A 115,343-nucleotide genomic window follows, 5' to 3' on the forward strand; every position below is an offset into this window, starting at 1 on the left:
CCTGCTGATCGGGTTGGGAGTGGCGTTCGTGGTGTGGGCTCCGCTGGCCGCGAAGCTGGACGGCGAGCGAAGGCTGGCTCGACGGCATCCGTTGGGCGATTCGCTCCCTCGGTAACGACGCCAGAATGCGGCAGATCGCCCCGATTCGACCCCGTAACCCACATTTTTGACGTATATTGCCGTCGGTTTAATGGTCTACTTTTTCCATGACGGCAGACACAACGGCAGAGCTGACGGCCGAGGCTTTTCGGCAGGCGGATGCCGCGGCGCACGCCGCCGGAGTTACCCTGCGCTCCGCAGACCCGAGCGATATCACGGGGATTCTCGGTCTCTTCAACCGCACCTGGGGTGCCGGGCGCGGGCCGGACCGGTCGATGCTGCTCGCCCTGGACTACGCCGGCAACACGATTCTCGTGGCTCTCGGCGACGGCAGGCCGGTGGGGGCCGCAGTAGGATTTCTGGGTTGGTCGGGCGGGCTGCACCTGCACTCGCACATGGCGACCGTTGTGCCGTGGCGCCGCAGCCATGGTGTGGGGTACGCGCTCAAGCTCTTTCAGCGCGCGCTCTGCCTCGAGCAGGGCGTCACCGAGATGCGCTGGACCTTCGACCCCCTCATTCGCCGCAACGCGCACTTCAACCTCGTCAAGCTCGGCGCCGAGGTGACCACGTTTCTACCGGATTTCTACGGCCGACTCGACGACGCCATCACCGGGAATGATCAGAGCGACCGTTTCGAGGTGCGCTGGCGCCTCGATTCCGGTCGGGTGCGGCGGGCACTGAACGGCGACACGCCGCCGGCATGGAGCGGCACGGAACGACTGGCGCTCAACGTGGACTTTGAACAGCTGCGAGCTACGGACCCCGAGGCGGCGATTCGCCTGCGCACCGACTCGCGGCTTCTCTTCACGAACGCCATGGCCAGTGGTCTGCGTCCGGAGGTCGACACCGACTCCAACTACGTGCTGACAGCGGATGCCGCAGAGCCCGCCTAGCGGGAAATTATTTCGCTGGAGTCGGTGACCTTGGTGGCAAACGCTCGTCCGCTGCGCCGCAGGTTCAGACGACGTTCGAACCAGTAGAGGAGTTCCGGCCGCAGCCGGTTGAGGTCAGCGAGGGTGACCGGCTCAGGCACATGCATGACGGGTATGTCCAGGTCGTCGGCCAGGGCTTCCATGTCATCGTGCGACCAGAACTGTCCGCGCATGCGAACGAGCAGCTTGCCGTCGGTGTCGGTCACGAAGAGCTGCGGGATTGTATCGAGGGAGCTACTCGTGTAGAGATCGAGAAGCACCACTCGGCCCAGGATCGCGCGCGGAAATGCGGTGAAGGGGCGCAAGAAGCCGCGCTCGGAGATTTCGGTCGCGTTGACACTGATCATCACCCGGTGGCCGGCGATCATGCTCAGCACGTAGATCAAGGTCACGAGCGCCTGCGGTATCAGCACCAGCAGCCACGTTCCTGTTGGAGCGTTCAACCAGTAGAGCACGGTGAAGATGGGCACACAGAACGCGAGAAACATGAGAATGGTTTCGCGCACGAGGTTTATGTTGGGACGCAGTACAAATTCTCTACTCAATTCGCCCCCCATGACATTTGCCCAGTGACTTGGACGTGTACAACGAGTATGCCCCATAAATCGCATCCGTTGCAGAGTCATTTTTCATGGCACCACAATCACCGCCACAACCGGCATCCGCTGTCGACGGGCGGCGACCCAGAAAAGGCTGGCAACCCCGGCAGATTCTATTCTTCTCCCCACCGGCGTGGGCACCCGGCGCCGCGTAGAGTGATCGAGTGCACTCACCGGCGACTCGTCAAGACCGCAAACAGGTTAGAAATCTCCCCCGCGGGTGGCCCCTGTTGCACCCGGCGCAGGTCGTCGCATCCGCCTTCGCGTTCACCATTTTTGTGGGCACCGCATTGCTCATGCTGCCGAATGCTCGGCTGGGCCCCAGCAGCGCCACGTTCCTTGAGGCGATCTTCACTGCGACCTCCGCCGTGTGTGTGACCGGGCTCGCCGTGGTGGACACCGCCACGTACTGGACGCCGTTCGGCCAGGTCGTGATTCTCGTGCTCATTCAGGTGGGCGGACTCGGCATTATGACCTTCGCCTCGGTGATCGGACTCGCCGTGGTGCGCAAACTCTCGCTGCGCTCGCGCATCAACGCGGCCGCCGAGGTGAGGAGCGTGGGCCTCGAAGACGTGAAAGGTCTCGTGCGCGGTGTCGTTGGCATCTCCCTGATCGTTGAGGCCGTCGTGGGGGTAATGCTCACGCTGCGCTTCTTCACGGGTTACGGTGAGCCGTTCGGGCGTGCCGTCTGGCTCGGGGTCTTTCACGCGGTGTCCAGTTTCAACAACGCCGGCTTCGCGCTGTTCAGTGACAACATCATGTCGTATGCCACCGACCCATGGATCGGCCTGCCCATTTGTGGGGCGGTCATTCTCGGCGGACTCGGATTCCCCGTGATCGTGCAGTTGCGCAAGCATCTGCGCAGCCCGCTCAAATGGACCATGAACACGCGCATCGTCGTGGTCGGCACGATCACGCTGCTCGTGCTCGGCTCGGTCTTCATTACGGCGGTGGAGTGGAACAATCCGAACACGCTCGGCCCGATGGACTGGCCGAGCAAGATTCTCGCCGGCTTCTTCCAATCGGTGCAGACGCGCACAGCCGGCTTCAACAGCGTCGACATCGGCCAGATGGATTCCGCGAGCCTGCTCGGTATGGACGTGCTCATGATCATCGGCGGCGGCCCGGCAGGCACCGCCGGCGGAATCAAGATCACCACCTTCGCTGTGCTGTTTTTCATCCTGTGGACAGAGGTGCGCGGCGAGGTGGCCGTGAACGTGTTCGGTAAGCGACTCTCCCGCGCGGTGCACCGGGAGGCCATCAGCATTGTGCTGCTGGCCGTGGCCGTGGTCATCGCCGCAACGGCCAGTCTCATGCTGATGACCGACATCTCCATGGACGAGCTCATGTTCGAGGCCGTCTCCGCCTTCGCCACCGTGGGGCTGTCCACCGGCATCACCGCAGGTCTGCCCCCGGCAGGGCAGGCGATTCTGATTTTCCTGATGTTCATCGGCCGCCTCGGCCCCATCACCTTCGCCTCGGCACTCGCTCTGCGTGATCGCCGTTCCACCTACGAATACCCGAAGGAAAGGCCGATCATTGGCTAGATACTCATTATTCGGACGGCGCGACCGGTCTCGGATCACCGAGGCGGAATCGGTGGTCGTGATCGGCCTGGGTCGCTTCGGCAGCGCGCTTGCGCTCGAACTCATGCGTGGTGGCACCGAAGTGCTCGGCATCGACGGTGACGAGGACATTGTGCAGGCGCACAACAGCATGCTCACGCACGTCGTGCGTGCCGACTCCACCCGGGAGGCGACTCTGCGCGAGCTGTCCGTTCCCGAGTTCAGCAGCGTGGTCGTGGCCATCGGCGGCGACATCCAGGCGAATATCCTCACCTCGTCGCTGCTGCTCAAACTCGGCATCACAAACATTTGGGCGAAGGCGGTGAGCGATGCGCACGGTGAGATCCTCACCCAACTTGGCGTGCACCACGTGATCTACCCGGAGAAGGACATGGGCAAGCGCGTTGCTCATCTTGTGCGCGGCGCCATGCAGGACTACATCGAGATCGGTGAGAACTTCGCCCTCGTGAAGACCGCGCCTCCCGCCTCACTCATCGGCATTCCGCTCGCCGAGGCCAAGGTGCGGGCCAAACACGGGGTCACCGTCACCGCGTTCCACCGTCCGGGCCTCGGCTGGAGCTACACGTCCCTCGACACGGTGATTGCCGACGGCGACGTGATCCTCATTGCCGGCCAGTCCGAGCGCGTCGAGGCCTACAGTCTGCTGCGCTGAGCGCGCCTCAGTTCTGGCTACGCTGAAGCTGTGACTTCTCAGAATGCGGATGCACGCCCGGGCCGGGCCGGGGCATCCGTTGACTGGACGGGCCATGTGCACGGCAGCGCGAAATACCGTCGGTTGCTGGCTGGCCTCTTTTTCGCCGGCATCGCCACGTTCGCCCAGCTGTATTCGCCCCAGGCGGTGCTCGCGCACATTGCGGACGACTTCACGGTGGGGGCCGCGGATGCCGCGCTCGTCGTGTCGACGTCCACGATCGGTCTCGCCATTGGGGTGATCCCGTGGTCGGTGGTGGCCGACCGGGTTGGCCGGGTGCGCGCCATGTCGATCGCCGTGATCGCGGCGACGGTCTTCGGGCTGCTCGTACCGTTCGCCCCGACGTTCCCGCTGCTGCTGACCGGTCGTTTCGTTGAGGGGCTGATGCTCGGCGGTGTTCCGGCGATCGCGATCGCCTACCTGAGTGAGGAGATCGAACCCCGGCATGCGGCACGTGCCGCGGGCACCTATGTCGCCGGCACCTCGATCGGCGGCCTGCTCGGACGTCTTGTGGCCGGCCCGGTGGCCGAATTGGCGAACTGGCGGGCGGGCGTATTCACGGTCGCGGTGCTGTGCGCGGTGTCTGCAGCGCTGTTCATCGCGCTGATTCCGCACCCGCAGGGCTTCGTTCCGCGCCGGGCTCGTCGGCCAGGCATCGATTCGAGCCTGATTGGGCTGCTCCGCGCCAACCTGCAATCGAGGCGGATGCTCGCCCTCTACGCCCAGGGGTTCCTGCTGATGGGCGGCTTCGTCGCCCTGTACAACTTCCTGGGTTTTCGGCTCGCCGCCGAACCGTTCAACCTGCCACAGTCCCTGGTCAGCCTCGTCTTCGTCGCGTACCTCGCCGGTACATGGTCGTCGGCGCAGGCCGGCATCCTCGCCGCCCGGTTCGGCCGATGGTCGGTGTTGCTCCTGTCGGTGGGCACCATGATCGGTGGCGTTCTGCTCACTCTGTCCGACTCGCTGCCGTTTGCCCTCATCGGGGTGCTGCTGGCCACGGCGGGGTTTTTCGCCGCACACGCCGTCGCCTCCGGCTGGACGGGAACCGAAGCCTCTGTCGGCCGGGCACAGGCATCCTCTCTGTACAATTTGTCGTATTACGCCGGTTCGAGCCTGTTCGGCTGGCTCGGCGGCGTGTTCTTCGTCACCTGGGGGTGGGCGGGAACGGCCGGCATGGTCGCCGGTCTCGCCGCCGTGGCCGCCCTGCTCACCGTGTTGCTGCTGCGCCCCGTTCGGACTGGCACGTGACGGATGCAGCTGCGCGGGTTAGCATCGTGGAATGAGCGCTCGTCAGCAGCCAGGGAAGAACCGTGTGACGCCCGGCCCCGGGCAGGAATCTGTGTGGGATTACCCGCGCCCGCCGCGCGTAGAACGCATGAGTGAGCGGGTCACGATCGAGCTGGATGGCCAGCAGATTCTCGACACGACCGATGTGGTGCGCGTTCTGGAGACGAGTCATCCGCCGGTCTATTACGTGCCCCGCAGCGCTTTCGTTGCGGGTGTGCTGCAGCCCGTCGCCGGGCAGACGATGTGTGAGTTCAAGGGCGCCGCGAGCTACCTCAGCGTGGGAAGCGCCGAGCGGGCCGCATGGTTCTACCCGCAGCCGAGAGCCGGGTTCGAAGGCCTTGAGGGCCGTGTTGCGGTGTACCCGGGTTCGATGGAACGCTGCACGGTTGACGGCGAGACGGTCACGGCCCAGGACGGCGATTTCTACGGCGGTTGGATCACGGCAAAGATCGTCGGCCCGTTCAAGGGTGCTGCCGGCACCTGGGGCTGGTAGCGCGTAAACGGATGCCGTGGGCTGGCTGCATGGGCGGCGCCGACTCAGGGTACCGACAAACCATTCGAGCGGCAGCTCTGCAATTGTTTTGAGAGTGGCGTTTGGCTCGGTGAGGCGTTCGGGTGGCGTTATGCGTTGCACTCATTGACACAGGTGGAGTGGTTATTTTTGTCATTCGCGAGCAGTGCGGGTGGCAGCAAACCCGGCTGAGATGAGAGTGCCCAGAATCCCGCCAAATCCCACGAAGGAGATGGTTGCGATCGCAGTGTTGCTCAGAGTGTCACCGAAGGCGAGCATGAGTGCCCCGTGTACCAGCGCTGCCGAAAACGCGATGGTGACCGTGAATAGTATCCACGGAGCGGCGGTCGGGTCACCACGCCTCCACTCTTCATTGGGCTCGAAGGTGGCACGAGTCTTGATTCCCATCGGCCTGTTTCTTTGCAGTCGTCCACTCTTCGACGCGAAGTACAGGGGCAGGCAGGTGACCCCGACCACCGTGAATACCGACAGGCCAATGAAAAGAAACATCACGCCCCCCGGACTGGCGGTGGACGTCTTTAGATCCGACGGATCCTGGGCAATCCCACCTTTTCCTGAACCCTACTGGCCCCGGCCAGAAAGAAGCAAGCCGACCGCATTGTTTTAGACTCAATCCAGTGTTAGGCCGCAAAACCTGACGATCGAGCACACTGTCGTCGGGGTCATTGGTCTGTGGTGACCCGCGGAACAGGCATCCGACCCAGCTGGGGTTGCCGACGGAACTGCCCGGTGAGTACGAGCACACCGATCACCAGGCCCATGATGATCCACGCCACCCAGACCAGCGGACCGAGCGCTACTGGGTCGGCGACCGAGCCTGCCGCAACGACAAGGCCGAGGAACCCCGCCGTCGCATTGAAGGCACCGTGCGCGAAGACCGCGGGCCAGCGGGAACCCGTGCGCGGGCGCAGCCAGCCGAGGAGCACGCCGTAAAAGGTGCAACCCCCGACCATGAGTCCCACGCCCAGGAGATTTGCACGAGGAGAACGACAACCAGGGTGGCCAGCAGCGGTGTGAACATCACCACCGGCAGAAACAAGCGCAGCGATCGGGTTTGCACGCCCGTCCCCTGCGAGCCAGAGCAGTAGAGCGACGAGCCATGCGGCCCCACAAGCCAGGATGGTGAAGACGATCACGGCTCTCCACGGCACCCGCTCGAGAGTGTGGAGCGCGCCGGAGTAAGGGGATCGCCATCGTTCGCATGGGGAAACTCGCGTTCAGGTGTCACGGCTATGTGCGGGCTTTGGGAGATTCTCGATGCAGCCAGAACGGGAACAGGTTAGCTCTGAACAGCCCCAGAAGGTATCCCGTGTGGGCTGGAACCGCATCCAAATCCCCCCCCCTTTGAAACCGGATTCATTGAACCCTCGTGGCTCTGCTCCATACCGGCGAGCTGTGAATCGCGACGATAAACGGCCACGTTTTTGCATCACTATTTGGCGCCGCCGGCCCGAGTCGCGTTTTCGAAACCCATTGTTTGTGAGGCACTTTGGTTGTGAGGCACCGCAGGGAGCGCGATATGGCCGAACGTTGACGGCGCGGCCTAATCCTGTACATCGAAGTGTCTACGATGTACATTTGAATCATGTCTAATGTCAGTGTCGCAGACGCACGTAACCACTTCTCGGACGTGATCGCCCGCGCCAAAGGGGAAGCTGTGTTCATAGAGCGCCGTGGACAACGTGCAGCAGTGGTCATCAGTCCCGAGCGATATGAGCGGATGCTGGAAGCACTCGAGGACGCCGAGGATGCCGCCGCTTTCGACGACGCGTTGGCGGAAGAAGGGCCAAACATTCCGTGGGCCCAGGTCAAGGCGGACCTGGGCTGGGTATGACGTATCGAATCGAACTGCGACCTGCCGCAGTTCGTGCACTGAAGCACATTGATCACAAAGATCGCGACCGAATCCGTGGTGCGATCGCCCTGCTGGGTGAGGATCCGCGGCCACCCGGTGCCAAGGCACTCCAGGGCCGACCTGGGCTCAGGGTTCGTGTCGCAAACTATCGGATTATCTATACGATTCACGATGACGTTCTACTCGTCGTTGTCGTGTCTCTCGGCCATAGAAGCGACGTCTACGACCGCTAATAGGCCGCCACGGGTCATCCTCTGCGACCGTCACCCAGCGTGTTCGGCCGCCCAGTCAAACATCTCGTCTCGCGATCGATGGATCATACCGCGCAGGTGTTATGCGCCGACCGATCAGCGGTTTTGTGCGTTGGCAGGCCTATCGGTCTGGGAACGTGCCGTGGTAGTCCTGCCAGGTGCCCGCGAGTACTTCCATCGCCGAGCGCTGATGCTGGGGTGACGTGCCATCCTTGCCGGCGAAGTCCATGACGATGTAGTTCACGACGAAGCCATCATCTAGCGAAGAGCCATACTCGGCGGCACGATCCCGGCTCTCAAATCGGATATACGTTGCTTCATCCGTGTCGTACGCCTCCACGCAGCCAAGCTCCTGTCCGCAGGCGGTTCTGGTCATCTCGACTGGGTTCGAGGTGGTGTCGGGAGCATCGTATTCCGCATCCATAACCGTCCGAAGCGTGAGCGAACGATGGTTGTCTAGGAGCGAACATCCTCCCAGGGCGAGAGGGATGACGCAGAGCAACGCTGCCGCGCCGATCTGTGCAAAGGTTCGGCTCATGGCGCGATTCTTCCACACCACGTGGGAAGTGCGGGCGGTTGAAGGTGCGGCGGGAATGTGGCGGCTCATTGGCGGTGACGTGACGTTGTACTGGCAGAGCCTGGCATGCCACCATTCAATCCATGAATACAACGAGGATCGTGCAGCTTCGGCTGGATCATGGTTGGACGCAAGAACGGCTCGCGACGGCAGCCGGTGTCGGGCTAAGAACCATCCAGAGGCTGGAAGCAGGGCAGGAAGCGAGTCTCGAGACATTGTCTTTAGTCGCGTCCGCCCTGCGTGTATCTGTGCACGATCTCTATTCCCAGATCGATGATGCAGTGCTTCGTGACAGGGTCGAGTTCTTCGAATCCCGCGCCGCGGAAGAGCAGTCAGCCCGTGAACGGATCGAGAAGGGGTGGCGTTGGCTTTATGTCGGGATCGGCGTCATCCTCACCTTCGTGAGCTTCACTTTGTCCACGTACGGTGCCACGGTGTTCTTCTCTTATTGGATAGGCGGGTACATGATTCTGGTCTCCGTCCGCAGGATCTACCTCGAACCGCGGCTACAGAAGGACTATCCGCACTCCATGAGTAGGCAGCAGATCCGAGCACGGCGAAACTCAGCGAGAGGCTCGTGGCGAGTCAGGGAAGAAAACGCAACTGCGCGAGAGCAAGCCAGTACAACACCGCCGTTGCACTAGTTTGCAGAAGCCTCATGACCGGACAAACAGCGGTTATCGCTCACGTGGTACCAAAGATTCAGGGTCGCGTCCCGATGAGCGGTTTGGATGCCGACCGCCGTTCAATCGGACTGGGACGGCTTCATGCGTTGTCTTGTATCCCTATTGATCTGGGGCGTCACAGCGGGGCCACATTGAGCACGCCGTCGGTTGCCCCGTGTCGGCTGTGGATTCCGGGTGTCTCGGGGTGGTAGTAACGATTCGTTACGAGGCACTTCGGTTGAGAGACAGCGGCGCGTGGATATAGGCGTAAGGGATCACTTGCGCCCGGTGAGTGAGCACGAAATCCCCAATTTGAGATTTCGTGCTCACGAACAACACGGGTTCGACCCGTCCGTCGGAGGCCTTGAAGGATTCTCTCCGGCCCACAACTGGATGGGTGGATGATCCCGTATCGGTTAGTCGATCCCGCAGTAGGTGCGGGCCACCTGCTCACCCGCGCCAATACGAGCCCGGTGGCGTGTGGTTAGCCTAGAAGCTCGCCGTGATGACATTCACGCGGAAATAATCATCGGGGATGCATGAAAAATACTGTTTGGTTCTTGTGTGGATTTCTTATCAGTCTGATCTATGTCCTACTCACAGGCTTCCTTTCGATTCAGATCGTCGGTCTGGCGGGTGGTGCTGTTTTCGATCTAGGCAATCAACTTGTCGCCGTCACTGAGCCGAACGCCGGCCTGCTTCAAGTACTGACGATTGCTGTAGCTAGTGGCGCAGTGCTGTGGGTGTTGACTGTGGCGATCAGGAGACAACGGTCAGCAGCACGATTCGTGTTCAGAGTGGGATTTGGCCTGGGAACAGTTGCTCAAGTGGTTGCAAGCGTGACTTTGCTCGTCCAAGGATTTACCGTCATGAACCTAAACCGGGGTCCAGCGCCCTGGCTCGAAGGATGGATTACGGAGGGAGGCTCGAACTCGGCCGTGCATGTGGTTCTGATTGTGACGTTCTATCTGCTCGTAAAATCTGTGCTGGCTGCGAGGCGTGGAGATGTCGAAGGCAACGACACCGCGAACCCTGCTGGCTCGGTCGATTGATTCAATGCCCGATCGGGCCGCTGGCGCGTGATGGCCAGGCCGGCTAGCGGCCGGGTTCGACAACACTCTGGCACAACCGTATAGAAACACGACGTCTTGCTGCCTGCCGTATTGGGGCAGATAGCTCCGAGATTTTGGCGAATTTCGGTGATTCTCGCATCTATGTTTCGCAACCAACTGGGTAGGTTGACGTACTCACCGTTGGTTACGAGACGTCAGGAGCATCATGGAAAAATTGATCGGATACGCGTGAGTATCGACTCGGCAGCAGTCAACGGATCGGCAGGAGGCGGACCTTCTAGCCGCAGGCGTCCGTCGCGACGACCTCTACGTCGACCACGGCGCTTCGGGTGCTGGTGCATCGCGGCCACGCTTTGATCTCGCTCTCGACGCGCTCGAAGAAGGCGACACGCTTCTCATAACGGCCCTCGATCGGCTCGGCCGATCGACGCAGAACATGCTCGATTTCGCTCACGGGCTGCGCGAGCGCGGCGCGGGCCTTCGCGTACTGAACCTCGGCGGGGGGAGACGTTGACACCTCGACTCCGATGGGTTCGATGCTGTTCACGATCATGGCTGCGCTGGCGCAGACGGAACACGACATCAAACGCGAGCGGGTCCTTGACTCGATCAGCCAGAGGCGTGCCGCGGGGAAGAGTCTGGGCGGGCGACCTCGCCGGGTCACAGAGAGTCAGATTCGCAGCGCAATCCGCTTGGTTGAGGGCGGCGAGCCCGCTGCCCAGGTTGCCCGCGATTCTGGGATGTCCCGCGCGACGTTTTACAGGAGATCGCGCGCTCTCGGCGAATGAGAGTTCGCGCCATTTAGCCCTGCCGTATTCCGGCCATCGCCTCTGCGATCCACTGCGGCAAGCCGTCCGTATGGTTTCAACGTCGATACAGTGGGTCATGGTCCTCGCGGCGTACGCTCAAGGCATGAGTGACTTTCTGGCCGGCGCAGAACTCGGCACCCGCGTGGTCGTTCGCACGCGAATCGACGGTGGGTACACGGATGCCCTGGGTTACCTGCGATTCGTCGGTGCGGCATCCTGCCGGGTCGAGACAAAACGCGGTCTCGTGACGCTGGCGCTCGCCGACGTCGTGGCCGCGAAAGAGGTTCCCCCGCCCCCGGCGCCGAGGGCGCGGCGACTCCCGGAGTAGGCACGAACGGCGGCGTGCAGTGAGGGCTGCGGGGTACTGTGAGATTGTGAAAACACAGCTCAAGCTCGGGGCCGAAGTACACACGGTCGTCATCACGGTGTCCGACCGGTGTGCCCGCGGCGAACGACCAGACCTCTCCGGCCCCGCCGCCGTGACCGCCCTCGCCGATGCGGGGATTCCCTGCGGCCCGGCCCGCGTCGTGCCCGACGGTGCCGAAAGCGTCACCGGCGCCATCGCGGCGGCGCTCGCTGACGGTGCCCGCCTCGTGATCACGAGCGGCGGCACGGGCGTGAGCGCCCGTGACCTCACCCCAGAGGGCACCTGGCCTGTGCTACGGATTGCGCTGCCCGGCATCGCCGAGCGGCTGCGCGCGCAGAGCGCCAGCACGATCCCCACCGCGGTCCTGTCCCGTGGATTGTCGGGCGTGGCCGACTCAGCCGGAAACGCCGGCGCCCTCGTCGTGAACCTCCCCGGATCCACTGGTGGCGTGCGCGACGGCGTCGCCCTCGTTGCCCCGCTTGTGCGTCACATTCTCGACCAGCTCGACGGCGGCGACCACTGATGCCCGGCCCAGGGCCAACGCCGAATGAGACGGCTGCTCCCGGTTTCGCCCGGGTGACGGATGCCCCCCTCGACATCGGGGAGCACGTCGCCGCGGTGTCCACGAGCGCCTGCGGCGCGGTGGTGACGTTCATCGGTCAGGTGCGCGACCACGACCCCGACGCCGTGAACCGCGTGGTCGGGCTGGAATACAGCGCGCACCCCGACGCGGGGCGCATCATTGGCGAGATTGCCGAACGGATGCGCGCGAAGCATCCGTTGGTGAACCTGGCGGTCAGCCACCGGATCGGCCCTCTTGAGGTGGGCGATCTGGCCCTCGTTGCCGCCGCGGCGAGTGCCCACCGGGCTGTGGCGTTCGCGGCCTGTGAGGATCTCGTGGAGACGGTGAAGGCCGACGTGCCCATTTGGAAGAAGCAGCATGAGATCGACGGCGCCACCTCCTGGGTGGGGCTGGTCTAGGGCTGGGAGCGGAGGCGGCGCAGGGGGTCCTAGCCGCCGGCGAAGGGGGGCAGCACGTCAACGGAATCGGTCTCGGCGAGGTGCGCCGCGTCATCCGTGGCCCGTGAGCCGTTGACGAGAAGTGAGCAGAGGCCGAGAACGCGGGCGAATTCGGGTCCGTAGCGCTGCACGAGCGCGGCCCGCAGCTCGCCGATCGTGCCGGCGTTGACGTTCGCACCGTCGGCGTCGGCGGCCTCGGCGGCTCCGGCGAAGAATCGTATGGTGGCCATCAGAGCTTTTCCGGCGTCCAGGAGAGGGCCAGCTCGGTAGCCGATGCGCAGGCCGCCGCGATGTCGTCGCGGCTGCCACCGTTTCGTGCGGCAGCGAGGCCAACCAGGAACGTGCTCAGCGGCGCGGCCGGGCGAGCCACGTTGTGGGCAACGTCACGGGCCACGTCGAGCAGGGTGGCGACGGGAACATCGGCCGGGTCGAGCCCGAGCTCCTCGGCGAGGGCCACGAGCCATTCGTCGAGCGCCTCGGGGGCAAGTGGGGCGGGTTTCGTCATTCTGCGGTTCTCCCTGCGCTGTCGGTCGCGCTGGTCAACCGCGCGGCGCTCTCCGAAACATCCTGCCATGTGTCCACGTCGGTTGCCGCCCCGGTGTGATCAAGGATGCCGTGAAGCGCGAGTGAACCCACCAGCTGGCGCATGCTGGCCCCCCGCGCCCGTGCACCCAGGCGGTGCATGGCCGGGCGCAGGGCGTCGTTCCGATACGCTGCCGTGAGCCACTGGGCGTGGCCCTCGGCATCGATGAGGTGCAGGCCCTCAACGGCGGGCGAGAGCGTAGGGTCGGCCAGGGTCGCCAGCAGCGTGCGGGCGGCATCCGCTGCCCAGGGCAGATCGCAGGCGAGCAGGAGGAACCAGTCGGGAGGATTCGAGGGGTCGAGTGCGTCAAGGCCCGCCGAGATACCCGCCACGGGGCCGCCAAAAGGCGGATCTTCGAGCGCCCAGAGCGCCTGGGCGTCGCCGGCCGCGGCGTGAGCGGCCGGGGGACCCACGATCACGGTATGTCGCACGAACTCGCGCGCGTCGAGCACCCGAGAGAGCAGCGTACGGCCCGCAACCTCGACCGCGGGCTTCACCGCTCCACCGAGTCTGCTGCCGCGTCCGCCCGCGAGCACGATCAGGTCGACGCTGGGTGCGTCGTTCATCGGCGTGGAACGTTCGTGAGCGGGGCCCGCCGCCGAGCGTGCGGGTGCGTCCCCGGCGACAAGGCGCCCGGCTGATGGCGGCAGCCGACCATGGTGGTACGGTGCGGCGGCGCGAGTGCGGGCATGCGCTACTCGCCTGCGCGGTGCCAGTCGCCTGACTTGCCGCCGGTTTTGGCGAGCAGGCGCACGTTTTCGATCGTGACGGACTTGTCGAGGCCCTTGACCATGTCAACCACGGCGAGGGCGGCGACGGACACGGCCGTCAGGGCCTCCATCTCCACGCCCGTGCGATCGGCGGTGCGCACCGTGGCTGTGATGTCGACGCCCGTATCGCCCACGACGAGGTCGACGACGGCGCCATGCACGCCGATCACGTGAGCGAGGGGCAGCAGGTCAGGGGTCTTCTTGGCGCCCTGAATACCGGCAATGCGGGCAACGGCGAGCACGTCGCCCTTGGGCGCCGTGCCGTCGCGGAGCGCTGCGATGACTTTCTCGCCACAGCGAACGAAGCCGGCGGCGGTGGCGCTGCGAACGGTGGGCTTCTTCTCGGTGACGTCGACCATACGGGCCTGGCCCGTGGCATCCAGGTGGGTGAAGGGCTGGGGGGCCGCGGAGGGCGTCCCGTCGGCGGCAGGGTTCATGATGTCAGCATGACAGTCACGAGGTCACCGTCGCTAATCTGAGTCGAACTTTCCGAAACGATTGCCAGCCCGGTCGCCTGGCCGAGTCCAGCCACGAGGTGTGATCCGGAGCCGCCGGCCGCGGCCGGGCGCACGAGGGTGCGTTCGCCGTCGCGGTCGATGATCACGGGCATGTACTGCGCGCGTCCGGGAGGCGAGCGCCAGCCCCGGTCGACGGTTGCGGTGATGGTCGGGCGGTGCAGGTCGGTGCGTCCAAGCATCCGGCGCAGGGCCGGGCGCACGAAGACCTCGAAGGACACGTAAGCGCTCACCGGGTTGCCGGGTAGCGCAAAGATGACCGGACCGGGGCGGGCCGGTCTGCCGGGCGTTGCCGAGGGATCATCATTCAGCTCGCCCGCTGGGTCGGGTGCGCTGCCGTTTGCGGAGTCGGCGGGCATCGGCCAGCGGCCGAAACCCTGCGGCTTGCCCGGTTGCATCTTCACCGGTCCGAATCGAACGGTGCCGAGCGGGGCGAGCACGGCCTTCACGACGTCGTAGGCGCCCACGCTCACACCCCCGGAAAGCACGATCGCGTCGACCGTTTCGGCCAGTGACGACAGGAGTTCCCGCAGCGTGCGCTCATCGTCGGGAACCGCGCCAACGCGAATGGGGATGCCGCCGGCCTCGGCAACGGCTGCGGCGAGGAGAAAGGAGTTCGAATCGGGAATCTGCCCGCGCCGGGTGGAATCACCGGGAGTCACGAGCTCGCTCCCCGTGGAGATCACGGCTACCCGGGGCGCCGGGTGGGCGAGGACGACGGACGTCCCGGCGCTCGCCGCCGCCGCTATCCGCGTGGGCCAGAGCACCGATCCAGCATGCAGCACCGTGTCGCCGGCGTGCGCGTCTTCGCCGGCGCGACGAATGTGCGCGTGCTCCTTGGGAGCAACGGTGATGGTGACCCACTCGGTCCCTTGGTCGGTGCCTTCGATCGGAACGATCGCGTCCGCCCCATCGGGCAGCGGCGCCCCGGTCATGATGCGTGCCGTTCGGCCGGGTTCGATGAAGGGGTTCTCGGCGGTACCGGCGGCGAGGTCGGCGATCACGGGCAGCGTGATCGGGTTCGTGGGGCTCGCGAGCAGCACGTCAGCGCGACGCACGGCGTAGCCGTCCATCGCCGAATTGTCGAAGGGGGGAGTTGCGGTGGCGCTGTGGATGTCTTCGGCGAGCACCAGCCCACGCACGTCGTCGAGCGACACCTGCGTGGGCGCCAACACATGGCACTCGGCGAGCACGGCCGCCAGCTGCTCGGCCACGGTGCGAGCGGATACCGGTGGCGCACAGGCATCAGCCGCCCGGTCATGCCCGTGCGTGTCTCCCGTGGGCCGAGGGGCGCCCGGCAGGAGTGGGAAGTCGGCCACGTGCTACGTCGCGTCCGCGGCGACAGCGGCGGCGTCGTTCCACGCCACGATCCCCCCGGTGAGTACGCACACATCCGTGAACCCGGCCTCACGCAGCGCGATCGCCGCCCGGTTTGCGCGCGTCCCCGTATGGCAGTGCACGACGAGGGGCAGGTCGCGGGGGAGCGACGCCTGGCCCTGGGCGGTCAGGATGCTGTCGAGCGGCAGGAGTCGGGCATCCGGAATCGCCGTTTCGGCATGCTCACTGGGCTCGCGCACATCGACCACGAGAAAGTCGTCGAGGCCCGCGGACCGGGCGGCGAGCCGTGCCACCAGCTCCGGCGTCGTGATTTCGGGCACGCCGCTCGCCTCGGGAACGGGCGATTCGCCGGGCAGTGGGGCCGCGGCGATTCCGGTGCCCACGAGCGGCACCTCGCTGAATCGTCCGGAGAGTGCGTCGATCACGAGCACCCGTCCGATCAGGGGGGAGCCGATGCCCGTGACGAGTTTGATGGTCTCGGTCGCCATGAGCGAGCCCACCTGGCCGCACAGGGCGCCGAGCACTCCCGCGTCGGCGCAGTTGGGCACCTCTCCCTCGGCGGGCGGGGTCGGGAACAGGTCACGCAGGTGCACGCCGGTGATACCGCTCCCGGCGGGCGGGTTGGCCCAGAACACGGTGAGTTGGGCGTCGAAACGCAGAACGGATGCCCATACGAGTGGAATCCCGAGCGCCGCGCAGGTGTCGTTCACGAGGAACCTGGTGGGGAAGTTGTCGGTGCCGTCGATGATCACGTCGTAATTGCCCAGGATGGCGGCGGCGTTCTGGGCCACCAGGCGTTCGCTGTGCTGGATCACGGTGGCTTCGGGGGCGATGCGGGCGATGGCCTCCGCGGCGCTGGCGACCTTGGGACGCCCGACGTCGGTGACGCCGTGCACGATTTGGCGCTGCAGATTGCTCGGCTCCACGTCGTCGTCGTCGACGATGCCGATGGTGCCCACGCCGGCCGCAGCCAGGTAGAGGAGCGCGGGCGATCCGAGCCCGCCCGCGCCGAGCACGAGGATGCGCGCGTTCGCCAGTCGGCGCTGACCGAGTTCGTTGAGCTGGGGCAGGCGCCGCTGGCGGGCGGTGCGAACGGATTCGGCGGCGCTGAGCCGGTCAACGGGCTCGACGAGAGGGGGGATAGCCATGGTGTTAAGGCTAGGCGGTGTTTGCGCCGCGTGCGACCGGGAGCCAAACCGTGGCGGTCGTCGCTCCTTCCCGCGCCGCGCAGGGGTATTTTCTACGCCGGCGGCGTGTGGTCGCCATGCGCGAAGGCGGGAAGAAATCCAGTAAAGCGACGCAGATGCGGTGATAATATGCACAGTATGGCTCAGTATCGAATCAGTGAGGCGGCCCAGCTCCTGGGCGTCAGTGATGACACCGTGCGTCGCTGGGTTGATGCCGGTCGAATGGATGCCGCGGTGGATTCCGCCGGTCGTCTCGCGATTGACGGCGCCCAACTCGCCGCCTTCGCAGTGGAACAGGCGAGCGCACTTGCCGACCCTTCCCTCGTGGGGCGCAGTGCTCGCAATCGTTTTGTGGGAATCGTGACCGCGATCACCATGGACACCGTCATGGCCCAGGTCGAGTTGCAGTGCGGTGCGCACCGCGTGGTCTCGCTCATGTCGAGCGAGGCCGTGCGTGAGCTCGGCCTCGAAATCGGCTCGCTCAGCGTGGCCGTGATCAAGGCCACGAACGTGATCGTCGAAACCCCGGCCCGCCCGGCATGAGAGCGCGCCTGGTCCTTGCTGCCACGCTGATCGTGGCCCTCGCCGGCTGCGCGAGTACGCCGGTTGCCCGGCCGTCCGGCACGAACGACCTTCACGGATCGGTCATCGTGTTCGCCGCGGCCTCGCTCACGGCCCCCTTCACCCTGATGAAGGCCGCCTTCGAAGCCGAGCACCCCGGAACGACGATCACCCTCAACTTCGCGGGTTCCTCCGACCTGGTCACCCAGATCATCGAGGGCGCACCGGCCGACGTTTTCGCCTCCGCTGACACCAGGAATATGGCCAGGCTGACGGAGGTGTCCCTCGCCGACGCCCCCGTTGACTTCGCCTCGAACACCCTCACCATCGTCGTGCCGCCGGGAAATCCGGGTGGCATTGAATCGTTCGACGATCTCGCTCGAACCGGAGTGTCGACCGTGGTCTGCGCCCCGCAGGTGCCGTGCGGAGCGGCCGCCGTCGCCGTCGAGGCGGCGACGGGCGTCGCGCTCACACCGGTCAGCGAGGAATTCTCCGTGACCGACGTGCTCGGCAAGGTGAGCTCACGTGCAGCGGATGCCGGCCTCGTCTACGTCACGGACGCCTTGGCCGCGGGGAGCGCCGTCGAGGGCATCGCGTTCCCGGAGTCCGCCGGAATCGTGAACACCTACCCGATTGCGGCCCTTACCGATTCGCGCAACCCGGCTCTCGCGGCGGCCTTTGCCGTCTGGGTCGCGAGCGCGCCCGCCCAGAAGATTCTGCGGGTGGCCGGCTTTGGCCGCCCCTGACGCCCGGCGCGCCACCACCGTCTCCGCGGCCGGGACGGCGCACTTCGCATCCGTTCCGGGCTGGGTCATGGCCGTTGCCGCCGTCGGTTCGGTGTTTGTGGTGCTTCCGCTCGTGGCGATGGTCACCCGGGTCAACTGGGGCAGTTTCCTCGAACTCGTCACGAGCGAGTCATCCATTGCCGCGCTGCTGCTGAGCCTGCGCACATCCAGCATCGCCACCGTGCTCTGCGTGCTCGTGGGCGTGCCGATGGCCCTCTCCCTGGCTCGAACGCGGTTCCCGGGGCAAGGCCTGCTGCGCCCGCTCGTTCTCCTGCCGCTCGTTCTGCCGCCGGTTGTCGGCGGAATCGCCCTGCTGTATACGTTCGGGCGCCGCGGACTGCTCGGCGAGACCTTCGAGGTGCTCGGGATCCAGATCGCGTTCTCCACGACGGCCGTCGTGCTCGCGCAGACCTTTGTGGCCCTCCCGTACCTTGTGCTGAGTCTGGAAGGCGGACTCCGCGCCGTCGGAACGCGATACGAAGCCGTCGCCGCCACCCTCGGAGCGGCGCCGACCACGGTGCTGCGCCGGGTCACTTTGCCGCTGGTCCTGCCCGCCATCGTCTCCGGCGCGGTCTTGTCGTTCGCCCGGGCGCTCGGAGAATTCGGCGCGACGCTCACCTTCGCCGGAAGCCTGCAGGGAGTCACCCGAACGCTGCCCCTGGAGATCTACTTGCAGCGGGAAATCGACCCCGATGCCGCCGTGGCCCTCTCGCTCGTGCTCGTCGTGGTGGCCGTGCTCGTGGTGGGCTTTGCACACCGCGGCGCGAACCCGGCCACCGGTTTTCTGCGCAGGGCCGCCTGATGCTGCACCTCAGTGCACGGATGCCCGAGCGCGGCCTCGACGTGCGACTGCACGTTGAGCGCGGCGAGACCGTCGCCATCCTCGGGCCGAACGGCGCCGGAAAATCCACGCTCCTCGGGGTGCTCGCCGGCCTGGTGCGCCCGGAAACCGGTCGGGCCGCACTCGCCGGGCGCGCCCTCTTCCGTTTGGGATCAGAGTCGGCCGACGATCAGCACGGTCACGCGTCCCGGGAATTCGCCGCGCCGGGCGGCTCCCGCACCGGCCGCCCCCAAGACACCTGGCTGCCGCCGCATGCCCGCGGTGTCGCGCTCCTCGCCCAGGATGCCCTGCTCTTTCCCCACCTGAGCAGCGCCGCCAATGTGGCCTTCGGCCCGCGAAGTGCCGGGGCAACCCGGCGAGAGGCCCAGGCCAGGGCGCTCCACTGGCTGGGTGAGGTCGATGCAACCGACCTCGCCGCACGCCGCCCGGCACGGCTCTCGGGCGGGCAGGCGCAGCGGGTGGCCGTCGCCCGTGCCCTCGCCGCGGAGCCGCAACTCTTGTTGCTCGACGAGCCACTCGCCGCGCTCGACGTGGCCGCGGCGCCCGTGCTACGGCGCATGCTCCGCCGGGTGCTCGCCGACCAGACCGTGCTCATCGTGACCCACGACGTGCTCGACGCCCTCACCCTCGCGGACCGGGTCGTGGTGATGCACGAGGGGCGCATCATCGAACAGGGTCCCACCCGCGATGTTCTCGAGCGCCCCCGCACGCGTTTCACCGCCGACCTCGCTGCCCTTAACCTCATCACCGGAACGAACACGCACGCCGGTGTGGTGATGGATGCCGACGCAACCGTCATCCTGCCCTGCCCCTCCGGCGCCCCGGCCGACATGCCGGCAGGTTCGCGCGTCGGTGTGGCCGTTCGTCCCGCGAACGTGCTCGTCTCGCTCACCGAACCCCGGGGCCCGAATCTCACGGTGCTGCCCGCGCTTGTGCGCGACCTTGAGCCTCGCGGCGACGTCGTGCGGGTACGCTCCGACGGACTCTTCGCCGATCTCACTCCCCGGGTGATCGCCGATCTCGATCTCGGGCCGGGCATCCGCGCCTACTTTTCGTTCGCCGCTGTCGACGCCGTCACTTACCCCCTCTGACCCGCCGGCCCCACGCAAAACCGGTGATGCTGAGACACGCCGGGCCGGTGTGCCACCCGGCACGGCGCGTCGCGAAATGTGCCGGTTTTAGCAGGCGTCAGGGTCGACGGATGCCTCCCCGGCCCGGAACGCCCGGCACCTGAGCGGACCTGACGAACAGAAAAGGACCATAGCTCCCGGTAAGCCGGGAGCTATGGTCCTGTGTGAGTAGGGTGGCGGAGAATGGGGGATTCGAACCCCCGAGGGCTTTCACCCAACACGCTTTCCAAGCGTGCGCCATAGGCCACTAGGCGAATTCTCCTGGCCGGCCGTTTCCCAAGGGAACGGCACCAGAGAATCCTACCTGTTTCTGGCGGCGTCTGCTGCCACCGCTGCTTCGGTCACTCAAACCGCCGGGAAATGGCGGGTGTGAATGATGCGGCCCGATCTCGCCTAAGCTAGTGTACGGCTCCTCGCGTGGCGCCATCCAGGCCAATTCCCCCAGGACGGAAACGTAGCAAGGGTAACCGGGCTCTGGCGGGTGCGCGGGGGGTCCTTCTCTTTTTAAGGATCCGCACCCGGAGTCCGCCCGAAGTCGGGACCGATGGCCCTTGAGCGGTCGTGACGGCATCCCTAAACTGGCCCGGTGCGGCCGCCGCGCCGTGGGATGCGAAGGACCGATGCCTGATTCGACGACCACCCCCGTGACCTCCTGGCCTGCGCAACCGCCGGCGCCTCTGGACGCCGCAGCGCTCGCGAGCATCGATGCGTGGTGGCGGGCCGCGAACTACCTCTCGATCGGGCAGATCTATCTGCTCGGCAACGCCCTGCTCCGGGAGCCGCTTCGCGCTGAGCACATCAAGCCGCGGCTGCTCGGGCACTGGGGCACAACGCCCGGACTGAATTTTCTCTATGCGCACCTCAATCGGGCCATCCTCGAGCGCAAGCTGAGCACGCTCTATGTGACCGGCCCCGGTCACGGCGGCCCCGGCATGGTCGCGAACGCCTACCTTGACGGCACGTACTCCGAGATCTACAGCGACATCGAGCAGACCGAGGCCGGGGTGCAGAAACTCTTCCGGCAATTCTCCTTCCCCGGCGGCATCCCCAGCCACGCCTCACCGGAGTTGCCGGGGTCGATTCACGAGGGCGGCGAGCTCGGCTACGCCCTGAGTCACGCCTACGGGGCGGCGTTCGACAACCCCGACCTGCTGGTGGCGGCCGTGGTCGGCGATGGCGAAGCGGAGACCGGTCCCCTCGCCACCAGCTGGCACTCGAACAAGTTCATCGACCCCCTGCACGACGGCGTCGTGCTGCCCATCCTGCATCTCAACGGCTACAAGATCGCCAACCCCACCGTGCTCGCCCGCATCCCCGAGGCCGAGCTGCTGAACCTCATGCGCGGCTACGGGCACACGCCGCACATCGTGTCCGGCGGCTTCCACGGCGAAGACCCGATGCTCGTTCACGCGCGCATGGCCGAGACCCTCGACGTGGTGCTGAACGAGATCTCGGAGATCAAGCGCGCCGCCGCGCAGGCGAACGCCGCCGGTGAAGACTTCGCGCGGCCGCTGTGGCCGATGATCATCCTCCGAACTCCCAAGGGCTGGACCTGCCCGGCCGAGATCGACGGTCTTCCGGTCGAGGGAACGTGGCGCGCCCACCAGGTGCCGCTCGGCAACGCCCGCGACACCGAGGCGCACACTCGACTGCTCGAAGAGTGGATGCACTCCTACCGTCCGGAGGAACTCTTCGACGAGAGCGGCGCCCCCGCGGCAGGCATCACCGCGCTCGCCCCGAGCGGACCCCTGCGCATGAGCGCCAACCCGGTGTCCAACGGGGGACTGCTGCGCCGCAATCTTGACCTGCCTGACTTTCGCGATTTCGCCGTTGACGTGCCCGCGCCGGGGGCGACGCTGGGCGAGGCCACGCGCGTGCTCGGCGGTTACCTGGCCGAGGTCATCCGCTTGAATCCGGACAATTTTCGCATCTTCGGCCCCGACGAGACCGCGTCGAATCGGTTGGCGCCGGCCGTGTATGAGGCGACCGATAAACAGTGGAACGCCGAGATTCGGCCCAATGACATGAACCTGGCGCGGGCCGGCCGGGTGATGGAGATGCTCAGTGAGCACCAGTGCCAGGGCTGGCTCGAGGGCTACCTGCTCACCGGCCGGCACGGCCTGTTCAACTGCTACGAGGCGTTCATTCACATCGTGGATTCCATGTTCAACCAGCACGCCAAGTGGCTCAAGGTCACCGCCGACATCCCGTGGCGCGCACCGATTTCGAGCCTCAACTACCTACTGAGTTCGCACGTGTGGCGGCAGGACCACAACGGGTTCTCGCACCAGGATCCCGGCTTCATCGATCACGTCGTGAACAAGAGCGCCGATGTCGTGCGGGTGTATCTGCCGTTCGACGCGAACACACTGCTCAGCACCTACGACCACTGCCTGCGCAGCGTGAACTACGTGAACGTCGTCGTGGCGGGCAAGCAGCCGGCACCCAACCTGCTCACCATGGAGGAGGCCGTGGCCCACTGCACCCGCGGCCTCGGCATCTTCGACTGGGCCGGCACCGAGACGCCCGGGATGTCGCCCGACGTGGTACTCGCGGCTGCCGGCGATGTTCCAACGCTGGAGGTACTCGCCGCTGCGGCGATCCTGCGCGAGCACCTGCCGTCCCTCGCGGTGCGCGTGGTGAATGTCGTCGACCTCATGCGGCTGCAATCGGCCGAGGATCACCCGCACGGTCTCTCCGACCGTGAGTTCGACGCGATCTTCACGCCGGACAAACCGATCGTGTTCGCCTACCACGGCTACCCCTGGCTGATCCATCGGCTCACTTACAAGCGCACCGGGCACGACAACCTGCACGTGCGCGGCTACAAGGAGATCGGAACCACCACGACGCCGTTCGACATGGTGATGCTCAACGACCTCGACAGGTACCACCTCGTGATGGACGTGATCGATCGAGTTCCCGGCCTCGGCGCCAGGGCCGGCTTGCTGCGGCAGCAGATGCAGGATGCCCGACTGCTCGCCCGCCAGTACACGCGCGACCATGGGGAAGACGCGCCTGAGGTCGCCGATTGGGCCTGGGGACAGGCCCCCGAGGCGGCTGCTGAGCCTCCTGTTTAGGGGAACCTGACTGGCGGTGACAAAGTGAAGGGGCATACTAGGCAGGTTGGCCCTGCGTTCCGTTCGGCGATCCACGCCAGCACTGGCCGCTGAGATTTCGCCGGAGAACCGCCGGTCAACACTTTCAAAACGGTGCGTCCTCTCGCAGGGGCCACACCAGTATTTAGTTGCGATTCGGTCGATGTTGCCCGTTCCACGGGCAGGGAACACCGCGTCCTGCACTCTCTCATCCGCAAGAAGATTGAATGGATACCGTGGCACGAAGCATCTACATCACCTCGGCCGAAGGCAACACCGGCAAGTCCACCATCGCGCTCGGCGTGCTCGACACCCTCACCCATTCGGTGCAGCGCGTCGGTGTGTTCCGCCCGGTTGCTCGCTCGACGGACGAACCCGACTACGTTGTCGAGCTGCTGCTTCGGCACCTGAACGCCGGCGAGCCGGCCGGCGCGGTCTCCGCTCAGGACTACGAGCAGAGCATCGGAGTCACCTACGACGCGGTGAACAGCGACCCGGACGCCGCGCTCGCCCGCATCGTGCAGCGCTACAAGGCCGTCGAGGCGGTGTGTGACACCGTCGTCATCGTTGGCAGCGACTACACCGACGTGGGCAGTCCCACCGAGCTCGCCTTCAACGCGCGCATCGCCGCCAACCTCGGCGCTCCCGTGCTGCTCGTGCTCGGCGGACGCGTGGGCCAGGGGCAGGGAGAATGGCTCGGCCAGAGTGACCCGCGCTCCACGAGTGACATCCGTCAGCAGACCGACGTGGCGCTCGCCGAGTTGCGCGACGAACACGCATCCGTTCTTGCCATCGTCGTGAACCGAGCGGATGCCGCACAGCTCAACGAGGTCGTCGCCGCCGTTCGGACAGTGGTCGATGCACCGAGCAACCGCGGGGAGTCCACCGTGGGCATCCCCGTGTGGGCCGTGCCCGAAGACCCCTACCTCGTGGCGCCGAGCATGAAGAGCATCATGCAGGCCGTGGACGGCGCGCTCATCAAGGGCGACCCCGAACTGCTCGCCCGCGAAGCGCTCGGCGTGGTCGTGGCGGCTATGTCAATGGTCAACGTGCTGCCACGGCTCATCGAAGGCTCCGTCGTGGTGGTGCCCGGCGACCGCGAGGACGTGCTGCTCGCCGTGCTGATGGCCAACTCGGCCGCCACCTTCCCCTCTATCGCCGGCATCGTGCTCAACGGCGGCTTCGAGCTGCCCGAGCAGATCCAGCGCCTGATGGAGGGGCTCACCCCCTCGCTGCCGATCATCAGCACCAAGCTCGGCTCGTACGAGACGGCGCTGCGGGTCACCCACACTCGCGGGCGCCTCGCCGCCGATTCACAGCGCAAGCATGACACCGCGCTGGCCCTGTTCGAGAAGCACGTCGACGCATCCGCTCTACTCGAACGCCTCGAGGTGAGCCGCGCCGACGTCGTGACCCCGCTCATGTTCGAGTATGCCCTGCTCGAGCGCGCCCGCAGCAAACGCCGCCACATCGTGTTGCCGGAGGGCGACGACGACCGCGTGCTGCGCGCCGCCGCCACGCTGCTCGCCCGAGACGTGGCCGACCTCACCATCCTCGGTGAGGAGATCGAGGTGCGCTCCCGCGCGATCGGTCTTGGCCTCGACATTTCGAAGGCGCACATCCTGAGCCCGTTCGACGACGTGCTGCGTCTGCGTTTCGCTGAGGAATACGCTCGGCTGCGCGCCCACAAGGGCGTCACCCTGGACCAGGCACGCGACACCGTGACCGACCTCTCCTTCTTCGGAACGATGATGGTGCAGCTCGGCATCGCCGACGGCATGGTTTCCGGCGCCACCCACACGACCGCGCACACCATCCGGCCGAGCTTCCAGATCATCAAGACCCGGCCAGGCGTCGGCGTGGTGTCGAGCGTATTCCTGATGGCGCTCGCGGACCGCGTGCTCGTCTATGGCGACTGCGCGATCATCCCGGACCCCACGGCCGAGGAGCTGGCGGACATCGCCATCTCCGCCTCCGAGACTGCCGTGCAGTTCGGCATCGAGCCCCGCATCGCGATGCTCTCCTACTCCACGGGCGAGTCGGGCGAGGGCGCCGACGTTGACAAGGTGCGCGCCGCGACCGCCCTCGTGCGCCAGCGCCGCCCCGACCTGCTGGTCGAGGGGCCGATTCAGTACGACGCCGCAGCGGATGCCGCGGTGGCGGCCACGAAGATGCCCGGTTCCCAGGTCGCCGGCCGGGCCACCGTGTTCATCTTCCCCGACCTGAACACCGGTAACAACACCTACAAGGCGGTGCAGCGCTCGGCCAACGCCGTCGCGATCGGACCGATCCTGCAGGGCCTGCGCAAGCCGATCAATGACCTGTCCCGCGGAGCGCTTGTGCAGGACATCGTCAACACCGTCGCCATCACGGCCATCCAGGCAGCCTCCCTCGATGAGGCGGCCGCCGCCGCGGTGTCGGCCGCGGCCGGGGTGCACGCATGACCGCGGTGCTCGTGGTCAACTCCGGATCCTCGTCGTTCAAATACCAGCTGATCGAGATGAGCACCGAGACGACTCTCGCGAGCGGCCTCGTCGAGCGCATCGGCGAGCTGATGGGCCAGTCCTCGCACACCGTCGCCTCCGGGTCGACGGATACCGCGGCATCCGTTCGCGAAACGGCGACCACTGAGCGGGAGCTGCCCATTCCCGACCACACGGCGGGCTTCGCCGTGATGCTGGAGGCGTTCCGTGACCACGGACCGTCGCTCGATGACCACGCGCCCGTGGCCGTCGGGCACCGCGTCGTGCATGGCGGAGCTCGTTTTCACGAGCCGACGGTCGTGACCGAGGCGGTCGAGCGCGACATCGACGAGCTCGCCGGGCTCGCGCCGCTGCACAACCCCGGCGCCCTGCAGGGCATCACGGCCGCGATCGAAGCGTTCGCGTCGGTGCCGCACGTGGCCGTCTTTGACACCGCCTTTCACCAGACGCTGCCGCCCGAGGCCTTCACCTACGCCATCAACGCGGACCTCGCCGAACGTTTTCGGGTGCGCCGGTACGGGTTCCACGGCACCTCACACAGTTTTGTTTCCCGCGCCGGCGCCGACTTCCTGGGCCGCCCCGTGGAGGACCTGAACCAGATCGTGCTGCACCTCGGCAACGGCGGCTCCGTCTGCGCCGTGCGCGCCGGCCGCTCGGTCGAGACGAGCATGGGCATGACCCCGCTCGAAGGACTCGTCATGGGCACCCGCTCCGGCGACATCGACCCGGGCGTCTTGTTCCACCTGCACCGCAAGGCCGGCCTCGACATCGACGACCTCGACGCCCTGCTCAACCGGGGGAGCGGCCTGCTCGGGCTCACCGGACGCGGCGACCTGCGCGACGTGGTCACGGCCGCCGACTCCGGCGACGGGCCGTCCCAGCTGGCCCTCGACGTGTACGTGCACCGGCTCAAGGGTTATGTCGGGTCGTACTACGCCCAGCTCGGCCACGTCGACGTCATCACCTTCACGGCCGGCGTCGGCGAGAACAGCGCTCTCATACGCGGCCGTGCCCTGGCCGGGCTCGAGGCGCTCGGCATCATCATCGACGCGGAGCGCAACGAGGCACGCACGCGCGGCCCGCGGCGCATCTCGACCGACGACTCCGCCGTCACCGTGCTCGTCATCCCCACCAACGAGGAGCTCGAGATCGCCCGCCAGACCCTCTCCAAGGTCGGCTAACCCCGCACCAACCCGGCCACCCTTCCCGCAAAACCGGTGTTTTCGAGACACGCCGAGCTGCCGCGCCGCGCGGGCCGGCGTGTCGCGAACTTTGCCGGTTTTAGGGTGACGTGCGGCTCGGCGACGGGTGACGGATGTCCCGGGGAGCCGGGAGCGTCGGCATCCGCGTGCGGTGTGCGGTGTGCGCAAAACCGGTGTTTTCGAGACACGCCGAGCTGCCGCGCCGCGCGGGCCGGCGTGTCGTAAATGTGCCGGTTTTAGTGGTGGTGCCGAGCCCGACGCGCGTCGACGACCGTGCGGTCTATCGCGGCGAGTGTGGTCGGCCACTCGAACAGGATCTGCGCGTACGTGAGGCGAAGGGTCGGGCGGCCCAGACCCGCCGCCTGCAGATCGCGGGTGTGGTCCGGGTGAAACCGGCTCTCACCGTGCCACTCCTGCCCATCGATTTCGACGGCCACGCAATCCTCCACAACGAGATCTTCCGGGGGCATCGTTTCGGTTCCCGGCTGTCCGACGCGCACCTGGGCATCCACTCGGTATCCCTCATGGCGCAGGCGCCGGCGTACGACCGTTTCGAGCCCGGAATCTGCGGTTAATTCCATCTCCCGGATGCCTCGGTGCAGGCGGGCCGGAGCATGCGCGCAGATGCGACGCACCTCGTTGATGGTGAGGAATTTCTCGTGCACGGCGGACTCAAGGCAGGCGATGGCGTGCTCCTCGTCCAGACAATGGATGCCTTGCCACACGGCTTCCATGGGGCTCACCAGCCAACACCTCGCGCCCTCGTCGAAGCGGGGCACCCCCCAGTGGTAATGGATCTCCCGCCCATCGAGAGCTTCCGTCGGGCGCGGGTGACTCGTGTATCCGGTGCCGCGCGCCCCGGGTGGAAGCGCCAGGTGCAGGGAGAGATCGAGGCCGGCCCATACTCTCCCACGGCGCAGTGCACTGAGGCACGCGATTCGAGCATGATTCGCCGCGGCGATGTTCTGCTCGGGATCGACGTGGGCGCACACGTACGTTCCTCGGGAAACCCGAGAGATCATTCCACCGGCCACGGCCGCTCGAATCTCCGTTGCGGCAACGCCGCGCGTGCGGAGCTCGTGGGTGGAGGCGACATGCCCGAGAGAACACAACAGAAGAAGGGGGCGCATGCATCGAGGGTGGACCCCGGCGCCGCGATGGGGTCGGTCCTCGACCGACCCGGGGGAGTGTTTCTCCGGAACCGTCCTGTGGAGGAGAACCGACCGCCCCGCAAAACCGGAGAATCTGAGACACGCCGGGCTGGCGCGTGTGGACTTCGGCGCTCTTTGGCGGCGTTCTGTGATCGCTCTGTGTCGCTAATTCCCGGTGACGAGGATGCTGGCGGCAGCTTCGATGACGTCGTCAGTGATGGTCTCAAGCTGGTTGATCTTGAGTACTCGGTTGATCTGGGGGAAGAGCCGTTCGAGGAGGCGGAAGTTGCCGCGCGTGATGCGTTCGATCGCGGCGATGGCTTGCGCGTCGGTGAAGTCGTCGGGGTCGAGGGTTCGGCCGAAGCGTTTCCAGTGGCGGTCGAGCACGAAGAGGAGTTCATCGCGGCCGAGGGCACGGTAGTGGTGGGAGAATCCGAGTCGGCTGTATAGCTGGGGGTAGTGGCGGAAGCGCTGGTCGATTCCGGGCATGCCGATGAGGATTATCGCGAGGTGGGATCGGTCGTGCCGGTCGCGGAGGAGTTCAAGCGCGACGGGGGTGAGTCGTTCGGCTTCGTCGATGATGAGCAGTTCCACCAAGTGCGTGACCATGCCCTCGCGTTTTCGCGGTGCGGGGTCGAGCGTGCGCAGGTGCTCATCGGCGCAGATACCGACCTTGATCTGCCAGTGGTCAATTTCGTTCATGAGGGTCTTGGGGCGACAGAGCACTTCGGGTGTGTAGAAGACGGTACGGGATCGGTTGGCGAGGGCGTAGTGCTTCGCGTCGTGGTCGCCGCGGGGTCCCCACTCGTTGATGTAAGGCTCGAGAGCGTCCCAGTTCGCGTAACGGCGAGCGGAGTTGGTCTTGCCGACGCCAGCATCGCCGTGGCAGATGCCGATAGTTCGCTCCTTTCGGACGGCGTTGGCGAACTCGGTGAAGCGGCGAGGCTCCTTGGTCACGATGAATGCCTCGTTCATCACTCGTCTTCTTCGTAGGTGCGCAACCGCGACCGCCGGGACGGTGGTGCTTGGTCCCTTGGTTCTTCGCGGACGGCGACGGCCGGGATGCGTTCGTTGATGATGTGACGGAGTTCGCGCCGGCGGGCGCGGCGGGCAGCCTCGATGTCGCGCAGGCTGAGTCGGAGGTTGGGGTGCTCTTCGTCGACGGCGACGCAGACGAAGGTGTCGCGGTCGTAGACGCGGATCTCGGAAATGTCGCGGGGGTCATAACGGATCGTGATGGTGTGCCCGACGAATGGGGCGAGCGTCGGCGCGAGGTATCGCTGGCCTTGGAAGTGGATGCCGTCACGCTGCACTACGCGGTTCTTGGGGACGGTGAGGAGGAGCCCGTCGAGTTCTTCGAGGCTGTCGGGCATCCGGGGAAGCCAACCGTCGGCAACCCATGCGTCCCGTGGCGAGATGCCCAGCTCGCTGTGCGGCCGGGCGTTGTAGGTAGCGATGAACTCTCCGATGGCGCGATCGAGTCCCGGAAGATCGAGGACTGGTTGCGGTGTTCGACGGCCGGGTCCCAGGTGCCCGGGGAGGGCTGCGAGCAGCTCGGTGTTGATGGTGCCGAAGAAGCGCTCGATCTTGCCCCGTCCCTGTGGTCGGCCGACGATGGAGTGGATGATGCGGATGTGCAGTTCGATGGCGGTGCGTTCGAGGTGGTGGCTGGTGAAGTCGGACCCGCGGTCGACGTGCAGGATGTCGGGGATACCGCACATCGCCCACGTCGGATCGGTCTTGCGCCAGATCGCCTGCCGCAGAGCCAGGGCAGTGTTGATGGCTGAGGGGGCACCGGTGAAGACCATGTACCCGCAGATGGCACGGGAGCAGTCGTCCATCACTGTGGTCAGCCAGGGGCGATCGCGTTTTCCGTCGGCGCCGACGATGAGGATGTCGAGTTCGGTGTGGTCAGATTGCCAGGTCTGGTTGGGGCGTTCCGCGCGACGGCGGAAGACGAGCTCGTACTTATCCCGATAGGAGGCCGGCCCTTCGAGCGCCAGGGTAACAAGGGCCGGATTGAGCGCTTGGATAATTTGTCGTACGGTCGCATAGCTCGGCGAGGGCAGCTCGTGCGCTTGCGCATCCGCGACGGCAAGACGATGCAGCGTGGCGACACTGGGCCGTGGCCGAGTCAGCGCCAACCGCTCGACGAACGCGACCGTCTCGGCCGAGGTTCGGCGGACACCCTTGTCTGTGCGCGCATGAGGGTCAAGGGCTGCGACGCCGCCTACTCGGTAGAGCTGGTTCCAGCGTTGCAAAGTCCGGCTAGAGATCCCGGTCTCCCGGGCGAGGACCGCGAGTGGTATCTGGTCTTCGATATGCAGCCGAAGAACACGCCATCGCTCCGCCGAATCCACGAGTCACCTACACGGTGGTGCTCTCGCGCGCCGCGAGGGCCTGCTGGTGGCGATACAAAGTGGCCCGGCTCCACCCGACAAGCTTTGCCGCATCCTCCGCAGTGCGGCCCTTCGCTCGGGCTTCCGTGACGAGCTTGAGTTTGTCGGCGACGACGACGGGATCTGACAGGGGCCGACCGAACTTGGTACCCCCGTTCCGGGCGGCTGTGATGCCGGCGTTCACACGCTCGGTGATCAGTTCGCGTTCGTACTCGGCCAGGGTGGCGAGCATGTTCAGCATCAGGCGGCCCGAGGTCGTCGATGGGTCGATTCCGTCCGAGATGCTCTTCACCTGTACGGCCCGCTCTCGGAGCAGCTTCACCGTGTTGAGAACATCGATGAGTGACCGCCCGAGCCGATCGACCCGCCAGACGACGACGGTGTCACCGGGCTTGGCGTACTCGAGCAGTTTCTTCATTCCGGGGCGTGAGATCGCGGTCCGGCTGCCCGAGGTGACGTCGGCGAAAATGTCACGCTCCTGGACACCCGATTTGACCAAGGCGTCGACCTGCAGTTTCGCGTCTTGGCTTCTGGTGCTGACCCGTGTGTACCCGAGATGTCTCACCAGACCATTCTGCCTCAATAAATGCTAAAAGCAGCGGAGGGAAGACACTTTGCGGTAAGACATGTTTCCAAGACAAGTCGCGTCCCGGAAATCCGCCACACGTTCCTGCAGCTCGGGGGGAGGTGTTGAGTGTCTCGGAAACCTTTAGCTTTTCGGGACACAGAACCTCATGATCGTTCTGATGGTGACCTATGTCGTTGAAGGCCGCTCGACAGCGGGCTGACGTTGACTGGCACGCTTCCAATAGGGTTATGCGCCAAGTTCCCGTCCATCCCCTCATTCTCCGGAACCAGATGCGCGGATAACGATCGCTCCCGCCAGTCTTCCTCGTGCGCACGAAGCGCAGCGGCTCTAACAAGCAGACATATTTGTCCCATTTAATGCCGACTTGCCCGGCCCCAGGTACGGCTGGGTAACTGGGTCAAGTAATGACACTCAAAAGGGGGAACTCATGAGAAGGAATTTTGCAATTGCTATCGGGATCGTGGGTTCGTTGCTGACATTGGGGGTAGCTGGCCCTGCGAATGCAGCGAAGGACTCGGGTGCTGAATTCGATGATTCCAACCCGGGTTGGTATGCCGTTGCGCCAGCCAATGGGGAAGTTTTTCTTCCTGGCGAGACGGATATTTGGGTGGACACAGAATCCGAGCCCGGCACGGTATCTCCAATGCTTTTAGACCCGGCCGATTGGTGGGAGTGCCACAGCAACAACAACTCGAGCTGGGTGATCGTCGACTACCCGTTCTGGTGGGACGGGATCGAGAAGACGATGAAGCTTCAGTGCGGGGTCTCGGAATCCTACGGGTGGTTCCACATTCGCGATGGGCACATGGAGCAGTGGAAGAATCGCATCACGCAGGCAACGCCCAACGCGAGCACTGATCCCTGGGACGACTTGATGTGGTGGGGAGCCACAGGCGCACTGGACTCCCCCTACAGCAGTTCGGGCCCCACGAGTGGGAAACTTTGTGTAACGACACAGATTGACATGTACAACACGAGCACTCAGCAGCACGTCTACACGTTTTATCCGACGTACTCTTAGTCGCTAACCAACGACAGACTTATCACTGGCTACCCGTCGTCCAATCCAGACTGTTGAGCGGAGATCCCATTTGAACCACTCGTCCGACCGCACGACCGTTCGCCTTCTCAACGATGGACCCATGAAATGGCCACTCTGGTTCGGGAACGCGGTTGCAGATGATCGAAGCGGGCAGCCGATCTCAGATGCTCTTGAGTTGGAACTTTTGGAATGGACGAGGTTCTACCATGAGCACTGTGACGACGAGTGGGACAGTATCGAGAACTCCATACGCTACAACGAAATGGGATGCGCTGTCGCACAGGGAGTTTCAGCGGAGCTCGGCTCGGACTACCGCGTTCTCTTGCAACTCCAGCGAACGGCATCAGAACCGCAGAGGTGGATCGAAGTGGGTCTCTAGGCTCTGGCTCAATGCACAACAGGGGCGTTGTTGCAACTGTGCCCCTGTTGTGTGCGCGGCACCCGTTCGAGCTGGGCGATACGTCGGCACAGGGTGGCTCGGGATTAGGTTGGCCCTGCCGTCTTATATCGCATCGGTTTTGAGCGAGACTCGCAGCTCTGGAGGATTTCAACAGTCCTATGCCAAGCTGCCGGGTACGGACGCTGACTCCTGTTTGACTTACCCTGACGTTCGCGACGTCTTCCTCTGCCACGCTTGGGATGACCGGCTCGGTGCTGCCAAGGAGCTGCACGACCTGCTCGAGTCCAAGCACGTGTCGGTCTGGTCAGCTAGAAGGACGTCATGCTCGGCAGCAACGCCGATCCGCGTAATCGACGAGGGCCTAGCGAAGTCGCGTGCCGGGCTCGTGGTCACCCTGCACTGCTGACCCGCCTCGCGTCGGAGGGGGATCGCTGACAAAGGACCTCGGAGCTCCTGGCGCGCGACCAGCTCCTCCCCATTGTGCACGGGACGACGTAAAGACTCTCCGGGCGGTCAGTCCCCTGCTCGGCAAGCGAAGCGGGTTGAGCACTGCAGAATATTCGATGGCAGACATCGCGGCCAAGATCCCCGAGCTGGTCGACGTGTAGGACCTGTTCGGACTGAGGTGTGAGGGTCACTGGGCGCTGTTGCCTGCGACCTCGACGCGCGCCGGCGTGCCGCGCGCTTCTGCAATTCCTCGGAGCGGCGTCCGATAGGCCATCGGCTTGCGAGCATCAAAGGTGACATTTAGCGTTGCGAAAAGGCCGCCATATATCGCTGGGATTCACACTGGCGCGCCACGAAACACGGCGTGTCTCGAAAAGGACCGGTTTTGCGCACAGGCCCCGGGATGCCGACCCTCCCGGGGTTCACCGGGCATCCGTCACCCCGTGCCCACCGCGCGTCCGGCCCGGAGTCACGAAAACCGGTCATTCTGAGACACGCCGTGCCAGGTGGCAGCGCAGACGGCGTGTCTCGAAAAACACCGGTTTTGCGGAGGGGGAGGTGGAGGGGGAGCAGGGCCCGAAACTAGCAGCCGACGGGTGGCTGGCGCAGCGTCACCGGGAAATCTGCTGCAGCGCCCAAGAGTTGCCGTCGGGATCTGTGAAGAAGGCGTAGCGAACTCCGCCGCCCATATCGTTGACATCCGAGACGTCAACCCCGTTGTCAACGAGCGTGCGGCGCGCGACCTCGACGTCGTCCACGACCAGGTGAAGACCGAGAACGGGCGCGGCGTCCGGACTGCTGATTCCACCGCCGATCACGATGGAGCAGGCCGATCCCGGCGGGGTGAGCTGCACGATGCGCATCCCGTTGCCGGGCTCGATGTCGTGATCGAGCACGAAGCCCACCCGGCCAATGTAAAAGGCCTTGCTGCGCTCCACGTCCGACGAGGGCAACGGCACGAGTTCAAGTCGCATGTCCACAGGTACTCCTTCCGGCCGCACGCATGGCACGACTGCCAGTATTCATGCGAGCGTACAACGGATGCCGCGGCCGGTTCGCACGCACGGCCACGCCCCGGGTGCATCCGGCGAGTCGTTCAGTTGTCGGAACGCGTCTGTCGGCACGCGCTCGTTCACACCGGATGCGGCGGCTCGGCCGGCGCCGCGGCATCCGTCTTTCGAGCAGCGCGCGGCATGGTGTCGGCGGGGCCAAGTACCATTGATCTGTGGTTACCGCACTGTATCGCCGCTACCGGCCAGAGACCTTCGCCGAGATGATCGGGCAGTCGCAAGTGACTGAACCGCTCATGACGGCCCTGCGCACCAACCGGGTGAATCACGCCTATCTGTTCAGCGGGCCGCGAGGCTGCGGCAAGACCACCTCGGCACGCATCCTGGCACGCTGCCTCAACTGCGCGGAAGGCCCCACCGACACCCCGTGCGGCGTCTGCCCGAGCTGCGTGGAACTCGCGCGCGACGGCGGCGGTTCGCTCGACGTCGTGGAGATCGACGCGGCCAGCCACAACGGCGTCGACGATGCCCGCGATATTCGGGAGCGCGCGATCTTCGCGCCCGCTCGCGATCGCTACAAAATTTTCATCCTCGATGAGGCGCACATGGTGACGCCGCAGGGTTTCAATGCCCTCCTCAAGATCGTGGAGGAGCCGCCCGAGCACGTGAAGTTCATCTTCGCCACGACCGAACCAGAGAAGGTCATCGGCACGATCCGCTCGCGCACTCACCACTATCCGTTCCGGCTTGTGCCACCTGCACCCATGCTCGACTACGTGGCGCAGATGTGCGAAAGCGAGAAGGTGCAGGTCGCTCCCGGCGTGCTGCCGCTCGTGGTGCGGGCCGGTGGCGGCTCTCCACGTGACACGCTCTCCCTGCTCGATCAGCTGATGGCCGGCTCCGACGGACACACCGTGGAGTACGAGCGCGCGGTCGCCCTGCTCGGCTACACGAGCGCGACCCTGCTCGACGACGCGATCGATGCCCTCGGCGCACGCGATGCCGGTGCAGCCTTCGACGCGGCAGACCGGGTGATCCAGACCGGTCAAGACCCGCGCCGCTTTGTGGAAGACCTGCTCGAGCGCATGCGGGACCTCATCGTCGTTGCCGCCACCTCCGCTGCGGGAGCCGCGGCAGTGCTGCGCGGAGTGCCGCAGGACGAGATCGATCGAATGGCGGCGCAGGCCACCCAGTTCGGGCCCGCAGAATTGTCCCGCACCGCAGACATCCTGAACGCCGCGCTCACCGAGATGTCCGGCGCCACGTCGCCCCGCCTGCACCTCGAACTCATGATTGCGCGGGCGCTCATCCCCGCAACGGACGACTCCGTTCGCGGGGCGCTGGCTCGTGTTGAGCGCCTCGAACGTCGAATTGGCGTGGATGGGGCGCCGCCTCGCCCCGCCGCTGAGCCCGCACCGGTCGCACCGCCTCGCCGCTCGGCGGAGCCGGTCGCGCCCGCGGCGCCTCGCCCCAAGGCCGAGCCGGCGCAAACGGTGCCGTCGGCGGCGTCGGCTGCGTCGACTGAGCCGGTCGAGACCGCGCCGTCGGTCGGCGTGGGTCGCGTCGAGTGGGCCACGCCAGCGGCCGAGCCAGCCACCACGCCTTCAACTACGCAGGCGACCACGCCTGCAACCGTCCCGGCGGCGCCTGCGGTATCGACCGAGCCCGAGCCCGAGGCCGACACGTCGGGTGTTGCGCCGGCATCCGATCGGGAAACCGTGCCAAACGACTCTGCGCCAAACGACTCTGCGCCAAACGACTCTGCGCCCAACGACACCGCGGCCAGGGACTCTGCGCCGCCGGTGCGCGTGATGCCCACGGGCCCCGTCACGTTCGCGCAGCTCAGTGACGCCTGGCCCGAAATTCTCGATGCCGTGCGCACGGCCAAGGTGAGCGCGTGGCTCGTGGTCTACACGGCGCACCTGATCGACCTGCGCGGCGACGTGCTCGTGCTGTCCTTTCCGAGTGAAGCCGATGTCGCGAGCTTCAAACATTCGCCCGCGCCCGGCATGGGCGTGAGCGACTTTCTCCGCACCGCGATCCTGGCGGTCCTGGGCCTCAAGGTGAAGTTCATCGCCCGTGAGGAGCCACGTCCGCCCTCCGGTCCCGCGCCCGACGCGCCCATTGTCCCGGTGGTATCGCCGTCGACAGCACCCGATGTCGATGCGCCCCACGACGAACCGCGGGCCACCGGCCCGAGCATGGGTGCCGGTGCCGTTTCGGCCACGGATGCCGGTCCCAGCGCTGAGATCGCCGCCGCAGGCACGGTCGACGACTCGGCGCGCCCCGGCGCACAACCGGTGCCGCACGCCCCGAGCGAGACCACCGCTGTGGACCGACCCGTGGCCACGACCGGTTGGAACACGGTCGTGATCCCCGGTTCTGCCGCCGCCCCCCTCGCGTCGGCGCCGGCCGCCCCGGCGCCGGCCGCCCCGGCGCCGGCCGCCCCGGCACCAGCCGCCCCGGCGCCGGCCGCCCCGGCACCAGCTGCCCAGACTCGCCCGGCGCCCGGCGCACCGGCCCCGGAGCGCACTCCAGCCCGCAGTGAGCCGGAGGAGCCGCCGTTCAACGATGTTCCCCCGCCCTTCGACGACGACGTGGAGCCGGAGCGCGGTGGCCCCCGCGAGGAGCGGGTTCCCTCCCACCAGGAAGCGTCCGCAGCGAACCCGATCAGAGTCGCATCCGGGGCAACGGCTACGACGTCCGTCGCTCCCGCCCCGCAACCTGGCGCGCCAGGGGCATCCGCTGGTAGACGCCCGACAGCCCAGGCACGCCCGACAGCCCAGGCACGCCCGACAGCCCAGGCACGCCCGACGCCGGGGCCCAGCTTTGCCGAAAAACAGCGCTACGGCGAGGCGGTCGTACGCGAGATTCTTGGCGCCACATTCATTGAAGAACAGCCGTACTCCGCGGCACCGCCGCGACCGAGAGGCGACTAGCCCATGTATGAAGGTATTGTTCAGGAACTGATCGACGAACTCGGGCAGCTGCCGGGAATCGGGCCCAAGTCGGCCCAACGCATTGCCTTTCACATTCTGCAGACCGAGAAGGTCGACGTGACCCGGCTCGCCAACGTACTGCTCGAGGTTCGCGACAAGGTGCGATTCTGCGACATTTGCGGCAACGTGTCCGAGCAGCCCACGTGCATGATCTGCCGCGATCCGCGTCGCAACGCGGCGCTCATCTGCGTGGTGGAAGAGGCCAAGGACGTTGTGGCGATCGAGCGCACTCGCGAGTTCAAGGGGCTGTACCACGTGCTCGGCGGGGCGATCAGCCCCATCGACGGCGTGGGTCCCGATGACCTTCGCATCCGCCAGCTGATGCAGCGCCTCGCCGACAACACGGTTCAGGAGATCATCATCGCGACCGATCCGAACCTCGAGGGAGAGGCCACCGCCACCTACCTGTCCCGGCTGCTCACGACGCTGGAGATTCGGGTGACCCGCCTGGCCTCGGGCCTCCCAGTTGGCGGCGACCTCGAGTACGCCGACGAGGTCACCCTCGGCCGTGCCTTCGAAGGGCGCCGCGAGGTCGCCCACTAGCTTCCGGCACCGGTGCTCGACGCGCAGGGTCAGAGTCGGAAAGGGCCATCCCGACGTGTCTCTGGGCCACACGGCGTCATATGGTGGGAGCCGCACGGCGCGACATTTATACTGGGGGCTTGGGGCCCTGCCCATCTTCCCCCAGCTCAGGAGTGCTACGTGGCTTTGATCGTGCAGAAGTTCGGCGGATCGTCCGTTGCCGACGCCGAAAGCATCAAGCGTGTCGCGAAACGAATCGTCGATACGCGCAAGGCCGGCAACGAAGTGGTCGTCGCCGTGTCGGCCATGGGTGATTCCACCGATGAGCTGCTCGACCTGGCCCACCAGGTCACCCCGTTGCCCGCGCCACGTGAGCTCGACATGCTGCTCACCGCGGGCGAACGCATCTCCATGGCGCTGCTCGCAATGGCCATCAAGAGCATGGGCTACGACGCCCGCTCGTTCACCGGCAGCCAGGCCGGCATGATCACCGACGCCCGCCACGGTTCGGCGCGCATTGTGGATGTAACCCCTGGCCGTATCCGCGACGCGCTCGACGAGGGCGCCGTCGCCATCGTGGCCGGCTTCCAGGGCTTCAACCGCGACACCAAAGACATCACGACCCTCGGTCGCGGCGGCTCCGACACAACTGCCGTCGCACTCGCGGCAGCATTGCACGCCGATGTCTGCGAGATCTACACGGATGTCGATGGTGTCTACACGGCCGACCCTCGCGTCGTGCCCAAGGCGCGCAAACTCGTCCGCGTTTCAAGCGAAGAGATGCTCGAGCTCGCGGCCGCCGGCGCGAAAGTCCTCTACATACGAGCCGTGGAATATGCTCGTCGCCATGGCGTCACGCTGCATGTACGGTCATCCTTTAATAACAACACCGGCACCATCGTCTACAACGCCGATACTGCCCGCGCGAATGGAGAGATAGTGGAAGAGCCAGTCATCGCCGGGGTCGCCGCCGACCTGAGTGAAGCAAAGGTGACCGTTGTCGGTGTTCCCGACATCCCCGGCAAGGCCGCCCTGATCTTCAAGATCGTCGCGAAGACCAACGCCAACGTCGACATGATCGTGCAGAACGTGTCCGCTGCCGCGACGGGTCTCACCGACATCTCCTTCACGCTGCCCAAGTCTGAGGGACAGCAGGTGCTCACCGCGCTCACCAACGAACAGCAGGACGTGGGCTTCGCGGGCCTGCAGTACGACGACCAGATCGGAAAGCTGGCCCTGGTCGGTGGAGGCATGCGCACCAACACGGGCGTGTCGGCCAGGCTTTTTGAGGCGCTGTTCGAGGCCGGAATCAACATCGAGATGATTTCCACGAGCGAGATTCGCATCTCGGTCGTCACCCGCGCCGACACCATCAACGAGGCCCTCCGAGTGGTGCACACCGCGTTCGGGCTCGACGCCGACTCCGACGCCCAGGTACACGGCGGAACCGGCCGCTAAGCCACACCAGCACCGAGTCCGCAAAACCCGGACGCATGACACCGTTCTACGTTAGGAAGCAAGTGAGCACCAACGCCGTAACCACCGCAGGAGTCAACATTGGCGTCGTCGGTGCCACCGGGCAGGTGGGTGCCGTTGTGCGCGCACTGCTGGCCGAGCGCAATTTTCCGGTGAAGAGCATCCGCTTCTTCGCGTCTGCCCGTTCCGCGGGCAACACCCTGCCCTTCAAGGGCGTCGATATCGTGATCGAAGACGCGGCGGTCGCCGACCCGACCGGCCTCGACGTGGCCATCTTCTCCGCCGGAGCGTCGCTGTCCAAGGTTCAGGCGCCACGCTTCGCCGCGGCCGGCGTCACCGTGATCGACAACTCCTCCGGTTGGCGCATGGACCCTGATGTGCCCCTCGTGGTGAGCGAGGTCAACCCCGAGGCCATCCACCTCGCCACCAAGGGCATCATCGCCAACCCCAACTGCACCACCATGGCCGCGATGCCCGTGCTCAAGGTGCTGCACGAAGCGGCCAGCCTGGAACGACTCATCGTGAGCACCTATCAGGCGGTGTCTGGCAGCGGCCTCGCCGGTGCCTTCGAGCTTGCCTCCCAGGTGCGCGTCGCTGTGCAGGACGAGAACCTGCTTGGCCTCGTGCATTCCGGCACGGCCGTCACGCTGCCGGAACCCACCATCTACGCGCGCCCCATCGCGTTCGACGTCATTCCGCTCGCCGGGTCCATCGTCCCCGACGGGAGCTTCGAAACCGACGAGGAACAGAAGCTGCGCAATGAGAGCCGCAAGATTCTGCAGCTGCCCGACCTGCGCGTCTCCGGCACGTGCGTGCGCGTTCCCGTCTTCACCGGGCACTCCCTCTCCATCAACGTGGAGTTCGCCCAGCCGCTGACGGTCGCGCATGCGAACGAATTGCTGGCGGATGCCCCCGGCGTCACGCTCACCGACGTGCCGACGCCCCTGCAGGCGGCCGGCCAGGACGCGAGCTTCGTCGGCCGTATTCGGCAGGACGAGGGCGTTCCCGACAACCGTGGCCTTGCCCTCTTCATCAGCAATGACAACCTCCGCAAGGGAGCAGCGCTCAACGCCGTGCAGATCGCTGAACTCGTTGCCGCGCAGCTCGGCACGGCTTAGCCGCGCCGGACATGGGCGTTCCCCGGCGCCCATATTCGGAAGGGTGCATGGGCCCGGAGACGACGATGCCGCGCCCGCCCGCAGAGTGATCGGAAACAAAGCCCCTCCGCGCGGCCGGAAAGCTGCGATGGCTGCGAGATGATCAGCAGGGCTGCCCGGGGCAGGGGCGCCCTGTCGGCCCCCGAACTGGTGGCGCTCTGCACTACACTCTGGCTTGTGAGGCGTAATCGGTTGTGGGACGGACTACGGCGGGCCGGGTTCGTGATTTTCATGGCCTACGGGATCGCCGCGATCGTCGGCGCCGTGACCCACCTGTTCCGGGGAACGATCACAGACTGGGTCATCGCCGCCATTGGCGTGGTATGCGTCGCCGCGCTCGAGAGCTACCGGTTCTGGGTGGGAGGGCCACCGTACCGCAGTCTTTCATTCACTCTGCCCGTCATTGCGTTGCCCATTCTCGCTCCTATGCTTGGGGACCCGGCTGCCGTGGGAGTGTTGGCCATTGGCACCGCCGTGCGCGCCATCGCTCGCACACATCGCTGGTCATTTTCCGCCTACGCTTCGGGCCTGGTTGGCGTGGGAGCTACCGTTAACCTCGTAGTCTTTCACGCGCTTCGCGGCGCTGACGTGGCGCAGGTCATGGCCGTGCTCATTGCGGCCGTCGCGTTCGTGGTGACGATCCTGACCGTGGAGACTGGGCGTCGCATGAGCATCGCGGCCCCGTGGGTGTTTGACGCCGCGGTCCCGACGTCGCCGTTGCGCGTCGCCATCGTTTTCGTCGGAGCAGCGGGCCTCACGGCCCTCGCCTCGTTGTGGAACAACCCTGCCCTGCCCTACTTTGATGAGTCGGTCCAGGCACGCAACGCGCTCGTCGTGCTTCTGCTCCTCACCCTGGTCACCGTGGCGGCACGGGGATCGGTGCGCCTGGCCAACATGCGACGGAGATTCAACGGCCTGATCCGCGGGACAGCCGCGCTCAACGCGAAGTCGTTCAGTCACGCTGCGGATTCCGAATCCTTCGCTGATCTCCTACGCCGTGCCGTCGGCGAGGCCATTGGAGCAGAAACGGTGAACCTGCGCAGCCATCCCGGTGACCCCCACGACATTGCCGCGGCCGTCACCCTCGTTGAGGGGCAGCTCCTCTTCATCGTTGCTCACCGAGATGGTATGGACGTCGCGTTCAGCCGCGATGACCAGCTCGCCCTCAATGCTCTCGCGCACACGACCGACGTTGTCGTGCAGACTCGGGACGACATCGGTGGCCTGACGCTGAGGGCCAATACCGATCCGCTCACCGGACTCCCCAACTATGGTGCCTTCCAGGAGGCGCTCGCCAACATCAACGATCACCGCGGCTACTCCGAGGCGCTTGCCGTGCTCTTTTTGGATCTCGACGATTTCAAGCGCCTCAATGATCGGCTCGGCCACCAGGCCGGCGACGACGTTCTTCGTGCGCTCGGTCATCGGTTGCATCTCGCCGTGCGTCCCTTCGACGTGGTCGCCCGCGTCGGCGGCGATGAATTCGTCATCATCCTCACGAGGTTGTCGTCGCTCGCCGAGGCCAAGCTCCTGGCCGAAAGCATCATGGCCGCGTCGGGGGAGCCGATGGTGATCGACAACACCACGGTGCATCCGCTTCTCAGCATCGGTTTGGCGTACTCCGCTCACCGTGAAACGGATGTCTCCCAGCTCGTTGTCGACGCCGACCGGAGCATGCTGTCGGTCAAGGAATCCCGCCGAAGTGGCGGTCCCGCCCATGAGAGCAGCATCAGCATTTCAGACCACCGGTCGCCGCAGGTGAACGATAGCGTGATCGACGCCATTCGAGAGAACCGTCTGGAAATGGCCTACCAGCCGATCGTGAGCCTCGTCACGAGCCAGATCTGGGCGTTCGAGGCGCTCGTGCGGTTCAGTGACCCCGAGATCGGTTCGCTGTCGCCGCCCGCGCTCGTGGCAAAGGCCAAGGGTCTGGGGCTGCTGGACGACCTCACGCGGCAGGTGGCCGAGAAGGCCATGGCCGCAGCGGCCGCGTTCCGGCTCGTTGAACCCCGCATTCTGTGCATGACCGTCAACGTGGAGGCGATGCAGGTTCTGCCCGAACGCCTGGGTATTTTCGTGGAAGAACTTGCCCATCGCTACCCTGAGATCTCCCTGTGCCTCGAACTGAACGAGCGCTCGGTGGCACGCGTATCACCGGCGCTGCGCGCCCAGGTCGACCACCTTCGAGACATCGGCATTCTCATCGCCCTCGATGACTACGGGTCGGAGGATTCCTCGGTGGACTCGCTCGTGCGGGTGCCGATGGACATTCTTAAGATCGACAAGAGCCTCGTGGACGATCTCGACGACGTGCGACAGCAGGAGGTGCTTATGGCGCTGCAGGGCTTTGGCGACAATCTCGAGTACTCCATGATCGTCGAGGGCGTCGAGGACGAGGTCATGGCGTCCCACCTGACCCGACTGGGTATTCGTGGTGCACAGGGCTTTCACTACGGCACCCCGCAGAGTACTGAAGACACGCTCGCCAGGCTCGAGAAGCACGGCGTTGAGGCCGTGGTGCCGCACCAACCGTTTGTGCCGGAGAACACCGCCCCGCCCCTCGTCTCGCTCGCTGAGGACAACGACGCCGTCGCGGTGTCCGGGCCGTGAGGGTCGAGCGCCGCCTCCCGGCACGGTTTCGCGCCACGCCGGCGGGGGAATGCGCCCCGGCCTCGCATGGTATCCGCTCAGTGACTAGCGTTAACACGTGAAACAACCACCTGTACCCGCGGAGGTTGAGGATTACTTCTTCGATCTTGCCCCGTCCGCCCGTGCCGTTCTGTACCCCGTGATCGACGCGGTGCGCGACGCCATGCCGCGCGGATACGAGCTCGGGATGCCGCACGGCATGCCCGGCTGGGTGATTCCGCTCAGCACCTACCCGAAGACCTACAACGGCCAGCCTTTGTCGTATGTGAGCCTCGCGGCGCAGAAGAATTACCACTCGCTGTATCTCATGGCGCTGTATGGCAACCCGGCAGCGGACGCCGCCTTCCGTGCCGAGTGGGCCGCCACCGGCCTCAAACTCAACATGGGGAAAAGCTGCCTCAGATTCAAGACCCTCGCCGACATAGACCTTGACATCGTCACCCGCTCGGTCGCAAGTCTGTCGGTCGAGGACTTCCTCGCCACCTACGAACGCATCAAGCGTTAGTCCCGACCAGCCCCGGGGGAGCGGGCGTCCCCGCCGTTCCCCCGTCGGCCCGTGACCCGGTTGGGCTCCCGGCCCGGCTTAAGGCGCTCCGGCGCCGCGATACACTCGGAAGCGTGAATTCAACGGAACCCGTAGACGTCGTTCTCATTGGCGGCGGTATCATGAGCGCTACTCTCGGCACCCTCCTTAAGGAGTTGCAGCCGTCCTGGCGGATCGAAGTGTACGAGCGACTGGGGGAAGCAGCGCAGGAAAGTTCAAATCCCTGGAACAACGCCGGCACCGGCCATGCGGCGCTGTGTGAGCTCAACTACATGCCGGAAGTGCCCGGGGGAAAACTCACCGCAGATAAGGCCGTGAGTATCAACGAGCAATTCCAGATCAGCCGTCAGTTGTGGGCGCACCTGGTCACGACCGGTGCGTTGCCCGAACCGGAGAAGTTCATCAACTCCACCCCGCACATGACCTTCGTGCGCGGCAAGGCGAACGTCGCCTACCTGCGCGAGCGTCATGAGGTGCTCAAGAATCAGCCGCTTTTCGCGGGCATGGAGTTCAGCGACGATCCGGAGGTCATTGGCCGCTGGACACCGCTGATCACCAAGAAGCGCCCGTCCGGGCAGAAGATCGCGGCCACGCGCAGCGATCTCGGAACCGACGTGGACTTCGGCGCCCTCACGACCTACATGTTCGATAACCTCGCCAAGCACGACGTCGAGGTGAAGATGAACCGACAGGTGACCAACCTGCAGCAGAACGTCGACGGCACCTGGCGCATCAACCTCCTGCGCCAGGTGGGGCAGACCCGCAGTACCGTCAACGCCAAATTCGTGTTCGTCGGCGCCGGCGGTGGCGGGCTCGCGCTGCTGCAGAAGAGCGGAATCCCCGAGATCAAGGGATTCGGAGGCTTCCCGATCAGCGGGCAGTTCCTGCGGACCACCAATCCCGATCTCGTGGCTCAGCACCAGGCGAAGGTCTATGGCAAGGCCGGGGTTGGTGCTCCGCCCATGTCGGTCCCGCACCTCGACACCCGCATTGTCGATGGCGAGATGTCGCTCCTGTTCGGCCCGTACGCCGGGTTCAGCCCGAAGTTCCTCAAGACCAGCACGTGGTTCGACCTGCCGTTCTCAATTCGCGCGCACAACCTCGGTCCCATGCTCGCCGTCGCCCGGCACAACTTTGACCTGATGAAGTACCTTGTCGGCGAGGTGTTCGCCTCCCGCAAAGCCAAGCTGAAGGCGCTGCAGGAGTTCGTTCCCACCGCCAAGATGGGCGACTGGGAGCTCATCACGGCCGGCCAGCGCGTGCAGGTGATGAAGAAGGATGCCGCCAAGGGTGGAATCCTGCAGATGGGTACCGAGGTGATCACCTCCGCCGATGGCAGCATCGCCGGACTGCTCGGGGCCTCGCCCGGAGCATCCACAGCCGCCCCGATCATGGTGGATCTGCTGGCCCGGTGCTTCCCCGACCGCATTGCGGGGTGGGAGCCGAAGATTCGCGCCATGATTCCGAGCCACGGCACCAAGCTGTCCGATGACCCGGCCGCTGCCGCCGCCTCGCTCGCCGCTACCGCCGCGGTTCTGCACCTCACCGCGTAGCCCGGCACCGCAGCCCGCGTCGAAAACACCCTCCCGGTTCCGGGAGGGTGTTTTCTGCGTCAACGGATGCCGACAATCTTGCACTCCGCTCGAAGTTGTGTTCGAATTGATGTATGCGATGGACGGGACAGGAACTCACGACGGAGCAGCCCGGGGCACTTCCGGGTCTCGCGCGTCTGAACAACTTCGTGCGCAGCGTGCAGACGCCGGATTTCGCCGGGATCACGTTTCACGAGATCCTGGCCAAGAGTGCGCTCAACCGGGTGCCCGGACAGAGTGAGTTGCCCTTGGGGTACACGATCAATCCCTACCGGGGTTGTTCGCACGCGTGTGCCTACTGCTTCGCTCGGCCGACGCACGAGTATCTCAACCTGGATGCGGGCAAAGACTTCGACAGCGAAATCATTGTCAAGGTGAACGTGGCCGAGGTGCTGCGCACAGAGCTCGCGAAGCCAACGTGGGGACGGCATCCGGTTGCGCTCGGTACCAACACTGATCCCTACCAGCGGGCGGAGGGGCGCTACCGGCTGATGCCCGGCATCATCGCAGCGCTCGCGGAGTCCGGCACGCCGCTGTCGATACTCACCAAGGGCACCCTGCTGCGCCGCGACCTGGACCTGCTCGCCGAAGCAAGTCGGCTCGTGCCGGTTGACCTTGCGCTCTCCATCGCCATCTACGACGATGATCTGCAGCAGTCCGTCGAGCCGGGAACGCCGTCCACCACGGCTCGGCTCGGCACGGTCACCGCGGTGCGCGAGCGCGGCCTGGAGTGCGGGGTGTTCATGATGCCGATTCTGCCGTTCCTCACCGACACTCGGGCGCACCTCGACGAGGCGCTCCGCCAGGCGAAAGCGGCCGGTGCATCGAATGTGCTGTACTGCGCGCTCAACCTCAAGCCCACCGTGAAGCAATGGTATTTCCAGTGGCTTGAGCGTGAGCACCCCGAGCTGCTGCCGCAGTACCGGGAACTGTTTGCCGGTGGCACCTATGCCGCGAAGGGCTACCGAACCTGGCTCGGGGAGCGCATGAAGCCCCTCGTTCGTGCGCATGGTCTCGAGCGGGGGCGCACTGATCCGGCCACAGGGGGACCGCGCTCGAGCGCCCTGGATGCCGCGCTCGCCACTGGCTCCGGGCCGCGGGCCGCCCCCGACGTTCGCCCTCCCGGTGACCTCATGGCCGGTTCGGCTCGGTCGCTCATCGCCGAGGAGCTTCCACCGCAGCTGTCGCCCCGACTCTTCTAGGCGGCACCGAAACCGACCAGAGCAATTCATGCCCTCACGCCCTCCCGGCACGCCGGTGTCCGGCGGAAGATTTCTGCTCGCGGGCGGCGCGCTCGTGCCGCCCATGATGCGGGCGGACTCCAAGCCTCAGATGGCATACTTAAACTGAAGGGGATTTGATGACTCTTGGATTACCGGGATACCTTGTTCAATCAGCGCTCAGTCGCGCCCTCGCACGGGCCGCCCACTGGTTTGGCCTGGTCTGCCTCACTGGCGCTCTCGCATCCGTTGCCATCCTGAGTTCCACCCGGGCCGGAGCCGAACTCTCCCTCACCATCGCCGTCATCCTCGCCATGGCCGGCCTCCTCGTTCTTCTCGCACGCCGCCGCAGCCTCCTCACCTCCTTCGCGTACCTGCTCACCGGCACGTTCTGCGTTTACGTCTTCAGCGACACCGTGCTGGGCGTTCCGGAGGAGATCTCGGCGTCGACCGTTTTTCTCATCGCCCTGCCCAAGATGGCCCTGATCATGGTGGGTGGCGCCGGGTCGGGACTTGTGGTCGGTGTCTTCTGGAGCACGGCCGGTTTCCTCCTCGCCGAGACGGCGGCTCTGCTCGCCGTCGTCCATTCCGGGGTCAATGCTGGCCGCGATTTCTTCACGGTGTCCGCCTATGTGTTCCTGACGGCGGTGTTGCTCGTCGCCGCACTCGGACGCCGCCGTGGAGCGCTCGCGCAGCCGGCGCTGCTCCGCGCTGCCCAGAACGATGCGGCGAGCCAGCTGCGGCATTCGCTTGACAACCGTTCGATCGCCGTGCTCAACGACACGATCGTCAGCCAACTCGTGACCCTCTCGCTGTCCGCGCCCGGTGAGCTCACCCCTCATGTTCGCGCGGGATTGCGCAACACGCTCGACTCCCTCCGAGGCACCGACTGGCTCGCTGACGATGGCGTCGACCCGCACGCCCCGGGCACCGGCTTACTCGCCGCCAGCGCGCTCTTTGCCGCCGTTGACCGATGCCGCACCGCAGGCCTCATGGTCGACGTGACGGGAGAGGCCGACGCACTGGATCGCCTCGACTCCTCGGTCGACCGCGAGCTCGCTCTCGCGGTCGAACACTGCCTCAATAACGTGCTGCTGCATGCCGGAATCGCAGCGGCCGAGGTCAGTGTTGAGCGCGACTCGGAGGGCGTTTCGGTGATGGTGGCGGATGCCGGTCGCGGCTTCACCCTGTCGGGTTCCGGTCGCGGGCGTCTCGGACTTCGCCAGTCCGTGCGTCGACGCATCGACCGAGTGGGAGGCTCCGTCACCATATGGACGCGGCCCGGCGCCGGCACCACCGTGCGCCTGACCGTACCGTTCGCAGCGCCGGTCCAGCCCGCGCCCGCCGCGTCACCCGGAGTGCGATGAACGCCCCCGATGCCACCCAGCAGCGGCTCGACCCGATCGGCGGGCTCGCCGTCTGGCCCCTGGCCCTCGTCACCGCCCTCATCGTGGTGGCGTACGCCGTTTTCTCCACGCTCACTCAGGCCGGCGAAGTGCGGTACCCGATGTTCGCGGCGCTCGCCGTGGTGTCCCTCGTTGGTGCGGCGGGCCTCCTCGTGTGGGCCTCGCTCCCCGAAAGCGCCCCGTTCCAAGCCGGCTCGAGTCTGGTCATGGTCGGGCTGGCCCTGCTTGCGTACATCCTTGAACAGGTTGGGATGTGGGGACACAACGCCTCTGTCCACAACGACTTCGGCCAGATTGCCCTCGGCCTCCTCATCATGGCCCTCGCACCTTTTCGGCCGTGGAGGGAGATTGCCCTTCTGGCCGCCGCCGCCGCGGTCGTCGTGGCGTGCGGGGCCTGGGTCCAGGCCGCCTACTTCGCCACCGGCACTCCGGCGCTCTTCGCCATCCTGGCTACCGTTCAGCTGCTCGCGCCGGCGCTGGCCGGCGCCGCCTACTGCCGTCAGGTGGTCAAGTCCATCCGCATCTGGCAAACGGATGCTCAACGGTCCATCCGTCTCCATACGGAAGCGAGCCGGGTGTCCCTGGCCGGACTGGTCGTTCACCAACGCCTCTGCGACCTCGACGCGAACGTGCTTCCCTTCCTGAGCGAGGTCCTCCAGCGCGGTTCCGTCACGGCCGTGGAGATCGACCGGGCGCGTCGCCTTGCCGATGAAGTGCGCGGCGCCCTGGTGGCCGAAACCGATCGAACCTGGCTGGATGACCTCGTGGCTCGCGAGAGTGCGGCGCTGACCGAGATACCGGCCGTGGTGCCCGCGAATGGTGCGGGCCCGAATGGTGCGGGCCCACTCGGCCTGGGCGTCGGCCGCGTGCACGATGACGAGCGCCGTGCCGCACGGTTCACTCCGCGGCAGCGCGCCGCTTTCGGCGCCCTTGTCGTGATGCTGTGCGCGCAGCCCGGGTTCGACCCGTCGAGCCTGGCCATTCTCATCTCTAGCGCGCGACAGGCCGAGTCCGCTGTCGACGCCGACGATGCCCGGCACTCCGAGGGCGCCGCGGTCGTGTTGCTTGAAGCCTCCGTCGCCTTGCCCGCCCGGCACCTTCGCGCCGTCGTGCACCCCTTCGTGGCCGTGTTGCGTGTCGAATTTTCCCGCGTTCACGTGGCGATACGTGGCCACCGACTGACCGTTCATCTCGACGCCGAGCACAGTGAAGCCGGGTACCGCAACGCCGACCGCGTGCAGGCCGGGGCCCTTCCGGTGGCCCCAACCAGAAACGAGCATTGATGGCTAAACTCTACTTCCGCTATGGCGCGATGAATAGCGGGAAGAGTACCTCCATGCTTCAAGCGGCATATAACTATGAGGAGCGTGGGCACCAGGTGTTGCTTGCGAAGCCATCGGTCGACACCAAGGGTGATCGCGGCATCCTCTCGCGGCTGGGCGTGACGCGAGCCGTCGACTACCTGTTGACGCCCGACACGGATGCCCTCGCGACGTTCCAGCAGCATCGCGCGACAGTGCTAGCCGTAACCGGCCTCGACGTGAGCGCGCTTCTCCTCGACGAGGCGCAATTCCTCACTGAAACGCAGGTCGACGATCTGCTGCGCATCGCGATCCTCGAAAACGTGCCGGTGTTGGCGTACGGGATTCGCACGGACTTTCAGACGGTGGCGTTTCCGGGTAGCCGGCGTTTGCTTGAGGTCTCGCACAGTCTCGAGGAGCTCAAGACGATCTGCCGCTGCGGCCGGAAAGCCGTGTTCAACGGGCGCAAGATCGACGGCGTGTACGTGTTCGATGGCGACCAGGTGGCCATCGATGGTGCGGAGGTTACCTACGAATCCTTGTGTGGGTCGTGCTATCTCGAGGAGAGTCACGGCGTTCTGAACGCCCGCAGCAGGGTGCAGCGAGGCTAGGTCTTCCGAGCAGCTCCGCGCCGGAGATTTCCCGTGCGCTTCTGCCCCTGGTGCAAAAAGGTGAGGCGCTCGCGCGCTTTCTGCTCAGGAAAGTCACGAACGCCCCAACACCCCCGGTCCCCCCGATAATGTTCCCCAGGGTCTACTGTAGGTATACCCTAAGCCCTGTGCCAGCCGTCATTTCTTATGGCCCCCAAAAAAAGGCGTATCTCGTTCATTGGACACGGTCGGGGTATCTGTTCGGACACGGTTGTCGTGTGGATACACAAACCGGTCTGTCCCCCCATTAGGGTAGTCAGTATGTACCGCTACAGAGTCGCGCTGATCGATGACCACGAAATCGTCGCACGCGGCTTTGCCGAGCTCTTTTCGACCATCCACAACATCTACGTAGTGGCAACGGTTGCAACGGTCTCTGAGCTTCTTGAAGCGACGTCCCAAGAGGAGAAGATCGACCTCGTCATCCTCGATCTGCGCCTATCCGACGGGTCCACTGTTTCCAGCAACGTGCGCAGGCTCAGGGAGGCCGGCGCCGACGTGCTCGCCTTCACCGGGGGCGACGACGCGGCTCTGATGCGCGCGGCCGCCCGATCCGGCGTGCTCGGCGTGGTGCGCAAGTCCGAAGCGGCCAACGTTTTGCTCGACGCGGTGGCCCGTGCCGCAGTGGGGGAGACCATCGCGTCAACGGACTGGGCCGCGGCCCTCGACGGCGACCCCGAACTCTCCGACGCCGCGCTCAGCCCGCGCGAGCGCCAGGTTCTGTCGCTCTATGCAGCGGGGGCCAAAGCACCCCTCGTGGCTTCGCGAACCGGACTGTCCGAGTCCACGGTGATTGACTACATCCGTCGTGTGCGGTCGAAGTACGAACGTGTCGGCCGGCCGGCGAACACCAAGATTGACCTGTACAAACGCGCACTTGAGGACGGCATCCTGCCCATACCCGGCCGCCCGTGACCAGGGCCATCCCGGTCGACGTCGGTCCTGTCGAGCCCGACGGCGAGCACGTATTTGCTGCCGATGGTCCCCGGGACCGCCTGGCTCGCCTGCTCTACGGTGCGGTCGGTGCGGGTGCCATCATCTTCGGTGGGCTGTCGATGCAGCCCTTTCTCGCCCAGGTAGACATTCCCTCCCTCGTCTGGTCCTGGACCGCCTGGTTGATGGTTTTCCTGCTTCCCGTCCTCCCTGCGTCGCTGTCCCGCCGAGCGCCGCTGTCCATCTTGCGTGGCCTCGCTCGCGTGCATGGCGCCGTGTTTGTCATCATCCTCGTGGGCTGGCTCGTCCTCGGCGCCCATGCCCTGCCGGTGGGACTCGGTATTCCCTGGGTGCTCTCGTTCACCGGGGTGCCGTGTGTGGCGGTCGCCGTGTCCGAACGTGCCACTATCGCGTGGGCATTCGTCGTCGTGGCCTGCACCCTGAGCGGCGTCGTGCGGGCCGTCACGACGCCGGGCGAACGGCCGGCCCTCGTCGGCCTGCAAGACGGACTGTACTCTCTGCTGCTGATCAGTGTTTTCGTTGGCTTCACCCTCGCGCTCCGCCGGAGCGCCTCGCGCGTGGAGGCCGCCACCCGTTTGTCCCGGGCAGCGGATGCTCGGGTCGCCGCGTGCACCGCACGCACGCTGGAACGCCAGATGATTGACGATCTGGTGCACGACAGCGTCATCTCGACGCTGCTCGTGGCGGGCCTCGGCCGGGCCGACAATGCGGTCATCTCCCGCCAGGCGGCCACGACCCTCGAGAAGCTCGACTTCCTCAGTATGCCCACGGAATTCGAAGTGGTTGCGCGTTCCCTCGTGTGGGCACGGCTCGAAGCCCTCACGTCAGACCTCGCGCCCGCGGCCATCCTGCGCGCCGAGCTTCACCTCGATCGAATGATCCCCGTGCGCGTTGGCGATGCCGTCGTGGGCGCCGTGGGGGAGGCGCTTCGCAATTCGGTGGCGTCGGCCGCTATCGGTCACCGCCACCCGGTTACCCGCCGGGTCACGGTGCGACCGTCGGGAGGTGGCATCCAGGTGCTCGTCAGCGATGACGGCGCCGGTTTCGAGCCATCGCTTGTGCCCGCGGAACGACTCGGAATCGCGCAGAGCATCGTTGGTCGCATGAAGCGCGTGCCCGGAGGGGCGGCGGTTGTCCGGTCGCGTCCCGGCCATGGTACCGAGGTGCTCATCACCTGGATCCCCCCGGCCGCGATCACGGGAGTTCCGTCGGTCGCTCCGAGGCGCGCCGTCGCCGATGGCGTCGCCTCGGCACAGGAGCGAGACATCCCGGCCGTCGCCAGCAGGGAGGGAAAGCCACAACGTCCCGACAACGCCCCTCGACTCATGTCGCTGACGGGAACCGTCGCTCCGTCAATCGGCCTGGCCAGGGGAATCCTCGGACTGTTCATCGGTGTGCACGTTCTGCTCGCCGTCGCGGAGTGGGAGCACGTCGGTCGGTTTCCGGTCGGTCCCGCGGTTGACGTGCTCGCCCTGCTCGCGGTCTCCGCGGCCGGGCTGTGGAGCATCCTGCCGGCCCGCGATCCGTTCCCGCGCTCTCGCACGCTCGGCATCCTCGGTCTGTGTGGCGTCGCAGGGGGGCTCATGTTCCTGCACGTCTCCCCGCTCGACGAGCGCCCCTTCGCACAGTGGCACCTGGGAGCCGTCACGCTTGTTCTTGTGGTTCTGGTCGCGCGCGGACGCCTCGGTTGGGTCTGGGTGGGCTACGCCGCCCTCGCGGTGTCCACGGTGGCCTGGGGGCTCGCCTACGGGTTGTCGATAGCGGATGGCGTGGGTCTCGTTATTCGCCACGCCGGAACGCTCCTGGTCGGGACACTCTTTGCTGTGGGGCTGCGTCGCTCCGGCCGCAGCCTCAATGTGCTCATTCTGGATGGCAGTCAACGCGCGGCAGGCAAGGCTGCGAGCGACGCGGTCGCCAAGGAGCGCGCGGTGCAGCTTGCGCGCTTCAACGCGCTGGCTCGCCCCGCCCTCGAAGGCCTGGTCGAGCCGCACGAGCTCAGCCGTGCCGAGCAGGCCGAGTGCCTGCTTGTGGAGGGCAGCCTGCGCGACGCCATCCGCGCCAGAAGCCTGTTCATTGAACCCATCGTCTCGGCGACGCGCGCCGCGCGGTCCCGCGGAGTCGAGGTGACTCTGCTGGATGACAGTGGCGACTTTCAGCCCGCCGATGTGAGCGTCCTCGCCCGGCTCGTGTGCGATGAGCTCGACGCGTTGAACTTCGGCCGGTTCACGGCCCGCATCCTTCCCTCGGGACGCGTCGACCTGGCCACCGTTGTGGTCGAGGCGGTCGAACACCGCATGCTCGTGGTGGCGCGCGACGGCACCGCCCGCGACGCCTAGCGCCGCTGAACCGCCGCCCCGGTGCGGCCCGCCGACCGCAACCTGTTCATTGCCGAGATCACGCCGCGGTTCCAGGCCTTCGCGACGCCGAAATTGCATACAATTGACCGATTGGTCAGGTCGCCCTACGTGAGGTTTGGTTCCGCCACGACCTGTAGCCCCGCCGACGAATTCGCCGAGAGCGAGAGGGCTTCGATCCACTCCCGGTTCAGCATGGGAATACGGCTGCCAAAGTACTTGTAGGCGAGGGGGATGCTCGGGTGCAGCCAGATCGTGCTGCGTCCACCGCCTGCCAATGGGTCGTCCCGCCAAGAGAAGTAGAAACTCTCGCCGCGGCGGAGCTTCGTGCCGATCACGAGCTGGAGGTGGGCGAGGATTCGATCGTCAAAGTCGGCCGTCAGACTTGAGTCGTAGGTCAGCTTGCCCATGTTCATGCTCCACTTATTTTCAGACGGACCCAGACGGAATTTGCTGATCGCGCTGCAAAAACAGCACAACTCACGTCCTCATTCCCAAGGTGGGGTTTGATTTCCCAAGGCCCTCTCAGTTTAGTGATTGCAGTCGCTGCAAGGCGGGCAGGGTTCCGCCCAAGTACGCCCCAAATCGGGGGGTGGCAACGGTTCCAAAATGGGCTAGGAGGGCAGCAGCGCGGGAACGACGATCAGGGCGTTGAACGTCACGTGCGCAACGACCGCCCCGCCCAGCCGCCCGGTCAATGCGGCGAGCACGGCCGCGGAGGTGCCGAACACGAAGGTTGACACGCCCCCCACCACAACCGCGGTGGGGGTGCCCGCGGTGAGCGTATGCACAAGCGCGAACACGAGTCCGCTGACCAGGACGGCGATGACCACGGACGACACGGCGCCGCCGCCCGCCCTGCGCGTCGAACCGAGCACCGAGCGCAGCAGCAACCCGCGAAAGAACAGCTCCTCCACTATCGGAGCGATCAGCACGGGAGCGGCAAGAGCGCCAAACATCCACCACCCGTCGTACACGGTCTCGCCCAATGTCACCGGTCCGGTCCCCAGCCTCCCGTAGCCGAGCATCTCCAAGGCACTCGCAACCGACCGTGCAAGCAGTCCAACAGACAGCCCCCACAAGAGGTCGAGCGGTCGAAACCGCAGCCTGAGGTTGTGCCCGTGCCAATACCAGGCCACCCCCACGGCTCCCAGCAGCGGAATCCACACGGCCAGGTAGCTCAGCAGTACACTCACGTTCGGGTCCGTGACCCAGAACTTCGAGGCGGCGAGCCCCGCGAACACAACGAAAAGCACGGCGAGGACTAGGCCCGCCGTCGCATCCGTCAGCCCGCGCTGCGGGTCGAATTCTCGGGAACTGCTGACCTTACTCACGTCACCAAACTACTTCCCTTCGGTGACGGATGCCCCGCTCTCCGCCCGCACGCCCTGAGAAAGGTCGTCGAGCGGAACTTCGCGATTACATTCGCATTTTGCGTAAAAGTTGGGTTCTTATCCTGTTGCTCGTTCTGGTCGCGTCGGGCCCAGCGTCGGTCCACTCGATCGTGCAGACGCCCCAGTACAACGAGACCCCTTGAGACGCGACTTCGCAACGAACGCGACGCGGAACAGGTCACCGCGGCACCCCTCCTCGGCGGCATCGTCTTCGACCTGAAGGCACAGGAACGTCTGCTTATCGTGCACGTCGACCCGCGCAGGCCGCGTGCCGAGTCGTTCCGCACCCTGAGCGCCAGCCTCCAGTTTCTCGACGTGGGTCGCGCCGACCGCGGCTCGTCGCGAACGAACCGCGCCGGGACCTCGCGAAATACAGCAGAATGGTCACATCGACCACTCGGTCCATCGCCCCGGCGAACCTCCGCGGCCTGGAGCCCTCATGAACCTTGACCACGACCACGACCTCGACCGCGACCTCGTTGCTGTGCAGCGGCGCACGGTGCGGGTGTTGATCAGTGGCCAAATCCTCGGTGGCCTCGCTATCGGAGCGACTCTCTCGATCGGCTCCGTACTGGCCGCCGACATCTCCGGTTCCGATGCCTGGGCGGGTGCCGCTGCCACGATGACCACCCTCGGTGCTGCCATCGCAGCGCTTCCCCTTGCCCGGCTCGCCCAGGAACGCGGACGCAGGTTCTCCCTCACCACCGGAGTGCTCACCGCAGCCTTCGGTGCAATGGTCACCATCGCTTCCGCTCAGGCCAGCTCGTTCCCTCTCCTTCTCCTGGGGTTCGTGTTGCTGGGCAGTGGCTCGGCCGTGGGCCTGCAGTCGCGGTTCGCCGCAACTGACGTTGCGAGTCCGAAGCATCGTGGTCGTGACCTGTCCGTTGTCGTCTGGTCGGCCACCATTGGAGCGGTCGTTGGACCAAACCTCTTTGGTCCCGGCGAGGTCATCGCGGGCTGGTTCAATATGCCGCCTCTCACCGGGTCTTTTGTTATCGCCATCGTGGCGCAGGTACTCGCTGCCATCGTCTTCCTCGTGGGTCTCCGTCCCGATCCGCTCCTGATCAGTCGCACCCTCCCGGTGCCCGCCACCTCCACCGCGCAGGGCGGTATCGAGGCCAAAGCGAGGCTGGTCTTCGCCATCACCGCGATTGGCCTCAGCCACGCGGTGATGGTGGGAATCATGTCCATGACCCCGGTGCACATGAAAAACCACGGTGACAGCCTCACCATCATCGGCCTCACCATCAGCATTCACATCGCGGGAATGTATGCCCTGTCGCCCGTCTTCGGATGGTTGAGCGACCGCGTCGGGCGCGTCGCCACCATCCTTTTCGGCCAGGCGCTCTTCGCCGTGGCGCTGGTGACGCTCGGGCTCGGGGCCGCGAACGCCACACTGGTCATGGTCGGCCTCACTTTTCTCGGGCTCGGCTGGAGCGCATCCACCGTGGCCGGATCGGCGCTCGTGGCCGATCTCGTCACCGGTGCCGCACGCACGCGAGTTCAGGGGCGCACCGACCTTGTGATGAATCTCTCGGGAGCGATCGGGGGAGCCGCGGCCGGCCCGGTGCTCGCTCTCCTCGGGTACTCCGGGCTGGCCTGGGCCGCGAGCGTCCTCGTGCTCGTCGTGGCAGTGGGTGCCCTTGCCAATCGCGCCCACGTGCCGGCCGAGGCCTGAGCCACAGCCTGTCCGGGCTTCCTGCCCGGCTCTGATTCCGAGGTGCTCGTGACAGCGCCCGAACGGTAGCGGTACCCTGAGGGAACCGTCTTCAGGCGGTGCCCCTGGACAGGAATGAGACCAGCATGAAAGCCGCTCGCTACTACGCCAAAAACGACATCCGCATCGAAGATGTTCCCGTACCCGAGGTGCGCCCAGGGACCGTGGCGATCGACGTCGCCTGGTGCGGCATCTGTGGCACCGACCTGCACGAATACCTTGACGGGCCAATTTTTGTGCCGGCGCCGGGGCATCCTCACCCGATTTCGGGCGAAGAAGCGCCGGTCATCATGGGCCACGAGTTCTCGGGCACCATTACCGCGCTTGGCGAGGGCGTCACCGACCTTGAGGTTGGGCAGAACGTCGTTGTGGAGCCCTACATCATTGGTTCAGACGTCAAGATTGGGCCGGGCGAGTCATACCAGCTGTCGGCGAACATGAATTTCATCGGCCTCGGCGGTCACGGTGGAGGACTCAGTGAGAAGATCGTCGTTGAGCGCCGCTGGGTGCACCCGATCGGCGACATTCCGCTTGATGTGGCTGCGCTGATTGAGCCGCTGTCGGTGGGACACCACGCCTTCGTGCGCAGTGGTGCGAAGGCCGGGGACGTGGCGCTTATCGGCGGCGCCGGTCCCATTGGCCTGATGCTGGCCGCAGTGCTCAAGGCCGAGGGGCTGACCGTGTTCATCTCGGAGCTCAGCCAGGCCCGCAAGGACAAGGCGTCGAGCACCGGCGTCGCTGACGTCGTGCTCGACCCGAGTGAGGTCAACGTGGCCGAGAAAGCACGCGAGCTCACGGGCGGTCGCGGCGTCGACGTGGCCTTCGAATGCACCAGCGTAAATTCGGTGCTCGACACCCTGCTGGATGCGGTGCGGCCCTCCGGCGTTATCGTGAACGTGTCGATCTGGGGCCACCCGGCCACCGTCGACATGCAGAAGCTCGTGCTCAAAGAGATCGATCTGCGCGGAACGATCGCGTACGCGAACGACCACCCGGCCACGATCAGGCTCGTGCAGGAGGGCAAGGTCAACCTCGAGCCGTTCATCACGGCTCGAATTGCCCTCGACGATCTCATTACGGAGGGCTTCGACGCGCTCATCAACCACAACGACACCCAGGTGAAGATTCTCGTTCACCCGTAGGCTTCCACGGGCCGAGGCGGCCGTTCGACGCCTCGGCCTTGGCGCCCATGCCGGGGAGATCGAGACCACCGTGCCGGGCATTCGGGGTCACCGGGCCTTCCCAGGTTGTGCCGCTGTGACGGCCGCCGCCGGCCGGATGCTCCGGGCCTCGAGATGACGGGTGCTTGGTTCGACGCCACGTGGCCTTCTCGAAGCGTTTGAGTCAACCAGACGGCCACCAAAGCGGACGATCCCGCTCGCGGAGCCGGAGCCGGAGCCGGATCGCGGGGAAGAGGGGCCTGAAAGTGTGCCGAATGACCAGTATGGGACCTGCCTCTAACCTGCCAAGCGGTGAAGGTGCCAGAGGACGGGGGCTTGAATATCACTCGGCGCCTGCTGACGACGTGAAGAGCTCTCACATAATCAGATAGGTTTCAAAATGGGGAAAAAGACTTTCGCGGCAATCGCACTGGCGGTTCTCGCAGTATTCGCAGTTCCGGCCGCAGCCAACGCTGCTGGCTATGTTCCGGCCAGTGACGTTTCGGTCTCGGGTTCCGCAACTGCCAGCAGTACCGTCACGGTGGACGTTGAAGAGGGACCCTTCCTTCTTGGCGAAGAGGTGAACTTATCCGTTGACGGCGCAGGCACGGCGGTGCGCTCGACCTTCAAGGCCGCTACCGTGTCCCTCGTCAAGACCGCTTCCGCCACCGGCGCAGCAACGGTCAACGTGACGCTTCCGACCGACGCAACCGGCACCTACGCGGTTACCGCAACCGGACTCACCTCCGGCAACGTCGCCACCGCGGCAATCACGGTCGTTGCAGCGGATGTCGGCGCAGCCGCTAACGCAGCCGGCGACCTCGCATCCACCGGTTACCCGACTCCGGTTGCCGCCATCTGGGCTGCAGCTGGCGCCCTGCTGCTCGGTGTTGCACTGGTTGCAGTCCTCACCCTGCTGCGTCGCCAGCGCGCGACTGCCTACTAACTCGCACCACTCGGATTCAGCCCGCACATACCCTGGTCAATGATCAGGGTATGTGCGGGCTGATTCTGTACCCACTGCTCTAGTGCGCGCGGCGGGTATCGTCCGGGGGTGCCTCGCCAGCCGGTGGGCCCTATGCGGTGTTGGACATGTCCAACTGAGGCGCGATTGCCGGGGCGTCATCATGATTACTATCACGAGGAGCAACGTGGAGCGGGAGAACCGCCGCGTTTACAGCCGATGACTGGTCAGGCGCTGCGCAGCGCGTCTGCGTCCCGAGCAGATGCGCGTCGATGACGGTGCGGGAACTGTCGCCCCAGGATATGCGGGAGCTCAGTTGGAGCCTGGAGTCCGGTCGGTAACATCGTGTTGTGGCTCTGAACCTCGCGGGTATCGAGGCTCCACGCATCCAAGCCCTTCCGGTGAAGGGGCTGTCGCTCATTCACGTGGAGACTCCGCGCTGCGAGGGGCACGCTGTTTGCCAAGCGCGTCTTCGACATCGTCGTGTCCTTCCTCATTATTGCTTTCCTCAGCGCCCCTGCAGCGATCACGCTCATTGTTCGCCTCAGTTCACCCGGACCGGTGGTGTTTCGTCAGAATCGCGGGGGTCTCAATGGGGAGAGCCTCACCGTGCTCTTCACAATGAAGCACGACCCGCGAATCACGCGGGTCGGGAGGGTGCTTCGGAGCTTCCGCCTCGATGAGCTACCGCAGCTGTTCATCGTGTTGCTGCGGAGCATGTCGCTCGTCGGACCGGGGCCGCTGCTCGAGCGCGAGGTCAGCAGGTACGAGGCTCATGTGCACCGTCGCTTTCTGGTGAAACCCGGCATCGCGGGGCCGTGGCAGGTGGGAGGCCATCCAACGTCTGGTGGGAATGCTCCGTCCGCCTTGACCTGTACTGCCTTGACCTGTACTGCGTGGAGGACTGGTCGATCAGGGGTGACATCGTTATTCTGTGGCGCACCGCGAGAGCGGTGCTTACCCGTGACGGAGTGGTCTCATGGTGGGGTTGCCGCCAACTTCCGGGGGCAGTTCTGGTTGAATACTGAAATGGCTTCCCACCCCTCCGCGCGACCCGTCCGACGCAATCGCCCACGCAAAATCGTTCTGTGGGGACTTGCCGGTGTGCTTGTTCTTGGTGTGGCGAGTGCGGCGTGGGTTGGCGTGCGCGGGGTTATGGCCAAGGGCGAACTGGAAAGCGCCATTCCCCTGGCCTCCACAATTCAGTCACAGGTGCTGGCCGGGGACTCGACTGCCGCAGCGTCATCCGTGGAGAAATTGGCTTCGCACTCGAAGCGGGCGGCGTCGCTGACCAGCGATCCGGTGTGGCGCGCCTTCGAACTGTTGCCGTGGGCGGGAAACAACCTGACGGGCGTTCGGCAGATTGCCGCCGTGGTCGACGATGTGTCCCAGAACGTGGTGGGGCCGTTGACAGCGATCGCCGGGGTCATCGACCCGGAGGATTTCAAGCCGGTGGACGGTGCCATCAACACGCAGCCCCTCGTGGACGCCCAGCCGCAGATTGTCGCAGCCAACGCAGCCCTGCTGGCCGCGGAGGCGGACGTGGCAGTCATCGACACGCGGGACACGATTTCCGTCGTGCAGGATGCCGCTGACAGGCTGCACGAGACCGTATCGACGGCCGCCGCGAGTGTCAGCTCACTCAATCGAGTCGTGCACATTGTGCCGGCCATGCTCGGGGCTGACGGCCCGCGCAATTACGTGCTGATGTTCCAGAACCCGGCAGAGCTGCGTTCTACCGGAGGTAACCCTGGTGCCCTCGCCCTGTTGCGCACGGAAAACGGCAGGCTGGAACTGACCCAGCAGGCGTCCAGTGCCGATTTTCCACGCTATGAGTCGCCGGTCATCGAGCTTCCCAACGACACCCGAAGTATCTACGGTGACATTACCGGCCAGTTCGTGCAGGATGCCACGCTCACGCCACAATTCCCGATGACCGGTGAGATCGTTCGGGAGATGTGGCTGCGTCAGTTCGGCGTCACTGTGGATGGCGTCATCTCCCTTGACCCCGTCACCCTCAGCTACGTCCTGAACGCGACCGGGCCGATCACCCTGGAAACCGGCGATGTCCTCACCGCTGCCAACGCCGTTCAGCTTCTCTTGAGTGAGGCCTACGCCCGCTATCCGCGTGCAGATGCCCAGGACGCTTTTTTCGCCGCCGCGGCCGGATCGGTGTTCCAGGCAGTCGCGGGTGGCAGCGCCGATCCGGTGAAGCTCATCGAACAGCTCGGGAGGGCCGGCGCCGAGCATCGAGTGCTGGTCTGGAGCGCCCACGAGGATGAGCAGGCCGTGCTGCTGGACACCACCATCGCCGGCGGACTGCCCGTGAACGACCGTGTGGAAAAAAACTTCGGCATCTACATGAACGACGGGACAGGATCCAAGATGGACGTGTATCTCGACGTGAAATACGCCGTCGGGCAGACCACGTGCCGCCTGGACCGCAGGCCCACCTATGGCGTCGACGTGACGCTGACCAACACGGCACCGTCGGACGCGGCCACATCCCTGCCGGGGTATGTGACCGGGGGCTTCGCATTCGGGGTTACCCCGGGAAACATCAAGACCATGGTCTCCGCCTATGGGGCGCCTAGCATGGAAAACCGTGGGATGACCAGGGACGGCGCCGAGATTTCGTATCACCCGGCCACGGATGAGGGATATCCGGTGAGCTCGATCGACGTGGAGCTCGCACCGGGGGAGAGCACGGTGTTGCATTTCGGGTGGCTCGGAGCGGAGCCGTTTGACGGCCTGCTCAACATTCAGAGCACGCCCCTGATCAACCTGCCGAAAACGACCGAGCTCACGGTTACCTGCTGATCCAGGAGCGGGCACCCGACCGGCGCACTGCCGGATGTATGAGAAAATAACTTCGGGGTTTATCTTGAGCCTTTTATTCCGTGTCAAGGGGAAGGCCGCAGAGTGGAACTTCGCGACTACATTCGCATCCTGCGCAAGAGTTGGGTCCTGATTGTGCTGCTGGCCCTCGTAGCCGTGGGCGCAGCATCCACCTATTCGATTCTGCAGACGCCGGAGTTCAGCGCTTCCTCGAAGGTTTTCGTGTCGACACAGTCGAGCGGAACAACCTCAGAGCTGGCCCAGGGCAACAGCTTCACGGTGCAGCGCGTGAAGACTTACTCCGACCTCGTGAGTACCCCCATCGTGCTGCTGCCGGTGATTGGCTCGCTCAATCTCGGAGTGACGTCAGATGAGCTCGCCAAAAAGGTGACGGCGTCGGCACCTCTCGACACCTCGATCATTGACATCACCGTGACCGACACCGACCCGGTGCGTGCCGCCGAGACGGCAAACGCCATCTCCGAGAGCCTCACCGCCGTGGTCGCAGAGATCGAGACGCCCGTCGGCGCTGACGCGGTGTCCCCGATCAAGCTCACCCGCGCACAGCAGGCCACGGTGCCGTCCATCCCGGTGAGTCCGAATGTTCCGCTCAACATTGCGCTCGGTTTCCTCGTGGGACTGGCGCTCGGCGTCGGCATCGCTGTCCTGCGCGAAACGCTGGATACCCGCATTCGCAACGAGCGCGATGTGGAACAGGTGACCGACGTTCCCATCATCGGCGGCATCGTGTTCGACCCCAAGGCGCAGGAGCGCCCGCTCATCGTGCACGTCGACCCGCGCAGCCCGCGTGCCGAGTCCTTCAGAACCCTGCGGACCAATCTGCAGTTCCTTGACGTGGAGCGGGCCGACCGCGCCTTCGTCGTCACCTCGTCGATTGAGACCGAGGGCAAGACCACGTCCGGTGCCAACCTCGCCATTGCCCTGGCCGACTCCGGCTCGCGTGTGCTGCTCGTCGACGCCGACCTGCGCCGACCCAAGCTCGCCGACTACATGGGTATCGAGGGAGTAGTGGGGCTCACCGATGTGCTCATCGGCAAGGCCGAGCTCAAGGACGTCATCCAGCCGTGGGGCCGCGCGCAGCTGTTCGTGCTCCCGGCCGGGCACATTCCGCCCAACCCCAGCGAGTTGCTGGGGTCTGCACGTATGACGCACATCATTGCCGAGTTCAACCGCGCGTTCGACGTGGTCATCTTTGACTCGCCGCCGCTGCTTCCTGTAACGGATGCCGCGGTGCTCGCCAAAAATGTGGGCGGCGCCATCGTCATCGTGGCTGCCGGCCGCACGCACAAGAACCAGCTGCAGGGTGCCCTTGCCGCACTCTCGAACGTGGGAGCGCCCGTTTCCGGAGTTGTGCTCACGATGCTCCCGACCAAGGGGCCGGATGCCTACGGCTACGGAAACTACGGCTACGGGTATGGCTACGGCTCTGACCTTGAGGCCAATTCCCCGGCCAATGGCAAGGGTGGCCCGCGTCAGTCGCGGGTGAAGGCGTGAGCTCAGGCGAGATTCTCGGGCGCAGGGCCGCGAGGGAGGCTCTGGCTCGCCAGGAGGCTGCCGCCGTCGCGCCGCTCAAGGTTCTGGTTGTCTGCACGGGCAACATCTGCCGGTCTCCCCTGGCGGAGCAGGTGCTGAGAGCCCGATTTGCGGCCGCTGGGGTGGAGGCCCACGTCGCCAGTGCGGGAACACGCGCGCTCGTGGCACATGACATGACTCCCGAAGCTGCCGCCCTGGCTGTGGAGTATGGCGGCGGTGGGGAACGTCACAGCGCGCAGTTGCTCACCGCCGAGTTGATCGCAGACGCTGACCTCGTGGTCACCGCCACCCGGGAGCACCGGAGCGCCGTGGTGTCGATGTACCCGAAGAGTACGCGGTATGCGTTTACTCTGAATCAGCTGGCTCGTTTGACGGCCGGCTCGACGGTCGAACCTTCTCCGACCCATCCAGAAACAATCATGTCCTACGTTGAGGCGATTGCGGCCTCCCGTGGGCTGGCGCCGCCTCCCGTGGATGCCGGCGATGACGACATCGAAGACCCCTATCGGCAGTCCGCAGCGGTTTACGCACGGGCTGCGGCGGCCATTGACGCAGCCGTGACCACCATCACCACGGGCATCACCGCCTTCATCGGAAAGCGGTAGACCATGTCCCGTCGTCCTGTTCGTCACGTTCCCAAAGACTCCTCGCGCCGTCGCGTCTGGGTGTATGCGGCCGTGAGCGCGTTCATTCTCTTCGACGTTGCACTGATCGCCTTTGCGCTCGGAACCACCAAGGCCGATGCCGACGTTGCGCCGGGCGTTGTTCCCACGCCCTCCTCATCGGTCACGTCCACGCCGAGCGCGTCGCCCGTGCCGGAGGCCGCAGCTGTTGCCGCAAGCACGATCGTGGCCGTGCCGGCCACCCGCCTGCTCTCGGCCGTTGACGGCACGACGGCCTGGCGGGCCACTACCGGTACCTGCCCGGCGGCCGTGGCGTCCCCCGAGGTCACCACGGACTCCGGTGCCACGTGGACCACGACGGATGCAACCGGTCCCACCGACGTGACGAGCGTGCAGGCCCTGTCGGCGCAGAGCGGCAGCGTCGTTGAAATCGTGGGCCTCGACATCGCCGATTGCGCCCCGGAGTTCGTGAAGACGTTCGTGGGTGGCGACAACTTTCGCGCGTACCCCGGGCAGCTCGATGACCAGTGGTATGTCGACCCGGCCAACCGTGCCGAGGTGCATGCGCCGTCCGGTGCCTCACCAGCGCCCTGCGACGCCGTGCTGGCACTCGCTCCGCGCGGCCCCGCTGCGGCTGCCGCGCTCTGCGACGGCGACCAACTGTTCGTGACGACCGATGGCGCCGCCACCTGGTCGCCGCCGGTGAGCCTGCCGGGCACGGTCAATCTGGCTTCGACCGAGACGGGCTACGTCGCGGCAGTGGCTGGCGCGGCAGGGTGTTCCGGCGTGCAGATTCAGGCGCTGTCGCCCGAACTTGCCGCCACCGTGAGTGGATGCCTGGCCGTGGCGGGCGACCTGGCTGGCAACGTCGCCCTGTCATCGGCCGGTGGCACCCTCTGGGTGTGGGCAGGAGACACTGTGGCCCGCAGCGCCGACGCCGGGGCCACCTGGCAGTAAGAACGCCCCCGTCCACTGGAGGTAGTTCCCGAGTCGGGCCAATCGTCTTCTCGCCATCGTTCGTCGGCAGCGCGCAACCGCGTAGCTCTCGTCGTTGGCTTCTTTCGACACGGTGGAGGGCGCTGAGAGTTCGTTAGCGTGAAGCAGTGCCCCGGGATCTGTTTCCGGGCCTTGCTTTTGTATGCCCGTCGCTCCCCGGCAGGGCACGGATGGCAGAAAGGGCGTACTTCGCGCCGATAGGGTCAATGTATGAGGATTCAAGCATGAAGATATCTGTCATCGGCTGCGGCTACCTTGGTGCGGTTCACGCTTCCGCCATGGCGGAGCTCGGTCACGAGGTGATCGGGATCGACGTTGACGCCGCCAAGATTGCGCACCTCTCCGAGGGCAGACCGCCATTCTTCGAACCGGGGCTGCCTGCGGTTCTCACCTCGGCCATGGCGTCCGGTCGGCTTCGTTTCAGCTCCGATATTGCCGACGCCGCTGGCGCTCGGGTGCATTTCATTGCCGTGGGCACGCCCCAGAAACCGGGCAGCTATGCCGCCGACCTCACCTACGTTGACTCTGCGATTGAGGCGCTCCTTCCGCACCTGAACGCCGGCGACCTCGTCGTGGGCAAGAGCACGGTGCCGGTGGGCACCGCGGCTCGCCTCGCGGGCGTCATGGAGGCCTCCGGTAGCGGGGCAAGTCTCGCCTGGAATCCCGAGTTCCTGCGGGAGGGGTTTGCGGTGCAGGACACCATCAGCCCCGACCGCCTCGTTTATGGCGTGCCGGACGGCGAGCCAGGCACGCACGCGACCGCCCTGTTGAGCGAGGTGTACGCCGCGGCACTCGTTGCGAACACGCCGCTCGTCGTCACTGACTATGCCACCGCCGAACTCGTGAAGGTGGCCGCGAACGCCTTCCTTGCCACCAAAATCAGCTTCATCAACGCCATGGCTGAAATCGCCGAGGTCACCGGTGCCGACGTCACCCAGCTGGCGGATGCCATCGGCTACGACGTGCGCATCGGCCGCCGCTTCCTGAACGCCGGCGTGGGCTTCGGTGGTGGTTGCCTGCCGAAGGATATTCGTGCATTCACCGCTCGCGCCGAAGAACTGGGCCGCGGCGAATCGGTGGCCTTCCTGAAAGAGGTCGACGGGATCAACCTCCGACGCCGCAAGCGCGTGATAGACCTCGCCGTCTCCGCCCTGGATGACTCGGCATACAACAAGAAGGTTGCGGTGCTCGGGCTGAGCTTCAAGCCGCACTCGGACGATGTGCGTGACTCGCCGGCACTTGATGTTGCGGTGCAGCTGCGCGGGTTGGGCGCCGACGTGACGGCGACGGATCCGCAGGCGATTGAAAATTCACGCGCGCGGCATCCGCAGCTGAACTACTCCACCGATATCGAGGAGACCCTGCGCGATGCCGATGCCGTCGTGCTCGTGACGGAATGGCCGGAATTCAAGGAGATTGATCCCGTGTGGGCGAAGTCCCTGGTGCGCACCGCCACGATCATCGACGGCCGCAACACCCTTAACGCGGAAGCCTGGCGTGCCGCCGGTTGGAACTACCAGGCACTCGGCCGCCCGTAGTCAGCAGCACCAGTGTCTTCGGGGCTGGCCCTGGCCCGCCCCGGGCGGCCTGGCCCGGATAGCTGGGGCTAGACGACCGATCTGGCACGCAACGCGGCCCCGAGCAGGGTGGAGTCGGGGCCGAGGATAGCGGGCAGCACCGTCGGTCGTCGATGAAAGCTCAAAAGGTCGTCGAGCCGGCGGCGGAGCGGAACGAAGAGTTCGTCCCCGGCTCGCGCGACTCCGCCGGCGATCACGATGGCCTCCGGTGCGATCACGGCCGCAACCTGGGAAATAGCGAGTGCGAGCGCTTCGAGCGCGTCATTCCACACGCCCTCGGCGGCCGTGTCGCCGTTGCGGGCCCGTTCGAGTACGTCTTCTGCCCCGGTCACCGCGTCGCCCGTGAGGTTGGCGTAGCGGCGAACGATCGCGCCGCCGGAGGCGACAGTGTCGAGGCAACCGTGAGAACCGCACAGGCACTTCTCGCCCTGGGCGTCAACAATGGAATGGCCGATTCCGCCCGCGAAACCGCCGCCATCGTGGGCCTTGCCGTCGATGAACAGGCTCGCGGTTATGCGGGTGCCGAAACGCACGACCACAACGTTCTTGTACGGGCGGGCCGCGCCGAGACGAAACTCTGCCTCACCGATCGCCCGCGCCGTGTTGGAGAACGTGCTTGGAAGGCGTAGCCGGTCTTCCGTGAGCCTCTTGTATGGAACGTTTGCCCAGCGCAGGCTCGCGGAGAGAATAGCGATGCCCGCGTGGTCATCGACGATGCCGGGGGCGATCAGGCCGGCGGCGGTCGGGGTGACCTTCGGAAAATCCCGTGCGAACTGCGTGGTGAGGTCTTCGATGTGCAGCATCAAGGACTCAGCGGGTGTGACGTCGCACACGGGAGTCGAGGTGTGACTGAAGCCGAGCATCTGTCCGCTGTTGTCGAAGAGCGCAGCCTTCGTGCTGCCATGGCGCGCGTCGAAAGCCAGCACGGCCGCCCCCTGACCAAGTGGAAGAGGATGTAACGATGTCGCGGTGTCAGCGGTGTGCAAAATGGATCCTTGGAGTCAGTGGGGCGCGCGCACGCGGTCGATAATGCACCGCTGGATCAGCCTACGACTCAAAATTTTGGATCGGTAGGTTGTGAACATCTGTGCGAACATTCTAGGGGTTGGTTCCCACCCATTTCGTCGTTCCGTCGAGCGTGCCGGTTATCGGGTCACAGGTTCGCGGGCATCGAGCCCGTGCAGCTCGCTGCGCCGAGGCATTCCCTCCCCATCGCCCGTAACCGGATGCCGGACGGCATAGACCTGAATGCCCGCTACCAGTCGTGCATCGTGCCGTCGCGCTGTAGCCGGTTCACCGGCAGATACGCCTGCGTGTACTCGAAGCCAGCGGCCAGCTCTTCGTTGTACCCCACGCCGAGTCCGGGGTTGTTGCCCGGGTGAAGCAGTCCGTTCTCAAAGATATAGCTCGTGTCGAACACCGAGAGTGTGTCCTCGGAGTGCTTCATGTATTCCTGAATACCGAAGTTGTGAATGGCCAGGTCGAGGTGCAGGGCTGCGGCCTGTCCGACCGGCGAGATGTCGGTCGGTCCGTGGAATCCGGACTTGATCTGGTAAATGGCGGCGAAGTCCATGATCTTCTTCAGGGCGCTAATTCCCCCCGTGTGCGTCACGGCACTGCGCACGTAGTCGATGAGCTGCTCGGTGATGAGTGTCTGGTAGTCGAAGACGGTGTTGAAGATCTCGCCGATGGCGAGCGGCGTTGTGGTCTGGGCGCGCACCCGCCGCAGGGCTTCCTGGTTTTCGGCGGGCGTGCAGTCCTCCAGCCAGAAGAGGTCGTAGGGCTCGAGTGACTTGCCCAGAATTGCGGCTTCGTTGGGTGTGAGTCGGTGGTGCCCGTCATGCAGCAGCGGCAGGTCGTGACCGAACTCCTCGCGGACGGCCGCAAAGATCGTGGGGATATGCCGCAGATAGGCGCGGCTGTCCCATGCCTCCTCCGTGGGAATCGAGGTGCGCCTGGCCGGTTCGTAGTCGTAGCGTTCGCCCGGTTTCTGATTGGAGGCCACTCCGTAGACCTGTCCGAGGCCCGGCACTCCGGTCTGAACGCGGATCGCCTTGAATCCCTGGTCCAGGTGATTTTGGATGGAGGCGAACAGCGAAGGCAGGTCCGAGCCGGAGGCATGGCCGTAGGCAAGGGCACCGGTTCGGGAGGCGCCTCCGAGCAGCTGGTACACCGGTTGGCCGGTCACCTTGCCCTTGATATCCCACAGGGCCACGTCAACGGCGGCGATCGCGGCCATGGTGACGGGACCGCGGCGCCAGTACGCCCCGCGGTAGAGGTACTGCCAGGTGTCTTCGATGTTCTGCGGGTCCCGGCCGATCAACAGGGGAACGATATGTTCCCGCAGGTAGGCCACAACCGAGAGTTCGCGCCCGTTCAGCGTGGCATCGCCGAGGCCGGTCACGCCGTCCGAGGTGGTGATGCGGAGGGTGACGAAGTTTCGTCCGGGACTCGTGACGAAGACCTCGGCGCGTTCAATGACGCTCATCGCGCGGCTCTTTCCTGTTGGGGGGTCTGTGCTGGTGTGCTCGCGGTCTCGCCCGCATCCCGGCGTTTGTAGGCCAGGAGGGGAAGCGTATAGGCGAGGTCGATGGCGGTTTCGGTTGCCTCATCGAAGCTGAGGCGATGTTCGGCGACCAGCTTGGCGAGGTATCCGGCGTCGATGCGCCGGGAGAGATCGTGACGCGCCGGAATAGAGGTGAATGCCCGGGTGTCGTCGACAAAGCCGCTCGTGTTGTAGAAGCCGGCCGTTTCGGTGACGAGCTCGCGGAAACGCGCCATGCCGCCGGGGGAATCGAGGAACCACCATGGTGCCCCGAGGCGCACGGAGGGATACGCGCCGGCAAGCGGAGCGAGTTCGCGCGAGTACACGGTCTCGTCGATCGTGAAGAGAATGATCCGAAAACGAGGGTCGAGCCCGAAAGCGTTCAGCAGGGGGTGGATTCCCCGTGTGTAGTCGATCGCACGCGGAATATCGAAGCCGTGATCGGGCCCGAACGTCTGCGCGATCTCGTCCGAGTGGTCGCGCTGCACCCCCGGGTGCAGTTGCATGACGAGTCCGTCCTCAACCGACATGCGCGCGCTCTCGAAGAGCATGTTCGCGGCGAACGCTGCGCCCTTCGCGGCATCGACGGGGCATTGGAGGGCTTCGGCGAAGATTCGCTCGGCATCCGAAGCCGACAGCGGGGTCGTGTCGGCGCTCAGGTGACCGTGATCCGTCGCGAGCGCACCCGCTGCCACGAACGCGAAGCGCCGCTCCTGCACCGCGGCGAGAAAGCTCCGGTAGTCGGTAATGTCGGTGCCGTTGCGGGTGGCGAGCGAGCGAATCGATGCTCTCCAGCCTGCACGGTCGGGGTAGAAGATTCCGTCGGGTCGGAAGGTGGGAATGACGCGCGCGCCCCAACCGTCGGCGGCCAGCGCTGCGTGCTCGCTCAGGTCGGAATCGGGCGCATCCGTTGTGCTCAGGACCTCGATATTGAACCGGTTAAACAGCTCTCGGATACGAAATTCCGGCCTGGCGAGGGTGGCCGAGAGCTGGTCGTAGATCGCGTCGGCGCTCGCCGCGGAGGGCTCTTCGGTGATCCCGAAGACCTCCACGAGCTCGTGCTCCATCCAGTAGCGCGTGGGGGTGCCCCGAAACAGCTTCCAGTTTTCGGCGAACCGACGCCACACAGCGCGATGGTCCGTCTCGTACCCGGCCGCAGGATCGAGGGGGCGCACACCGAGGTCCTCGGTGCGCAGGCCCTGAGATACGAGCATGCGCACGAGGTAGTGGTCCGGAATGATCAGCAGCTCGGCGGGGTCACCGAAGGCGTCGTTGCGATCAATAGCGCCGACGTCGATGTGGCCGTGCATCGAGATGATCGGCAGCTCGGCACTGCTCGCGTAGATCTCCCTGGCGATTTCTCGCTGCAGGGGGTCGGTGGGGAGCGCCCGGTCGGGATGAAGTCTCCATGTCGGCTTCGCCATTCTCTGCCTCCTCCTCGAAACAAAACAAAAGTTGTTGCAGTTCACGAGCGGCACGGGGTCCGATCGGTTTGAACCAACTATATGCACGCATTGCGGCCCGGCGCGAGGGAATGGTTGCCGCTAGGCCGTCAAATCTTGCCCTCATCATATTGGCACTTGACGAAACACTGCAAAGCTTTGCAGACTTGTCTTGTGCTCGAACATCGTCAGATGCGAAGAGGGTGGTGCCCAACATGTCTGTGACAATTCGTGATGTCGCCCGTGTCGCCGGAGTCTCCATCTCCACGGTCTCCCGCGCCCTGGCCAACCCGGAGCAGGTCGCCGAGGCCACGCGCCACCAGGTGCAGGAAACGGCTCGAACCATGGGCTACCGGCCAAACCGCAACGCTCGCGCGCTCATCACCGGGCGTACCGGGAGCATTGGCCTCGTCGTGCCCGATTTGGAAAACCCGTTCTTCGGCTCAATTTGCAAGGGGGTGCAGGCCCGCGCCCGCGCCGCCGGCTACGCCGTGTTCATCGCCGACACCGACGAGGACGCCACGCTGGAGGACGAGGTCGTGCGAAGCCTGGGGAAACAGGTCGACGGCGTCATTCTCTGCTCGCCGCGCGGTTCCGACGAGAACGTGGCGAAAGCGGCTGAGGACGGTGCCCTCATTGTGATCAACCGCACGCTGGCCGACATTTCGTCAATCACGTTTGACAACAGTGGCGGAGCGCGATCGGTCATGCGCCATCTCGTAGCCCTGGGGCATCGCCGAATCGCCTACGCGGCCGGGCCGCTCAACTCCTGGTCCAACCGGGAACGGGCGCTGGCCCTCCGCGAATATACGGCCGAGACCGCTGGCATTGAGCTCGTCGAAATCGGAAATTTTCCGCCAGTGTTCGCCGGTGGGGTCCAGGCGGCAGACCTCGCGATCGCGAGCGGCGCGACGGCCATCGTTGCCTTCAACGACCTCGTTGCCGCAGGACTCGTGGATCGCCTGCGTCATCGCGGCCTGAGCGTTCCGGGCGATATCAGCGTGGCCGGCTTCGACAACGTGCCAATGTCCGCCCTGGTCTGGCCCAACCTCACCACGGTGGATTCTCCGCGCATCCAGATGGGGCGAGCCAGCGTTGATGCCCTGCTTGACACCGTGCTGGGCCGTTCCACGGCGCCCCCATCAAATCTTGAGATCCCCGTGGAGCTCGTCGTGCGGCAGTCAACCGGCGTGGTTCGTAGGGCCTGGAGAATCCATGACGAGTGAAACCGCATCCGAACGCCTGTCCCTTGCGACCCTGATCCGACTCGCCGGCACCAGTGCCTCGGTCACTCTGCCGGCTATCGACCCGGCGGGCTTATCGATCGGTATCGTGCACTTGGGTATCGGAGCCTTCCACCGCGCGCACCAGGCGGTCTTCACAGAGGATGCTGCCGCGGCTGCGGGGGAGACGAACTGGGGAATTCTCGGGGTCACGGGCCGATCAGAATCGGTCGTCGACCAATTGCGCCCACAGGATTGCCTGTACGGCGTGCTGCAGAAGGGCGCAGAGCACACGTCGTTGCGGGTCGTGGGATCGGTGCGCGAGGTCGCATGGCCGGGCCGCGACTCCCAACTGGTTGTCGAGACACTTGCCAGGCCGACGACGCACATCGCGACGCTCACCATCACCGAAAAGGGCTACCTCCGAGCCGCCGACGGCCGCATCGACCTTGATCTGCCAGCGGTGCAGCACGATCGTGACCTCGTCAACAGCGAGTTGCGCGGCGAGCCCCGCCTTCACGGTGACGAGGCCTTCCCTGCCTCCCACACGCCCATCGGCTTGCTCGTTCGCGGGCTGGCGCGCCGCTTCCGTGAGAACGCGAGGCCCTTCACCCTGCTCTCCTGCGACAACCTCGTCGACAACGGCTCGGTCACCGGCGCCGTCGTCGGATCGCTCGTGGCGGCGCTCGAACCCTCGACAACGCGCGACGAGTTCGAGGCGTGGCTCAAGGCATCCGTCACATTCCCCTCGAGCATGGTCGACCGCATCTCGCCGGCCACAACGGACGCCGACCGTGCGGAGGCGGCGCAGCTGCTGGGCCTGGGGGACGCCGCCCTGGTCGTGGCCGAACCGTTCATTCAGTGGGTGATCGAAGACAACTTTGGGGGTCCGAGGCCCGCCTGGGAGAAGGCTGGGGCTATTCTGACAACGGATGTGTCCCCCTACGAGCGTACGAAGCTGCGCATCTTGAATTCCACCCATTCGCTGCTCGCCTACCTCGGCGCGCTGAAGGGCTACGCCACAATCGCACAGGCGATTGCTGATCCAGTCCTGCGGGCCGCGGCACGGTGTGTCATTGACGAAGATATTCTTCCGACTTTGGAGACGCCGCCGGGCCTCGACCTGGCGGAATACAGCGATAGCGTGCTTGAACGTTTCACCAACCCGAACCTGCCGCACACCACCGTGCAGGTGGCAATGGACGGCTCGCAGAAACTCCCCACCCGCATCCTGGGTACCGTCGTGGATTGCCTGGCCGCTGCACACACGCCCGAGGGGCTCGCCCTGACCGTGGCGGCATGGATCACCTTCGTTGTTTCGACGCTGACCGTGCACGGAACCCGCCTCGATGACCCGCTCGCCGAGCTACTGCAGAAAACGGCGGCGCGTGCCGACGCGATCGCCGAGGACCCCGTCGGGCTCGTAGAACGTTTTCTGGCCCTGGAGCAGATCTTCCCCGCCGACGTGCGCGAGTCGGCCGCCTTCCGCGACGCGATCGTGCGGCAGCTCGGGAGGGTGCAGGAACTCATCGCGGCGAGCTGATCGCACGTGATCGTTGCAGGCGGGCAGGCGGGCAGGCGTGACGTGAAGGGCTCTCGTGGACTGGCTACGCGTTCCTGCCGCACCGCACGAGCGGTCTGTTCCCCGGTTCTTAGAAGGGGGTGTCGGTGGCGTAGGTGAGGGGTTGGGCCCAGTGGTCGATTCGGGGTTTTTTGACCGGGGGTGGGGTGAGGTCTGGGGGTAGGAGTGGTGGCCGGATTCTGCTGGCGGGGTGGGTGGCGTAGTGTTTGCCGGCGGGGCTGGTCCAGGTGAGGGTTCCCTGGTCGTTTTGGCTCACGTCCCAGCCGGTTTCGTGCTTGAGTTTGTGCGATCGGCCGCAGAGCGCGGCGAGGTTGCTGAAGGTGGTTTCACCGCCGAACTGCCATGCCGTGGTGTGGTCCATGTCGCAGTGCCGGGCTCTTCTGTTGCAGCCGACGAAACGGCAGGTCTCGTCGCGCACCTCCAGGTAGCGACGGAGGGCTTTGGGCACCCGGTAGGTGTCGCGGCCGAAGGAGAGCATCGCGCCGGTCTCGGGGTGGATGAGGATGCGGTGAAACCCGGTGGCAGTGCCGGCGAGTCGGCGTGCGGTCTCGGGGTCGATCGGCCCGAATCCTTCGAGCATGGCGGGTTCGTCGCCTTTGCCCATCAGGGTGAGGATGGGGATGGTGACGTACACGTTGCCGACGACGCCGGCGCCGAGCCCGGTTTCGGTGACGCCCTTCAGCAGCAGGTCGACGGCCACGTCGCAGCGCAGCTGCGGCAGGGTGCGCTCCTCACCGGTGACGCGGAGGCTGCGCGCCATCGCTTCGACCCGGTCGTTGATGGCGCTGGCATCATCGTTGGTCAGGGTCATTTCGAGGTACGCCATGCCGTCACGGGCCGGATGCACCCCGAAACAGCGGTCTTTGACGGCGGTGGTGTGCCGGGCCCGGCTTGTCTCCGGGTGGGAGAGTTCCCGCAGGGTGATGGCCTTCTTCTTCAGTTGCGGCACCGTGAGGGTCTCGGCGTCGGTGAGCACCTCCGTCTCGTAAGTGTCCATCGCTGAGTCGGGCAACGCTAGGGCGTTGTCGATGATGACCTGCGCGTGCCGGTAACTGATGTCCCCGTCCAGCAGCGCCCGGTGTGTGCGCGGCAGGTTGTACTGGAGCAGCTCACTCTCGGTGAGCAGGTTCCGCGCGGATCCCTCGGGAAGCTTCAGCAGTGCGGCGAGCTCGGCGATGAATCCTTCGTGTGCGGCCGTCGCATCGGACCACTGAAACTCGGTGAGGTCGTGCGACCCGTTGGGCCGCCCGGACTGCGCGGTGCTCGTTGTCCACCGGTGCGCGTCCGCGATGACGACCGCGCGGGCGGCGTGAGCCATGTTGATCAGCCGGTCGAACGCGGTAATACTGTCGAGTAGTACGGCCTGGGCGTTGTCGATCACCCGGCGAATGCGCGCAACGTCAGACGGACGAACGTCACCGTTCGTAATGGCCAGCATTGGCTTCACCGGGGTCGTCAGGGGTGTCGGGTCGGGTGCAGTTGCGGGTGTGTCGGGCGGGACGGGGCCCGCGGCATCCTCTTCTGGAGGCACTTCTTCGTTGTTCTCCATAACCCAATTCAAGCAGACACCACCGACATTCCTGATTCCTGCTCAGGTTCCGATTCCACCAGCAGCGTGGGCGTGAGCGAGGTCGTCTGCGCGCGGGCGGCTAGGCTTGCATGTGCCCTACGGCGCCGGGGCGCTGGCGGCTGGGGCCGAACTGTGAGGAACAACACCTATGACTGCACTGCCCCGCCTGGTGGCCTTTGATCTCGACGACACCCTCGCTGCGTCGAAGTCCCCGCTCGACCCGCGCATGGCCGCCCTCTTGGTGCGCCTGCTCGACGTGGCCGTGGTGTGCGTCATCTCCGGCGGTAACTTCTCGCAGTTCAGAATGCAGCTCGTTGACAACCTCGAGAACGTCTCCGATGAGGCGCTCACCGGCCTGCATCTGCTGCCCACGTGCGGCACGCAGTACTACCGTCATTCCAAGGGCGACTGGACCCAGGTGTACGCGGAGAACCTCAGTGACGACGAGAAGTCCCGGGCACTCGCCGCCGTGGAGGCCGCAGCGCGCGAGCTCGGCTACTGGGAGTCCGACACCTGGGGTCCGATTCTCGAAGACCGCGGCTCACAGATCACCTTCTCGGCGCTCGGGCAGTCCGCCCCGGTAGCCAGGAAGGTGCAGTGGGATCCGACCGGGGAGAAGAAGAATTCCCTGCGTGAGAAGGTTCAGGCCCTGCTGCCCGACCTCGAAGTGCGGTCGGGAGGATCGACATCCGTGGATATCACCCGCCGCGGCATCGACAAGGCCTACGGTATGAAGCGCCTCGCGGTACTGACCGGCGTGCCGCTCTCGGACATGCTGTTCATTGGTGACCGCCTCGATGAGAACGGCAATGACTACCCCGTGAAGGTTCTCGGTGTCGAGTGCGTGGCTGTTGAAGGTTGGGAAGACACTGCGGCCTACCTCGAGACGCTCATTCCCACGCTCGCCGCGGGGGCCTAGACCTTAGCGGGCTGTTAGAGAACGGTGCTGGCGTGCCATTCGGCACGGTGATCACGGCAGCAGAATCGTAGCGCGCCATAACGCGCAACCGGTGCGTGGGTCTTGACGCCGCACAGGGCGCACTGGCGTCGGTTCCGCAGCTTTCGCAGTAAACGACGTAAGGAATCCAGCACAACCCCCACTCTAGGGGCCTTGTCGCGCAGCGCTGATCTAGGGGGTATATGACCTATGCGCAGTGGGGGGCCGTGGGCCCGCTACGGGTAATACATGCACGAGACCGAGCACAACGAGTGCCCCTACCGTGCCGATCACGGCCCCGGAGGTATTGGCGATCACGTCGTTCACGGTGGCAAATCGGCCGGGCAGAAAGATCAGCTGCCCGAATTCAATAAAGAAGCTAGCGACAAAGCCCGCGGAAATGGCGAGCCACCAACGCCGCGCCCCGAGCAGGATCACGCCGAGCAGGCCCACCGGTACGAAGAGAGCGATATTGGCCGCGAACTCCACGAAATTGTAAGTCAGCCAGTCGGGAGCTCCATGGCGCTGAAGCGAGGCGAGTATCGAGATTAGGGGGCCATGAGCGCCGCGATCCACGGGAGTGGGCCAGAAGGCGATGAGGGCGAGTGCCGCGAGATAGGCAACGCTCAGCACGATCGCGAGGCGGTGCAGGGAAGCATGACGCCGCAAACGTGCGTCGTTCATGCTCACACCTCCACTTCTGGGCAGTGGGTGCATGGCAAAAAGGCACAACCCGGCCGCTCACCATTGATCTCATAATGATAGACACTCCGGAAAGCTCCGGCGTCAGAGAGTCGAGCAGCCTGCGAGTTGGTCGGGAAAAAGGAGCGGCTGTCGCAATCTAGAAGGCCGCTGCGACGCGCTTCGGGAGAGCGAAGACCAGCACGAGGGCAATCACGCTGAAGGCTGCGCTGACGGCCATGGCGTTCGTGGCGCTTGCCGTGAAGGCCGTTGCGAGGGCATCGGGACCAGGCCCGCTCACGGTGAGGGTGCCGAACAAGACGCTCCCGATCACCGCGATGCCGATTGCGCTGCCCACGCGCTGCATCACGCCGACGACGGCACTGGCCGCGCCGGCCTCTGTGCGATGCACGGTCGCCACGATGAACTGCACGTTCGGTGCGATGAAGCATCCGCTGCCGAGCCCCGCGATGAGCAGCGGCGCGAGCAGGTGCCAGTTGGTGAGGTCGCCCACCGGGGTGACCAGCAGAACGAGCCAGATCCAGATGAGGCCCACGGTGACGAGCGCCACCCCGATCACGAGAATGGTACGGCCGAGAAGCTCAGCGAGTCGATGGCTCTGTGACGCCCCAATGATGCTGCCGATGGCGAACGGAATGGACACGATCCCCGACTCGAGCGCGGTGTGGCCGAGGCCGGCCTGCCACAGGATCGAAATGGTGAAGAAGATACTGGTGAACGCGGCGAAGTACACGAGCGCGAGGATGACACCTCCGGTGAAGGCCGGGTGGCTGAACAGGCGCGGCGGAACAATCGGGCTGAGTCCGCGCCGCGCGTACGCGACCTCCCACACGGCGAACAGCACAATGAGCACCACGGCGCTGGCGAGCGAGACGAAGGTCCACCACGGCCAGCTCTGGTCCTCACCCTCGATAAGCGGTACCAGCAGGGCGACGAGGCCCGCGGAGACGAGCAGCAGGCCCACCCAGTCGAGGGCGACGCGGGCGGGTGCTGCGGCGCCGGGTGTGCCGCCACCGGCAACGGATGCCTCGGCGCGCGAGGGCAGCAACCGGGCAGCGGCGATCAGCGCCACGACACCGATGGGGAGGTTCACCCAGAATACGAGTCGCCAGCCGTTTTCGTCGCCGAAGGCCTGGATGATGAGCCCGCCCACGATCGGTCCGAGGGCGGTGGACACACCGATGACCGAGCCCAGGATCGCGAACGCCTTGCCGCGAGCCCGCGGCGGGAACATCAACTGGATGACCGCGGTGACCGCGGGGACGAAGATTCCGCCGGCGAGGCCCTGGACCACGCGGGCAACGATGAGCTGCAGGTCATTCTGCGCGAGACCGCACGCCAGGCTCGCCGCCGTGAAGAGCGCGAGTCCGGTGAAGAACACCCACTTGTGCCCGATCCGGTCGCCGATGCGACCGGCCGGGATGAGCGCGAGTCCGAAAGCCAGGGCGTAGCCGGAGATGATCCAGGAGAGTGTTGCTTCGGAGGCGTCGAGGCTCGTTCGAATTGTGGGGAGCGCCACGTTGACGATGGTGGTGTCGAGCAGCGCCATGAACATTCCGGCGAGGAGCACGATGAGCGCTTGCCATGCCCGGCGAGAGATGACCGGGGCGGAGCGGAGCTGAGGGTCAGTTTTCGACATTCGCGTCGGTCCATTCGCCAGAGGATGAGTATCACTTGGGGAAACAATAAAACCCCCACTCCGAAGAGTGGGGGTGTTATCCCTACAGTCGGGGTAACAGGATTTGAACCTGCGACCTCGTCGTCCCGAACGACGCGCGCTACCAAGCTGCGCCATACCCCGATGGCCCGTGGGCCTCACTCAGTATAGGTCCTGTTGGGCCCGTCTGGCTAACCGAACGATGGCGGGCGTTTCCCCGAGTGGAGCAGCGGATCAGGCCGCAGTCAGTGTGAGCAGGGTCGCTTCCGGACGGCAGGCGAAACGCACCGGAGCGTAGATCGAGGTACCGAGGCCGGCAGACACGTTCAGGAAAGCCGTGCGGAGCCCCAGATTCCACAGGCTGAGTCCCTTCACCTGACGTCTGGGAATATCGCAATTGGTCACGAGCGCACCGAACCCGGGAACGCACACCTGGCCGCCGTGCGTGTGCCCGGCAAGGATGAGCTGGGCACCGTGGTTGACGAGAGAGTTCAAGACGCGCTGGTAGGGCGCATGCGCCACCCCGATCGTCACCGTCGGGCGAGGTTCGGCCGCCGTCTCCGGGTCGGGCCAGTGCTCATCGGCCAGGGGATCGTTCGCACGCATGTCATCGATCGCACGCGTGATCAGGTCGAGACGATCGCGCCCGATGTGCGGGTCGTCCACGCCGAAGAACTCCACGTGCGTGCCGTTGAGATCACGCGCTTCCGCGGCGTTGTTGATATCGGTCCAGCCGAGGTCAGCGAAGACACCGCGCAGCTTGTCCGTGTCGAGGCCGTCGCTCGGGCCGCCGTTGTCCCGCCGCTTCGATGGGCCACTGAAATAGCGAAATGGGTTCTTCGGCTGCGGCCCGATGTAGTCATTTGAGCCGTTCACGAACACGCCGGGCACGCCCTTGAACGGCGCGAGGGCAAACGCAACGCCGTCGATCCCGTCTGCGTGACCGAGGTTGTCGCCCGTGTTCACCACGAGATCGGGCTTCAGCACCGCGAGAGTGCGAATCCACTCCTGCTTGTCCCGCTGCCACGGGGCCATATGCAGGTCGGAGATGTGCAGCACCCGAATCGGCGCCGCCCCGGGCGCGAGCACGGGCACGGTTGCTTCACGCAGGGTGAAGCGCCGGCGCTCAACGAGCGCGCCCCAGGCGAAGGCCGCGAGTCCGGTCGCCGCGACGAGAACGGATGCCGCGGCCACGACGCGCCCGCCGCCGCCCGTGCGAGAGGGGGTCGCCCGTGCCACGTGCACGGCGTCCTGCAGCTTCAGGAGGTCAAGGATGTCCGCCGAGCTCACCCGGGTCATTCCTTCGCCGCCTGACCCGGGGGAGTCCCGGCAGCGGGCGGCGTCATCTTGCCCACCACGATGGTCACGGCCGCGCCCGGCTTCGCGCCGGTTCCACCCTCCGGCGACATCGAGATGACCTTGCCGTTCTGGTTCGGGTCGGTCACGTCCTGGTCGGTTTTGGTGACCTTGAACTCATAGGGCGCGGCGGTGAGTATGGCCTTGGCTTCGGCCTCGGTCTTGCCGACCGTGTCCGGAATCACCACCCCGCTTCCGTTGCTCGAGGACACCCTGACCGTCGAACCACGGTCGGCAGTGGTGCCACCGGCTGGGTTGGTGCTCGCGACTGTTCCTTCGGGCAGTGCCGAGTCGATGGCTCCACTGTCGGTGAACTCAAAGCCGGCGGCTGTCAGCTTGGACTTGGCCTCTGACATGGACTTGCCGCGGAGGTCGGGCACCTTCACCTGAACGGCCCGCAACACGGCGTTGGAGGCCTCCATAAATGCGTCTCCGCCGTACTTCGCGTTGGCGACCGACATGATGTCGGGCCACATGCGGTGTCGCGCGGTCGATGCGTAGCCGCTCGGGAAGCGAGTGGTGCGCTGGTTTTGGTAGGTTCCGCTCACGTTCACGACGCCGACAACCGTGGCCACGTTGCTGCTTGAGCCGCTCATCCAGGTGTCTTTCGCGGAGTCGGTGGTGCCGGTCTTGCCGATCACGGGAACGCGCGGTGATGTGGCCGCATAGGACTGCTGGGCGGTTCCACTGGTCATGACGCGCGACATGGCGTACGTCATTCCGGCAGCGACCTCGGGTTCAACCGACTGGGTGCAGACGGACTTCGGCACGGGCAGGTCGGTTCCGTCGGCGGCCACCATCGACTCGATGGCGATCGGCGTGCAGGTTGATCCGTTGTTGGCGATGCCGGCAAACGCGGTGGCCATGGTGAGCGGAGCGATCTCGTTGGTGCCGAGAACCGCACTCGCGCCCTTCTCCAATTCGCCGCCGTCGGCGCGGTGCACGTCGAAGGCCTCGGCCGTGCTGCGGATGGCGCACAGGTCAAGCTCCTTGGACATTCCGATGAAACCGGTGTTGATGGAACCGATCGTGGACTGCAGCGCGCTGTAGTTGCGGCCGGACTCGTTCGCGTCGTTGCGCGGGTTGAAGCCGGGGAAGGTCTGCGGGCCGTCGCAACTGTCCTCGAATGTTCCCCAGTTGGACTTTCGAGAGCTGTCCACCCGCTCGTTGAGCGTATGGCCCGCCTTCAGCCACTCGGCCAGGGTGAAGACCTTGTAGGTCGACCCGGGCTGGAAGCCGAGCGAACCGCCCGTGTTTTGGTCGGTGTTGTAGTTGATGGCCGTGAAGTTGTCGCCGGTCTGGTTCGGGTCCTGCGTGTAGTCCTTGTTCTGGGCCATCGCCAGCACCTTGCCGGTTCCCACTCCCACGCTGGACACGACACCGCCCACGTCCCAGTTGGGCATGGTCTTCGGCACGTTCTCGTCGAGGGTCGCGATGGCCGCATTCTGCAGGTCGAGATCAAGGGTCGTGAAGACGTCATAGCCACCGCGACGGAAGTTCGAGAGGCGAGTGTCTGCATCCTTGCCGAAGGTGGGGTCGTTCTTGAGAACATGCGTGACGTAGTTGCAGAAGTAGGCGTTGGCGCCGGCGGCCTGGCAGCCGGTGGCCGAGGTCGTGATGGTCGGCTCGATCGGGGATGCGACTGCTGCGTCGTGGTCTTCCTGGCTGATCTTCTTGTACTGCAGCATCTCGCCGAGAATGTAGTCGCGACGCACCTTGTTATCGGCGTAACCGTTGGCCGCGCCGTTGGTTTCACTGTCGGGTCGGTCAAGCTGGTACTTCACCGGGTTGTTCACGATCGCCACAAGGCTCGCCGACTGGGGGAGGGTGAGGTCCGCCGCAGTCGTATTAAAGTAGTAGTTCGCGGCGGCTTCGATGCCGTACACCGTTCCGCCGAAGCCGGTGATGTTCAGGTACTGCCGAAGGATGTCTTCCTTCGCGTAGTTCTTGTCCACGCCGATTGCGAGCCGCATCTCCTTGAGCTTGCGGTCGATGGAGACCTCGGTGGCGTCGTTGTAGCAGGACTTGCGCTTGTCGGCGTCGTTCATGGCCTCGCACTTTTGCACGAGCACGTTTTTCACGTACTGCTGGGTAATGGATGACCCGCCTCGGGTTGCACCGCCGGTGAGCGTTGACACGGCGCCGCTCACGGTTCCCTGCAGGTCGATTCCGCCGTGTTCGAAGAAACGGGGGTCTTCACCGGTGACGGCGGCGTCCTTCACGAATTGGCTGATGGCGTCGGAGGCCACCTCTACGCGGTTCTGCTGATAGAAGGAGGCGAGGAGCACGGGGGTTCCGTCGGCCTGCTTGGCGTAGATGTTGCTCTTCTGGGCGAGCTGGTCGATGGACAGATAGTCCGGCATGTTTTCGAACACGTTGATCGTGTTGGTGGCGGTCATACCCGAGAGGGCCAGGGCGGGCGTGACGGCGACGGTCACAAGGACCCCGGCGACAGCGCTCATACCGATGAAGGCCAGGAGCCCCGAGATGGCTCCGCTCACCGTACGTTTTTTGGCAGACATAGAATTGAGCGTAAGCGACAAATCTGGAAATCCGCCTCAATAGGAGTCACATGCCCACCTGGGAGTACCTCACAACGCCGTTGATGATTCACAACACCGCCGCGATCCTGAACAACTGGGGCTCTGACGGGTGGGAACTCGTTCAGGTTGTCACCGGACCGGAAGGTGGGCTCGTGGCGTATATGAAGCGTCCGATCGTGGCCGCAACCGTGGCAGGGGCCTAGTCATGTCACAGGTTGAGGCTCGTCTACTCGAACTCGGCATCGAACTGCCCCCAATCGTGCCCCCGGTTGCCGCCTATGTGCCTGCCATGGTCGCTGGTTCTTTGGTATACACCGCGGGCCAGCTGCCCATGGTCTCGGGGGCGCTCCTGGCCGCCGGCAAGGTGGGCGACGGACACGGACTCGTTCCGGCCGCCGACGCCAGGACCTACGCGCGCCTGTGCGCCTTGAATGGCCTCGCGGCGATCAAGGGCGCCATCGGTTCCCTCGACCGCATCACGCAGATCGTTAAGGTCACCGGCTTCGTCGCATCCGACCCGGCCTTCACCGGCCAGCCCGGAGTCGTCAACGGCGCCTCGGAGCTGCTCGCCGAGGTCTTCGGCGAGCGGGGCCAGCACGCTCGCTCCGCTGTGGGCGTGGCCGTGCTGCCGCTCGATGCCCCCGTCGAGGTCGAATTCATCGTGGCCTTCGCCTGACGACACCGACCAAATAGGAATGGCCGCTTCCCTAGGGAAGCGGCCATTCCTATTGGAGGGGTGCTACTTCATCTTCTGCGAGATGATCTGCATCACCGAGGTGTCGGCGAGCGTGGAGGTGTCGCCCACCTCGCGGCCCTCAGCGACGTCGCGGAGCAACCGACGCATGATCTTGCCGGAGCGCGTCTTCGGCAGCTCGTCCACGATGAAGATCTCCCGAGGGCGGGCGATCGCACCGATCTGCTGGGCCACGTGCGCCCGCAACACGGCGTTGATGTCCTCGTGCGACGCGGTTTCCGCCTGGCTGAACTTGATCACAACGAACGCCACAACGGCCTGGCCGGTGACCTCGTCAGAAGCGCCCACAACGGCCGCCTCGGCGGTGAGCGGATGCGCGACGAGCGATGATTCGATCTCCGCAGTGGAGAGACGGTGACCGGACACGTTCATCACGTCATCCACCCGCCCGAGCAGCCAGATGTCACCGTCGTCGTCGAGACGGGCGCCGTCGCCGGCGAAGTACAGCGGGCCGCCCTTCGCTCCGGTCGTGCCCTCGAACTTGTCCCAGTAGGTTTCCTTGAAGCGCTCCGGGTCTCCCCAGATTCCGCGCAGCATGGCGGGCCACGGTTCCGTCACCACGAGGAGGCCGCCATTGCCGTGGCCCACATGCGTGCCGTCGTCATCGAGGACGTCGATCGCGATACCGGGGATCGCGACCTGTGCCGCACCGGGTTTCGTCTCTGTGACACCCGGAAGCGCAGAGACCATGATGGCGCCGGTCTCGGTCTGCCACCAGGTATCGACCACCGGGGTGATGTTGCCGCCGATGACCTCGCGGTACCACATCCAGGCCTCGGGGTTGATGGGTTCACCCACCGAACCGAGCACGCGCAGGCTCGTGAGGTCGAACTTCTGCGGAATCTGACGGCCCAGCTTCATGAACGTACGAATCGCGGTGGGCGCCGTGTAGAGAATGCTCACCTTGTACTTCTCGATGATCTCCCACCAGCGGCCGGGGTGCGGCGAATCCGGCGTGCCTTCGAACAGAACCTGCGTGGCGCCGTTCGCGAGCGGACCGTATACAACGTAGCTGTGCCCGGTGATCCAGCCGACGTCGGCGGTGCACCAGTAGACATCCGTTTCGGGCTTGAGATCGAAAACGTTCTTGTGCGTGAAAGCATTCTGCGTCAGGTAGCCGCCACTGGTGTGCAGGATACCCTTGGGCGCGCCCGTAGTGCCGGACGTGTAGAGGATGAACAGCGGGTTCTCGGCCGGGAAAGCCTCGGCCTCGTGTTCGGCATCAACCGAGGCGAGCTCGTCATGCCACCACAGGTCGCGGTCGTTCCACTCGACGTCCTGGCCGGTGCGTTTGACCACGAGCACGTTCTCGACCGAGGAATCCCCCGACTGCAGTGCGGCGTCAACGGCCGGCTTGAGAGCGGAGACACGGCCCTTGCGGAAGCCTCCGTCTGCGGTGATCACGAGCACGGCGTTGGCGTCGTCGATGCGTGAACGCAGGCTCTCGGCGCTGAAGCCGCCAAAGATGACTGAGTGCACGGCGCCGAGGCGAGCCACGGCGAGCATCGAAATGACGGCCTCGGGAATCATGGGCAGGTAGATGGCGACGCGGTCGCCGGCCTTGACGCCGAGCTTGATGAGAACGTTGGTGGCTCGTTTCACCTCGGCGGTGAGTTCCGCGTAGGTGATGTCACGGGAGTCGCCGGGCTCGCCCTCGAAGTGCAGGGCGACGCGGTCACCGTTACCGGCAAGCACGTGGCGGTCGAGGCAGTTGTAGGCGACGTTCAGCTCTCCGTCTTCGAACCACTTCGCGAAGGGCGGGTTGGTCCAGTCGAGGGTCTTGGTGAACGGCTTGTGCCAGTGCAGCAGCTCGCGGGACTGTGCGGACCAGAAGCCGAGACGGTCAGCCTGAGCATCGGCATAGAGTTCCGGGCTCGCTGCGGACTGCGCAGAAAACTCCGGAGTGGGCGCGAATCGACGAGATTCGTTGAGGAGGTGATCGATCTGAACGCTCATTTTTCTGGTGTCGCTCCTTTGCGATGCTGAATTTGCAGGCGTGGGGTCGCCACACCTGAACCATACCGCTATGAATGGGGTGGCAATTTACCGCGCAACAGGGGGCGTAATATTCCGTGGCGCCCCACCCGCAATGCCCCCTGTGTGGAGGGTGCCACTTTAGGGGGGTTCTTCGGACTTGCGCTTCTGTCCACGCCAAGTACACTGATATCCGTCAGAACGAAAGTTCTGGCCAGCAATGCGTATGGTTCCCCCCAATCTGCGCGTTGCTAGGCGGCACCTGTTCCCCCCAATAGGTGCCGCCCCCCTCTTTTTAACGCGTCAGATCGCGTCACGGGCCCCGCGCAGAATGCAGTCCAGCTGTCTCTGGCAGCTGCGGCATCCCTCCACAGGTGGGCATGCTCTGGGGTGTGCACCCCACCGCCATTCGCTGAGCGCGGTTGTGGCGCCGCCCGTACTATCGGCCGCATGACCGAGCCATTCATCGCTGTTCCTTCCTATTACGTGCCGAGTGCGGCGGCTGCCGTTGCCCCGCAGCTCCTGCCGGCCGTGCCTGCCGATGTGGAGCGGTCGGATGCCGTGCGGGCCGAGGCCCTCGGCCCGCTCGCGCGGTACGCAGCCGATCCGCTCGTTACCGATCTGTTCGTCAATGGGGAATCCGGTCTGTGGGCTGATGTCGGCACGGGCCTCGAGCGCGAGTCGGACTGGCGATGCTCAGAGGCCGAGGCGAGGCAACTGGCCGTTCGGCTCATCGCCCTCGGCGGGCGTCATCTCGACGAGGCGAGTCCGTGCGTCGACGTGCGGCTTGCCGAGGGCATCCGCGTGCACGCCGTTCTTCCTCCTGCCTCCAGCTCTGGAACGTTGATCTCGGTGCGACTGCCCCGCCGCGAGCGTCTGAGCCTCGCCGACCTGAGTGCTGCCGGATTGCTCGGGAGGGAACCGGCGGCATCCGCTGTGCTCGAACGGTTGCGCCTGGCCGTGGCCGACCGCGAGAACCTGCTCGTGACCGGCGCGGCGGGGACCGGCAAGACCACCCTGCTCGCGGCGCTGCTCGGTGAAGCGCCCCCGGGGGAGCGCATTGTGGTGATCGAAGACGTGGCCGAGCTGCGCGTGGCGCATCCGCACGTGGTGGGGCTTGAAGCTCGGCAGGCCAACCTCGAGGGGGCCGGGCGCATCGGGCTTGAAGCCCTCGTGCGCGAGGCGCTGCGCATGCGGCCCGACCGGCTGGTGCTCGGGGAATGTCGGGGAGCCGAGGTGCGGGACCTGCTGACGGCACTCAACACGGGTCACGATGGCGGAGCGGGAACCCTGCACGCCAATTCACTCGAAGATGTGGCCGCGCGGCTCGAGGCTCTTGGTGCGCTCGCCGGAATGAGCGCGGAGGCGGTCGCGCGGCAAACCGTGAGTGCCATCGGACTCGTGCTGCACCTCGAGCGATACGGCGCACGTCGCCTGCTCACCCGAATGGGCCGCTTCGAGCTTGATGACCGCGATCGTCTCGTGGTGGTGCCGGCGTGATGGGGCGCCGCGCGGACCTCGCGCCCGGTGCTCAGCGCGGCTTGGGTCGGCGCTGGCCGGGTCGGCGCTGGACGAGGCGGAGGGGGGCCGATACGGTGCCCCTGGACGAGGTCGCGGCGGTGACCCAGCGCATCGCGGTGCTGCTCTCCGCGGGCGTGTCTCCCGCTTCGGCGTGGACATACCTGTTGCCGGAAGCGTCGCCCGAGCAGTCGGCGCCTGAACAGTCGTGGCCACCTTTGCAGAGCCTCGGGGAGCGGATGCCTCTTGCCGGTCCCGCACCCGAGTCCGGGCAGGTGACGGCGGACATCATTCGTGCCGCTGTCGAGGCGGCATCCCGGGGCCAAAGCGTGGCCGATGCGGTCGCGGGCGGTGCGCGGTCAATCGGCGGCCAGGTTGGTGACGCCTGGCTCGGACTCGCCGCCGCATGGGCGGTGGCCACCGCAGCGGGGGCGCCGCTCGCCACGTGCCTGCGTGACCTCGCGGCGAGCTTTCGCGAGCTCGGACAGCTGAACCGTGACCTTCAGGTGGCCCTGGCCGGCCCCCGCGCCACCGCACGGCTCGTGATGGGCTTGCCCGTCGGAGGCATCGCGGTGGGCGCCTTGATGGGCTTCAACGCGCTGCACGTGCTCTTTTTCACCGTGCCGGGATGGCTGTGCCTCCTCGGCGCGGGCGGGCTCATGCACGTGGCCGCTCGCTGGAATCGACGCCTCGTGCGCGCTGCCACGCGCGCCGAGGCGACGCCGGGCCTCGAACTTGATCTCATGGCCATCGCCATGGCCGGTGGTGCATCCGTCGACCGGGCGAGAAGCCTTGTGCAGGAGACAAGCGAGCGCTTCGGAATCCGCTCTCGCGCCGGTACGCACGAGCCACGAGGGGACGACCCGATGGGACGGGTGCTGCGATTGTCGCAACGGGCGGGGGTCCCGGCAGCCGAGTTGCTGCGCAGCGAGGCGAGCCAAGCCCGCCGGGATGCGCGCAGCGCGGGGCAGCGGCGGTCGGAGGCACTCGCCGTGACGCTGATGTTGCCCCTCGGGGTGTGCGTGTTACCCGCCTTCATGCTCGTGGGTGTGGTGCCGCTGGTCTTGTCGATTCTCTCCACCACCCTCGGCTCGTTCTGAACGGAAGCGGTCGAGCGCTGTATCGACTCCTCCACAGGCCCGGGTGGATGGCGCGCCTGAACGGATTCGTCTGCGCCTGCCCGGGCGCAGTGTGCCGCGCGGCACAGTGGTGGTACTCGAGCCGCCCATGATCGCGTCTCACGACGCAGAAGGAGATGACCATGCTTAACCCGCAAGCGAATGACCGCAAACGCTCCACTCCAGGTCAAGCCGGAGGGCTGTCCAGCAGTTTGTCCCCCCGCCTGTCCAGGCGGCTGAGTCGCCCGTGGCTCAGCGAGGAACATGGCGCCGCAACCGCCGAGTATGTTGTCGCGACGATGGCGGCCGTGGGCTTCGCGGGCCTGCTCATCGTGATCCTGCGCGGCGACGAGGTACGTTCCATCCTCACGGACCTCGTGCGCAATGCGCTCACGGTGGGCTGAACGCTCTGCTGGCGACGCGGGAACCGTCACCGCGGAGCTTGCGATCGTCTTGCCGGCGGTCGTGCTCGTGCTCGGCTGTTGCCTCGGTGCTGTGCAGGTGGTCGGGCAGCAGGTGCGCCTGACCGACGCCGCGGCTGACGCTGCCCGAGCGTTGTCTCGCGGCGACGCACCAGATCAGGTGGCGGCGCTTGTGGCGAACGAGGTGCGTGGTGCAGGCCTGGCGGTTCAGACCTACGAGAATTTCGTGTGCGCGCGGCTCAGCGTCGACAGCAGCTTCGCTGCGTTCGCGCTCACCGGGCTGCGTCTCGAGGCCCGGTCGTGCGCGTTGGCTGGCGGGTTGTGATGGCCGGGCGTGGCGAGCAAGACGGGGCAGGTTCCGTGCTCGCGGTCGGGATTCTGGGCGCCACGTTGACGTTCACCGCGGTGCTCCTGCCACTGCTCGCGGCGCTCGCCATGAACCAGTCCGTGCAGAACGCAGCGGATGCCTCCGCGCTTGCCGCCGCCGACACCGTCTCGGGATTCGCCGCCGGGTACCCCTGCCAGGCGGCGGCCGAGGCGGCAAGGCTGGGCGGGGCATCCGTTACGGATTGTGCCCTCGACGGCCTCATCGCCACGGTCAGCGTGCAACGGCGCTTCCTCGTGTTCGACCTGGCCGCCGAGGCCAGGGCCGGACCGCCGTGACACGTGCCGACTATCCGAAAACGGCCTCAACGTAGCGGTACTCCACGGCCGTGGGCCGAAGGGGCGTGGTGGACCCCTCGAACTCAAGACCGGCCCCGCGGGAGTAGAGATAGCGTTTTCCCGCCTCCGCCGGGATCTCGATCCGTGCCTGCGGATCCCCGGAATCGAGGAACTCGGTCGTGACGGTCTTGCCTTGGAGTGGGCCATCCGTTAACTTCGCGGTGTAGGTGCCCTGCGTTGTTCCCATGGCACTATTGTCCTCGCCGGGGGCGAAGTCGCAAGAGCTGATTTCACACCGGCCAACGCGGTCCCGAATGCCCGCAGAGCGGATGCTGCACGGAAGCGAATGCCGGACTCCCTCGTCCCCCCAATTAGGCGGGTACGCCATTCGGGTGTGTATGGTGTGCTTTGGTCAATCTATCGGCCACTACGTATAAAGAGGAGTCAGGTGCCAGGCACGAAGAAGCTGGTCATTGTCGAATCGCCGACAAAAATGAAGTCGATCGCGGCGTATCTGGGCGACGGGTACGAGGTTTTATCCTCGGTTGGGCACATTCGAGACCTCATCGAGCCGAAAAACCTGCCCGTTGAGCTGAAGAAGGGCGCGCTCGGCCGGTTCTCGGTGGATGTGGAAAACGGCTTCGAGCCGTACTACGTGGTGTCCGATGCCAAGAAGAAGACCGTCAGCGAACTCAAACGTGCGCTGAAGAACGCCGATGAACTCCTGCTCGCAACTGATGAGGACCGCGAAGGAGAGGCCATTGCCTGGCATCTCCTGCAGGTGCTGCAGCCCAAGGTCCCCGTGAAGCGCATGGTCTTCCATGAGATCACGAAAGACGCCATCCTCGCGGCCAAGGACAACACCCGCGACCTCGACACCGCCCTCGTCGATGCGCAGGAAACCCGACGCATCCTCGACCGCATCTACGGGTACGAGCTTTCTCCCGTGCTGTGGCGCAAGGTTGGCCCCGGCCTCTCCGCCGGGCGCGTGCAGTCCGCCGCGACCCGTCTTGTGGTGGACCGCGAACGCGAACGCCTCGCCTTCGTCTCCGCCGGCTACTGGGACCTGCTCGCTCGCCTCGCAGCGTCGACCGCCGATACCGAGCAGGGCTTCGACGCCAAGCTCGTGCGCCTGAACGGTGAGCGCATCGCCACCGGTGGCGACTTCGATGACTCCGGCCAGCTCAAGCCCACCGTGAAGGCCGCCACGCTCGACGAGGCCTCCGCCCACGCCCTCACCACGGCGCTCCAGGAACCGAACGTCAACATCGAGGTGACCAAGGTCACCTCCAAGCCCTACCGACGCAGCCCCGCCGCCCCATTCACGACGTCGACCCTGCAGCAGGAAGCAGCCCGCAAGCTGCGGTTCACCGCGCGCCAGACCATGAGCGTGGCCCAGTCGCTGTATGAAAACGGGTACATCACCTACATGCGTACGGACTCGCCGTCGCTCGGGCAGCAGGCGCTCTCGGCCGCCCGCACCCAGGCCGCTGCGCTCTATGGTCCCGAAACCGTTCCCGATGCGCCCCGCGCCTACAAGGGCAAGAGCAAGAACGCTCAGGAGGCCCACGAAGCCATCCGCCCGTCCGGCGACACGTTCCGCACGCCGGCCTCGCTCGAGTCCAGCCTGCGCGGCAACGACTTCAAGCTCTACGACCTCATCTGGAAGCGCACCGTCGCCTCGCAGATGATGGACGCGACCGGTTCGACGGCGTCCGTGACCATTGCGGCCGGCCCGACCGGTACGGCAGCGCACCCCGCAGCATCAGGTGCCCTCGCCGAATTCACGGCCAGCGGAACCGTCATCACGTTCCGCGGTTTCATGCTCGCCTACGAGGAGTCGAAGGACGAGGAGCGCAACGCCCCGACCGACGCGACCGAATCCAAGCTGCCCCCGCTCGAAGAGGGCCAAACCCTCGCGCTGCTCGATCTGGAGGCCAAGGGCCACGAGACCACGCCGGCCGCTCGGTACACCGAGGCGAGCCTGGTGAAGAAGCTCGAGGAACTTGGCATCGGCCGGCCCTCCACGTTCGCGTCGATCATCTCCACCATCACGGACCGCGGTTACGTCACTCCACGCGGCCAGTCGCTTGTACCCAACTGGATTGCCTTCTCGGTGGTGCGTCTGCTCGAAGAATTCTTCAGCGATCTCGTGGAGTACGACTTCACCGCGGAGATGGAAGATGACCTCGACCGCATCGCCGGCGGAGAGGCCAACCGCCTCGACTGGCTGACGAGCTTCTACTTCGGCTCCGACAAGCACCGCGGCCTGCGCAATGTGATTGACAACCTGGGTGAAATCGACGCGCGCACCATCAACTCGATCGCCATCGACGAGGAAATCACCCTCCGCATCGGCAAGTATGGGCCCTACCTCGAGGTCATTGACCCGGATGCCGCCCCGGAGGCACCGCCACGCCGCGTGAACATTCCACCGGCGCTCGCGCCCGATGAGCTGACCCCGGCGAAGGCACGCGAACTCATCGACGCCCCCGTCATCACCGACCGTGTGATCGGCATCAATCCCGACAACGGCAAAGAGGTCGTGGCGAAGGACGGCCGCTTCGGACCGTACGTCACCGAGCTCGACCCCGCGCCGATCGTCGACCCGGCCGTGGCAGCAGCAGCAGCAGCGGCCGCCGCCGCCCTCGCGGCGTCGATCGTCACCGAAACCGTCGACCCTGCCACCGGCGAAGTGAAGCCCGTCAAGCCCAAGCGCAAGCCGGCCGCCAAGAAGGTCGCTGCCGCCGACAAGCCGCGCACAGCCTCCATCTTCAAATCAATGGACCTCGCCACCGTGGACCTCGAGACCGCCCTGCGCCTCCTGGCCCTGCCGCGAGTGGTGGGAATCGACCCGGAGACCTCCTCGGAGATCACAGCGCAGAACGGCAAGTTCGGCCCGTACCTGAAGAAGGGCGTCGACACCCGGTCGCTCACGAGCGAGGACCAGATCTTCGAGATCGACCTCGCCGGTGCCGTGGAACTCTACGCGCAGCCCAAGTACGGCGCTCGTCGCGCCTCGAGCGCATTGAAGGAATTCGAAGCGCCCGACCCGGAGAGCGGCAAGGCGATCAAGATCAAGGATGGTCGTTTCGGTGCTTACGTCACCGACGGAGTCACAAACGCCACCATCCCGAAGTCCGAGAACGTGGAGGAGATCGATTTCGATCGCGCGGTCGAGTTGCTCTCGGATAAGCGCGCCAAGGGACCGGCCGCGCCGCGCGCGAAGAAGGCTCCGGCGAAAAAGCCCGCCGTGAAGAAGGCGCCCACTGCGGCGGCGAAGGCCGCGACGGCCAAGAAGGCCGCCGCCACCCGCGCCGCCAACGCGGCCAAGAAGGCCGCGGACGCCGGCACCACGCCGGTACCGGCCAAGAAGGCGACGGCCAAAAAGGTCCCCACCGCGGCGGCGAAGGCCGCGACGGCCAAGAAGGCCGCCGCTACCCGCGCCGCCAACGCGGCCAAGAAGGCAGCGGGGGAGTGACCGGACTTTTCATCACGCTCGAGGGCGGCGACGGCGCGGGGAAATCCACCCAGGCACAGCTGCTCACTGACTGGCTCGAGGGCGAGGGGCGCACGGTTGTGCGCTCCCGCGAGCCGGGAGGCACCGAGGTGGGTGTGGAGATTCGCGAGATCGTGCTGCACCATCGTGGTGAAATCGCGCCGCGGGCCGAGGCTCTGCTGTACGCGGCCGATCGTGCCCAGCACGTCGCCACCAAGCTGCGCCCGGCGCTGGCCCGCGGTGAGGTAATCGTGCAGGACCGCTACATCGACTCATCCGTGGCCTATCAGGGAGCCGGCCGGGTCCTCGGCGCCGACGAGGTGCGAAACCTGTCGCTGTGGGCGGCCGAGGGGTTGCTTCCCGACCTCACGATCCTGCTCGACCTCAACGAGACGGATGCCCGCGGTCGACTCGACGCCGCCAACAAGCGTTTCGACCGGCTCGAGGCGGAGAAGAACGATTTCCATGCGCGTGTGCGCGCCGCGTTCCTGGCCCTGGCCGCCAGCGAACCTGAGCGGTTTCTCGTGCTCGATGCCGCGGCATCCGTTGACACGATCGCCGCGCAGGTTCGTGCTCGTGTCGCCGCGCTGCTCTAACCGCGCGGCGCCCTCGGCGCGCCCGAAACGGGGGCCCGCGACGGTAACCGGCGTAGCGGCCACCGAAACCGCGCGCGGGCTGACGCCCGCTCGCCAGGGCGCCATTGTCGGCTTCGGAAGGTAGCCTAGCTTCATGGCAGTGTGGGAAAACCTGACGGGACAGGCTGAGGCCATCGCGATCTTTCGCGCGGCGGCGGAAGCGGACTCCTCGTCGTCAATGACGCATGCGTGGCTCATCACGGGGCCGCCGGGCTCCGGCCGCTCCAACCTGGCCTACGCGTTCGCGGCCGCGCTGATCTGCCCCGGCACCCCCGAGGGCGACCGCGACGCCATCCGTCAGGTGGAGGCGCGCACGCACCCCGATCTGAGCGTGCTCACGACCGACGGGGTCATCATCAAGATGGCCACCGTGAAAGAGGCCGTCGCCCGCTCGCAATACTCACCCTCGGTGGGGCGCTACCGCGTGATCGTCGTCGAAGACGCCGACCGCATGGTGGAGCGCACGAGCAACGTGCTGCTCAAGGCGCTCGAAGAGCCGCCCGAGCGCACGGTGTGGATCCTCTGCGCGCCGAGCGAGGCCGACCTGCTGCCCACGATCCGTTCGCGGGTGCGCACGGTGCGGCTGCGCGTTCCGAGCATCGGCGACGTCGCCGACCTGCTCGTGGAACGTGACGGTGTTGACCCGGTCATCGCCGAGCTTTCCGCACGGCAGGCGCAGAGCCACATTGGTATGGCCCGTCGGCTCGCGACGAACCCCGAGGCACGGCTGCGACGCGAGGAGACCCTGCGAACGGCCCTCGGCATCCGTTCGGTATCGACGGCCGTCAACGCGGCCGCGCGACTGCTGGCCATCGCCGGCGACGACGCGAAGGCGATCACGATCGAGCGAGATGCCGCCGAACGTGCGGGCGTGCTGCGCTCGCTCGGCGTGGAGCCTGGCCAGTCGGTTCCGACCGGGTTGCGCAGCCAGATTAAGGCGCTCGAAGACGATCAAAAGCGCCGCGCGACCCGAAGCCTGCGGGACGGCATTGACCGCATTCTCGTGGACCTCACGTCGTTGTACCGGGATGTGATGATGGTGCAGCTCGGCCGAGAGAAGTCCGTGATTAACCTTGAGCTTGCTGCCGAGCTGCACAGCGCCGGTGCGTCCAGCGCTCCCGCAGCTACCGTGGCCACACTGGATGCGATCGCCCTGGCTCGTACGCGAATTCAATCCAACGTTGCACCGGCACTGGCGCTCGAGGCCATGCTCGTATCAGCCATCAGGCGCTAGCCACCCGATTCGATAGAAGGAATCCGATGACACACCATCCCCGCCTGATTGCTGTTCTTGCCGGCGCTGTCGTACTCACGCTCGGGCTCAGTGGGTGCGTGTCAGCTTTCATTCCCAAGGCTGCTCCCACAACCTCTACTCCCACGGGCGAGGCCGTGGATTCTGCACTCGCCCCGTTCTACGGCCAGGTTCTCCAGTGGAGCGACTGCGACAACGAAATGCAGTGCGCCACGGCGATCGCGCCCCTCGACTACAGCGACCCCGGTGCCGGCGAGATAGATATCGCGCTCGTGCGTCACCCGACGACGAGCGGCGACCGGGTCGGTTCTCTGCTCGTCAACCCCGGCGGGCCGGGGGCGTCGGGTTACGACATCGTGAAGAACTCCCTGGACTTCGTAACGGATGACGTGCTGCAGTCCAGTTTCGACATCGTCGGGTTCGACCCGCGCGGGGTCGGTCGGTCCTCGGCCGTAACCTGCTACCAACCCGAGCAAATGGACGAATACCTCTACGGCCTCACGACCGCGGCGCGGGGAACGGATGCCTGGATCGCCGAGCTCGAGGCCTCGTCGGCCGACTTCGGTGCCGCCTGTGCGGAGAACACCGGCCCCTTGCTCGCGCATGTCGACACCGAAAGTGCTGCACGCGACCTCGACCTGCTGCGGGCCGTGCTCGGCGACGAGAAGCTGAACTACCTCGGTTACTCCTATGGCACCTACCTCGGAGCCACATTTGCCGAGCTGTTTCCGGACAAGGTCGGCCGCCTCGCTCTCGACGGCGCGCTCGACCCGTCCACCACCAACTTTCAGGTGACCGAGCTGCAGGCCAAGGGCTTTGAGAGTGCGCTGCGCGCCTACCTTGAGGCGTGCCTGGTGGGGGAGGACTGCCCGTTCAGCGGTACCGTGGACGACGCGATGAACACGGTGGGCGCGCTCCTCGCCTCCGTTGACGTCAGCCCGATCATCGCTGGCGACGGCCGTCAGCTCGGCTCGAACGCGCTGCTCACCGCCATCATTACCCCGCTCTACCAGCAGGCGGCCTGGCCGATGCTGAGCCAGATGTTCGCGGGTGTGATGACGAACGACGTCACCGCGGCCTTCGGACTGGCGGACCAGTACAACGGCCGCCAGGCGGACGGCAGCTACCTCGACAACTCCAGCGAGGCCTTCTCGGCCATCAATTGCGTGGACTACGCCTACAACGACGACCCCGCGTCCATGCGCGCGCAGGCCGCCGAGATCGAGACCGCGGCGCCGATCATTGGCAAGTACATGAGCTTTGGCGACATCGGTTGCGCCAACTGGCCGTACAAGTTCAGCGGGGAGCGGGGAGAGATCCACGCCACGGGAGCCGCACCCATCCTCGTCATCGGTACGACGAACGACCCGGCCACGCCTTATGCCTGGGCGCAGAGCCTGTCGGAGCAGCTCGACAGCGGCACCCTCGTGACGTACGAGGGTGAGGGGCACACGGCCTACAACAAGGGAAGCGACTGCGTGAACCGCGTCGTCGACGACTACCTCGTCAAGGGCACGGTGCCGAGCGAGGATCCGATGTGTTGATCTCCGACCGCGCGTCGTGGCGAGGCGTGTACAACATGACTCCTCGAACAGGCTAAGCTTAGTTCTTGTGTCACCGACCGCCCTACGGGGTGATCTGGTATCGCCGCCTTAGCTCAGTTGGTAGAGCATCTCACTCGTAATGAGAAGGTCGTCAGTTCGATTCTGACAGGCGGCTCCATTAAATGTCCTGGTTAGACGGGGTTTCTGGGGAAGCATCAGCGGTGCTGTGCAGCTGTTTCGACGTATTTGCCCACAATTTGCCCACATTTGTTTTTATTGCGCGGTTATTTAGGGCCTCTGCAACAGCGTCTAGATCGTCTTCGAAGAGGTCGCTGTAGACGTCCAAAGTCATCGCTGCCGAGGCCTGCCCGAGCATTCGCTGCACAGAGAGCACGCTCGTCCCGGAAGATATAGCCAAAGACGCAGCTGTGTGTCGCAGGGAGTGCGGGGTGATCGCGGGTAATTCCGTAGGGCGCTGTCTGAGCTGTACGACTGCGGCGAAAAATGTTCGGCGGCGAAAGTTTCCGCTTCGGAACACTTCACGACTCGGCGATGTGAAGAGGAGATCGTCGCGGTGCTTGCCCGCGCATTGGGACTCGAGCATCTCGGCTAAAATGCCCGTGAATGGTACCGAACGTCGCTCGTGGATATTACCGGACGCATCTCTGCACTTAATCCAGAGCAGACCGAGTCCTTCTTGCGATATCGTGCCGGTCTTTCGACCGTGACAATTCTTGGCAACGACGAGGTACTCGATCGACTAAAGGCCCTTCACGAAGCGCTCGCGTCACCGCCCCGTTTCGATGGTGAAGTAGCAGAGTCAGACCCTCCTGACCGCGACCATGACGGCTAGAAACGATTGTTATTGACCACCTGCAAGAGCAATTTTCACGGGCGCGACTTTCCGCGGGATAGAGGTGCTCGAAGCTCGTCACCGACATTGAGACGCCGAATCGCCGGCTATCAATTTTTCCGGGCGTAGAGCGGGACGAACCTGGCCGGTCGAGGTTTGCCCGGTTCTGTCGCTTTGGGGTATATGCCAGCCTGACGTCAGTGGCTCGACTCGAAACCGTCAGGTAGAAGCCGCATTCGTCTTTTCCTGACGCCGGTCACAGACGGTCTCTGCGCTTATCTGGACGGACTTTGGTCTTGGGGCGAGGGGATTGCCCACCAGCGGCCAGGGGTGTCCAAGCATGCTCGAGTGCAGCGGGGTGAACGCCATGCTCGTGTCCCACGACCGAGACGAAGCTCTTTCCTTCGGACAGCAGGTCGGCGCACCGGCGGGTGTTTTCGATGCACCGATCGTTGTCCGCGTCGCAGCGCTTCTCGTCGATGTGGTGCTGACGCGGTCGACTGCGCATTCGGACGCCTCACGGTGCAGCACGACCGCAGCGGCGGGACCGCACGGGTTCACGCCATGGTGCGGCCCGAGCAGCCCTCGCGCCGACCACCGACCACCGACCGAGGCAACGCGACCGTCGTCGGTGTCCGGTCGACGTGTGCCATTACACGCGGCGGCCGAGTTCGTGACGGGATGCTCGATTAGCGTCGTTGATGGCGGGGTGGTGCTCTATTTGCATTTCGGTTGGCTCCAGTGCTGGCGAGCCAGCAGTGCGGTTACGCCGCCACCCCAGCGCGCGACGGAGGGCAGTCCTTAGCAACTCGTTCCCGTCGTGCCGGCGATGAGCGCGTATCGAGCGGACGGCGTACGAGACGTGGTGGTTCGCCAGCGTGTATACACGCCAGGTGATGACGCCGACTGCGAGCGACAGTAGTGTGCCGATCCATGGCGCGTTCTGCTCAAACGGCGGGTATACCTGCCAGTGGGTGAGATAGATGAACATTGACGCGCCCGCGACCGTGGCGACGGCCGGCACCATCCACCGCGGCGCGCGAACCGCCGGTACCCAGATCAGCGTCAGCATGCCCCCGGCGAGTATTGCCTCTCGCAGCGGGTCACCGAAGAATCCCAACGAAGTCACCACGGCGATCACCGAGACGAGGACTCGTCGAGCCGTGGTGTCGGCACGGGCGAGGAGCCAACCGAGGGCGATTAGCCACACGACTACAGGCCCGGTGTAGAGCTCTACATACTCGGCGTGGGTGCCGGCGATCGCGAAGCGCGCGATGAGGGCGATGGCGAATCCGAGGAGGGCGAAGGCGAACGGGGAGCGCCGCTCGACGCGGTCGACGGCGCGTACAGCGAACATGACGGCGAGGCCGACGATGGTCCAGAGCATCGCCTCGAGGAACCAGAACTGCCACTGCTCGTTCCACCGCCCGTCGCCCGGCACGAGGTTGTTCAGGAGCAGGACGGTGGTGACGTGGTACTGGCCGGTCAGAAGCGCAACCCCACCGATCCAGAGAATCGCGGGCGCCGCGAGCTGTGCAGCGCTGCGCCCGAGCCAGCGAGACCGTGACCGTCCCGGCACCGATGCGAGCTGGAAGCGGGCAAGGTTGTACCCCGCGATGGCGAGCAGCAGGTGCGCGCCACCCTGCAGAAAGAAGAGGTCGGCGTGAGTGCCGACGATGAGCACGATCGCGATCGCTCGAAGCATGGCGGGTGTCTCGAGGCGCACCAGGCTCGGGAAACGAGGACGAGTGCGTGGGCCGACGGCCGGGGCGGGGGCTTCCGTGGGCCGTGCCGCGGCTCGCGCAATCGAGTCGTCGTCGGCTGCTTCGGTGGCGAACGCCGCCAACTCCCGAGCGGTGCGCGTCGGCCAGTCGCGCGGCAAGTCGCCGAGCATCGCCTCGAGCCGAAGCGACACCTCAATGTAACTCAGGGAGTCGCCGCCGAGCGCGGCGAATGAATCATCCACGCTTACCTCAGGACGGGAGAGCAGCGTCGAGAGGAGGTCGCGAATTGCCTGCGGCGAGACCGCGGCACCGCGGCTGACGGTAGTGCCGGGCACCGTGCTCGGTGCGGCGGCGGCACGATCCTGCAGCCCGGCAAATCGCACGAGCGCCGCAGTGTCGGGCTTGCCGTTCGAGGTGCGCGGGAACTGCTCCACCGCGTACGCGCCGATGGCGTGCATGGGCACGCCAACGAGTGCAGCGGCGCGCTCGCGTGCGCGCTGTGCCGTGCGATCAGAGGTGGCGAAGAGGAGCAGTCGTTCTTCGGCAGTGGCGACGCGCACCTCGATTCCCTCGTCGGCAAGAAGCCGCTCAATACGGTCAAGGTCGACCCGTAAACCGAAAATTTTGACGAAGCGGTTCATCCGCCCGACGATCTCATACAGTCCATCGTCGCGGCGGCGCGCGATGTCTCCTGTCCGTAATTCGTGCACGGTGCGGCCGAGTTCGAAATCTGCCGGTGTCTCGGCATAGCCGAGCATCACGTTCGGCCCGTCGTAGACGAGTTCCCCCTCGCTCCCGTCCGGGGCAGCTGTGCCGCCGGCATCGATGCGGAAATGGCCACCGGGAATCGGTCGCCCGATGGCCCCGGCGGCGGTGGCGATGAGCTCAGGAGGAAGATAGGCCATCCGTGCTGTGGCTTCCGTCTGGCCGTACATCACGAACAGCTCGAATCCGCGTTCTTCACCGAGCCGGGCGAAACGACGAATCATCTCAGGCGCGAGTCGGCCACCGGCCTGGGTCAGGTAGCGCAGGCTCGGCACTGAGCGTTCGGCGAAGCCGCTGGCCTCGAGCATCTCGAAGGTGTAGGGCACACCGGCAAACGAGGTGATCTGATAGGCAGATGCCTCCTGCCAGAACGCTTCGTCGGTAACGGACCGTTCCGTGAGCATGACGCTCGCGCCGGCGAGCAGGTGGCTGTTTACCACGGACAGGCCGTAGCAGTACTGCAGCGGTAAGGTCGTCGCCGCTCTATCGCTCGGTCCGAGGCGCAGATATTGCGCGATGGATGCGGCGTTGCTGCGCACGTTGTCGAAAGAGAGGCGTACGAGCTTCGGCGACCCGGTCGACCCCGATGTGCTTCCGAGCACGGCTAACTCAGGATGAAAGGCGTGTCGGCTGCCCGAGTTTCGTTCCTCAAGCATCCACCCCTGTGGGCCGTCGTGCGCGATGACATCGGGGCTGAAACGCTCAATGAAGGCTGCTCTGTGGGCCAGGCTCGCATCGTCGGCACCGCCGGAGACGAACAACACAGGGTGCCCGCCCTCGAGTGCGGCCAGATAGGTGACGATCGGCTCGAGCGAGCTGGTCGCGGCGATCATCACGAGGCGACGGGTATCGCCGAGCTGACCCCTGCGCTCGCGAACCAGCAGGGAAAGTTCAGCGTAATTAATGGTCGCGCCGTCGGCAACGAGGGCCGTAGCGTCAGGTCGGCCGCGGGGGAGGGACAGGCCGCGAGCAGAGGCGATCGAGACCATAATTGAGAGATACCTTCAGCGTGAGACGGAAAAATACTGCATCGAACTTAGGTAAGCATAACCTAAATAGCGCCAGCGATCGGCGCCCCCGAGTCGTCCCTCGCCGAGCACCGCCACAAAGAGCTGAACTCCACACTGGACAGGTTCCTTCGGAATGAGGCGTCCCACTTCCTTGGTAGTGGAACGCCTGGAATCGGTCATAAGGATCTTGGCCGGGCGGCCTTTTTTGCATTCCATAAGTCCAGTTCAAGAGGTGTTTCGTGGGCGGGGTACGGATGTGACTTCCGGTACGTTCGGTGATGGACATCGGTTACGCGCGCGTCTCGACGGCAAAACAAGATCTTGATCGCCAGATCGACGCCCTGGGCGCGGTTGGAATCCCGTCGGGCAGGATCTATGTCGACAAGAAATCCGGAGCAACGACCAAGCGCCCTGGTCTCACCGCCGCACTCGACTACGCGCGTGACGGGGACGTTATTGTCGTGCACACCCTGGACCGTCTCGGCCGTACCGTGCGCGACACGTTGAACCTGATCTACGAGCTGAAGGAGCGAGGCGTAGGTGTTCGAAACCTGGCCGATCCGATCCGAGTGGATTCGGCAAACCCGGAGGATCCCATGTCGCAACTGGCGGTGGTGATGCTTGCGTTGTTCGGCCAGATGGAACGAACCTACGCGATCGAACGTGCCGCCCATGCCCGCGCCGTCGCTGTCAGCAAAGGCCGGCAGATTGGCCGGCCTTCGGTAGTGGACCCGACCAAGCTCGCCTATGCGTCGCACCTACGGGACACCGGTCTGACGATGCCCGAGATCGTGGCCAAATCCGGCATTACCCGGTCAAGCCTGTACCGGTATTTGCCGCCGCGCCAGGTAGACCAGCTCACAGCTGGTCTCGACGAAGTCGATGCGAAGCGCGATGACTGAGGCGCCGGACACAAGCGAGAGCCACCGCTATGCAGGGAAGCGGTGGCTCTCGCTGTGTCCGATCTGAGACTGCCTGCAACGCAGCGCTACTAGGTGGTTACGATCACCGCTTGGCCGGGCGGGCAAGTTACTCGCAAGGAACCATCAGTGGCGAGCACGACAGTGAACTTGCCGAGCGTCGCCGTCGGCAACGGTTTGAGCATCGACAACAGTTCCTCCGTGTCCGCAAACTTGACGGGCCACTGTTCGCCTCGGCCCCAGCGGACTGGTGATTGAGCGCCGATCAGCCGGAGGGTCTCCTCAGACGGTTGGGTGTTGAACACGAACCGGGAAGGTTCGTCGGTGTCGTCTTGCACCGAGTCACTCTTGCGGATGGCCACGATCTTGCTTCGAGCCACGGCGACCAGAAGGTCCCCGCTCTGAGAATGCATCTTCGCGATTTCCGCCGCATTTCTCGTTGGCCATGCGCGTTCAACGGTCTCGATTTTTTCCGACGACGAGTTCGTGGCGAGCCACGTGCGTGTGACGTTGACTACGAGCACAGGGAAGCCACGCCCTCGGCACCAACGAATTTGACCGGCCAAAGCTGACCGCGGGTGAAGCGGACACCCTCGGGAGTCCTGTCCCCAATGAGTTCGAAGAGCTCGTCCGTCGCTGAGAATGCTCATCTCAATGTCACTAATCTGCTCATTTGGCTGTCACTGCCCAGGTCGCTGCATACGGCCAGGGTTGGGAAGCACCACGGGGACGGGCCTAGTGATCTTCATGTCTCACGAGCGTGCGCTCGGGGACGGTCTGGGCTGCGCGGTTCGGTGAGTCCCAGAGCGCATAGGACATTGGGGCGAGGCGCCAGGGCGGGTCACGAGGTGGCAGGCGAGTTGGCTGCAGCAGGGCCGGTCTCTGGGCCCGATGGCGCCCCAGGTGACCGGGTATCAGGTGGAAGGCACTAGCGACGGTGTCCTCAGGCAAGGGCCGTCGACCGTGCCAACGGTCGTGGGGCATGCTCGTTCACCTGGGACGAGCCTGCGGTCCACTGACATCGAGATGAGCAGATTAGTGACATCAGAATGAGCAGATTCCGCGGATTACTGACATTGAGATGAGCATTCTCACTTCGGGCGGTCGCCCTCGCCGACGACAGCCGGAGCGTTATCGTCATCAGTCGCGCGCATCGCGCGCATCAGTCTCTCGAACGGAAAAATCTCGACGCCTCTCACAGCACCTGCGGGTATGGCCACCCGTAGCCCCGCGGCGCGGCATGTGCTTGACTGGATCGCATGGCTCATACCGTCGCGGATCAGCTCATCGCACAACTCTCAGACGCCGGGGTGCGGCGCATCTACGGCATCGTCGGCGACAGCCTCAACCCGATCGTCGACGCGGTGCGGCGCACTGGCGGGTCGAGGAAGGGCGGCATCGACTGGATCCATGTGCGCAACGAAGAGGCGGGAGCGTTCGCCGCCGGCGCCGAAGCTCAGCTCACCGGCGAACTCGCCGTGTGTGCGGGCAGCTCGGGCCCCGGCAACCTGCACCTGATCAACGGACTGTACGACGCTCATCGCTCCGGCGCACCCGTGCTCGCGATCGCGAGCCACCTGCCGAGCAACCAGATCGGCACGTCGTTTTTCCAGGAGACGCACCCCGACCGGCTTTTCGTCGAATGTTCCCACTACTGCGAGCTCATCTCGACCGCCGGGCAGGCGCCTCGGGTGATCAACGCCGCGATGCGGCACGCGATCGGTCTCCGCGGCGTCGCGGTCGTCACGATTCCCGGCGACCTCGCCGAGCTCGACGCCGACCGCCCAGCGCCGACGTTCGTGCTGCCGTCGCGGGCGGCGCTGGTTCCGGATGAGGCGGACATCCGCGCGCTCGCGTCGGCGATCGACTCGGCGAAGACGGTCGCGATCTTCGCGGGCATCGGTGTCGCGGGCGCCCACGACGAGGTCGTCGCCTTCGCGGACCTCCTCGCCGCTCCCATCGGACACTCGATCCGCGGCAAGGAGTACATCCAGTACGACAACCCCTTCGACGTCGGTATGACGGGACTCCTCGGGTACGGTGCCGCTCACGCCGGCATCCACGATGCCGAGCTGCTCATCCTGCTCGGCACCGACTTTCCGTACGACCAGTTCCTGCCCGACGGGCGCAAGGTCATGATCGCCCAGGTCGACAGCGCACCTGACCACATCGGACGGCGGGCGAACGTCGAGTATCCGATCCACGGCGACGTACGCTCCACGATCGCGGCGCTCACCGCGCTCGTCGCTCCGAAGGCCAATCGCAGGTTCCTCAAGAAGACCCTCGATCGCCACCACAGGCTGCTCGACTCGGTCGTCGGCGAGTACACCGACGTCGAGACGACGATTCCGATCCATCCGGAGTTTGCGGCATCCGTTCTCGACGAGCTGATGTCGAATGACGCGATCGTCACGGCCGACACCGGAATGTGCAACGTCTGGCAGGCCCGCTACATCACCCCGAACGGACGCCGTCGGCTCATCGGCAGCTTCCTGCACGGGTCGATGGCGAACGCTCTGCCGCAGGCGATCGGTGCGCAGCTCGCCTACCCGGGGCGACAGACCGTCGCGATGGCGGGCGACGGCGGGCTGTCGATGCTCATGGGTGAGCTCATCACGGCGGTCGCCTACAAGCTGCCGGTGAAGGTCGTCGTCTTCAACAATTCGACCCTCGGCCTCGTGAAGCTCGAGATGCTCGTCGACGGGCTGCCTGACTTCGGTGTCGACGTTCCCGCCGTCGACTTTGCGACGATCGCGAAGGCGGTCGGCTTCCATGCGGTGCGTGTCGATGACCCGCGGATGCTCCGCAGCGCCCTCACGGAGGCACTCGCGCACGACGGTCCCACGCTCGTCGACATCATCACCGACCCGAACGCGCTGTCGCTGCCTCCGACGATCACCGCTGACCAGGTGAAGGGCTTCGGACTCGCGCTGTCGAAGGTCGTCCTGAACGGCGGCGTGGGGGAGGCCATGCGGATGGCGCGGTCGAACATCCGCCATTTGCCTGGCCTGTAGCGGCCGTCGCGATGTCTGCGAGCGAGTCGGTCAGGACACGAACACCTGCAGCCACTCGCGATTGTGCGCGTGCACGAGGAACACGACGAGGTCGAACAACAGGTGCACGCAGACGACGTAGGTGAGCGACTTGGTGCGGCTGAAGATGTGGCCCTGCAGCAGTGCGAACGGGATCGCGGGTGCGCTCGTGAGTGAGGTTCGACCGGGTGCCGGTCAGATCCCGCAGCTGGCGGATCGGCTCTGGTGGCACGAAACTGGCCCGGAGCAGGTTGTGGGCGGCGAGCTCTGCTAACCACGTCGCGCCTGAGACATCGGTTTTGCGTCCCGGGATATTGCGCGCAGCTTTCGGATTGACCAGTTCCACGTTCAGCGACTCGGCCAGCAGGAAATAGAACGGTTTCCAGTAGTCGCCGGTGGCCTCCATCACCACCACCGTCACCGCGGCCTCCTCGAGATCTCGGCGCAGGCGCACGATCTCGTTCGTCGTCGCCCCATACGTGGTCACGGTCTTGCTGAATGTTCCCGCGCGTGTCCCCGGTATCCGGATACAGACCTTCGCGTCGCGTTTGGAGATATCCATCCCCGCGGCACGCTCGTGCACGATGTCCAGCATCTGCTCCTTCGCATCTGCTCCTTCGCATCTGCTCCCAACGGCACCACCGGCCGGTGGTGCCAGGTGCCGCGGGAAGGGCGGGGAAAATGATTCAGGAATCTACTAAACGGGCTCATCAACCCGATGCTGCTGGGCTTGCGGCACCAATCCACGGTTCCCGTGGAAGCCCTCCACACCACGCTCGTAAACAGGCTCGATGCACTTAGCCCCAATACCGTTCAGTTAAGCGTTTTGATGGTGATATGTGCTTCATGTTGTGGTTGTGGCCATCGGCTGTGGTGTTCTCGTTTGGCGAGCCATTTGGAGATCTTGCGTTTGATGACGCGGGGGTTTGACCGTTTTCGGCGGGCGGGGTTGAGGCGTTTCAGGAGCCGGCGGATGGCGTGGCGCCAGGTGGCCTCCGGTTGTTCAGGCTGTTGAGGGGGAAAAGGCGCCCTGGGCCGCCCCGCGGCGGGCGATGCGTAGTGCGGCAATGAAGGAGACCCGGTCTGTCTCACGGCCAGCGTGGGCGGCGGTGTCAGCCATCAGGGTTCGGATGGCGTAGTGGCAGCACAGGTGCCCCCAGATTTCCTGCAGGATCAGGTCGGGGGATTTGGAGCGCAGCACGGCTTTGGGGTCGCGTTGGTGGGTTTTGAGCTCGTCGAATGTGCTCTCAATCTCCCACCGTTCCGAGTAGACGGCGGCGAGCTCCTCCGCGCTGGCGACGGACGGATCGAGGATCGTGCTCAGGAGCCGGTAACTCTCGGGGTTCTCGCGCCCATCATCGATCGTGTAATCAATGACCCGCACGATCAGGGGCTCTGTTGTGGTGCGGTTCGAACCCGACGTCGGAATAATGCGCGCAAGCCATGACCCGTCAGAGAGAGTCTCCACGTAGCGGGGCCGAAGATTCGTCTTCACACGCCAGAGCAGATCTGCGCCGGTCGCGGCGGCCTGCTGCCATAAGTGGAAACCGTAGAAGCCACGATCGGCCAGGAGCAATATGCCTGGCGTTAAGCGCTTCACGAGCTCCCTGGACAGTGCAATCTCCGACGTCGTGCACGGCCCAATCTCCGCGTCCACGATCGCATGGGTGCCACACTCCGCCAACGCGACGACGCGGGCCTGCGGGAACGCTGACTTCTCACCGCGGCTGGACGGCGGACGGCCGAAGAACTCCGCATTCGCCACGCTGTCCGCCAGGTCCAGGACCGTCCCATCGATCGCCACCAACCGTCGGCCCGCCAGCCATGATCCGGAGGTCTCCGGGCCAGCCAGAGGGACCGCGACACGTTTGAAGAGATCCCGCACGGGTTCAGACCCGAGCCGGGCCCGGGCCTGAAAAATCCCGGACTTCGACGGTGACGACCATTCCTCGGCCCACCCCGATGACCACGACAACCCGTCCGTCAACTGGGCGAATACGTCCTCGTAAGAGTCCTCCGAATACAACGCCATCCCAATCGAGAAATACGCCATCACCCGCGCCGGCAACGCACGCTGACGCACCTCAGTCCGCCCCGCCGCAGCAATCACCTCATCAACCACACCCGCAGGAAACACCCGCGTCAACAGACCCACCGACACAAAATCCGACAACCGGCGGTCAGAGACCGGCTTTACCCAACCAGAACGAGCCATACCCCCATCATACCGGCAAACCGCCTAACTGAACGGTATTGCACTTAGCCTGAATCCACCGGTCGGCCTGTGAACGAATCCTGATTTCGGTTTGGCGGGGTTTCGGGGTTTCGGCGTTTCGGGTGCGGGTGAGGTCCGGGTCTCGCTGCCCGGGGTGTTCCACTGGTGTTGCTGTTGATGCTGGTGTCGGCTGGTTGGTCAGGTGGGGGCGGGTTGTGTTGGCGGAAGTTCTGGTTGAACAGGGCCGTCCACGGTTTCTCCCAGGGCCAGTGTGCAGGCAGGTGCAGGGTGATGCGCCGCGCCGAGGATGAAATGCGCGCGGGGACGCTGACGAGTTTCCGGCGGATCGTTGCGGTGGTTGCTCGAGCGAGACCGTTTCCCGCGTTCGTCGCGGCGGCGCGGGTCCAGTTAAACGCCATGACCGCGAGGACCAGTCAGGCGGCGTTGGCCGTGAAAACGCCTGAGGGCAGGTGCGCTAAAGCGCTGCTCTTGAGATCGGAATTCACGAGCTCTATCGTGGCGTGGGCGCGGTGGGTTTTGTCGGCGGCAACGGTGTCGAGGGTGCTGGTGGTGCAGAAGGCGTGGAATCGGTGAGTGTCGAACAGGGTCGGCTGGTCGACGTTTTTCTTGTTCAGTTCCGGGATCCGCCGCACGACCAGGCGCCCGGTGATGTGCTCGGCTTTCTTGCGAGACGTGAACGCAGTGAACGGGACTTCGGCGACTTCGGCGTTACTGATCCACGTTTTCGTGCCTTCGTCATAGATGGCGTTGGTGTATTCAATCGCGGTCCAGGCACTGTCGGGGATCGTTGCGATCGCGCGTTTGATGGCGGGGTTCATGCGGGCGGTTACTGAAACGTCGGCACCGGCTGTGAGGGCCGCATTGATTGAAGCGTGACCGTAGAAGGCAGAGTCGGCGCGGAAGAGCACGCGTGCTTTTTCTGCTCCGTGGAGCCGCTTGGTGGTGGCGAGGGCGTCACGGATCAAACGGGCGGCGCCGCGCGGAGACCCGCAGGCACCGCGGCGGAGTCGTTGACCGATGATGATCGGCGCCGACACGTCAGTTTTCACTGTCGCGAGGAAAACGTTGAGGCCTCGCACCCCGGAGTACTCGTAGCCGGAGCCTTCCTTCTGGTATCCGTGGACTTCGATGATGGTGTCGTCGATGTCGAGGAAGATGTAGCCGTCGGTGTCGTGCGCGACGAGTGGGGCTTCGCCGGCGAGGCCCCGCAGGAAACGTGAGGCGACGGCGTCGAGTTGCCGGACGTGGCCGAACGTGAATTCGCGCAGGAACGAGCCCAACGTCGACGGCGCGTAACAGTTGGTGAAGATCTTCTGCATCCCGCCGTGACGAAGAATTGCGAGGTCGTCGATCGAGTCAGCGCCAGCAACCATTCCGCCGACCAATGAGGTGACTTTCAAGCCGGCGTTGGCGCCCTTGTCGGTGGGGACGGTCAGCCACTGATCGGCCAAGGTCGCAAGCCCCGCTCGGGCGGCCAATTTCATGATCGGGACCAGCCCTGCGGACAACACGAGATTCTGGTCGGTGAAGGATGCAGAAACGGCGCGGTTGGTGTGGGAACCTTGCATCTACGAGATGCTCCTCTGTTTGGTAAATGCGAACTCTAGACAAGTCCTATTTGACCTGATCAGATGAGCATTCTCGGTTTAACGCGCCGCCAGAACCTCACGTCGACCGGTGGATTCAGGCTTAGGTGGCTAGTTTCTGCTCGGCCCTCCTGGCTGGCTGAGTGATGCAGGCCGTCGTCGTCGCCGGGGAATATGAGGCGTGCCCACAATTTGCCCACATTTGCTCCAAAACCAAGCCAGTTTATGTGATCACGTACGACTCAAGAAGCACGCAAAATCAATGATTTTTATACTCAAGGCCTAGTTTCCAAGGCTCCATCGGTCACTCGTAATGAAAAGGTCGTCAGTTCGATTCTGACAGGCGGCTCAGTAAAAGTGCGTCAGTAGGAACCATTGCCTTACCGGCGCGTTGCGCTGGGTATGCTCGTGGGCATGACTGAGGGCATTCGCTGGGGAATCCTGGCCACGGGCGGTATCGCACACTCCTTCACCGAAGACCTCGTTCTCACCGGGCACACGGTGCAATCGGTGGGGTCCAGGTCGCAGGAATCTGCGGATGCCTTCGCCACCGAGTTCGGCATCCCGAACGCTCATGCCAGTTACGAAGCCCTCGTGAACGATCCGGAGGTTGACGTCATTTATGTGAGCACCCCGCATCCGTTTCACGCCGCCAACGCCACGCTCGCGCTGAACGCGGGCAAGCACGTGCTCGTGGAGAAGTCGTTCACACTCAACGCGAGGGAGGCCCGCGCGCTCGTGGACCTCGGCCGGGAGAAGAACCTGCTTGTGCAGGAGGCCATGTGGACGCGTTTTCTGCCGCACATGGTGCGAATCCGTGAGATTCTCGCGGCCGGAACCCTCGGCGACGTGCACACCCTCATGGTGGACCACACCCAGGACCTCCCCGATGACCCGGCTCACCGGCTCAACGCGCTCGCTCTCGGAGGCGGCGCGCTGCTCGATCTCGGCGTGTACCCGATCTCGTTCGCGTCGGCCCTGTTCGGGTCGCCGGAGACCATCCTGGCGTCCGCCACGTTCAAGCCCACGCGAGCGGATGCCCAGGTCGCGACCATCTTTCGCTATGCCGGCGGCCAGATCGCCACGACGCTCTCAGCGAGCGATACCACGGGGCCGAACACGGCGAGCATCCTCGGCACCGAGGGCCGCATCGACATCGACTCGGTCTGGTACGCGCCCACAACGTTCCGGGTGCGGGGCAGCGCGAACGAGGTGACCGAGACGTTCGTGAGTGACGTGGTCGGGCGCGGCATGCAGTACGAGGCGGACGAGGTTGAACAGCTGATCCTCGCCGGCAAAACAACGGGCGAGATCTTCCCCGCCGAGGAATCGGTGAGCATCATGGAGACGCTCGACGCCGTGCGCGCGCGGATCGGTCTGAGCTACCCGGGCGAGTAGCAGGCTCGTCGGCTAGCATGCGGGGGTGGATAACGCAGACCTGCCGGCCGACGCCGTCGCGCGCGAGCCGGGACGCGGCCTCGGAGCAGCCTTCGCCCGGCACCCCCGCATCTGGCTCATCGGTGCGGGCGCGCTTGTGCTCGCCCTGTTCGGAACGGGCGCGGTGTTTGCGGGAGTGGCCACTGTCGGCGATGAGCCGAGCGCGGCATCCGTCGTCACGACCGCGACGCCCACCCCCACGGCCACGGTGCCGCCCGCGCGCCCGGCGCCCGCAGCGGCCACCGCGGCGAGCCAGCTGCGCACGTGCTCGGTGGCGGGGCTTGCGGCCGATTCCCGGCTCGCCAACTTCCAGGCCCAGGTTGTGAACGCGTCGACCGGTGAGGTGCTCTTCGACCGCGGCGGTACGACGGCGTCAGCCACGGCGAGTGCACTCAAGGTGATCACGAGCGCGGCTGCGCTGAGCGTGCTCGGACCCGATTACCGGGCTTCGACCACCGTGGTGAAGGGCGCCGAATCCGGTCAGGTGGTGCTCGTGGGCGGGGGAGACCTCACCCTGTCGCGCCTGCCCACTGGTTCGGAACCGTTCTACACCGGCGCAGCCCACCTCGACGATCTCGCGGCGCAGGTGCGCACGGCGTGGGACGCCGACCCGGCCAACGCCGGCGTACCGCTCACGAGCCTCGTGCTCGACACCTCCTACTTCTCCGGCCCCGCGTGGGACGACGGCTGGGCCCGCGCGGAGCTGAGTCTCGGCTACATGCCCGCAATTACCGCGCTGCAGGTGGACGGCGACCGCGATAATCCCGCACGCAGTACCTCGCCGCGCAGTGAGGACCCGATCGGACGAGCCGGGTCGGCTTTCGCTGAGGCCCTCGGCGGGGCCGTCACGGTCACCCGGGGCGCGGCGCCGGCGGGAGCCGCTCAGCTCGCGGCCGTGCAGTCGCAGCCGGTGTCGACCCTCATTAAACAGGCGCTGATCGTCTCGGACAACACCATTGCTGAGATGCTGGCCCGACTCGTGTCCGTCACGAGCGGTGCCGGCAACAGCTTCAGCTCCCTGCAGCAGGGCATCGTGGGCGGCCTCGCCGGCTACGGCATCGACACGACCGGCATTGTCATTAAAGATGGCTCGGGCCTGAGCCCCGCGAACGCGGTTCCGCCGCGTTACTTCGCCGAACTCTTCATCAAGATCAACGCCAGGGAGGGCAACCTCGGTGTGATCTTCGACGGGCTGCCCGTGGCCGGTGGGCCCAGCGGATCGCTCTCGTACAGCGACCGCTTCTCCGGTGCGAACGCGGTGGCCGACGGGGCGGTATTCGCCAAAACGGGCTGGATCACGAACGGGTATACCCTCGCCGGCGTCATTCATTCCGCGGACGGAACCCCGCTGACCTTCGCGGTTTACGCGCTCGGAAACGTGCGTGACAACGCCAAGCAAGCCATCGACACCATTACCACCGCGTTCTTCAGATGCGGCGATAATCTTTCTAACAACTAGATGCCATCATCATCGAACCAGCCGTCGAAGGAGCCATCATGACCCGCGCACTATTCATCATTGACGTACAGAATGATTTCACCGAGGGTGGCGTTTTGGCGGTGCAGGGCGGGGCCGCCGTTGCTGAAAGAATCAGTGCCCTGCTCGCCGCGCAGCCGCGGGCGCACCACTGGATCTTCGCGTCTCGCGACTGGCATGACGCTGAGAGTGACAACGGCGGACACATTGCCGATGAGCCCGACTTGGTGAGCACGTGGCCCGTGCACTGCGTCGCGGCTACGGCGGGTTCCGAGTACCACTCCGCTCTTGCGCTGCCGCAACGCACGGTGCACATTCTCAAGGGCCGTGGCGAACCCGGCTACTCCATCTTTTCTGGCTCAACAGAAGCCGGTGACAGCATTGGGGCGCTCCTCACCCAACGCGGGGTGACCGACATCGATGTCGTGGGCCTGGCCACAGACCACTGCGTGCGCGCCTCGGTGCTCGACGCGCTCGAACGCGGGCAGCGTGTGCGCGTGCTCACCGATCTTGTGGCCGGAGTTGACGGTGCCGCGAGCGAAGCCGCACTCATGGAGATGGCGCATATGGGCGCCGTCCTCGCCGAGTCCACCGTGGTGGCGCACGACACCGTGATCGATTGAGTGCGCCGCAGTTTGCGCGTCGCCTCGACGGGGTGCGCATCGCCTACGAGACCGAGGCCGGCCGGCGACCGGTGCTGCTCGTGCACGGGTTCGCGTCCTCGGGTGCGGCGACCTGGGGCGCCACCGGCTGGGTGCGTTTCCTTTCTGAGGCCGGTCGCGGCGCGGTGCTGCCTGACCTTCGCGGTCACGGTCGCAGCGACGCCCCGCACGTGGCGTCAGGCTATGCCCCGCGCCAGCTGGCAGCCGACCTCGTGGTCGTCCTCGATACCCTCGGCCTGGACCAGGTCGATGTCATCGCCTATTCCATGGGCTCGAGGGTTGCTGCGGCCCTGGCGAGGCTGGCCCCGGAGCGGGTTCGCCGCATGGTGCTCGGTGGGGCGGGACCGGTCGAACTGTTCGAGACCTGGGACCCGGATGCCGTGGCCCGGTTCGTAGCCGACGACACCCTCCCCGCCGATCCGACGATCGCGGCGGTTCTCGGCCCGGCGTTCAGTGCCGGCGCCGACCGGGAGGCCCTCGCGGCGTGCGTGGGGGGTGTGGCGGGCGCCACGCTCGACGTGCCCGCGGAGATCCCCGTGCTCTACGTTGCCGGCGGCGCGGACGCCATCCCCGTGGGCGTAGCCGAACTCGCCCGCGCGCGCGGCTCCGAGTACCTCGAACTGCCGGGCCGGGAGCACTTGAACACGCTCACCTCCCGCGAGTTCAAGCGGGCCGCGCTGGAATTCCTGGCCTAGTTGTACTGCGCCGGGACGTTGGTGATCGGCAGGGTGATCACCAACAGCCGCTGATGCTGCCCGCGCCGTGCCACGGCCCGGGACGTTTCGTTTCACCGGAGCAAAAGATATTTCTATGCAGGTGCATCCGTTTTGGGGTCAGCGGGGGAAGTAAGGGCAAAAGAGGGAAATGGTTCCCTCACGGTAACCACCACTCGCAGACACCTAGCAGGAGGAAATGATGCACAAATCCCTGAAGATCGGCATGACAGCTGGAGCCCTCGGAGCTCTCGTCGCGCTCGGCGGTATTGCACCGGCCCAGGCGGCCGAGGACGTTGCCATGCTGTCCGTGCTGCACGGAGTTCCCGGCCTCACCGTCGACGTCTACGTGAACGACAAGCTCACCCTCGACGACTTCAAGCCGGGCGACCTTGCCGGCCCGCTCGAGCTCGCCCCCGGCACCTACACGGTAGCCATCACCGCGTCCGACGCGGCGGATGCCAGCGCTCCCGTGATCGGGCCGGTGGACCTTCCCCTCGAGGCCGGCAAGAACTACACCGCCGCGGCTCACCTCATGGCAGACGGCAAGCCCACTGCGACACTGTTCACCAACGACATCTCGCAGCTCGCCGCCGGCGAGGGCCGCCTGACGGTTCGCCACGTGGCTGCAGCTCCCGCAGTCGACGTTCTGGCCAACGACGCTGCGGCGATCACCAACCTGGAGAACCCGGCTGAGTCCGTACTCGTTCTGCCGGCCGGCACCATCTCCGCCGCCGTCGCCGCGACCGGAACGACCGACCCGGTGATCGGCCCGGCAGACGTCAACGTCGCCGAAGGCACGAACACCATCGTCTACGCCTGGGGCAGCCTGGCCGACAAGAACCTCGCGCTGGCCGTGCAGACGATCGACGGGCTGCACTCCAACCCAGACAGCATCCCGGCCGGCGAAGCGGGCCTCGTCGCCACGAACCAGCCGGGCGATTCGACCGGACTCTGGGTCGGTGGCTTCGCCGTCCTGTTGATGGGGCTCGCCGCCGCCGTTGTCCGCGTGCGCCGCGCCGCCGCTCGCGTCTGATCGGGGTCGGAAATCATGAGAGCTACAGCGGGCACCATCGCAGCGCTCGCTGTGGCTCTCGCCCTGCTCGTCGGCTGCACCCCGACCCCGACCGGAGCCTCGCTCGCTCCCGTGCCGAGCGCAGCACCGAGTGCCGTGCCGACGCCGCGCCCCACCGCCGAGGTCGACGTTCCTCGGGTGCAGTCCGCACTGGACCTGAACCAGGTTCCGCTGTCGGTCACGCCGCAGCGCATCCGCGTGGACACGCTCGGCATCGACATGTCGATCGACGCGGTCGGCCTGGCCGAGGACGGCTCCATGGCACTTCCGAGCAACCCGGCCGTGGCCGCCTGGTACAGCTTCGGACCCTCGCCGACCAGCCCGTCCGGCGCGACTGTCGTCGCTGCCCACGTCGACTCGCTCGTCTATAACATCGGCCCGTTCGCCAGGCTCGCACAGGCACCGGCGGGCACCGAGATCATCGTGGCCACGGACGACGGCCAGGAACGTCGGTATGCCGTCGAGTCGATTCAGACGGTGAATAAAACGGATGTCCCCTGGGACCAGGTCTTCGACCGCACCGGTCCATCCCGGCTCACCCTGGTCACCTGCGGCGGTGAATTCGATTACGAGGCCCGGCGGTACCTGTCCAATGTGATCGTCTCGGCGACGCCAATCCTGTGATTGAGGTTGCCTGATGCACGAGCGTCGGTATGCTGTGCCTGACGGTGGTCGAGGTTCGCTCTCTGGAGGGTCCTGATATGCACGACCTCCCAAGGATCTCACCAACCGGGGGACAGCGATACGACGTGACAGCACTCACCGACGGCGACGACCACGCCCGACTGGTCGCGGCGTTCAAGGCCGGGGATGAGCATGCGCTCGCCGAGGCCTACGCGCGCTGGTCATCCCTCGTCTACACGATTGCCGTGCGCTCGCTCGGCGATCCACCCGAGGCCGAGGACGTGACGCAGAAGGTCTTCATCGCCGCGTGGCGAGGCCGGGCAACCTTCGAACCGTCTCGGTCGCGACTGCCAGCCTGGCTCGTGGGTATCACCCGGCACACGGTGGCGGACGCCCACGAGGCCCGGTCTCGCCGCCGCCGGGTTCAGGAAGCCGTCGTATTCGAGCGGGAACTCAGCCAGGCCGATGAATCCGCGGACCTTGCTGACCGGGTGATGATGAGCGACGAACTCCAGCGGCTCGGGCCGGTGCCGCAACAGGTGATGCAGCTGGCGTTCTACGAAGACCTCACCCACACCCAGATCGCCGATAGCCTCGAAATACCACTTGGCACCGTGAAGAGTCATATTCGTCGAAGCCTGACCAGGCTGCGCGTCAGATTGGAGGCAAACGATGATACACACTGACCGGGATGATCTTGCCCTCCTTGCCCTGGCTGAGCGCGACCTCACCGAATTCGAGCGCCAGCACCTGGCCGAATGCACCGAGTGCGCCCTGGAACTCATCTCGTTGCAGCACACGGTCGCGGTTGGCCGGTCCGCCCGTACCGTTGAACTTGCGGAACCCAGCGACCGGGTCTGGGAACGGATCCAGGCCGTGCTTGGCCTGACCGACGCTGTCGCCGCGACACCGCGGCGCGCCGACTACGACCGGGCGGCCGAGCCGACCCCGGCCCCTGAGTCGGCCCTGACTCCTGAGCCGGCCCTGACTCCTGAGCCGGCCCTGGCTCCCGAGTCGGCCCCGGCAATCTCCACCGCCCCCGTCACCGACATTGGACCCGGGTCCCGATCCCGGGCCCGCCAGCGTCGTCGCCGGGTCTGGCTTCCCGTGGCGGTTGCGGCGGGCGTCGTCGGCCTCGTCGGAGGACTCGGTGGCGGCATCTGGTGGGGGTCGCTGCAGCAGGCTCAGGCCCCCGTCATCGCGGAGGCCAGGCTGGACCCGTTCCCCGGCTGGAACGCCAGCGGCGTCGCCCAGATCGAGAAGGCGGCCGACGGTCACCGAGAGGTGGTGGTCGACCTCACGGGGGTGACGGATGACGCCGGGCTCCGGGAAGTCTGGCTGATCAAATCGGACGCGTCCGGGCTGATCAGCATCGGCCTGCTCGACGGCGACACCGGACGCTTCGCGATCCCGGACGGGGTGGATTTGTCCCAGTTCCCGCTGGTCGATGTGTCCGCCGAACCCGACGACGGCGACCCGGCCCACTCCGGCGACTCGATCGTGCGCGGTGAACTGCGCACGGTCTGACCCCGCTGTGCCCGTTCCGGTCGTTCACGACCGGAACGGGCACGCTCGTGAGACCGGTTAGAGCGTGTGGCCGAGTTTGAAGCCGTGCTCCGTGTCGTCCTGGCGGGTGTAAGAGAAGCCGTCGGCGCCCACGGTCACGGCCATTTCGCTCGGCTCCTCGCGTGCCACGACCGGCTGCGGGTTGCCGTCGAGATCGAGCACGAGTGAGGCGTCGGTGTACCAGCTCGGCACCACCGGGTTGCCCCACCAGTCCCGGCGCTGGTTGTCGTGCACGTCCCAGGTGACGACGGGGTTGTCGGGGTCGCCGGTGTAGTAGTCCTGCGTGTAAATCTCCACGCGGTGCCCGTCCGGGTCGCGCAAATAGAGGTAGAACGCGTTCGAGACACCGTGACGGCCCGGTCCACGTTCGATCAGGTCGCTTTTGCGCAGCGCACCAAGCTTGTCGCAGATGTAAATGATGTTGTGCTTCTCGTGCGTCGAGAAGGCGATGTGGTGCATGCGCGGGCCGTTGCCACCGGTGAGGGCGGTGTCGTGCACGGTGTCCTTGCGGCGCATCCACGCGGCGTAGGTGACACCGTCGGAATCCTGGATGTCTTCGGTTACTCGAAACCCGAGGTCTTCGAGGTACGTGCGGCCGCGACCGACGTCGGGGGTGACCTGGTTGAAGTGGTCCAGCCGTACGAGCGCCCCCGGTCCCTGCAGGTCGTACCGCCAGGCGAGGCGCTCGACGTGCTCGGTGCTGAAGAAGAATTCGTACGGAAACCCGAGCGGGTCTTCGACGCGCACGCTGTCACCGATGCCCTTGACGAAACCATTGGGGCGACGCTCGGTGCGGCAGCCGAGCTCCTGGTAGTAGGCCTCGGCGCGGTCAACGTCTTCGGGACTGCGCACCCTGAAGGCCATGGCGGCGACCGCGGCGATCGGCCCGAGGCGCAGTACGAGGTTGTGGTGAATGAACTCCTCGAAGGGGCGCAGGTAGATCTCGGTGTCGCTCTCCTCGGTGACGACGAGGCCGAGAATATCGACGTAGAACTCGCGCGACCTGGCCAGATCGGTCACCACGATGTCCATGTAGGCACAGCGCAGAATGTCGGGCGGGGTCGCGGTCGGGGTGGGGACCGGGTTGGTGGTGGTCATGAAATTCTCCTCGATGAGATTCAACAATGGGAAGTCGTCGGTCGAGCGTGTCAAAACAGGTGGTCTCGGCACGCTCGACCAGCGTGGGGTTGCTTAGCTGCGGCCGAA

Annotated in this window: 100 protein-coding genes, 3 tRNA genes, 1 other RNA gene and 5 pseudogenes (2 of these 109 only partly in view); 71 read left to right on the forward strand and 38 right to left on the reverse strand. The window is 65.6% G+C overall.

Features of this window, described 5'->3' with window-relative positions; genetic code table 11:
• Positions 1–115 carry the 3' end of a phosphatase PAP2 family protein gene (locus tag EDD25_RS11005; protein ID WP_241986525.1) on the forward strand. It extends 584 nt beyond the left edge of the window, so only the last 115 of its 699 coding nucleotides appear in the window; the start codon falls outside the window, past its left edge; the stop codon is at positions 113–115.
• Positions 116–206: 91 nt separating this feature from the next.
• Positions 207–992: a GNAT family N-acetyltransferase gene (locus EDD25_RS11010; RefSeq protein ID WP_134173312.1), complete on the forward strand. Its 786-nt coding sequence runs from the start codon at positions 207–209 to the stop codon at positions 990–992.
• Here the strand turns inward: EDD25_RS11010 and EDD25_RS11015 are convergent.
• A complete protein-coding gene (locus tag EDD25_RS11015) occupies positions 989–1,537 on the reverse strand; it encodes a hypothetical protein (protein ID WP_134173313.1) in 549 nt (182 codons plus the stop codon). The two genes, EDD25_RS11010 and EDD25_RS11015, sit on opposite strands and share 4 nt — an antisense overlap.
• Positions 1,538–1,857: 320 nt before the next feature.
• Between EDD25_RS11015 and EDD25_RS11020 the strand changes: the two genes are divergently transcribed.
• The 4 genes from EDD25_RS11020 to EDD25_RS11035 are packed head-to-tail and all read left to right on the forward strand — an operon-like array spanning position 1,858 to position 5,687.
• Positions 1,858–3,177 (forward strand): TrkH family potassium uptake protein, encoded by a 1,320-nt coding sequence (locus EDD25_RS11020; protein WP_241986531.1) that lies wholly within the window; start codon positions 1,858–1,860, stop codon positions 3,175–3,177.
• 52 nt (positions 3,178–3,229) lie between these two features.
• A complete protein-coding gene (locus tag EDD25_RS11025) occupies positions 3,230–3,868 on the forward strand; it encodes a potassium channel family protein (protein WP_134175393.1) in 639 nt (212 codons plus the stop codon).
• Between the two features lie 30 nt (positions 3,869–3,898).
• Complete coding sequence (locus EDD25_RS11030) at positions 3,899–5,155, forward strand: MFS transporter (RefSeq protein ID WP_241986524.1); 1,257 nt, start codon at positions 3,899–3,901, stop codon at positions 5,153–5,155.
• Between the two features lie 31 nt (positions 5,156–5,186).
• Positions 5,187–5,687, forward strand: a complete 501-nt coding sequence (locus EDD25_RS11035) for a DUF427 domain-containing protein (protein ID WP_134173314.1) — start codon at positions 5,187–5,189, stop codon at positions 5,685–5,687.
• 171 nt (positions 5,688–5,858) lie between these two features.
• On the opposite strand, the gene EDD25_RS11040 is transcribed toward EDD25_RS11035, so the two are convergent.
• Together EDD25_RS11040 and EDD25_RS11045 are read right to left on the reverse strand one after the other, a co-directional pair.
• Positions 5,859–6,113 (reverse strand): hypothetical protein, encoded by a 255-nt coding sequence (locus EDD25_RS11040; RefSeq protein ID WP_134173315.1) that lies wholly within the window; start codon positions 6,111–6,113, stop codon positions 5,859–5,861.
• Positions 6,114–6,388: 275 nt separating this feature from the next.
• Entirely contained in the window at positions 6,389–6,877 is a 489-nt protein-coding gene (locus tag EDD25_RS11045) for a CPBP family glutamic-type intramembrane protease (protein WP_134173316.1), read from the reverse strand.
• Between the two features lie 434 nt (positions 6,878–7,311).
• On the opposite strand from EDD25_RS11045, the gene EDD25_RS11050 reads away from it, so the two are divergent.
• The gene (locus EDD25_RS11050; RefSeq protein WP_134173317.1) at positions 7,312–7,560 is read left to right on the forward strand and encodes a type II toxin-antitoxin system Phd/YefM family antitoxin; all 249 of its coding nucleotides are present in this window, start codon (positions 7,312–7,314) and stop codon (positions 7,558–7,560) included.
• Positions 7,557–7,814 carry a type II toxin-antitoxin system RelE family toxin gene (locus EDD25_RS11055; RefSeq protein ID WP_134173318.1) on the forward strand — a complete coding sequence of 86 codons (258 nt, stop codon included), beginning with the start codon at positions 7,557–7,559 and terminating at the stop codon, positions 7,812–7,814. The genes EDD25_RS11050 and EDD25_RS11055 overlap by 4 nt, the downstream gene beginning before the upstream one ends.
• 139 nt (positions 7,815–7,953) lie before the next feature.
• Here EDD25_RS11055 and EDD25_RS11060 read toward each other — a convergent pair whose 3' ends face one another.
• Positions 7,954–8,370, reverse strand: a complete 417-nt coding sequence (locus EDD25_RS11060; protein ID WP_134173319.1) for a hypothetical protein — start codon at positions 8,368–8,370, stop codon at positions 7,954–7,956.
• Between the two features lie 122 nt (positions 8,371–8,492).
• Between EDD25_RS11060 and EDD25_RS11065 the strand changes: the two genes are divergently transcribed.
• The 6 genes and pseudogenes from EDD25_RS11065 (at position 8,493) to EDD25_RS11090 (ending at position 12,304) form a co-directional block, all read left to right on the forward strand.
• Positions 8,493–9,053 carry a helix-turn-helix domain-containing protein gene (locus EDD25_RS11065; protein ID WP_134173320.1) on the forward strand — a complete coding sequence of 187 codons (561 nt, stop codon included), beginning with the start codon at positions 8,493–8,495 and terminating at the stop codon, positions 9,051–9,053.
• Positions 9,054–9,613: 560 nt separating this feature from the next.
• The gene (locus EDD25_RS11070; RefSeq protein WP_134173321.1) at positions 9,614–10,126 is read left to right on the forward strand and encodes a hypothetical protein; all 513 of its coding nucleotides are present in this window, start codon (positions 9,614–9,616) and stop codon (positions 10,124–10,126) included.
• 226 nt (positions 10,127–10,352) lie between these two features.
• Positions 10,353–10,935: pseudogene (locus tag EDD25_RS17990) on the forward strand (recombinase family protein).
• 124 nt (positions 10,936–11,059) lie between these two features.
• Positions 11,060–11,284, forward strand: coding sequence for a putative acetyltransferase (locus EDD25_RS11080; RefSeq protein ID WP_134173322.1), 225 nt, complete (start codon positions 11,060–11,062; stop codon positions 11,282–11,284).
• Between the two features lie 46 nt (positions 11,285–11,330).
• On the forward strand, positions 11,331–11,846 hold the full coding sequence (locus EDD25_RS11085; RefSeq protein WP_134173323.1) for a MogA/MoaB family molybdenum cofactor biosynthesis protein: 516 nt from the start codon (positions 11,331–11,333) through the stop codon (positions 11,844–11,846).
• On the forward strand, positions 11,846–12,304 hold the full coding sequence (locus EDD25_RS11090) for a molybdenum cofactor biosynthesis protein MoaE (protein WP_134173324.1): 459 nt from the start codon (positions 11,846–11,848) through the stop codon (positions 12,302–12,304). The genes EDD25_RS11085 and EDD25_RS11090 overlap by 1 nt, the downstream gene beginning before the upstream one ends.
• A 29-nt stretch (positions 12,305–12,333) precedes the next feature.
• Here EDD25_RS11090 and EDD25_RS11095 read toward each other — a convergent pair whose 3' ends face one another.
• The 6 genes from EDD25_RS11095 to EDD25_RS11120 all read right to left on the reverse strand — a co-directional run bounded on the left by EDD25_RS11095 (position 12,334) and on the right by EDD25_RS11120 (position 16,697).
• A complete protein-coding gene (locus EDD25_RS11095; RefSeq protein WP_134173325.1) occupies positions 12,334–12,573 on the reverse strand; it encodes a MoaD/ThiS family protein in 240 nt (79 codons plus the stop codon).
• The gene (locus tag EDD25_RS11100; RefSeq protein WP_134173326.1) at positions 12,573–12,848 is read right to left on the reverse strand and encodes a DUF6457 domain-containing protein; all 276 of its coding nucleotides are present in this window, start codon (positions 12,846–12,848) and stop codon (positions 12,573–12,575) included. Before EDD25_RS11100 ends, EDD25_RS11095 begins: the two co-directional genes overlap by 1 nt.
• Positions 12,845–13,492 carry a molybdenum cofactor guanylyltransferase gene (gene mobA, locus EDD25_RS11105; RefSeq protein WP_134173327.1) on the reverse strand — a complete coding sequence of 216 codons (648 nt, stop codon included), beginning with the start codon at positions 13,490–13,492 and terminating at the stop codon, positions 12,845–12,847. The genes EDD25_RS11100 and mobA overlap by 4 nt, the downstream gene beginning before the upstream one ends.
• Before the next feature lie 128 nt (positions 13,493–13,620).
• Positions 13,621–14,133, reverse strand: coding sequence for a cyclic pyranopterin monophosphate synthase MoaC (gene moaC, locus EDD25_RS11110; RefSeq protein WP_134173328.1), 513 nt, complete (start codon positions 14,131–14,133; stop codon positions 13,621–13,623).
• Complete coding sequence (locus EDD25_RS11115) at positions 14,130–15,425, reverse strand: molybdopterin molybdotransferase MoeA (protein ID WP_198418889.1); 1,296 nt, start codon at positions 15,423–15,425, stop codon at positions 14,130–14,132. The genes moaC and EDD25_RS11115 overlap by 4 nt, the downstream gene beginning before the upstream one ends.
• A gap of 108 nt (positions 15,426–15,533) precedes the next feature.
• Entirely contained in the window at positions 15,534–16,697 is a 1,164-nt protein-coding gene (locus tag EDD25_RS11120) for a ThiF family adenylyltransferase (protein ID WP_134173329.1), read from the reverse strand.
• A 177-nt stretch (positions 16,698–16,874) separates the two neighbouring features.
• Between EDD25_RS11120 and EDD25_RS11125 the strand changes: the two genes are divergently transcribed.
• The 4 genes from EDD25_RS11125 to EDD25_RS11140 all read left to right on the forward strand — a co-directional run bounded on the left by EDD25_RS11125 (position 16,875) and on the right by EDD25_RS11140 (position 20,014).
• Positions 16,875–17,279 (forward strand): TOBE domain-containing protein, encoded by a 405-nt coding sequence (locus EDD25_RS11125; RefSeq protein ID WP_134173330.1) that lies wholly within the window; start codon positions 16,875–16,877, stop codon positions 17,277–17,279.
• The gene (gene modA / locus EDD25_RS11130; protein WP_134173331.1) at positions 17,276–18,043 is read left to right on the forward strand and encodes a molybdate ABC transporter substrate-binding protein; all 768 of its coding nucleotides are present in this window, start codon (positions 17,276–17,278) and stop codon (positions 18,041–18,043) included. Before EDD25_RS11125 ends, modA begins: the two co-directional genes overlap by 4 nt.
• Before the next feature lie 67 nt (positions 18,044–18,110).
• The gene (locus tag EDD25_RS11135; protein WP_134175398.1) at positions 18,111–18,884 is read left to right on the forward strand and encodes an ABC transporter permease; all 774 of its coding nucleotides are present in this window, start codon (positions 18,111–18,113) and stop codon (positions 18,882–18,884) included.
• Positions 18,881–20,014, forward strand: coding sequence for a sulfate/molybdate ABC transporter ATP-binding protein (locus EDD25_RS11140; RefSeq protein WP_422386796.1), 1,134 nt, complete (start codon positions 18,881–18,883; stop codon positions 20,012–20,014). The genes EDD25_RS11135 and EDD25_RS11140 overlap by 4 nt, the downstream gene beginning before the upstream one ends.
• A gap of 213 nt (positions 20,015–20,227) precedes the next feature.
• Here EDD25_RS11140 and EDD25_RS11145 read toward each other — a convergent pair.
• Positions 20,228–20,315: transfer RNA gene (locus EDD25_RS11145), tRNA-Ser, on the reverse strand.
• 142 nt (positions 20,316–20,457) lie between these two features.
• Between EDD25_RS11145 and ffs the strand changes: the two genes are divergently transcribed.
• The 4 genes from ffs to EDD25_RS11165 all read left to right on the forward strand — a co-directional run bounded on the left by ffs (position 20,458) and on the right by EDD25_RS11165 (position 26,815).
• Positions 20,458–20,554, forward strand: an RNA gene (gene ffs, locus EDD25_RS11150) — signal recognition particle sRNA small type.
• Positions 20,555–20,673: 119 nt separating this feature from the next.
• Positions 20,674–23,133 carry a phosphoketolase family protein gene (locus EDD25_RS11155; protein WP_134173333.1) on the forward strand — a complete coding sequence of 820 codons (2,460 nt, stop codon included), beginning with the start codon at positions 20,674–20,676 and terminating at the stop codon, positions 23,131–23,133.
• Positions 23,134–23,387: 254 nt separating this feature from the next.
• Complete coding sequence (gene pta / locus EDD25_RS11160) at positions 23,388–25,595, forward strand: phosphate acetyltransferase (RefSeq protein WP_134175400.1); 2,208 nt, start codon at positions 23,388–23,390, stop codon at positions 25,593–25,595.
• Positions 25,592–26,815 carry an acetate/propionate family kinase gene (locus EDD25_RS11165; protein ID WP_134173334.1) on the forward strand — a complete coding sequence of 408 codons (1,224 nt, stop codon included), beginning with the start codon at positions 25,592–25,594 and terminating at the stop codon, positions 26,813–26,815. Before pta ends, EDD25_RS11165 begins: the two co-directional genes overlap by 4 nt.
• 257 nt (positions 26,816–27,072) lie before the next feature.
• On the opposite strand, the gene EDD25_RS11170 is transcribed toward EDD25_RS11165, so the two are convergent.
• The 4 genes from EDD25_RS11170 to EDD25_RS11185 all read right to left on the reverse strand — a co-directional run bounded on the left by EDD25_RS11170 (position 27,073) and on the right by EDD25_RS11185 (position 30,951).
• Positions 27,073–27,966, reverse strand: a complete 894-nt coding sequence (locus tag EDD25_RS11170) for a hypothetical protein (RefSeq protein WP_134173335.1) — start codon at positions 27,964–27,966, stop codon at positions 27,073–27,075.
• A gap of 186 nt (positions 27,967–28,152) precedes the next feature.
• The gene (locus tag EDD25_RS11175; RefSeq protein ID WP_134173336.1) at positions 28,153–28,962 is read right to left on the reverse strand and encodes an AAA family ATPase; all 810 of its coding nucleotides are present in this window, start codon (positions 28,960–28,962) and stop codon (positions 28,153–28,155) included.
• Entirely contained in the window at positions 28,962–30,347 is a 1,386-nt protein-coding gene (locus tag EDD25_RS11180; protein WP_134173337.1) for a Mu transposase C-terminal domain-containing protein, read from the reverse strand. Before EDD25_RS11180 ends, EDD25_RS11175 begins: the two co-directional genes overlap by 1 nt.
• 7 nt (positions 30,348–30,354) lie before the next feature.
• Entirely contained in the window at positions 30,355–30,951 is a 597-nt protein-coding gene (locus EDD25_RS11185) for a recombinase family protein (RefSeq protein WP_134173338.1), read from the reverse strand.
• A 451-nt stretch (positions 30,952–31,402) separates the two neighbouring features.
• On the opposite strand from EDD25_RS11185, the gene EDD25_RS11190 reads away from it, so the two are divergent.
• On the forward strand, positions 31,403–31,996 hold the full coding sequence (locus tag EDD25_RS11190) for a hypothetical protein (protein ID WP_134173339.1): 594 nt from the start codon (positions 31,403–31,405) through the stop codon (positions 31,994–31,996).
• A gap of 614 nt (positions 31,997–32,610) precedes the next feature.
• Positions 32,611–32,823, forward strand: a complete 213-nt coding sequence (locus tag EDD25_RS17580) for a toll/interleukin-1 receptor domain-containing protein (protein WP_166671283.1) — start codon at positions 32,611–32,613, stop codon at positions 32,821–32,823.
• Positions 32,824–33,475: 652 nt separating this feature from the next.
• Here EDD25_RS17580 and EDD25_RS11200 read toward each other — a convergent pair.
• Positions 33,476–33,844: a VOC family protein gene (locus EDD25_RS11200; protein ID WP_175183015.1), complete on the reverse strand. Its 369-nt coding sequence runs from the start codon at positions 33,842–33,844 to the stop codon at positions 33,476–33,478.
• A gap of 245 nt (positions 33,845–34,089) precedes the next feature.
• On the opposite strand from EDD25_RS11200, the gene EDD25_RS11205 reads away from it, so the two are divergent.
• The 13 genes from EDD25_RS11205 (at position 34,090) to EDD25_RS11265 (ending at position 52,680) form a co-directional block, all read left to right on the forward strand.
• Positions 34,090–36,813, forward strand: a complete 2,724-nt coding sequence (locus EDD25_RS11205; protein ID WP_134173340.1) for a DNA polymerase III subunit gamma and tau — start codon at positions 34,090–34,092, stop codon at positions 36,811–36,813.
• Between the two features lie 3 nt (positions 36,814–36,816).
• The gene (recR, locus tag EDD25_RS11210) at positions 36,817–37,416 is read left to right on the forward strand and encodes a recombination mediator RecR (RefSeq protein ID WP_134173341.1); all 600 of its coding nucleotides are present in this window, start codon (positions 36,817–36,819) and stop codon (positions 37,414–37,416) included.
• Between the two features lie 159 nt (positions 37,417–37,575).
• Positions 37,576–38,853 carry an aspartate kinase gene (locus EDD25_RS11215; RefSeq protein ID WP_134173342.1) on the forward strand — a complete coding sequence of 426 codons (1,278 nt, stop codon included), beginning with the start codon at positions 37,576–37,578 and terminating at the stop codon, positions 38,851–38,853.
• A 35-nt stretch (positions 38,854–38,888) separates the two neighbouring features.
• A complete protein-coding gene (locus tag EDD25_RS11220; RefSeq protein WP_134173343.1) occupies positions 38,889–39,989 on the forward strand; it encodes an aspartate-semialdehyde dehydrogenase in 1,101 nt (366 codons plus the stop codon).
• A gap of 216 nt (positions 39,990–40,205) precedes the next feature.
• The gene (locus tag EDD25_RS11225) at positions 40,206–42,638 is read left to right on the forward strand and encodes an EAL domain-containing protein (protein WP_166671284.1); all 2,433 of its coding nucleotides are present in this window, start codon (positions 40,206–40,208) and stop codon (positions 42,636–42,638) included.
• Positions 42,639–42,735: 97 nt separating this feature from the next.
• Positions 42,736–43,182, forward strand: coding sequence for a DUF1801 domain-containing protein (locus EDD25_RS11230; RefSeq protein WP_198418848.1), 447 nt, complete (start codon positions 42,736–42,738; stop codon positions 43,180–43,182).
• 161 nt (positions 43,183–43,343) lie between these two features.
• Positions 43,344–44,774, forward strand: a complete 1,431-nt coding sequence (locus tag EDD25_RS11235) for a malate:quinone oxidoreductase (protein ID WP_241986342.1) — start codon at positions 43,344–43,346, stop codon at positions 44,772–44,774.
• Between the two features lie 113 nt (positions 44,775–44,887).
• Positions 44,888–46,015 (forward strand): Rv2578c family radical SAM protein, encoded by a 1,128-nt coding sequence (locus tag EDD25_RS11240; RefSeq protein WP_134173346.1) that lies wholly within the window; start codon positions 44,888–44,890, stop codon positions 46,013–46,015.
• A 158-nt stretch (positions 46,016–46,173) separates the two neighbouring features.
• A complete protein-coding gene (locus EDD25_RS11245) occupies positions 46,174–47,400 on the forward strand; it encodes a sensor histidine kinase (protein ID WP_134173347.1) in 1,227 nt (408 codons plus the stop codon).
• On the forward strand, positions 47,397–48,722 hold the full coding sequence (locus EDD25_RS11250) for a hypothetical protein (RefSeq protein ID WP_134173348.1): 1,326 nt from the start codon (positions 47,397–47,399) through the stop codon (positions 48,720–48,722). Before EDD25_RS11245 ends, EDD25_RS11250 begins: the two co-directional genes overlap by 4 nt.
• The gene (locus EDD25_RS11255) at positions 48,722–49,351 is read left to right on the forward strand and encodes a thymidine kinase (protein ID WP_134173349.1); all 630 of its coding nucleotides are present in this window, start codon (positions 48,722–48,724) and stop codon (positions 49,349–49,351) included. Before EDD25_RS11250 ends, EDD25_RS11255 begins: the two co-directional genes overlap by 1 nt.
• A 300-nt stretch (positions 49,352–49,651) precedes the next feature.
• Complete coding sequence (locus EDD25_RS11260) at positions 49,652–50,305, forward strand: response regulator transcription factor (protein ID WP_134173350.1); 654 nt, start codon at positions 49,652–49,654, stop codon at positions 50,303–50,305.
• Positions 50,302–52,680, forward strand: coding sequence for a sensor histidine kinase (locus EDD25_RS11265; RefSeq protein WP_134173351.1), 2,379 nt, complete (start codon positions 50,302–50,304; stop codon positions 52,678–52,680). Before EDD25_RS11260 ends, EDD25_RS11265 begins: the two co-directional genes overlap by 4 nt.
• A 125-nt stretch (positions 52,681–52,805) precedes the next feature.
• Here the strand turns inward: EDD25_RS11265 and EDD25_RS11270 are convergent, their stop codons facing one another.
• A complete protein-coding gene (locus EDD25_RS11270) occupies positions 52,806–53,108 on the reverse strand; it encodes a DUF7882 family protein (RefSeq protein WP_134173352.1) in 303 nt (100 codons plus the stop codon).
• A gap of 204 nt (positions 53,109–53,312) precedes the next feature.
• Positions 53,313–54,032 (reverse strand): CPBP family intramembrane glutamic endopeptidase, encoded by a 720-nt coding sequence (locus EDD25_RS11275; RefSeq protein WP_134173353.1) that lies wholly within the window; start codon positions 54,030–54,032, stop codon positions 53,313–53,315.
• Positions 54,033–54,531: 499 nt separating this feature from the next.
• Between EDD25_RS11275 and EDD25_RS11280 the strand changes: the two genes are divergently transcribed.
• The 9 genes and pseudogenes from EDD25_RS11280 (at position 54,532) to EDD25_RS11320 (ending at position 65,482) form a co-directional block, all read left to right on the forward strand.
• A complete protein-coding gene (locus tag EDD25_RS11280) occupies positions 54,532–55,770 on the forward strand; it encodes an MFS transporter (protein ID WP_134173354.1) in 1,239 nt (412 codons plus the stop codon).
• 125 nt (positions 55,771–55,895) lie between these two features.
• Positions 55,896–56,951, forward strand: a complete 1,056-nt coding sequence (locus EDD25_RS11285; protein WP_134173355.1) for a 2,3-butanediol dehydrogenase — start codon at positions 55,896–55,898, stop codon at positions 56,949–56,951.
• 418 nt (positions 56,952–57,369) lie between these two features.
• Positions 57,370–57,915: a sortase gene (locus tag EDD25_RS11290; protein ID WP_134173356.1), complete on the forward strand. Its 546-nt coding sequence runs from the start codon at positions 57,370–57,372 to the stop codon at positions 57,913–57,915.
• Positions 57,916–58,416: 501 nt separating this feature from the next.
• A pseudogene (locus EDD25_RS18000) lies at positions 58,417–58,707 on the forward strand (sugar transferase); the annotation flags it as partial.
• A 255-nt stretch (positions 58,708–58,962) separates the two neighbouring features.
• Positions 58,963–60,753 carry a DUF4012 domain-containing protein gene (locus EDD25_RS11300; protein ID WP_134173357.1) on the forward strand — a complete coding sequence of 597 codons (1,791 nt, stop codon included), beginning with the start codon at positions 58,963–58,965 and terminating at the stop codon, positions 60,751–60,753.
• A gap of 102 nt (positions 60,754–60,855) precedes the next feature.
• The gene (locus EDD25_RS11305) at positions 60,856–62,286 is read left to right on the forward strand and encodes a tyrosine-protein kinase domain-containing protein (protein ID WP_134173358.1); all 1,431 of its coding nucleotides are present in this window, start codon (positions 60,856–60,858) and stop codon (positions 62,284–62,286) included.
• On the forward strand, positions 62,283–62,930 hold the full coding sequence (locus EDD25_RS11310; protein ID WP_134173359.1) for an arsenate reductase/protein-tyrosine-phosphatase family protein: 648 nt from the start codon (positions 62,283–62,285) through the stop codon (positions 62,928–62,930). The genes EDD25_RS11305 and EDD25_RS11310 overlap by 4 nt, the downstream gene beginning before the upstream one ends.
• Before the next feature lie 3 nt (positions 62,931–62,933).
• Positions 62,934–63,905, forward strand: a complete 972-nt coding sequence (locus EDD25_RS11315; RefSeq protein ID WP_134173360.1) for a hypothetical protein — start codon at positions 62,934–62,936, stop codon at positions 63,903–63,905.
• Between the two features lie 263 nt (positions 63,906–64,168).
• Positions 64,169–65,482: a UDP-glucose dehydrogenase family protein gene (locus tag EDD25_RS11320; protein ID WP_134173361.1), complete on the forward strand. Its 1,314-nt coding sequence runs from the start codon at positions 64,169–64,171 to the stop codon at positions 65,480–65,482.
• 68 nt (positions 65,483–65,550) lie between these two features.
• On the opposite strand, the gene EDD25_RS11325 is transcribed toward EDD25_RS11320, so the two are convergent.
• From EDD25_RS11325 to uxaC, 3 genes are all read right to left on the reverse strand, one after another.
• Positions 65,551–66,447, reverse strand: coding sequence for an ROK family protein (locus EDD25_RS11325; protein ID WP_134173362.1), 897 nt, complete (start codon positions 66,445–66,447; stop codon positions 65,551–65,553).
• 329 nt (positions 66,448–66,776) lie between these two features.
• Positions 66,777–68,009 (reverse strand): D-mannonate dehydratase ManD, encoded by a 1,233-nt coding sequence (manD, locus tag EDD25_RS11330; protein ID WP_134173363.1) that lies wholly within the window; start codon positions 68,007–68,009, stop codon positions 66,777–66,779.
• Complete coding sequence (gene uxaC / locus EDD25_RS11335) at positions 68,006–69,490, reverse strand: glucuronate isomerase (protein WP_134173364.1); 1,485 nt, start codon at positions 69,488–69,490, stop codon at positions 68,006–68,008. Before uxaC ends, manD begins: the two co-directional genes overlap by 4 nt.
• 233 nt (positions 69,491–69,723) lie before the next feature.
• Here uxaC and EDD25_RS11340 point away from each other — a divergent pair, with 233 nt between their 5' ends.
• Both EDD25_RS11340 and EDD25_RS11345 read left to right on the forward strand, forming a co-directional pair.
• Positions 69,724–70,734 (forward strand): LacI family DNA-binding transcriptional regulator, encoded by a 1,011-nt coding sequence (locus EDD25_RS11340; RefSeq protein WP_134173365.1) that lies wholly within the window; start codon positions 69,724–69,726, stop codon positions 70,732–70,734.
• The gene (locus EDD25_RS11345; protein ID WP_134173366.1) at positions 70,724–72,274 is read left to right on the forward strand and encodes a mannitol dehydrogenase family protein; all 1,551 of its coding nucleotides are present in this window, start codon (positions 70,724–70,726) and stop codon (positions 72,272–72,274) included. Before EDD25_RS11340 ends, EDD25_RS11345 begins: the two co-directional genes overlap by 11 nt.
• A gap of 109 nt (positions 72,275–72,383) precedes the next feature.
• Here EDD25_RS11345 and EDD25_RS11350 read toward each other — a convergent pair whose 3' ends face one another.
• The gene (locus EDD25_RS11350) at positions 72,384–73,862 is read right to left on the reverse strand and encodes an HNH endonuclease signature motif containing protein (protein ID WP_134173367.1); all 1,479 of its coding nucleotides are present in this window, start codon (positions 73,860–73,862) and stop codon (positions 72,384–72,386) included.
• 169 nt (positions 73,863–74,031) lie between these two features.
• Between EDD25_RS11350 and EDD25_RS11355 the strand changes: the two genes are divergently transcribed.
• On the forward strand, positions 74,032–74,802 hold the full coding sequence (locus EDD25_RS11355; RefSeq protein ID WP_134173368.1) for an HAD-IIB family hydrolase: 771 nt from the start codon (positions 74,032–74,034) through the stop codon (positions 74,800–74,802).
• A gap of 210 nt (positions 74,803–75,012) precedes the next feature.
• Here EDD25_RS11355 and EDD25_RS11360 read toward each other — a convergent pair whose 3' ends face one another.
• From EDD25_RS11360 to EDD25_RS11380, 5 genes are all read right to left on the reverse strand, one after another.
• Positions 75,013–75,504, reverse strand: a complete 492-nt coding sequence (locus EDD25_RS11360) for a VanZ family protein (RefSeq protein WP_166671285.1) — start codon at positions 75,502–75,504, stop codon at positions 75,013–75,015.
• Between the two features lie 157 nt (positions 75,505–75,661).
• The gene (locus EDD25_RS11365; RefSeq protein ID WP_134173370.1) at positions 75,662–77,161 is read right to left on the reverse strand and encodes an MFS transporter; all 1,500 of its coding nucleotides are present in this window, start codon (positions 77,159–77,161) and stop codon (positions 75,662–75,664) included.
• Between the two features lie 88 nt (positions 77,162–77,249).
• Positions 77,250–77,323: transfer RNA gene (locus EDD25_RS11370), tRNA-Pro, on the reverse strand.
• Between the two features lie 90 nt (positions 77,324–77,413).
• Entirely contained in the window at positions 77,414–78,478 is a 1,065-nt protein-coding gene (locus EDD25_RS11375; RefSeq protein ID WP_134173371.1) for a metallophosphoesterase, read from the reverse strand.
• Complete coding sequence (locus EDD25_RS11380) at positions 78,475–81,057, reverse strand: transglycosylase domain-containing protein (protein WP_134173372.1); 2,583 nt, start codon at positions 81,055–81,057, stop codon at positions 78,475–78,477. The genes EDD25_RS11375 and EDD25_RS11380 overlap by 4 nt, the downstream gene beginning before the upstream one ends.
• Positions 81,058–81,107: 50 nt before the next feature.
• Here EDD25_RS11380 and sp36 point away from each other — a divergent pair, with 50 nt between their 5' ends.
• Positions 81,108–81,281, forward strand: a complete 174-nt coding sequence (sp36, locus tag EDD25_RS11385; RefSeq protein WP_134173373.1) for a Sp36 family protein — start codon at positions 81,108–81,110, stop codon at positions 81,279–81,281.
• Between the two features lie 2 nt (positions 81,282–81,283).
• The gene (locus tag EDD25_RS11390) at positions 81,284–81,754 is read left to right on the forward strand and encodes a RidA family protein (RefSeq protein ID WP_134173374.1); all 471 of its coding nucleotides are present in this window, start codon (positions 81,284–81,286) and stop codon (positions 81,752–81,754) included.
• A gap of 63 nt (positions 81,755–81,817) precedes the next feature.
• Here the strand turns inward: EDD25_RS11390 and acs are convergent, their stop codons facing one another.
• Positions 81,818–83,788 carry an acetate--CoA ligase gene (acs, locus tag EDD25_RS11395; protein WP_134173375.1) on the reverse strand — a complete coding sequence of 657 codons (1,971 nt, stop codon included), beginning with the start codon at positions 83,786–83,788 and terminating at the stop codon, positions 81,818–81,820.
• Between the two features lie 468 nt (positions 83,789–84,256).
• Here acs and EDD25_RS11400 point away from each other — a divergent pair, with 468 nt between their 5' ends.
• The 5 genes from EDD25_RS11400 to EDD25_RS11420 all read left to right on the forward strand — a co-directional run bounded on the left by EDD25_RS11400 (position 84,257) and on the right by EDD25_RS11420 (position 87,527).
• Entirely contained in the window at positions 84,257–85,306 is a 1,050-nt protein-coding gene (locus tag EDD25_RS11400; protein ID WP_134173376.1) for a TadA family conjugal transfer-associated ATPase, read from the forward strand.
• Between the two features lie 95 nt (positions 85,307–85,401).
• Positions 85,402–86,424: a type II secretion system F family protein gene (locus tag EDD25_RS11405; RefSeq protein ID WP_198418874.1), complete on the forward strand. Its 1,023-nt coding sequence runs from the start codon at positions 85,402–85,404 to the stop codon at positions 86,422–86,424.
• 230 nt (positions 86,425–86,654) lie between these two features.
• On the forward strand, positions 86,655–86,846 hold the full coding sequence (locus tag EDD25_RS11410; protein ID WP_422386792.1) for a DUF4244 domain-containing protein: 192 nt from the start codon (positions 86,655–86,657) through the stop codon (positions 86,844–86,846).
• Positions 86,827–87,189, forward strand: coding sequence for a TadE family type IV pilus minor pilin (locus tag EDD25_RS11415; protein WP_134173378.1), 363 nt, complete (start codon positions 86,827–86,829; stop codon positions 87,187–87,189). The genes EDD25_RS11410 and EDD25_RS11415 overlap by 20 nt, the downstream gene beginning before the upstream one ends.
• Complete coding sequence (locus tag EDD25_RS11420) at positions 87,165–87,527, forward strand: Rv3654c family TadE-like protein (protein ID WP_241986460.1); 363 nt, start codon at positions 87,165–87,167, stop codon at positions 87,525–87,527. Before EDD25_RS11415 ends, EDD25_RS11420 begins: the two co-directional genes overlap by 25 nt.
• 10 nt (positions 87,528–87,537) lie before the next feature.
• On the opposite strand, the gene EDD25_RS11425 is transcribed toward EDD25_RS11420, so the two are convergent.
• A complete protein-coding gene (locus EDD25_RS11425; RefSeq protein WP_134173379.1) occupies positions 87,538–87,774 on the reverse strand; it encodes a hypothetical protein in 237 nt (78 codons plus the stop codon).
• A gap of 201 nt (positions 87,775–87,975) precedes the next feature.
• On the opposite strand from EDD25_RS11425, the gene topA reads away from it, so the two are divergent.
• The 5 genes from topA (at position 87,976) to EDD25_RS11450 (ending at position 94,635) form a co-directional block, all read left to right on the forward strand.
• Complete coding sequence (topA, locus tag EDD25_RS11430; RefSeq protein WP_134173380.1) at positions 87,976–91,008, forward strand: type I DNA topoisomerase; 3,033 nt, start codon at positions 87,976–87,978, stop codon at positions 91,006–91,008.
• Entirely contained in the window at positions 91,005–91,622 is a 618-nt protein-coding gene (tmk, locus tag EDD25_RS11435) for a dTMP kinase (RefSeq protein WP_134173381.1), read from the forward strand. Before topA ends, tmk begins: the two co-directional genes overlap by 4 nt.
• A 133-nt stretch (positions 91,623–91,755) precedes the next feature.
• On the forward strand, positions 91,756–92,895 hold the full coding sequence (locus EDD25_RS11440) for a DNA polymerase III subunit delta' (protein ID WP_134173382.1): 1,140 nt from the start codon (positions 91,756–91,758) through the stop codon (positions 92,893–92,895).
• Between the two features lie 26 nt (positions 92,896–92,921).
• The gene (locus EDD25_RS11445) at positions 92,922–94,457 is read left to right on the forward strand and encodes an alpha/beta hydrolase (RefSeq protein WP_134173383.1); all 1,536 of its coding nucleotides are present in this window, start codon (positions 92,922–92,924) and stop codon (positions 94,455–94,457) included.
• Positions 94,458–94,559: 102 nt separating this feature from the next.
• Positions 94,560–94,635, forward strand: a tRNA-Thr gene (locus tag EDD25_RS11450).
• Here the strand turns inward: EDD25_RS11450 and EDD25_RS11455 are convergent.
• Together EDD25_RS11455 and EDD25_RS11460 are read right to left on the reverse strand one after the other, a co-directional pair.
• Entirely contained in the window at positions 94,636–95,214 is a 579-nt protein-coding gene (locus EDD25_RS11455; RefSeq protein ID WP_338419632.1) for a tyrosine-type recombinase/integrase, read from the reverse strand.
• 748 nt (positions 95,215–95,962) lie between these two features.
• Positions 95,963–98,788 (reverse strand): AMP-binding protein, encoded by a 2,826-nt coding sequence (locus EDD25_RS11460; protein WP_134173385.1) that lies wholly within the window; start codon positions 98,786–98,788, stop codon positions 95,963–95,965.
• 299 nt (positions 98,789–99,087) lie between these two features.
• Here EDD25_RS11460 and EDD25_RS11465 point away from each other — a divergent pair, with 299 nt between their 5' ends.
• Entirely contained in the window at positions 99,088–99,711 is a 624-nt protein-coding gene (locus tag EDD25_RS11465) for a recombinase family protein (RefSeq protein WP_134173386.1), read from the forward strand.
• Positions 99,712–99,800: 89 nt separating this feature from the next.
• Here EDD25_RS11465 and EDD25_RS17585 read toward each other — a convergent pair whose 3' ends face one another.
• Positions 99,801–100,067 (reverse strand): hypothetical protein, encoded by a 267-nt coding sequence (locus EDD25_RS17585; RefSeq protein WP_166671286.1) that lies wholly within the window; start codon positions 100,065–100,067, stop codon positions 99,801–99,803.
• A gap of 921 nt (positions 100,068–100,988) precedes the next feature.
• Between EDD25_RS17585 and EDD25_RS11475 the strand changes: the two genes are divergently transcribed.
• Complete coding sequence (locus EDD25_RS11475; protein ID WP_134173388.1) at positions 100,989–102,743, forward strand: pyruvate dehydrogenase; 1,755 nt, start codon at positions 100,989–100,991, stop codon at positions 102,741–102,743.
• A gap of 30 nt (positions 102,744–102,773) precedes the next feature.
• Here EDD25_RS11475 and EDD25_RS18005 read toward each other — a convergent pair.
• The 4 genes and pseudogenes from EDD25_RS18005 to EDD25_RS11495 form a co-directional block, all read right to left on the reverse strand.
• Positions 102,774–102,914 (reverse strand): annotated as a pseudogene (locus EDD25_RS18005) (CPBP family intramembrane glutamate endopeptidase); the annotation flags it as partial.
• Positions 102,915–102,975: 61 nt separating this feature from the next.
• Positions 102,976–103,356, reverse strand: a pseudogene (locus EDD25_RS18010) (IS110 family transposase); the annotation flags it as partial.
• Between the two features lie 408 nt (positions 103,357–103,764).
• Positions 103,765–104,976: an IS4 family transposase gene (locus EDD25_RS11490; RefSeq protein ID WP_134173391.1), complete on the reverse strand. Its 1,212-nt coding sequence runs from the start codon at positions 104,974–104,976 to the stop codon at positions 103,765–103,767.
• A gap of 206 nt (positions 104,977–105,182) precedes the next feature.
• Positions 105,183–106,565: pseudogene (locus EDD25_RS11495) on the reverse strand (IS1380 family transposase); the annotation flags it as partial.
• Between the two features lie 432 nt (positions 106,566–106,997).
• On the opposite strand from EDD25_RS11495, the gene EDD25_RS11500 reads away from it, so the two are divergent.
• From EDD25_RS11500 to EDD25_RS11535, 8 genes are all read left to right on the forward strand, one after another.
• A complete protein-coding gene (locus EDD25_RS11500) occupies positions 106,998–107,981 on the forward strand; it encodes a Gfo/Idh/MocA family protein (RefSeq protein ID WP_134173392.1) in 984 nt (327 codons plus the stop codon).
• Positions 107,982–108,006: 25 nt separating this feature from the next.
• Entirely contained in the window at positions 108,007–109,479 is a 1,473-nt protein-coding gene (locus EDD25_RS11505) for a D-alanyl-D-alanine carboxypeptidase/D-alanyl-D-alanine-endopeptidase (RefSeq protein WP_134173393.1), read from the forward strand.
• A 38-nt stretch (positions 109,480–109,517) separates the two neighbouring features.
• The gene (locus EDD25_RS11510; RefSeq protein WP_134173394.1) at positions 109,518–110,120 is read left to right on the forward strand and encodes an isochorismatase family protein; all 603 of its coding nucleotides are present in this window, start codon (positions 109,518–109,520) and stop codon (positions 110,118–110,120) included.
• Positions 110,117–110,854 carry an alpha/beta fold hydrolase gene (locus EDD25_RS11515; protein ID WP_175183011.1) on the forward strand — a complete coding sequence of 246 codons (738 nt, stop codon included), beginning with the start codon at positions 110,117–110,119 and terminating at the stop codon, positions 110,852–110,854. The genes EDD25_RS11510 and EDD25_RS11515 overlap by 4 nt, the downstream gene beginning before the upstream one ends.
• 220 nt (positions 110,855–111,074) lie before the next feature.
• The gene (locus EDD25_RS11520) at positions 111,075–111,908 is read left to right on the forward strand and encodes a DUF4397 domain-containing protein (protein ID WP_134175412.1); all 834 of its coding nucleotides are present in this window, start codon (positions 111,075–111,077) and stop codon (positions 111,906–111,908) included.
• Between the two features lie 15 nt (positions 111,909–111,923).
• Positions 111,924–112,571: a class F sortase gene (locus tag EDD25_RS11525; protein ID WP_134173395.1), complete on the forward strand. Its 648-nt coding sequence runs from the start codon at positions 111,924–111,926 to the stop codon at positions 112,569–112,571.
• A 125-nt stretch (positions 112,572–112,696) separates the two neighbouring features.
• Positions 112,697–113,257 carry an RNA polymerase sigma factor gene (locus tag EDD25_RS11530; RefSeq protein WP_241986461.1) on the forward strand — a complete coding sequence of 187 codons (561 nt, stop codon included), beginning with the start codon at positions 112,697–112,699 and terminating at the stop codon, positions 113,255–113,257.
• Positions 113,244–114,098, forward strand: a complete 855-nt coding sequence (locus EDD25_RS11535; protein ID WP_134173397.1) for an anti-sigma factor — start codon at positions 113,244–113,246, stop codon at positions 114,096–114,098. The genes EDD25_RS11530 and EDD25_RS11535 overlap by 14 nt, the downstream gene beginning before the upstream one ends.
• A gap of 57 nt (positions 114,099–114,155) precedes the next feature.
• Here the strand turns inward: EDD25_RS11535 and hpaD are convergent, their stop codons facing one another.
• Together hpaD and hpaE are read right to left on the reverse strand one after the other, a co-directional pair.
• Positions 114,156–115,235 (reverse strand): 3,4-dihydroxyphenylacetate 2,3-dioxygenase, encoded by a 1,080-nt coding sequence (gene hpaD / locus EDD25_RS11540; RefSeq protein ID WP_134173398.1) that lies wholly within the window; start codon positions 115,233–115,235, stop codon positions 114,156–114,158.
• A gap of 93 nt (positions 115,236–115,328) precedes the next feature.
• Positions 115,329–115,343, reverse strand: partial view of a 5-carboxymethyl-2-hydroxymuconate semialdehyde dehydrogenase gene (hpaE, locus tag EDD25_RS11545; RefSeq protein ID WP_134173399.1) — the 3' end only. The gene runs 1,482 nt beyond the window's last position; only the last 15 of its 1,497 coding nucleotides appear in the window; its start codon lies off the right edge, out of view; the stop codon is at positions 115,329–115,331.

The sequence above is a fragment of the Cryobacterium psychrophilum genome (assembly GCF_004365915.1).
GTDB lineage: Bacteria > Actinomycetota > Actinomycetes > Actinomycetales > Microbacteriaceae > Cryobacterium > Cryobacterium psychrophilum.

Bases quoted from the DNA above. Each gene is read 5' to 3' on its own strand.
- EDD25_RS11010 (WP_134173312.1), top strand. From the start codon at position 207: ATGACGGCAGACACAACGGCAGAGCTGACGGCCGAGGCTTTTCGGCAG.
- EDD25_RS11035 (WP_134173314.1), top strand. From the start codon at position 5,187: ATGAGCGCTCGTCAGCAGCCAGGGAAGAACCGTGTGACGCCCGGCCCC.
- EDD25_RS11040 (WP_134173315.1), bottom strand. From the start codon at position 6,113: ATGGGAATCAAGACTCGTGCCACCTTCGAGCCCAATGAAGAGTGGAGG.
- EDD25_RS11050 (WP_134173317.1), top strand. From the start codon at position 7,312: ATGTCTAATGTCAGTGTCGCAGACGCACGTAACCACTTCTCGGACGTG.
- EDD25_RS11055 (WP_134173318.1), top strand. From the start codon at position 7,557: ATGACGTATCGAATCGAACTGCGACCTGCCGCAGTTCGTGCACTGAAG.
- EDD25_RS11060 (WP_134173319.1), bottom strand. From the start codon at position 8,370: ATGAGCCGAACCTTTGCACAGATCGGCGCGGCAGCGTTGCTCTGCGTC.
- EDD25_RS11065 (WP_134173320.1), top strand. From the start codon at position 8,493: ATGAATACAACGAGGATCGTGCAGCTTCGGCTGGATCATGGTTGGACG.
- EDD25_RS11070 (WP_134173321.1), top strand. From the start codon at position 9,614: ATGAAAAATACTGTTTGGTTCTTGTGTGGATTTCTTATCAGTCTGATC.
- EDD25_RS11080 (WP_134173322.1), top strand. From the start codon at position 11,060: ATGAGTGACTTTCTGGCCGGCGCAGAACTCGGCACCCGCGTGGTCGTT.
- EDD25_RS11090 (WP_134173324.1), top strand. From the start codon at position 11,846: ATGCCCGGCCCAGGGCCAACGCCGAATGAGACGGCTGCTCCCGGTTTC.
- EDD25_RS11095 (WP_134173325.1), bottom strand. From the start codon at position 12,573: ATGGCCACCATACGATTCTTCGCCGGAGCCGCCGAGGCCGCCGACGCC.
- EDD25_RS11100 (WP_134173326.1), bottom strand. From the start codon at position 12,848: ATGACGAAACCCGCCCCACTTGCCCCCGAGGCGCTCGACGAATGGCTC.
- mobA (WP_134173327.1), bottom strand. From the start codon at position 13,492: ATGAACGACGCACCCAGCGTCGACCTGATCGTGCTCGCGGGCGGACGC.
- moaC (WP_134173328.1), bottom strand. From the start codon at position 14,133: ATGAACCCTGCCGCCGACGGGACGCCCTCCGCGGCCCCCCAGCCCTTC.
- EDD25_RS11120 (WP_134173329.1), bottom strand. From the start codon at position 16,697: ATGGCTATCCCCCCTCTCGTCGAGCCCGTTGACCGGCTCAGCGCCGCC.
- EDD25_RS11125 (WP_134173330.1), top strand. From the start codon at position 16,875: ATGGCTCAGTATCGAATCAGTGAGGCGGCCCAGCTCCTGGGCGTCAGT.
- modA (WP_134173331.1), top strand. From the start codon at position 17,276: ATGAGAGCGCGCCTGGTCCTTGCTGCCACGCTGATCGTGGCCCTCGCC.
- EDD25_RS11135 (WP_134175398.1), top strand. From the start codon at position 18,111: ATGGCCGTTGCCGCCGTCGGTTCGGTGTTTGTGGTGCTTCCGCTCGTG.
- EDD25_RS11155 (WP_134173333.1), top strand. From the start codon at position 20,674: ATGCCTGATTCGACGACCACCCCCGTGACCTCCTGGCCTGCGCAACCG.
- EDD25_RS11165 (WP_134173334.1), top strand. From the start codon at position 25,592: ATGACCGCGGTGCTCGTGGTCAACTCCGGATCCTCGTCGTTCAAATAC.
- EDD25_RS11170 (WP_134173335.1), bottom strand. From the start codon at position 27,966: ATGCGCCCCCTTCTTCTGTTGTGTTCTCTCGGGCATGTCGCCTCCACC.
- EDD25_RS11175 (WP_134173336.1), bottom strand. From the start codon at position 28,962: ATGAACGAGGCATTCATCGTGACCAAGGAGCCTCGCCGCTTCACCGAG.
- EDD25_RS11190 (WP_134173339.1), top strand. From the start codon at position 31,403: ATGAGAAGGAATTTTGCAATTGCTATCGGGATCGTGGGTTCGTTGCTG.
- recR (WP_134173341.1), top strand. From the start codon at position 36,817: ATGTATGAAGGTATTGTTCAGGAACTGATCGACGAACTCGGGCAGCTG.
- EDD25_RS11220 (WP_134173343.1), top strand. From the start codon at position 38,889: ATGACACCGTTCTACGTTAGGAAGCAAGTGAGCACCAACGCCGTAACC.
- EDD25_RS11235 (WP_241986342.1), top strand. From the start codon at position 43,344: ATGAGCGCTACTCTCGGCACCCTCCTTAAGGAGTTGCAGCCGTCCTGG.
- EDD25_RS11240 (WP_134173346.1), top strand. From the start codon at position 44,888: ATGCGATGGACGGGACAGGAACTCACGACGGAGCAGCCCGGGGCACTT.
- EDD25_RS11245 (WP_134173347.1), top strand. From the start codon at position 46,174: ATGACTCTTGGATTACCGGGATACCTTGTTCAATCAGCGCTCAGTCGC.
- EDD25_RS11250 (WP_134173348.1), top strand. From the start codon at position 47,397: ATGAACGCCCCCGATGCCACCCAGCAGCGGCTCGACCCGATCGGCGGG.
- EDD25_RS11255 (WP_134173349.1), top strand. From the start codon at position 48,722: ATGGCTAAACTCTACTTCCGCTATGGCGCGATGAATAGCGGGAAGAGT.
- EDD25_RS11260 (WP_134173350.1), top strand. From the start codon at position 49,652: ATGTACCGCTACAGAGTCGCGCTGATCGATGACCACGAAATCGTCGCA.
- EDD25_RS11270 (WP_134173352.1), bottom strand. From the start codon at position 53,108: ATGGGCAAGCTGACCTACGACTCAAGTCTGACGGCCGACTTTGACGAT.
- EDD25_RS11280 (WP_134173354.1), top strand. From the start codon at position 54,532: ATGAACCTTGACCACGACCACGACCTCGACCGCGACCTCGTTGCTGTG.
- EDD25_RS11285 (WP_134173355.1), top strand. From the start codon at position 55,896: ATGAAAGCCGCTCGCTACTACGCCAAAAACGACATCCGCATCGAAGAT.
- EDD25_RS11290 (WP_134173356.1), top strand. From the start codon at position 57,370: ATGGGGAAAAAGACTTTCGCGGCAATCGCACTGGCGGTTCTCGCAGTA.
- EDD25_RS11300 (WP_134173357.1), top strand. From the start codon at position 58,963: ATGGCTTCCCACCCCTCCGCGCGACCCGTCCGACGCAATCGCCCACGC.
- EDD25_RS11315 (WP_134173360.1), top strand. From the start codon at position 62,934: ATGTCCCGTCGTCCTGTTCGTCACGTTCCCAAAGACTCCTCGCGCCGT.
- EDD25_RS11320 (WP_134173361.1), top strand. From the start codon at position 64,169: ATGAAGATATCTGTCATCGGCTGCGGCTACCTTGGTGCGGTTCACGCT.
- manD (WP_134173363.1), bottom strand. From the start codon at position 68,009: ATGAGCGTCATTGAACGCGCCGAGGTCTTCGTCACGAGTCCCGGACGA.
- uxaC (WP_134173364.1), bottom strand. From the start codon at position 69,490: ATGGCGAAGCCGACATGGAGACTTCATCCCGACCGGGCGCTCCCCACC.
- EDD25_RS11340 (WP_134173365.1), top strand. From the start codon at position 69,724: ATGTCTGTGACAATTCGTGATGTCGCCCGTGTCGCCGGAGTCTCCATC.
- EDD25_RS11345 (WP_134173366.1), top strand. From the start codon at position 70,724: ATGACGAGTGAAACCGCATCCGAACGCCTGTCCCTTGCGACCCTGATC.
- EDD25_RS11350 (WP_134173367.1), bottom strand. From the start codon at position 73,862: ATGGAGAACAACGAAGAAGTGCCTCCAGAAGAGGATGCCGCGGGCCCC.
- EDD25_RS11355 (WP_134173368.1), top strand. From the start codon at position 74,032: ATGACTGCACTGCCCCGCCTGGTGGCCTTTGATCTCGACGACACCCTC.
- EDD25_RS11360 (WP_166671285.1), bottom strand. From the start codon at position 75,504: ATGAACGACGCACGTTTGCGGCGTCATGCTTCCCTGCACCGCCTCGCG.
- EDD25_RS11365 (WP_134173370.1), bottom strand. From the start codon at position 77,161: ATGTCGAAAACTGACCCTCAGCTCCGCTCCGCCCCGGTCATCTCTCGC.
- EDD25_RS11375 (WP_134173371.1), bottom strand. From the start codon at position 78,478: ATGACCCGGGTGAGCTCGGCGGACATCCTTGACCTCCTGAAGCTGCAG.
- EDD25_RS11380 (WP_134173372.1), bottom strand. From the start codon at position 81,057: ATGTCTGCCAAAAAACGTACGGTGAGCGGAGCCATCTCGGGGCTCCTG.
- sp36 (WP_134173373.1), top strand. From the start codon at position 81,108: ATGCCCACCTGGGAGTACCTCACAACGCCGTTGATGATTCACAACACC.
- EDD25_RS11390 (WP_134173374.1), top strand. From the start codon at position 81,284: ATGTCACAGGTTGAGGCTCGTCTACTCGAACTCGGCATCGAACTGCCC.
- acs (WP_134173375.1), bottom strand. From the start codon at position 83,788: ATGAGCGTTCAGATCGATCACCTCCTCAACGAATCTCGTCGATTCGCG.
- EDD25_RS11400 (WP_134173376.1), top strand. From the start codon at position 84,257: ATGACCGAGCCATTCATCGCTGTTCCTTCCTATTACGTGCCGAGTGCG.
- EDD25_RS11415 (WP_134173378.1), top strand. From the start codon at position 86,827: ATGCGCTCACGGTGGGCTGAACGCTCTGCTGGCGACGCGGGAACCGTC.
- EDD25_RS11425 (WP_134173379.1), bottom strand. From the start codon at position 87,774: ATGGGAACAACGCAGGGCACCTACACCGCGAAGTTAACGGATGGCCCA.
- EDD25_RS11440 (WP_134173382.1), top strand. From the start codon at position 91,756: ATGGCAGTGTGGGAAAACCTGACGGGACAGGCTGAGGCCATCGCGATC.
- EDD25_RS11445 (WP_134173383.1), top strand. From the start codon at position 92,922: ATGACACACCATCCCCGCCTGATTGCTGTTCTTGCCGGCGCTGTCGTA.
- EDD25_RS11460 (WP_134173385.1), bottom strand. From the start codon at position 98,788: ATGGTCTCGATCGCCTCTGCTCGCGGCCTGTCCCTCCCCCGCGGCCGA.
- EDD25_RS11465 (WP_134173386.1), top strand. From the start codon at position 99,088: ATGGACATCGGTTACGCGCGCGTCTCGACGGCAAAACAAGATCTTGAT.
- EDD25_RS11475 (WP_134173388.1), top strand. From the start codon at position 100,989: ATGGCTCATACCGTCGCGGATCAGCTCATCGCACAACTCTCAGACGCC.
- EDD25_RS11490 (WP_134173391.1), bottom strand. From the start codon at position 104,976: ATGGCTCGTTCTGGTTGGGTAAAGCCGGTCTCTGACCGCCGGTTGTCG.
- EDD25_RS11500 (WP_134173392.1), top strand. From the start codon at position 106,998: ATGACTGAGGGCATTCGCTGGGGAATCCTGGCCACGGGCGGTATCGCA.
- EDD25_RS11510 (WP_134173394.1), top strand. From the start codon at position 109,518: ATGACCCGCGCACTATTCATCATTGACGTACAGAATGATTTCACCGAG.
- EDD25_RS11520 (WP_134175412.1), top strand. From the start codon at position 111,075: ATGCACAAATCCCTGAAGATCGGCATGACAGCTGGAGCCCTCGGAGCT.
- EDD25_RS11525 (WP_134173395.1), top strand. From the start codon at position 111,924: ATGAGAGCTACAGCGGGCACCATCGCAGCGCTCGCTGTGGCTCTCGCC.
- EDD25_RS11535 (WP_134173397.1), top strand. From the start codon at position 113,244: ATGATACACACTGACCGGGATGATCTTGCCCTCCTTGCCCTGGCTGAG.
- hpaD (WP_134173398.1), bottom strand. From the start codon at position 115,235: ATGACCACCACCAACCCGGTCCCCACCCCGACCGCGACCCCGCCCGAC.